The following is a 115,343-nucleotide window of genomic DNA, read 5'->3' on the forward strand; positions in this document are numbered from 1 at the left end:
AACTCCTTCGGGTATGCTTTTCTCTGTTGTGACATAATTTCTGTTAAGATAAGTAATCCTCTTAACTCTGTGTCTACTCAAATGTAGCAAGTCCATTTGTTTAAAATCGATTATGAGAAATTGAGGGAATAATGATAATTAATTTAAACTATTAGGTCCGTTCACAGACTTAATGAGTCTTATAATAATCGTTCGAAAATAATGAGTTTGTATTTATTGTTCGGTAATAAATTAGGCGTTTATTTTAATTGTATCTAACAGCTTGTCCAAGGTGATGGGATAATCCCGTACCCTTACCCCAGTAGCATTATAAACTGCATTTGCAATGGCAGCTGCAACGCCTACTAAACCAAGCTCACCAATCCCTTTTGCTTTCATGGGAGACATAGTAGGGTCAACATCATCTAACAGGATGACTTCCTGATAAGGAATATCTGCATGTACGGGAACCTTGTAGCCTGCAAGATCATGGTTTACAAAAAAACCACGACTTTTATCAACAACCAGATCTTCCATTAAAGCGGCTCCAACGCCCATGGTCATTGCACCGACAACCTGGCTACGCGCAGATTTGGGGTTTAAAATTCTTCCTGCCTGACAAACTGCAAGCATTCGCCTAACCCGTATTTCACAGGTATACATATTCACTGCAACCTCAACGAAGTGCGCACCAAATGTATCCTGCGCATATTGCTTAGAAAGTTCTCCATAAGTCATTTCGTCTTCAGCGAATAGATCTCCTGTCTTTGCAGCATCACCCAACGCAACACTACGGTTACCTGAATGGACCTTACCGTCAGAAAATTCTGTTTTCTCCGGATCAAAACCAAACGATCTGGCCACCGATTCGCGAAGCTTTACACATGCGGCGTAAACCCCGGACGTAGAAGAAGCTGCACCCCATTGACCTCCAGAGCCAGAAGATTCGGGAAAGGCAGAGTCTCCTAGCTTTACGATCACTTTTTCGATATTTACACCCATCATTTCAGCTGCAGTTTGTCCGATAATAGTATAACTGCCTGTTCCAATATCTGTCATGTCGGTTTCTACAGTTATCATCCCTTCTTTATCCAAACGCACCCTTGCGGCTGATTTTGTAATTGGTGCACCACGAATCGCAGAAGCAACGCCTATACCAATTAGCCATTTTCCCTCTCGGATACTGCCCGGAATCGCCTGACGCCGTTTCCAATTAAATTTCTCTGCACCGTCGCGCAAACATTTTACCAATTGCCGTGTCGAAAAATTTCGTGTTGGGTTGGATGGGTCAACCTGCGTATCATTATGGATCCTAAATTCCACTGGATCAATCTTCAATTTTTCTGCCATCTCGTCCATCGCAATTTCCAGTGCCATCATGCCGCTGGCCTCGCCTGGTGCACGCATAGCATTGCCCTCAGCAAGGTCTAGCACTGCAAGTCGCAAATGAGACATTCGGTTTGCACCAGCATAGAGTGAACGAGTGGGTGCAGTTGCAGACTCAGTTCTACCACCAGCGATGTTGCCTGACCAGCTTTCATGTCCTATGGCTGTAATGGTACCGTCTGTTGCTGCTCCAATTCTGATGCGCTGAATTGTTGCCGGACGGTGCGTAGTATTGTTAAAGATTAATGGCCTTTGCAACGTCAGTTTTACAGGACGTCCTGCTGCTCTGGCACCCAGTGATGCAGCAACTATATCAGAGAGCACCGTACCCTTACCTCCAAACCCCCCACCAATAAAAGAAGAGATCAGTCTAACATTCTCTTTAGGTATTCCAAGCACATTTGCCAAATCCCGTACACCCCAGTTCAACTGCTGAATCGAACACCAGCAGGTTAGTTTATCACCGTTCCATCTCGCGAACGCAGCATGAGGCTCCATCATGGCATGGGATTGATCAGGCGTAGTATAAGTTTCATCAAGCTTAACAGCTGCAGTAGCAAAGGCTCCCTCAAAATCGCCAAGTTCAGTTTGGGGAGGGGGGCCAAACTGCCCGGCCTGTGGAGTAATAGCAGAATCTTTGACTGCTTCAAGGTCAAAAGATCCTTTAACCCTGGTATAAGTGATTTTCAACAATGCTGCAGCCGATCTTGCCTGTTCAAAAGTTTCTGCAACAATGACTGCTACTGCCTGATGGTAGTGATCAATATCTGGGCCGGCCAAAAGTTTGTCGGCATAAAATTTACCTTTCTGAAGTGGCCCTGCATTCTCGTAGGTAACAATAGCAAGAACACCTGGGGCATTTTTAGCAGCATATTGGTTAATGGAATCAATACGCCCTTTTCCAATGGCTGCGCCAACAACATATCCATAAGCATGACCTTTGTTGAGCTCATTATACTCGTAGGCATATTTTGCAGTTCCCGTAGTTTTTAAGGGCCCTTCGATTCGGTCTAAGGGCTTACCAATTACCTTCATCTGGTCAATTGGATTGGTGCCCGCTGGTTTATCAAATTTCATTTAGCTTCTCCCTTCTTTTAAGATACCTTCCAAAGTACGTTCTACTAGTTTAATCTTAAAAGCATTTTCATGTGTAGGCCTTGCTTTTGCCAAAAGCTTTTCTGTAAAAGCTTTTGATCCAAGAGGCAATAATTTTTCAATGCTTTCACTCCGCCAGGGTTTTGCGGCAACCCCACCTAACGCAATGCGGCCTGAACCGTCGTTTTGAAGAATGGCACCTACCGATACCAAAGCAAACGCATAGGAGGACCTATCTCGAACCTTATGATAGAAATGCATTCCACCTGTTGGCGGAGGAAGAATCACCGAGGTTATAAGTTCGGCTTTTCCCAGAACAGTTTCTATATGTGGTGTTTTTCCTGGAAGACGATAAAAGTCTGCAATCGGAATACTTCGGACCTTACCTTTAGGGTTTACCGTTTCAATAGTAGCGTCAAGAGCCATCATGGCAACTGCCATATCACTTGGGTGAGTTGCAATACAGGCATCACCGGAACCGATCACAGCCAGTTGACGGCTATAGCCATTTATGGCTGCACAACCACTGCCAGGAACCCGCTTATTGCAGGGCTGGTTGGTGTCATAGAAATATGGGCAACGGGTTCTTTGCAGGAGATTTCCTGCGGTTGTCGCTTTATTCCGAAGCTGTCCGGATGCCCCTGCAAGCAATGCTCTCGATAGAATTTGATAATCCCGTCTTACTGATGCATCCGAAGCAAGATCGGTATTTGAAAGCAGGGCTCCTATTCGGAGACCGCCGCTTGATGTGTGTTCAATTTTATTAAGTTCTAATTTGCCAATGTCGATCAGGTGTACAGGAGTTTCGATCTGTAACTTCATCAAGTCAAGCAAATTAGTACCTCCTGCAAGAAACTTTGATCCAGGCATGCGAGCTGCAGCTGCTGCAGCTTCTGCGGGAGTATGCACACGCTCGTAAGTAAATGATTTCATATGCTATGATAGGTGTGAGTTTACTTCTGCCATTGCCTCAGCAATGTTTGAATAGGCACCGCAACGGCAAATATTTCCGCTCATTCTCTCTCGTACTTCCATATTACTAAATTTTGATGTACAGTTAAATCTGCGCTTACGTGACTAGGAATGCCTGCTTTGATCTCCTGCAATACCGCTACCGCAGAACAAATTTGTCCGGGCGTACAATAACCGCACTGATAACCGTCGTGCTTAACAAAAGCGGCCTGCATGGGATGAAGGCTATCAGGAGTACCCAAACCCTCAATAGTCACTATATGATCTCCCTCATGTTGTAGCGCCAAAGAAAGGCAGGAATTGATCCGTCGTCCATTGACCAATACCGTGCATGCACCGCATTGCCCATGATCACAACCTTTTTTTGTTCCAGTAAGCTGCAGGTGCTCACGAAGGGTATCCAGCAAGGTTGTCCGAGTATCCATATGTAGCTGCTGGATTTTACCGTTAACAGTGAAACTGACTTTGGCAGATGGCACGATCTCAGCTTTGGCTATGGCGAGCGCTTCGACATTATTAATCGTACCAGCGGCAAGGGTGATCGTGACTGCTGCAGCTGTACCCACAATCATTTCCCTGCGGGTGAGGTTGAGTTTATTTGAATCTTCCATACCTTACATATATTGACAAAAATTTCAGAAACTGGTTAAACTTGACTATAATGTTCTTCATCGACAGGTTCTAACCATTCCGGTATCCCAGCAGTGATCGCCTGGTGCTCAAACCAACTGTCTTTTGTGGCGCCATGCCAGTGTTTGACACCATCCTGGATTACGACCACATCTCCAACTCTCAGGGCTTGTGCAGATTTTCCATATTCCTCATACCATCCCTCGCCTCCTGTTACCATCAAAATCTGAAATCCACCATTATGGCGATGCCAGTTATTTCTGCACCCTGGCTCAAAGGAAACATTACCTACTATGACACTTATATTAGGATCTGAGACTAAAGCGTTATAATAACTTTTTCCAATAAAGTGTTGAGCATATGCATCATTTATTTCGCCTATTGGGAAAATAACTCCATTTTGTACTTCTTCATGTTTTGCCATGGTGGTAAATTTAATTGGTATATTAATTTTCTATAAAAATGTCATTTATAAAGGCCAGAGCATTAAGTGTTCTAGGAAATCCCATATATGGTAGACATTGGGTGATCACGCCAATCAATGTGGCTTTATCATTTCCAACATTTTTATTGGCTTGTACATGTGCTTTCACCTGACTATCGGCGCCACCAAGACTGCTTACCATACAGAGTGTTAACAATTCTCTTGTTTTTAAAGCAAGCCCGCTACGGGTATAGAAATCACCGAAGCAAAACGCAGATAAATAATCCTGTATATGTTTTTGATTTTCAGGTGCACCTGCCCTCATCTTTGGTATAAGATCGCCAAATATTTCTGTCTGCACAGCAATTCCCTCAAGTAAGCGAGTTTCTTCGCTTACTGTCTTTTGACTTGGAAGTGGTAGAACAATGTTATTGGCTTTAAATACCCCATTTATTTCATTGATAGCATTCAATGTTTTTGGGAAACCGATATATGGTGCACATTGGTAAACCGCTTCTTTTATTTCAATAGGTGTTACCCCAATTTTTAACGCTGCAGCAACCTGTGATTTAAGTTGAGGCAAATTTTGATTTACTGTAAGAACAACTATTGTTGTGAGCTCCCGCATCCTGTTATCTAGGTTGCCCTGGTTATAAACCTCTCCAAAAATGAAACTGTTCATTATTTCCTGAAAATCAGGATCAGTTGCTTCTATGCCTTTTATCTCTTCGCCAAACAATTGCTTAAAATTTTCTTCGCTCTTCTCCTTACGTGTCATAATTGTTATCTCTTTTATTTTTTTGTTATTAACCTTAATTTCCGATTTACCTTTAGATTCGCCTATAGGAAGGGCTTTCGCTATTTTCAATTTGTCTAGCTGTTTGGTTTGCTGTGAATAAACTGTTCCTATAAATGTAACTAAAGTTAACATTGCAATTATTAAGGTTTTCATCGTCATATTTGCTGCTTTCAAATTTTTCTTTATCTGCTTATTATTTTTTCAATTTCGATCCCATGTTTGGCTTGTATTTTAAATGCGATTATTGCGACCAATGAAGCAATCAAGGTAAATAGGCTACTGCAAATGAATACGCCACGTGCACCCGTGTAATCAAAGAATAAGCCGCCAATTACCGCTCCTAAACTGATAGCCAACTGAATGGTGGCAACTTGGATACCACCACCGCTTTCAGCCTCGTCAGGAATGGTACGGGTAAGCCAGGCAACCCAACCCACTTGTAACACACCAAATAAAAGACCCCATAATGCTATGAGCGAAGCTGCGACAACATTGTATCCGCCAAATAATACCAAGAGTGCGACAACAATGCCCATTAGTAGGGGTGCAAAGCCCAATGATTTGTATAAATCCCAAGCTAAAAGATACCGCGCCGATATAGAACCAATCAAATTTGCAATTCCAAAACCCAATAAAACAGCAGATAACAGATTTGTATCAACGCCGGTAACAGTTTCTAAAAAAGGACGTAAATAGGTGAAGAATGTTGAATAACCGATATATAACATCAAGGCTGCCAACATTCCTGCCATTACATTTGGCCGTTTTAGAACTTTTATCAAAGTGCTGAATTTGACTGGCTTATCTACCGGCATTGAAGGCAAAGTAAATGCCTGCCAGATTAACGCTATTCCACCTATTACTGCTGAAAGAAGAAACACATTTCGCCAACCAATGTGAGCACCTAAATAACTCCCCACGGGGGCTGCTACAACTGTTGCGATGGAGACTGCGCCAAAGATTACCGAAAGTGCCTTTGGCACCTTTTCCTTTTGCACCAAGCGCATGGCAGTAGCAGCAGCCATGGTCCAAAAACCACCAATTCCGATACCTAACAGTACGCGGCCAACTAACAGTATGCCAAAATCTGGAGCAAATGCAACCAGCAGATTGGATAAGATTTGCATCAGACAAAAAATCAGCAAGATCCAACGTCTGTTTAGCTGTCTGGTAATAATTGCAATCACTAGACTTGTTACCATTGCCACTATCGCCGTAACCGAAATGGCCTGTCCTGCAACACCTTCCGTAACAGACAGATCTTTTGCCATGGGCGTCAATAGACTTACGGGCAAAAATTCTGATATGATCAATCCTGATACACCAAGCGCTACAGCGTATACGGCATTCCAGGAACTCTGTATATTTTTTTCTGGATTATAATTCAGTATCGTCATTTTTGGTTAACTGCTTTCTTTAACATTTCTGATAATGCTTACTGTAATTCAAACTTGACATTCACATCTCCGGATCCTAATTCAGCAATAAGTCCGGTTACGTTGTCAATTTTACCAAGCCTTGTGTAACTATATGAAGTATTGAAGCCCTTATAAAAAAGCACCAAACAGTTATTGCCATACAACATTAGATCCCCAACCTGAATATTCCCTACGGCAGATGCACTAGTTGGCAGGGTGCGAGGGAAGGGAAAAAATTTCTCGTTCGAATTGAGATCCTCCATCTTGATACTAAGTGGCAACATTGCTTTGAGTGCAGTTGCAGAGGCGTTATTATTAAGTGTCGCTGTAAAAACAGTTGTTCCTACTGTGATTTTCATCTTACTTCCTATTGGATTGCCAGTGTTTCCATTCTCCGAGTCTACTACTACAACTGTCTCCTCGCCTTTATCACAGCTAGACATGCCCAAACACAAAGAGCCAAGCAACATGATACTTATCAATAAATATTTCATCTTTTCAATTTTAGAATGTTGAGGCGTCGATCACATATCGGTATCTGGCTTCCTTATTTACTACTTTAATCCAGGCTTCGTTTATCTCCGTAGCTTTAATCACCTCTATTTGAGGATAGATCTTTTTTTCTGCGCAATAATCCATCAGCTCCTGGGTTTCAGGAATGCCACCAATCATCGAACCGTTAAAATTTACACGATTAAAAATCATGTTAAAATTATTGATGGTTAATTCGCCATTTACGGGTTGCCCCACCTGGGTAAAGGAGCCATAAGGCTTTACACAATCTATATAAGCCGACATTTCATATGCATATGGAACTGTTGAGATCATATAATCGAGCTTACCTTTCCATGGGCTTAAATCTTCTGCAGAATTAACTACAATTACCTCTTTTGCACCAAATCCCCTAATATCATCTGCTTTAGAAGACGAAGTAGTGAATGCATATACATCAGCTTCTTTAGAAATAGCCAATTTAATCGCCATATGTCCTAAACCACCAATTCCTACAACGCCAATCTTGTCCCCTTTTTTAAACTTCACTTTCATCATGGGAGAATAGGTTGTGATACCGGCACACAGCAATGGCGCTGCGTATTTCAGATCGATACTTTCAGGAATTTTAATGGCAAAATGTTCGGTTACCACAATATTATTGGCATAGCCTCCTTGGGTAATTCCCGATGGAGATGATTTTTCCAGCGAACCGTAAGTACCTACCATTCCTGTCGTTTCACAATGGTGCTCTTCACCATTCTTACAGCTTTCACATTCCATACAGCTGTTTACCATGCAACCAACGCCTGCCTTATCGCCTAATTTGAACTTGGTCACGTTTTTACCAACCGCAGTTACAATCCCTGCAATCTCATGTCCGGGAACCTGGGGATATTGTTCTGGTCCCCAATGTCCTTTAATGGTATGAATATCTGAGTGGCAAATGCCTGAAAATTTGATGTCGATCAATATGTCGTTGTCCCCAACTGCTCTGCGCTCAAAGTTCCAGGGAACCAATGTTCCTTGTTCATCTTTTCCTGCGTAACCCTTTGATGCTATATTTTTGCTCATAATTTCTTTATTATATGTTTGTGCTAAATTTTTATTGGACCTGCAAGCATTAATCCTGCACCAACGACGGCGGATTGATGAATAAATTTCCTCCTTGAAGAGTGACCTTTACGTTCCATATATATATATATTATTTATTTACTGAGATATTGTTCGTCTGTTACCTTCTGCAACCAGGTTACAATGCCCTTTTCTGTTTTTGGCAAGATGTATATTTGTAGCATTCCGGCTTGGGGGCTTGCACCATGCCAATGTTCTACGTTTGGAGGGCATTTCACTATGTCGCCTTTTTTAAGGGTCTGTCTTGGCTGACCTTTTATCTGGTGGTAACCCTCACCATCGGTGATGATCAGTATCTGTCCCGAGGGATGTGTGTGCCAGTTGCTTCTAGCACCAGGCTCAAAATAGACGTTTCCAACAACGGTATTATAGACCGAGTCATTTTCTATCAGACCGATGTTCCAGGCCTTTCCTGTAAAATTATCGGCAGGTCCAAGTTCACCTTTCGGAAATACAAAATTCGGATTATTCTGATCTACCTTGTTGGTGATCTGTGCCCTACTATTTATACTCAAGAGTATTAAGAAAGCAATTGCGCTTATTGATAATGTTTTCATCTGTTTTTAAATTTTAGGTTATAACTATCTTTTTTATTTCAAATGTTTTACAAAGAAGGTTTCTAGCTTATCGAATGGGATCAGGTCGGTTTTATCATATAGGTCTACATGTCCGGCATTAGGAATGATGACCAGTTCTTTTGGCTGGCCCGCACGTTTATAGGCATCTTCACTAAATTCGCGTGAGTGTGCCCTGTCTCCTGTGATGAACAGCATCGGACGGGGGGAAATGGTTTCAATATCATTGAACGGGTAAAAGTTGTTGAACTTTGTGTTACTGCTCAAAGTTGGATGTGTGGTCGTTTTTGATGAGCCGCCTTTAGGGGTATATTCCCCCCTTGGGGTACGATAGAATTCATAGAATTCACGCTGTATCGGATCGGTGTTTTCATTTAGCGCGTGAGTGGTTCCACCTGTATATTTGGTCTCGCCACCAGAAAATTTAACATATCGTTGCTCGGCAGCTTCTGCCTGATTTTTCTTGCGTTGTTCAAGGGTCTGCGAATGGTTCAAGGCATTGCGACTGGCAGAACCCATATCGTACATACTTACTGTTGCGATTGCTTTCATCCGTGGATCGATCTTGGCCGCACTGATTACAAAGCTTCCACTTCCGCAAACGCCGATAATCCCAATATTATTCCTGTCTACAAATGGTCTTGTGCCCAAAAAGTCGACTGACGCACTAAAATCCTCAGCATACATATCCGGCATAACCGCGTTGCGAGGTTCGCCCTCACTTTCGACCCAGAAAGATAGGTCGATTGCCAAGGTGATAAAGCCTCTGTCTGCCATAGATGAGGCATATACATCGGCACTTTGTTCCTTAACCGCCCCCATCGGGTGACCGACAATAATTGCAGGGTTCTTAGTTTTTCTATCCATGTTGTTGGGGATAAAAAGATGCCCGGCAACTTCTAGATTTATATTGGTTCTTGAACGTAACCGCAAATAGGGTTACCTTGTCACTTACTTTAAATGTCTTATAGTTTTTTGCTGATATTTCATTCATCTGTACTGAACTTGATGTTGATTGTGCCCTTGCGGTCCCATAACAAAGGACCATGGTAAGCGCAATAAAAATTGATTTTTTCATGTTTAAATGTTTTTAATAAATTTTGCCGGAACCCCTCCGACAACACTATTTGGAGCAACGTCTTTTGAAACAACGGCTCCGGCGGCAACTACAGCATTTTCTCCGATGGTAACTCCAGGAAGTATAGTTGCTCCTGCGCCAATCCAAGCATTTCGTTTGATCACAATTGGCTTTGTAAGCAAAGCTCTTCTATCTACTGGATCCAATGGATGATTCTCGGTCACAAGGTTAACCCTTGGCCCGATCAGTACATCATCTTCGATGGTGATACCACCCATATCGAGAAATGAACATGCGTGATTGATGAACACGTTTTTTCCTATACTGGTAAACTTTCCGAAGTTTGTATGGAAAGGGGCAAAAATTGTCGTGCTTTCATCGATTCTGGCACCTATAATCTCGCTAAGCAGAGCGCGTATGGAATTGATGTCGGTGGCAGTATTGAGCAGCCGCGAAAGTTTGATCGTTCTGTCAACTACTTCACTTATCCTGTAATATTCGGGGTCGTTCAATCTAATCAAATCGCCCGACCTTAACCTGTCTAAAATGTTTACTTGTTCAACTTCTACAGTCATCATTGTCGATTAATTTCATATACCGCTCTGGGTGTGATTGCCTTTCCCAAAATCTATAATACAAATATCGGCAGCAGGGCTGGCTTACGTTTTATACAGAATACTGTTTTGTTTACCACTTTTACGGATTCTCTATTACACGTGAACAACGAAGGTTCATTTTCGCTAAATTTGAGATGTAAACCAATGATATGGAAGAGGTAAAAAGATTGGACACTGTCCGCCAGTATAATGATTATGTCGGGGTAGACACACTGCATCCCTTAGTTAGTGTGGTTAATTTCAATGAAACGCCTACGATTATCCATTATCGACATTACATGGGTGTGTATGCCATATTTTTCAAGAATATCAAATGTGGAAACATGACCTATGGTTGCCAGACCTATGATTATGAGGACGGAACCATGGTATTTGTTCAACCCGGACAGGTCTACGGAATAGACAGCAATGGCGAAGCAGTTATCCCTTCCGGTTACGGACTGGTATTCCACCCTGATCTGCTAAAGGGAACACATCTGGGGAAGACTATCGGGGAGTACAGCTTCTTTTCTTATGAAGTTAATGAGGCACTTCACCTATCTAAAAAAGAGAAAAATACGATATTGGAGTCCCTGGAAAAGATTTCTGCAGAAATAGAGCAAAATATTGATAAGCACAGCAAAACGCTGATTGTTTCCAACATCGAACTCTTCCTGAACTATTGTATGCGCTTCTATGATCGCCAGTTTATCACCCGTAGCCATGCAAACAAGGATATTCTTCTTCGCTTCGAAAACCTGTTAATCGATTATTTCCACGCTGGCAAGGCTTCAGAGCTAGGTCTGCCAAGTGTGGCCTATTGTGCAGATCAGTTGCACCTTTCCCCGAACTATTTTGGCGATCTGATTAAGAAGGAAACCGGCAGTACCGCACTGGATTACATTCAGACAAAGATGATAGATCAGGCAAAAACCTACATTTTTGATCGCTCAAAAAATTTCAGTGAAATTGCAAGCGATCTCGGCTTTAAATATCAACAGCATTTCACCAGGATCTTTAAGCAAAAAACAGGTATGACACCGAATGAGTATAGGAATCTAAACTCATCATTAAATTAAGCAGAATCAGCTTACAATTGAGGATCTTCTTATCAATAACCCGTCCCAATTTACTATCAAAAACGGTGGAATAATGATAATGCGTTACATGAATACCTTCTTTTTTTGAGAAAAATCCGTCTAGCTGCCAGTGCTGTTTTATACATATCTATAATGGCTCTATAATTCATTTTCTTGTTTTTCCTACCCGGATCATATCCCCACTGCGCAATTACTTTAAGCATTAGTCGGCTTGCTTCCTGAAGAACCGGGCGCCTTTTAAGATTCATTGAGGTCTTCAGCGGCTTTTTGCTATTCAAGGCTGAAGGAGTGAATATACTGTTCATTTCTAACTCTTTTTCGGCTACATGATTTACCATTTTTACTACATGGCGCTAATGTGGACAGAATAATTTTGCACTATAAAATTTATTAAAAATGAAAAAAACGATTTTTATAACCGGAACTTCCTCCGGAATCGGTAAAGCAACCGTAAAGTTATTTGCCAGGAAAGGCTGGGATGTCATTGCAACCATGCGTAAACCGGAAAATTAGAAAGAAATTAATGAATTAGAAAACGTAACCTTATTGCCGCTGGATGTCAACGATCCGGAACAAATCAACAAAACCATAAAATCCGTTACGGAGAAATATGACATTGACGTCGTTCTCAATAATGCCGGATATTTGCTGATGGGACCTTTGGAAGGCATGTTGGACGAACAGATTGTACAACAGATACAGACCAATTTCTTTGGGGTGGTACGGGTCACCAAGGCATTTATTCCTTACTTCAAAGCAAAAATCAGGGTTTAATCCTGACCACAGGCTCCATCGCCGGATTACTGGCTTACCCTTTGGGAACGATGTACGATGCGAGCAAATTTGCCATTGAACGCTTCTGTGAGAGTCTTGCTTATGAGTTGGCACCACTTAACATTGGGGTAAAGATTATCGAACCGGGAATAGTAGTGACGGAATTGGTGGACAAAGCGCCTGCTGTTGCCCATCCTAATTATCAAGATTTAGCGGACTCAATGGCGAAAACATTTAGTCTGGATGGTGCCTCAAAATCGGATGATATCGCCGAAGTGGTGTATCAGGCTGCTACCGACGGCAGTTCGAAACTACGTTATATCTGTGGTGAGGACGCAATACAATTTTATGCTAAACGTATGGAATTTGGTGATGAAGCTTTCATAAAAGATATGCATCAATTGATAGACGTGGCAAAGAGCAATTCATCATTCACGCCCAAACAGTAAAACTTAATTTCCAGAACCTTTTTGGCTACATCATTTACCATTTCCACTACTTAACCCTAATGGAAGCAGGCTAATTTTGTACCATTAAATTTATTAAAAAATGAAAACAGTATTTATAACCGGAACTTCCTCCGGAATCGGTAAAGCAACCACAAAATTATTTGCAAGCCAAGGTTGGCATGTCATTGCAACTATGCGCAAACCAGAAAACGAAACAGAACTTAATCAGTTAGAAAACGTAACCTTGTTGCCGCTCGATGTCAACGATTATGAACAAATCAACGAAACCGTGAAATCAGTTACAGAGAAATATGACATTGACGTTGTCTTCAATAATGCTGGATATTCTTTAATGGGTCCATTAGAAGGATTCACGGACGAGCAAATCGTACAACAGATACAAACCAATTTATTTGGTGTAGTACGGATCACCAAAGCATTCATTCCATATTTCAGAGCGAAAAAAAGAGGTTTGTTCCTTTCTACGGGCTCTCTCGCCGGATTGGTCGCTTTCCCTTTGGGGTCTATGTACGATGCCAGCAAATTTGCAATCAACGGCTTTAACGAAAGCCTTGCCTATGAATTGGCACAATTTAATATTGGTGTCAAACTTATTTTACCGGGACTGACTGCTACGGATTTATTGGACAAATCTCCTTACGTAACGTATCCAGGGTATGAAGGCCTATCTGACTGGTTTGAAAAAGCATTTGTCATAGAAAATGCTACAAAATCAACCGATATTGCGGAAGTAGTATATGAGGCTGCTACGGACGGCAGCTCCAAACTACGTTATCTATGTGGTGCAGATACGATGCACGTTACGGGACAAATTAAGGAAATCGGTGTGGAAGCTTTCATAGAAAATATGCATAAATCGTTGAAAGACACCCATAACAGTTAACCATATACCATTAAAAAACGGCGGTGTAAACAGTTTTTATACGCCGTTTTTTTTAAATTTGCAATAGCATGAAATCGAAATTGAACAACATCCCTCAGCATTTCCGTACCATTTCTGATATGTTGCATACTTTTAATCTGCCTAAGCCTTTGCATCCACTTATTTGCCTGTTGGATTACAGTGATATCGTGAAAGCAGGTAACATGCTATCCGCCAATTTCGTGACTGATTTTTACAGTATATATTACAACAAAAAAGCTGGTTGCAGGGCAAGTTATGGGCAGACGATTTACGATTTTGCTGAGGGCGGCATGTCCTTTATATCGCCTGGACAACCTTTGACGTGTCTAAATGCGACGGAACCAGTAGAAGGGTTTACATTATTGATACATCCCGATTTTTTACGTCAGTATCCTTTGGATGCCCGAATCAAAAATTATGGATTTTTCTCGTATTCGGTGAATGAAGCACTGCTTCTTTCTGACAAGGAAAGACAAGTGATCCAAACGATTGTAAACATCATCGAAGATGAACTGAAAACGTCTATTGACGATCTAAGTCAGGATGTTCTGGTATCTCAACTTGACTTGTTGCTCAATTACAGTCAGCGGTTTTATAAACGCCAGTTCATCACCCGAAAAATCATCAATAACGATTTGCTCGATCAGTTTGACAGCGTACTTTCTCGGTATTTCAAGGAAGAAACTTCGTTGAATAAAGGTCTTCCAACCGTAACTTACCTGGCCGAAGCGCTCAAAGTATCGCCCCGTTATCTCAGCGATATGCTCCGGCTCTATACCGGAAATAATACCCAACAGCATATCCATAAAAAACTGATCGAAAAAGCAAAAGAAAAACTATCCATTTCCAGTGCGAGCATCAGCGAAATCGCTTATGAGTTAGGATTTGAACATTCCCAGTCTTTCAGCAAACTTTTTAAAAAACAGACCAATCAGAGTCCGCTGGAATTCAGGGCGAGTTTAAATAACTAACTTTGGTATTGTTAATTTAAATAGATGCTGCCATCCCATCCCGGACGTTGTTAAGGGTAACCTGAAAATCTGACAAAGTTGGAGTTGGAAGGTTATCAAACCTACAGTTAATTAATGACTAGAAAGTACAATGGATCCTACTAATTAAGGAATCTAGTAGTTTGTTACGATAGCCGGCGATTAACAGTAACCCATAAACCTAAGATAAGTGGATATAAAAGGGTATCATGTTACATTATCAATATTCCATGGATTAATGACAGGAGCAAAACTATAAACAATATTCAATAGGGCCTACAAATAGCTGCAATAAAGGGACGGTATCCTTGCTTTATATGTTAACCGTTTATCAAGTCACATACACAAGGAGATAAACAAGTCTGTATACTCCTAAGCGTTTTTCGCCGGCTTAGTGATTTCTTTTATACAGTTGATCGTAAAGGGTATCACATATGAAACCGCTGGCGGCACATGAGTTAGCCCTCTACCGGAAGGCTGAACCAAAAAACCGTTCCAACACCTTCAGTACTATCCACACCGATCTCTCCCCCGTGCCGTTTGACAATGTCAGCGCAAATATATAGGCCCAGGCCCAATCCCGAAACCTGAGCGCCCGTCTGGTCTGCCCTAAAATAGCGATCAAACAGATGTGGCAACTTATCTGGGGGGATGCCCGGCCCGGTGTCCCTTACTGAAACCTTTACGGAACTACCAAGGTCTTCCGCTGTTAGAAAAATCTGCTTGCTATCTGGCGCATACTTCACTGCATTGGTAACGAAGTTAGAGATTACCTGCTCAATGCGGTTCTCATCTCCAAAAATTTGAAGCTCACCTATATCCTCTACAACGAGCTCATGAGATCCGAGCTGTCGCAGGTGTAAGCAACGTTCCTCGATCATATCGGCAAAACTGAATTTGCTTCTATTCAGCGTTACCTGCCCCTCTTTCATCACTGTAACCGTTAACAGGTCATCCACCAATACTGAAACCTTCTGCATACTTTTTACAGACTGCCCGATCAGCTTAGGGAACAAGGCTGTTGGATTTGACTTCATCCTTTCCAGTAGTTGCAAGGAGGCTTTTAGACTAGTTAGTGGGGTTTTCAACTCATGACTGGCAATAGAAATGAAATCGTCTTTTTGCTGCTGCAATCTTTTGAACTCAGTAATATCAATTACAGTACCCAGCAGCCTGGCCATGTTGCCATCGCTGTCATAGTACACTTTTCCATGCACCCGTACCCATCTGAGCGATCCATCTAAAGGTGCAAGACGCGCCTCATAGAAAAGCTTGCCAGTCTTTTTTGCAAGGGAGTGCGCCTGTTCACTAATGTCAGCATCCAAAGCATGGTAGGTGGCCAGCACCTGATCCCGGCTTACCGGTCTGTCAAGACCAAATATCTCGTTGAATCGCTCAGAACTTCTGAGCGACTGCTCAATATAATCAAACTCGTAAGTACCTATTTCAGCCGCTTGAATCGCTAGTCGACTGCGTTCCTCAGCATCTTCAATCCGTTTTCGGGCAATTACTTTATCAGTCACCTCATTGATTACCACCATTATTGTCGTGATTTCTCCATTTAAGCCAATCACCGGCTCATAAACAAAGTCGACAAATACAGTTTCTTCTACTCCCTTTCTGATCAACAGGAGTTCATGTTCCAGGGCATGGAAGGCGGTCCCTGTCGCGATCACATCCTGCATCACAGGTGCATATACCTCCGCGGCTTCGGCCATGGCATCCCAGATGGTATGGTTTTCTATCTGCTCCCGCTGCCTTCCCACTAATTCGAGATAGCTTTTATTTACATCCATAATCATCAGGTCTTCTGCACGGATCACACAGATGGCAACAGGTGCTTGTCTGATCAAATTACGAAACCGCGCTTCGCTCCGTACCAATTCATCATAAGACGCTGCCAGTTCTTCATTCGTTGTGGAAAGTTCTTCATTAACGGCCGCCAGTTCTTCATTAGAAGTGGCTAACTCTTCAATAAAGTCCTGCATCTTATGTTCATCCTCTTTCTTTTGAGTTATGTCAATACAAGAACTAATGTATCCCGCAAACTTACCATCCGAAAGAAACCTTGGTGTCCCTTTTTTCAGCAACCAGTGATAGGATCCTTCTGCACCCAATAACCTTAGCTCGGCTGTGTAAGACACCCTTTTTGTAAAGGCGGCACTGTGGATATCAAGAAAATTCTGTCGGTCCCGCTCGTGGATCAAATCCTGCCAGCCCACCTCAAGCAATCTCTCGGGGCTCCTTCCAGTAAGTATTGACCAGGCTTTATTAAAGTAAAATCGCTTTCCGGTTTCATCTGCTACTGTAATATGAATATCCGTGTTATCGGCCATCGACCTAAAGCGTATCTCACTTTCGGCAAACGCCTGTACCCGCTCGGCTACCATCGATTCCAGTTCTGAGTTGATTTTTGATAGTTCTTCCCTGCTTGAAAACAGCTCCTCATTGATTGCATTGAGCTGCTCATTCGAGGCCGCCAGTTCCTCATTTAATGACTGCTCCTGCATAAGCAAGGCCTTATTTTGAGCCGCTTCTTCCAGCTCGCGCCTATTCAGATATAATTCTGTCACATCAGTAGCCGTATGTAGGATGGCTATCACCTGACCTCTTTCATCTTTCACAGCGCGGTATTCAAAATTAAAATAGAAAGTGGACAACTCACCGTCCACCAAAATGTCTGCAGCCGTTTCAGTACCGGAAATGGTAATGCCGTCCCGCCATACCCTGGCAAACATTTCCACAAACGGCTGGCCTATGAGTTCGGGCATAGCCTGTATCAGCGTTTTGCCAATTACTTCAGTCCCCCTGCCCCAAATGGTCAGCATTGCATGATTGGCAAACTGAATCTGCGCATCTACCCCAACATGTATGGCCGTAGCTGTTTGCGTAAAGGACAATACATGATTTAATTGTTCAGCACTCAATATCTTTGTTTGATCACTTATGCCAGGCATTTTTTTCTGTTTAGGCGCCTAAAATAACTAAAATGAAGAGACCAAACGATTTAACATTAAACTAAATCGGACGGATTAACCGCAATCTTGGGATCAATGGCCGGATGAAAGCCGAATGAACCGGCCCGATGGCACAAGAAATCATAGGCGAATTTTCCGTCTTGGGCTGTTTACCATCACGGTCCTGCCATCGAGTGAAATTTTATCATGGCGAGACTGCAGAAGAAGCCAGCCAGTTTTGCTCAGCAAATATGATTTATCCTGAACACTAATGACACAATTTTCGTTATTTACTTTGGCAGAATCAAATTGCGAATCGAAAGACTTTCCATCTTTCCATGACTTTGAACCTTCAAGTAGAGATTGGTAAGTGGTACCGGCATTACTGCCTAACAATTTCGAGAACAGTTGGGTGATGCCAATCAGGGATACAGTTGGCCGCTTACACAACATTCCTCACAGGCCCGTTGTTGAAGTCGGGTATAATCTTTTTGTTTTTCAGTTCATCAAACAGATCAAAAAACATTTTTTCGGTTTCTATATATTCGTGAAAACCTAGTCTTCTTGCTTTACTACCATCAGAAAAAAAGTCATAGTCCCATGAAAATACAAAGTCACCAAATCCCCAGGATGATACATTTTCATAACGATGTTTTTCTAATTTATATTTCTGCTGAATACTTTCCCAAACCGAAACCTTATCGCTCATGATCGTTTGTAAAGGCATATGTAATGGCGGAGCCACTTCCATTTTAAAATAACCTGCAATTTTTGGCCATAATTCGTTCCAACGAATGAGATCACCATTGGTAATATTAAATGCTTGATTAGCACATTGAGTAGTTGTGGCAGCCCAAATAGTTGCCCTGGCCAGTAAGCTGGAATCAGTCATGTCCATTAATTTATCATAAGCCCCAGGTTTCCCTGGAAAGCGAAGAGGCAGACCCAATTCCTTAGAAATCGTTGCATAAACAGCTATTACCATGACCAGGTTCATAGGATTTCCTAAAGCAGTACCGCCAACTACGGATGGCCTTAATGCTGTCCAGGTCCATTGCTTTCCTACCTGCTGTTTTTCCAGGAATTGCTGTTGATCAACATTAAACTCCGGAGGCATGTGCCCCCCATCATTCTCCTTAGCAGGGGTTTTGAACGGCCCATAATGAGCGCCATAAACCTTATATCCCTGCATCAGGCTAACATGTTCTAAATTCGGTGCAATGCTTTCAATTATATTTACAACATTGATAAGCATGGTTAAATTAGGTTCGACCAGTTCAGCCCATGTCGGTTTATCCTGATAAGCTGCATAAAAAATATGTGTAACGGCTGTTAGGGGCAGTAGTTTATTTTTGCAATCATCTGCATCAAGCAAATCAACAGAGATATAATCTGTTTTGCCGGTGTTGTGCCCGCCCCGTCGAGATAGTCCGATTATATTCCAGTCCTCTAAAGTTTCGAGGTAAGTTATAAGATTACTACCAATTACACCATTGGAGCCAACTACGAGTGCTGTTTTTTTATTTTTCATTTTCTTTATTTGTGATTGGTTGACATTAATTTGGGCAAGTTCCCGTGTTACATTAGGGGTGATGTTTGGGCTTGGCAATGCATATTTAGAAATCTCTTACTTTGAGCCGCAATAGGACTAATGCCATTGCCGCGCCTCAAACGACCCTGTAGCTATGAATTTTCTTCTGTTCATATTTTAATTGATAGATCAAAGATGAGAACGAGAAATGTGGTCTTTTTTGTAATAAACTATGTTAATTTTGTAAGAATCTATGAAAAGATATAAGCAATTTGCACCAGTTCTAATTTCTGAATTTGAAGTATCAGACTGGATTCATCCTTTACACAACCATAATCATTATGAGCTAATTTATATTAGGAGTGGAAAAGGCAATCACATTATAAATTCCAATTCCATTAAATACAATGATGGTTATGTTTTTCTATTAGGTCCAGAAGATGAGCACTATTTTGAAATAGAAACTATAACACACTTTGTATATTTAAAATTCACGGATCTATATATTCATCAAGAGGAAGGAATGCTTAATGCAGGTCTTCGTCATTTAGAATACTTAATTAAAAGCAGGGAAACACATTTATCCGGTTTTGTTTTTAATGATTCAGATCGGGTTACTATAAGTCGGATTTTTGATGTAATTATATCAATGAAAAAAGAAGTACTGCGAAATGAAGATCTTATATGGATGCAAGTGCTAACGCTGGCTCATATCCTGCAGCGTAACATGCCGGAAATCAGATCAAATGAACATAGAACAAAGGACATGCAGGCAGTGTTCTGTTATATTCACAAAAACATATATTATCCTGAAAAGTTAAAAGCGCAGGTGATGGCTGAACACTTCAAATTTACGAAGGATTATATTGGCCAGTACTTCAAAAAAAATACCGGTATGACCATAAGGGACTATGTCAGTGTCTACAGAGTGAATTTGATAAGGCAAAGACTTGATAGCGGTAAATTCCGTTTAAAGCAAATTGCGTCAGAATTTGGTTTGACTGATGAAAGCCATGTTAGTAAGCTGCTCAAGCAAAATCGAGATAAGTTTTCCGGTTTTTGATGATGAGTTTTTGAAGATTTGGATTACAAAAAAGCGAAATTATTCGTGTAACCCATTATCATTATTCCACCGTTTTTTGATCAACATTTCAGGTTTAACTTTGAACATTTAATCGAGGTTTGAAGAACTTGCCTAAAATTCGGTAAATTGAAAAGATTCGTTGCGAATGATATAAACCTGTCTCCCTCAGCGTTCAGGCAGTCCTTTAAAAATTAGCATCAACCTTCATTTTATTTAATACAGCATGTTGTAGAGGAAGTAATTTCCTGTCTAAAACATTTGATAACCAGTCACATTTCCTGCTGACCGCCAAACGATCCGGGAGAATAATTGTTAATACAAAAAATCGATGATTTGGAAAACGCAAGACCACAGGAGTTAGCTATCCTGGTACAGGACAAACTCAAAAAAAGTAAGCGAATTACGCTAATACCCGAACTTGGGGTACTGAACAACTTATTTGAATGTTTATTTTTCACCAGTATGTGTAAGGAGGAAAGTGAATTGATTAAGGTTACCGTGACCTTCATTGATCCAGCAAACCCCGATCCGCACCCGCCACGGCGCAGTGTCGCCGAAAGGTGGAGCTGTATCAGCTTCGATCAGCGAATACCAATGACCACTAAATCTCTGGCAAAGCTTTCAAAAGCTGCCGACCCCTCCTGCACCTCACTTGCTGTCTATTATGATGACCATGGACTTTTTATTTGGGGCATGATAGATCAGGCCATGCAATACCAAAATTTTCTAAATTATGAATCTGAGAACGACTCTGAACAGCCAGGCTTTTTCCAGGTCTCTATTAAAGACATAGGCACACTAAACATACTATTTGATTACGAGCTCCTGGCAACGCTCAACCAAAACGTACTGGTGCAGCGGTACCTTGACGTGCTTACTATTGGCCCTGTCGCTAAAATCCTTAAACGAAATTCTGACTTTCTTAAAATAAAGATCAGAGAGTATCTATTGGAAACTTATCCAGAACAGGCTTTCCAGGAATGGGAAGATTTTTTAGATAACCTATGGATACAAACATTGTCCAGGCTTTTGCTGAAAATTCAGAATTATCAGCATGGCGGTGCCTTGCTCATTGCGGACGAAAGCGCCGACATCGATATCAAATATAAGATACACTATCAGCGCCTCATTTTCGCGATGATTGCCTATGCCAAAGCCTCAATTGAGAACCATGTGCTGGACAGATATATAACCGCTCAAATTCATGAAGGAAAACGTAGCATTAGCAAAAGCCTATATCAGAAAGAATCAGCTGCATTGCTGCAGAAAGCAGGAATAGCAGATGAAATTACGGGAGCTATCAACTTTATCGCCTCTCAGACTTGTGTGGATGGTGTAGTGCTGTTCAATAGGGACATGGTTAGCAATGGTTTTGGAGCGGTCTTACGTGCGAAAAGAATGCCCCGCAAAATCTATGTTTCCGCAACTGCCACTGCAACAGCAAAATCACTCAGCGCGGCGGACCCTAAAGACTACGGTACCCGGCACCGCTCCATGATCGCCTACTGCTGGAACCATCCAACCGCATTAGGCCTGGTCATCTCACAGGACGGCGAAATCAGGGCATTCTCGAAAATTGAAGACAAACTGATTATGTGGGAAAAAATCAAAACACAACAGTATATTAAAAACAAAAAACTGTAATTTTTCGTTTTCATATCTAATTAAATTCTTTTGGCTTTGACTCCCTAATTAAGTACCATTTGTCACAACAAGCGCCTCAAACCAGTAAATTATTGCAGCCTTGGAAACTTTACAGGCAGTATGTGATGCACAGAATTCTGGGCAAGGAACATGAAATAAAAGTTCAGCATCTTGATTTGTGGAAGGATAAACTATTTGCAAATTCCGTAGTGTACGCAATGCCTGTAAGCCTTTTTGCATTGATCCCTAGTTTCATCATTGCCTATTATAGTGAACATGATTTACTCTGCGTTTGCAACGCTGGTGCCTTTACTGCACTTGTGATTATAGCGTTGAGTAAAAGGATTAAACTGGCAATACGAAAACTGATTATTGTTGTGATATTGACATTGATCGCCATTATCCTGATCGCTTACCTGGGCAGTTTTGGCATCGGCAGCGTGTATCTCATGGTGATTGGGGTATTCATAGCCTTTATCTTTTCTCCTCGTGTAGCCTATATGGCATTTGCACTAAATGTCCTGATATATATTACTTTTGGCTTAATCATCTTTTTTAAATGGTTCAATTCACCTCTCATCGGGCAATATCCTATTAACTACTGGATTGCTTATTCTCTTAATTTCCTATTTCTAAACTACATTGTTATTACTCAGATCAGTCATATACTAGCCGGACTTGAGCAAACAATATACAAAGAATACAGGCTCATGGAAATTTTGCGTCGAGATTTGAAAGAGAAGGAGCAAAACAATAATCTGCTAAAACAATCGGAAGCTCATTACAAAACATTATTCTTTTCTAATCCGACTCCCATGTGGATTTTTGACCGCGATACAATGCGGTTTCTGCAGGTGAATGATGCTGCCCTTGAAAAATATGGCTATACCAAGGACGAGTTTTTAAGTATGACCATTCCCGACATACGTGAAAGCGGGAGCATTGAAGATCTCTCAAGAACCATAGCAGAAGTAGAACGTTCCCAAACATTTGTAGAGAATATTGCAAAACATCGGGGAAAGGATGGACACCCATTCTATGCAGAGGTTAGATGCGGAATTATACCTTTTAATGGCAAAACGGCATTTCTAGCCATTGCAAGAAATATTACCAGACAGATTGAATATACCGGGGCTATCGAACAGCAAAATGAAAAACTCCGTAAAATAGCTTTTATGCAATCTCACGTGATCAGGGCACCCTTGTCCAGAATTTTAGGTTTAACTGATCTTATGTTACAAGATAAACAAGGAGATCAGGAACTACTGAACTTTCTGGATATATCTGTTAAGGAACTGGATGTGGTCATTCAAAGTATCGTGAACGACACTGGTGAAATCTTGCCTCCGCGGGTTTAGAATGGGATAATCTCTACCTCAATGGCGCCTACTGCTTTGGGTCTTCATGATATCGGGAAATATTTATTTTGAAAACCTATTAATGTGTTCTGTTATATTGCTAACTGTTCTCAATCTACTGTAAATTACTGCGCGGCACAGGATCATTTACCGCGCAGTATGAGGGGTGGTTAGGCTCTTCAGCAACCCTGTTTATTTATTCAATAATATTTCAATCTCTACACCCAGCTTCTTTTGCAGGATTTCCCCTTCAAAACCTACCGTTCTGAACTGAAGTAAACCTGACTGGTCAATCACGGCAATAGTAGGAATAAGGGCAAAACCAACCTTTTCGCCAATATTTTTATCATTGTTAAAGTACAGGGGAAATGTATACTGGGGGTTTTGCGACTTCCATTTACGTGCATCCTCAATCGTATTATTAGAGCCGCTGTTTACGACCATGAACATCACTTCAGGATTATTCCGGTATTTTTCATACACTTTGTGGAAATATGGCATTTCCTGCATACAGGGCACGCACCAGGTAGCCCAGAAATCAAGTATCACAATTTTTCCCTTCATCATCTCTGCCGTTACCGGTTCGCCCTGCAAATTAACCAGACCTGAAAGCTCCGGCCCGGGTTTGTGCATCAGCTGAGTCTTAATTTTAGCAGTCAGCTGGTCAATTTCCAATCGCTCCAGCTCAGTCACCTTCTGATTAAACTGTACTTGTGAGGGGTTAAACTTCAAAAAGTTCAGCTTTGCGGTTTTCAGCACTGCAGAATCTGTAGGATTTTTTAAGAGTAAAAGCCACAAGGCATCAAAAGCCTGCTGAGGGGAGCCTGTTGCAGCATATATCTCTGCTGTGTTCAACAACCCTTCACGGCCTGAGGACAGGCTTTGCGCTTCCCTGGCAAGTTCCAGTGCTTTGCTCCGGTTTCCCTGCTCCAGATAATTTAGTCCCTGCAGGGAGAGCAATGCCGACTTGGCTTCGGCAACAGCCTGCTTCCTTACAGAGTCAGCCACATAGGAAGGAATATATCCAAACTCCGGAAAATAACGGATAATCCCCACCGGCCAGTCCTGCACCATTGACAAAGAGCGTCCGGCATAGCTGATCGCCGCAGCAGGCGCAATTTTGTTTTTTGTTAAGGTCATTGCAATATCTTTCAGTGAAGTCGGCGTGTAAGGATTGGTCTTGGTCACCAGCTTTGCCGCATGAACTAAAGCTTTTACAGAATCCTTCGCCGCAGCATAGTGTTCAAAAAGAAGATTGTGGACAGTTCCGGAGCCCTCTTCCCCAGGCTTGTCGTCCTTTAGCAAGGCTTCCAGTTTCGCCGTTCGGGCCGGACTATCTTGTTCCCTGCCTATGAGTGCAGCGCGCAGATCTTTAGAAATATCTGCTTCTGGAAAACGCATCATGATCACCTTACGGACAGAATCCAGCCGGGTTTTCTCGCCGATCATCAGGTAACCCATCGTTACCTTATTCACGTTGCCCGGCAGTGTCGGGTTTTCCTCTAGTTTGGCTGCAATAACTTTCCTCGCCTGCTTCCTGTACATCAGCTTCTCTGCGGGGGTTTTTGCTATTGCCATTTTGGTAGTAAGCAAAGCCACTTTAGCCTCGTAATTGTCAGGATTATTTTTGAGCTCTTCCTTCAGCAGCAGCTGCTTGCGCTGTTGCAGATCCGGAGCTTTCGGCGATTGTGCGGATAAACTATACGCTTCATGCAGTAAACTGCTTTTGACCCGCCTGGATCCTTCATATACAGGAATTACATAATGTTTGTCTGCTGCCGGCTGCTGGATCAACTCTCCGCTTTCGAGATAAAAGGTGGCAAAAGTTGCAAAGCGTCCGGCAGTAAACGACGTTGTCCACACTGCACCGCTTTTCTCCAATGGCATTTTATACGGGAGATCGTAGAAAGTTGAAAAGGTAAAAACAAGCGTTACCGCTGGAACACCGGCATTGATCTTTGCATCAGCTGCTGCCGGATCATAAGTAACAGTTACTTTATCGCCCCTTTGGGGCCTGGCAGGATTGATGGTTACTGCCTGCCCCCTTGCCTGCAGTAAAGCAAACAGAGGGAGCAACAGTGCAAAACACATTTTTTTTATCAGGAGCATGATTTTTTTCTTTTAGTTATAACCTGGGTTCTGGACCATATTTGGATTGGTGCGCATCGCTTCGGATGGGATCGGGAAGAGAATCGCCGTAGACTTCCATCCTGTTTTCGTTTGGCTCAGCACATCGTCAGCACGCGTTTTACCTGCGGCTCCGCTGGTACTCTTCCACCGTTTCAGGTCAAACCAGCGGTGCCCCCATTCTGCGAAAAGCTCCACCCGACGCTCCTGCTCCACCTGCGCCATTGCAACAGTAAGGCTTGATGCAGTAACCAATGGTGCTAATCCTGCCCTGCTGCGGATGATATCCAGATCTGCTTTAGCTCCCGCAAAATTGCCTTGTTGAGCACGCGCTTCGGCCCTGATGAGGTAGGCTTCGGCAAATCTCAGGACCATGGCATATTCCGTAGGAGCTGATCCTGCAATGCCCACACGCACTTTGTACTTAAATGGATAATAATACGTCACTGGCGGAAAGGCCGTGGTGGTATAACTCCCAACCCAGTTGCTAAAGCGTTTATCACCGGGCTCAAACCCAGATTCTAATCCCAGGGCGCCTCTGGTTAATCTGTAGAACGGGGCAGCGGTGGGAACGATTGTATTTCCTTCCCAGGTATTCCTTCCGTTGGCAGTATTGACTACCTGCAGCTGCCAAACGGCTTCGCTGCTGTTCTTGAGAAAGGCTTTGGTCATGTTTGCTGCATTCGTCACATCCGGGTTATTCAGTAAACTGTATCCCGATGAGCTGATGACTTCGTTAGCTTCCTGCTCTGCCAAAGCATTGTTTCCGGTATACAGGTAAGCTCTTGCCAACAGGAGCGATGCGGCAGTTTTATTGGGACGTGTGCGCTCTGCACCACCCGGATAGGCTGCAACAAGCAATTTTTTCGCTTCCACCAAATCTGCAATTACAGCTGCATAAACATCTTTGCTGGCTGTTCTGGGCAGATTGGTGTTTTTTAGCACGTCAGTATTCAGGATCAGCGGTACATCTCCAAAAAAGTTTATCAGATAAAAATGGCAGAAGGCCCTCACAAACCTGGCTTCGCCGAGTAACTGGTTCTTTACACCTGAGCTCAGGGTATTTGAAGCCGTAGCGCCTTCAATGACTGCATTGGCACGGTAAATAAATCCGTAGGGTTGCGACCACATAATGCCCACATAACTGTTGCCGGGAGTTACAGCATTATTTTTGAACTCGTCAAAGTTTGCTAATGTAGATGCGTAAGTAAACTCATCTGCGCTCATTGCACACATGAACGTGGTGATGACATTGGCAAACTGATAGTTAAATGCATTCATGTCGCTGTAGATCCCTACCATAGCGGCAGTTGCGGTTGCATCATTTACAAAAATGCTGGAACTTACCAGCTGGTCTTTTGGATCTTCAACCTGTACATATTTCTTGCAGGACATGATATTCGTTAACACTGCAATACAAAGTATATAATATAATATTTTCATCTGTTTTCTTATTTTTTAGATTATTGGATGGAATCTTTGCTGATTAAAACCAATACTGCCCAATGTGCTTTAATACTCATTTTGATTTTGCGGGGTTCTTCAATTTATCTTCTTATCCGCTGACCGGTTTGTTAAATCCTCAAAAGGAAACCTGCAAGCCGGCAGTGTAAATACCAAGGGGCGGCAAGGCGTAGGCCTTCGTTTCAGGATCAAAGCCTTTGTATGGCGTGATTGTCAACAAATTCTGGCCCTGCAGGTACAATGTCACATTATTGAGCTTCCAATTTTTAAGCATGCTGGCGAAATTGTATTTGATCGATACATTCTTTAAGCGGATAAAAGATGCATCAACCCAATTGGCACTGGAGAGCCTGTACTGGTTCTGATAAGCATTATATATGGCCTTGCCCGCGGTAGCGCTCGCACCCGGAATGTCTGCCTCATCGCCCGGCTGCTGCCAGCGGTCCAGGGCACTCACATCTTTGTTTTTGATTAGTCCAAGCGAGTAAGACTGGTACCCATAATTAAGACCAGGCCCCTCCTGCTTTACAAACTGGAAAAGAAAATCGAACGTAAAATTCTTATACGACAAGCTGTTAGACAATCCTCCGTAAAACTTGGGTGTCGTATTGCCAATTACTACCATGTCTGCCGGATCGGTAATCACACCATCGCCGTTTACATCCCTAAAGAGAGGCACCCCGGTTTGCTTATCAATTCCCAGGTAATCAAATCCTTTTACAATATTCAGCGGCTGTCCGATCACATAGGTTGTGGCGTTGGATGAATTTTCCAGATCCGGATATTTGAGCAGTTTGGTTTTGGCAATCGAAAGATTAGCAGAGGTACTCCAGGTAAAGTTGTTGCTGCGGATGTTTACCGAATTCAGTTCAAATTCAAATCCTTTATTCTGTACCACTGCAGGCAGGTTTGCAGTATACTCACTGAATCCCGACTGGGATGACAGTGTATAACCAATCAGCTGATTACCGGAACGGTTACGGTAAAAATTGGCGGTAACGAGCAATCTGTCTCCCAGAAATCCAAGATCCAGTCCGGCTTCAAGCTTTTTATTCACCTCCCAGCTGTAATCAGGGTTAGGGAAACGGCTTGGTGCCAGACCAGAAACGCCACCATAGGGATAACTTGTAGATGACCAGCTGTCAAGGTACTGGTAATTGCCGATCTGGTCATTTCCCACTGTTCCGTAGCTGGCCCTCAACTTACCAAAGCTCAAGAAGCTGAGTTTATCCTTTACAAAGGATTCGCTGCTGAACAGCCATGCCGCACCTACTGCACCAAAGTTCCCAAACTGCTTGTCGGGCCCAAAACGTGAGGAACCGTCTCTTCTGAATGTTCCATCGATGATATATTTTTCATCCCAGTTATAGGTTAACCTTCCAAAGACTGAGGTGTAACGGTATTTGGTATAAGTGTAACTGCGCGCAGTGATCAGGGTAGCAGCCTTAATATTCTCCAGCTGCTCATCGCTCGCGTATCCGCTGCCAATAATCGACTCCCCTTCGGTTACACTATGCTGCCAGGTACCTCCTGCCAGTGCAGAAAGATTTCCTTTGCCCAGCTTTAGTGTATAATCAAGTTGTGGCTCAACAATGTAAGAGTTCAGGCTACTGTTACCATAATTAGCCGTACTTCCTGTATAGGTTGCCGGATCAAAAGATAATTTGGGAAATGTTTGCGTCTGCTTCAGGTCCATTTTGTTGATGCCGCCGCTGACCTTGGCATTCAGGCCAGGAATAATCTGGTAACTTACTGCAGTATTGAAAAAGAGGTTATTTGTTTTACTGAGGCTGGTTCTCTCCAGGTACGCATAGGGATTCTGTTCGTTGCTAAACCAGTAATAATTCCCTGCCGGGTCGTAAATTGGATAGTTTGGCGCCAGGTTAAAAAAACTTGTCACGTCTGTCGGCAGTGTATTGTTCTCGTCGGCCGTATACTTTACGGAACTGGTTACTTTAAACTTCTCGTCGAGCGATTTATGGTTCAGTGAGAAATTGAGCGCGCCCCTTTTATAACCCAGATCGCCAGGCAAAACCGTTTTTTCATCACGTACCGTACCACTGAGGATAAAGTTCGTTTGCTCAGAACCTCCACGCAAACTAAGTTCTGCCTGCGTAAGCGGTGCTGATTTGCCAACGAGTTTTTCCTGCCAGTCCTGATTCAGGCTCTGGTCCCACAACAGCAGATCCGGTGCGTTCAGTTGTGTAGGTGTCACAGCGTCATTTTTAAGTGCTTCGCGACGCAGATCCAGATACTGCGGGGTATTCAGCATGTCCACCTTTTTGTTTACGGCTGAGATCCCCCGGTAAATATTGGCGGTAATCTGAGGTTTTCCTGCCCGTCCTTTCTTGGTGGTGATGAGAATGACTCCGTTTGCACCACGAGATCCGTAGATAGCAGTGGCATCCGCATCTTTAAGGATATCTATCTGCTCGATATCTGAGGGATTGATACTGCTGAGCGGGCTCTGGCTGCCGTTGGCCCCTGTAAACTGGCTCAGGCTTTCGGAGATAAAGGGAATTCCATCTACGATATACAGCGGATCATTTCCGGAAGAGATCGAGTTTTGTCCACGCAGGTGGACGCTGTATCCTGAGCCAGGATATCCTGTGACAGCAGAAATGTCCAGTCCGGCCACCCTTCCCTGTAAAGCGGCAAGAGGATCAGTTACAGGCTGATTCGCTATTTCCTTTGCAGATATCGTAGTGACAGAACCCGTGTTATTTCTTTTTGTGGTAGTACCATAACCGATGACCACAACGGCATCGAGTGTTCCTACCGCTGATTTCAGGGTCACATCAATAGGTTGTTCATCTACTACTTTACGTTCAGTACTGATATATCCGATATAGCTAAAAACCAGCGTCTCAGTCCTGCTGGCCTGGATCCTGAAAGTTCCGGAAGCATCGGTCATCGCAGCTACTGTTCCTCCTTTTATTTTCACAGATACGCCCGGCAGCGGCCCGCCCTTTTCATCGGTAACGGTACCGGTAATGGTGTGTTGTTGGAGCTGAGCGGATATTACCGGAGTAGTCTTGGTGATGATAATGCTGTTGTCCACCTGTTTATACTGTAAGTCTGTACCTGCCAGCAGGGCGTCCAGGGTTTCCTGCACGCTGCGCGTTTGTGCAGAAAGGGCCGGCGAACGAATACCTGTCAGGATACCTTTGCGGTAAGCAAACCTGAACTCTGTTTCACGCTCAATGCGTGCAAATGCCTGTTCCAGTGTGCCGGGAGAAAATCCTGCGGAGATCTTTACCTCCTTTACAGACTGGGCGGAAACAGAGGATGCGTTAATGCTGTTTACCGAGAAGAGCACGATGATACATATGATCGCATTTATCTTCATAAAAAAGCTCGAATTTTTGACAAAAAAGTAGTGGCATGCCGAAATGCTCCGGCTTGCAATAAGCGTAGAATTGTAATACATTGCAATAGTTTTAGGTTGTCTGATATATAATTTAAAACTGTTGTAAAGTCCGGTTGGCGCCGGAGTTTACTTTGTTCTTTAATATCTGTCAGCCAGGGGATTTGAGGTTCAGCATGGTTAGTTTGAAGTTTAGGTGTGTAGGTTTGTTAATTGTGGTATTTAGATTTGTTAATCAGATCATTTGGATTTTGCCGGGACGGTTATTCAATTTGATTCTTTAATGATCACATCCCGGGCCATCTATAAATAAAGTATTCCCTTTAAGATCATAGCTGGCATTGGTGATGTCGGTCAGTACTGTGATGACCTGGCTAAGCTGGTTCCGGTTGAGGAATGCCGCAGTAAAACGACAATCTTTTACCTTATCATTTTTAAATATCACCTTTATCTTATAACGGGCGGCAATCCTATCCGCAGCCTGTTCCAGTGAAACATCATCCAGGATCAGGTCCTGTGCTTTCCAGGCAACCACCTCTTCTGCATTCACCACGTGTTTCTGTGCAACTGCAGTAGTGATGTCCCATGTGAGCTGCTGGTTAGGCCTCAGTACTGCAAGAGTTGCAGAAGCATTCTGTACCATCACCTTTCCACGGGTCACTGTTACAGTTAGTGTCCTGGCGGATGGGTAGGCAGAAATGTTAAATGCTGTGCCTAAAACAGTGGTTTTGAGTTTTCCGGTATGAATAATAAAGGGATGGCTGGCATCATGTTTTACATCAAAAAAGGCCTCACCGGTTAGCGTCACTTCCCTGGTATTTTTTCCTGCAAAGCTCTCTGGATAATCCAGTTTACTGTCTGCATTGAGCTGTACAGATGTGCCATCCGGTAGTTTTATCCATTTGCGCAGTCCGGGATGCACGGGGGGTTTTATCCCTGCGGTGGTTTGTAAAAGTTTATCCTTCTGTTCTGCTGGTTTCAGAAAAAAGAGCCCTGCGGCCAAAAGAATCAATACTGCAGCAGCGTAAGCGATCCAGTGATCACCTGATCTTTTTAGCGCAAGGAAAAGTTTCCTGTTGATACGCTGGTATAAAAGTGCGGTATCCAGTTCCGGGAAGTTATGCGCTGATACATGAGGTGCCGAATAAACATGCGCTGACCGATCACGCTCTGACTGATCACGCCCTGAGTCTTCAAGCTCCGATTTTTCAGGCTCGGATCTTTCAGGCTCTGAATCCAGCATAGCGGACTCCCACTCTGCAGAGTATCCTCCGGCTTTGATCAAAGCGATCACCTCCTCTACCTCTTCACGGGTAGCGCGGTTTTGAATGTACCTGCAAAAAAGCTGCTTGACTGAATGTTCCAATATTTCCTCTTTATTGCATTACACACAAGGACGGCCCTACATATACCCGGAAATAAAAAAAAATTAATACTTGATGAAAAACAGAAAGAACAGCGCGCCGTTCCTTAACAGATATCCCTTGATAAACCGCAGTGCTTTTACCATTTGGCTGTTAATGGTCCCATCAGTAATTCCCAACTTTTCTGCTGCCTGTTTATAGGAATAGCCCTCCTGGTGACACAACTCATATATCTTTCTGCGCTGAGGGGGAAGTTGGGCGATCGCATCATTCATTAGCGCAGCGGTTTGCCTGCGTTCTGTATAGGCCATTCCATCTTCAGCGCTGTCCAGCGCATAGGCGGCAATTTCATCAGTGATCCAATGCTCCTTTGCTGCACTGCGCAACACATTCAGGGACAGGTTTCTGGTAATGGTAAAAAGATAAGCTTGCAGGGAAAGTTCTGGCTTTAGCTGAGCTGCAGTTTCCCATAGTTTGATAAAAACATCCTGGGTAATATCCTGGGCAAGGTTTGGCGATTTGATAATACTTAGCGAGTAGGCATATATCTTTTTTACATGCAGGTTGTAGAGCTGTAAGAAAGCAGACCTGCTGCCTCCCTTTAACGCTAACAATAAATCCTGTTCCTGACCCCTGAGCAACTGCATATACGACAAAAATAGTAGAATTATTTGAAAACAATCAGTTCCAGTGCTTAAGATAAGCTATCATCAGGCAATTATCAAACTTAAGGTAACAATCTGACTTTATCAAAAGATATGTTTTTAAGTGGTGATCTGGTTTCAGAAGATGGTCTAACAACAGACACTAAATACAGAACAAATCAGTTCAGCCGCTATTTTGCCCGCTTCGGTGATTTTTCTGAACAGTCATATTGCAAATTCGTTAACTTTAGCAATGCACGAAAAATTACCCTTACGACGTTTAATCTGGCTAACCTGGTTGCAAGCGTTGATTATAGGTTTTATTTTTTATCTGGTTGCCTCCTATGCGGACAAACCAACTCTTCATATTATCCCCTATACAGCGTTAACGATGTTTGGAATTCTGCTGGTTGGCTTTTCGGATATCGGCATCATGGTGATCCTGGCCGAACACCTTTCAATAAGGGGGAGAAAATTCTGGCTGTGCAGGCGGCTATCCATCTATGGGCTGAGTATTGCGATTTACCTTCTGCTACGTCCGGCGTTTGCGTATGCGAGTAATAAGCAGTGGTCTTTTTGGCACCTGGGCTCATTACTGGCTTTTATCGGCTCGGGCATTGTGATTAGTACCCTGATAACCCTTTTGCACGATTCAGTATTGTTATACGAACATAAAATGCATAGCCAACTGGAACTTTCGCGTTTAAAGGCCAGCAATGCAGAGGCGATGAACCTGGTTCTCAAACAACAAATCCACCCGCATTTTTTATTTAACGCTTTAAATACACTAAAGGCCCTTTATCACAAGGATACACAGACGGCCGACGACTACATTGTGCATATGGCCAATTTTTTAAGAGCATCTATTTACCACCACAATGCAAAAGTATCGCTATTAAGAAATGAGATAGATCTTCTCCATGATTATTTAGAGATGCAGCGAATCCGTTTTGGTAATGCTATGGAGTGCAACATTGACTTGCCGGAAGAAACACTAAACAAATATTATCTCCCTTCCTTTTCGTTACAACCTTTGATAGAAAATGCTTTTAAACATAATAACTTTACACAGGAAGAGCCCCTGAGGGTAATGATTAAGCAGCATGGCTGCTGGTTAGTGATTAGCAATAATCTGCAAAAGAAACTGTTGAAAGTGAATTCTACTAGTTACGGACTCGCAAATCTTGCAGAAAGATACAAGTTGTGGTCTGGTGACGAGGTGCGGATTACAGAAGAATTAAATATCTTTTCAGTTAGTATCAAATTATTAAATAATGAACATAGTAATCATTGAGGATGAAGCCGTTGTTGCGGAGGAACTGGAAAGCAATATCAGGAACCTCATTGACACCCCTATAGAGATTGTTCAGCTTAGATCAGTTAAAAGTGGTATCGCCTACTTTAGAGATCACGAAGCACCTGACCTGATATTCAGTGATATACAATTGGGTGATGGTTTAAGTTTTGAAATCTTTATCAGCCAGCCCATGGCAGTTCCCGTCATCTTCTGTACTGCATACGACGAATATGCACTGGATGCCTTTAAAGCCAATGGAATAGATTACATTTTAAAGCCCTTTACCACTAAGATATTAAATGATGCCCTGCAGAAATATATGCAATTGAAGAAAATATTTTCTTCTGAACAAACCCCACAATATGGGGCCTTACTCAAGCTAATTGCTGGCAAGGATGCGGACAAAGCTTCGTCTGTATTAGTGTATCACCTCGATAAAATTATTCCCATTAGCCTGGATGACATCGCTATGTTCTACCTGCAAAATGAGATCATCCACTTACTCACCTTTTCTGGAAAGATATATTATCCCAACAAAAACCTGGATGAACTGGAACGTTTATCAGGTAGCTCATTTTTCCGCGTTAACCGTCAAAACCTGGTTTGCAGAGCCGCTATCCTTGATGTTTCCAGCTTCTTCTCCCGAAAGTTATCACTTAATCTGAAATTCCCTTTCGCAGAAAAGGTGATTGTAAGCAAAGCTAAAGCACCTCAATTTCTCAGCTGGCTGACCACAGTATAGTACTACTTTTTCCGATCAATAATCCTCAATTATTTCAAATAATCTATACGTCCTTTTAAACCCATCTTTGCCCGCTTCAGCTTCTTTTTATCTTAATAACTTCCTCAGCAGGGCCATCTTTGAATTAATAATTATCCAGCGGATCAAGCTGGATACACTTAATTCAAACTAAAAAAGAGATTATGAGAAAGTTAGTATTTATGTTGGTTGTTTTCGTAACAATCACAATTGAAGGGTTTAGTCAAACAGCACCGGAAAATCAAAGTTTCGCAAAAAAGATCCTGAGCAAAATGGAATTTGGAATTACTGCAGGTGGTAACGCGAGTAATTTTACAGAAGCAAATTTTGGAACAGATCCACTACCGGGTTTCCAGGCCGGGCTTACCGTTGCTTATAAGTTTAGCCCTAATTTTTTGGTACAGGAAGAATTTTTATATGCTACGCAAGGGGCAAAAGTAACCAATGGCATACTTGCCGGACGAGAGGTAAAACTATCCTATGCCTCTGTACCAATCTTGTTTAAATACCGTACCAATGGGGGCTTTTTTGTAGAAGCCGGACCACAGGCAGGTTTTAAAGTGAAGGAGGATATTGGTGGAATAACAGATGCTGAATTTGCGAAAAAAATTGATTTTGGTATGGTTGGCGGCCTTGGTTATAAATCCAAGATCGGACTGGGCTTTGATGCCCGGTACGTTTATGGATTCCAGAAAGTTCAGGAAACACCTTCGCTGGGATTGGGCGACTTTAAAAACAACAGCATACAGGCCAGTATCTTTTATACCTTTTAAATCATTCCTCATATAAAATTATGAAAAAAGCACATGTGTCAGCCGTCAGGTTATTGACGGGCCTGTTCCTGATTTTCCTCGCTTCCCACGTAAAGGGCCAACAAAAATCAGAAGTTTTCATCACCGGCATCAGATCTGCCAAAGGGAAAATTCTTGTACAAATCTTTAAAGACGATGCCAGCTATCAGGATCAAAACCCTTACAAAAAAGTCATGTTTGACAAAAAAGGCATGACTAACGGAACACTGGCAGTACAACTACAGTTGGAGTCAGGAACCTATGGATTTACGATGGTTGATGATGAAAATGGCAACGGAAAAATCGATAAAAATATCGTTGGCATTCCTAAAGAAGGATTCGGGTTTTCAAATTTCTTTATGGAAAAGTTGAAGAAGCCAAGCTTCGACGAAATCAAAGTAGAACCCAAAGCCCAGGCAGAGATTAATATGAAAGTGAAGTATATGTAGTGTGTACTGCCAAAATTATAATTCAATAGTCTAATTATTAAATATTTAAATATATTACCATGAAAATATCAGGAACAAACAGAAATGTATTTATGGCTTTCGCCCTAATTTTAATCGCATTCATTTCATCTTGTGAGAAAAATGACGTCGACGACTCAGGCCAATTCAGGCTGAAGGTGGTAAACGCCTCGCCTACCGCTGGTCCACAAACCTTTACACTAGCAGGTACCTTGCTGGTCAGCAACGGTTTGAACTATCAGGAAACATCAGACTATTTGACTAGTCCATCCGGAACAAGGTTGGTAGCAGAATACAAAAATGTGGGAACAAACACTGTATACGCGTCTGGTGAAATCTGGACGGCAAACAACATCACCCAAACCGTATACCTGGCTGGGCAGGGTTCTAAGGCAAGGGTTAAAGTGTTTAAGGACGATCTTGCTGCACCAAACAATAACCAAGTGAAAGTGAAGTTTATATATTTTAGTGACAACGGCCCTTCCGTTGTAAAGTTAGAAAGTGGTTCCGGGGACGACCTGGTAAGCAGTTTGCCTAGAAATGAAGACAGCGGATATAAGTATGTTGCGGCCGGCAACTTTAGCGTACAGATCAAAAGTATAACCGGAAACAGCAATTCGAATAGTTTCATCATTCCGGGATTACAGGCCGGAAAAATATACACCATTTATTTTACTGATGCTGCTGATGGCAGTATGGTAGCGAATACCGTGTTACATAACTAACACTGATCAGCAAAAAGTTCGTTCAAGCAGCGTCTGCATAATCGTGCAAGCGCTGCTTTGTGTTCAATATCTTTGTTCAAGCAGACCGTTGGATTTTCTATTCTCATCATAAGCCTTCTGTTAGTCCAAATCTCCGTACTTTTGCTCACCGCGTCCGAACAACTCGAAGTTGTCAAAGAAGATGTAAGTAAGTGCGACCTTGACTATGTGTGTAAACGAGCAGTGGAAGAATGAATGCTGTGAAGCCTAAATACCCCCTTAAGGAGTATGACAAGAAAATGCCGAACAGTATCTACTGATAAGGACGTATTGTTTTATTTAAATGCTCACTAGCTGTGAGGTATATTTTCTCTGTAAATATTATTTTAACCTTTATTGATTTTGGTCATGTTGAATATTTATATATTTTAGTGATACCTAAATCATAATACAGTTCGAAATGCACCACTTATCTAACCCGTCATCATTATTGAGCGTACTTAATGAATCAGAAGTAGCAACTGCGATTTATGAGGACCAGGAAATTATAATTCGGTTTGCCAATCAAGCTATGATTAAGTTCTGGGGTAAAGATCAAAGTATTATAGGTAAAGCCCTTGAAGATGGTGTTCCTGAACTTCGCGGGCAACCCTTTAAACGGATGTTACAGCAAGTCTTGCTTACAGGAATTACAGATGAAGGTGTTATACCGGCTACAACAATGGTTAGTGGAAGGTTGCAAACAGCATATTACGAATACCAATATAAGCCCATATTCAATGCGGATGGTATACCATATTGCATTATACACACTGCAAAAGATGTTACAAAGTTATATGTGGCAGAAGAAGAAAACCAAAGTTTAACTAATCACCTATCTGTAATAAATGAAGAACTAACTGCTACAAATGAAGAATTACTCTCTGCAAATGACAGCTATGCAATTTCACAAAGGCAATTAAACTCAACTATTATACAACTTGAAGAAAGTGAAATTGCGCTTAGATTGGCTATTGAGGCTGCAAACTTTGGAACTTGGCACATACATTCGATCACTAGGGAGTTCATCACCTCAGCAAGATTGAGGGAACTTTTCGGATTTAACCATGATGATGAAATCACTATTGAAGATGCTATAGCACAAATCACTCCTGACTATCGTGAGTATGTTACGATAGAACTTGAGAATGCTATATATAATGGTGGGGATTATGATGTTACTTATCCAGTTATTGGCTACGGTGATCAAAGGCGCAGATGGTTAAGAGCTATAGGTAACTTGAAAAAACATGTATCCGGTGAATATTCTTCATTTACTGGAGTCGTTATGGACATCACGGAACAAAAGGAAGATGATCAGCGAAAGAATGATTTTATTGCGATGGTTAGTCACGAGTTAAAGACTCCTGTTACCTCGCTTAATGCTTATATACAATTGCTCCACAGGCAGGCATTGAAAAAAGGCGATGAATTTGCACTAGGAGCCTTAGAAAAGTCATTGAAACAAGTTAAGAAAATGACGGCAATGATTAATGGATTCTTAAATGTTTCGCGATTCGAATCCGGAAAGATACACCTAGATCAGCAAACATTTGATCTCGCTATATTAGTAAAAGTGGTTGAAGATGAGATAATGCTATTGGTAAATACTCACAACATTTACTTCGCTCCAATAATGGAAACTATCGTTTTCGGGGATCGAGAGAAGATAAGTCAAGTGATTATGAACCTTATAAGCAATGCAGTAAAATATTCGCCTCCTGGATCGACGATTCAAGTGTCCTGTGTATATGCTAACAACAATGCAGTACTTGGCGTTAAAGACAAAGGCATAGGTGTCAAACCTGAAGATAGAGATCGCTTATTTGACAGATATTATAGAGTTGAAAATGAAAAGACGAAGCATGTATCTGGTTTTGGTATAGGGCTTTACTTGTGCGCTGAGATCATTAAAGAACATGGTGGTAAGATTTGGGTAGAAAGCAGTTATGGCAAAGGGTCAGAGTTTCGATTTAGTTTGCCAATAGGTAACGTATAAGGAGACAATACAGTGAAATGATGAAAATGAATTAAAATTAATTTTGAAAATTGCGATACAAAGGCAAAAGATCATAATCACTATCGTTTCTTTACAAAGAAACATATAGCCAGATGGGTATTCTTATAATGGCAATAATTCTTTAACGCATGAAGTCAGATCATCAATGTCAAATGGCTTGCTAATGCATGCATCTGCATGACAACTTACAGCGGTCTCGTTTAAGTTGTTCCCAGCAGACATAAGAATTATTGGAATGCAAGCAGTTACTGTAACACTTTTGAGTTGCATACAAATATCGTGTCCAGTTTGGCCGCGCAAATAATTATCCAGAATAATTAGATCTGGTAATTCGTCTTTTGGATCAAGTTCAATCATACCGGGCTTAGTAAGTACGTTGTAACCTTCCTCAGTCAGAATCATGTTCATCACATTCCGGATTTCCTCATCATCCTCTATAATCAATATACTTTTCTTCATTATTACGAAACGACATTGTTTTAATGAATTTAAGATTAATTTATTAAACACATGTTCTTTGTAAGATAATTGTTATAAAAATGATTTTGACTGTAGCTGTATAGCAACCGAACTGTCGCGCACCACGAGCTATGAGGGCAAGATCCTCCGGTTTAACATTGAACCAGACACTGACCCTGGAGTGTATGATAAATGGCTGCTTAATGATAATCCTTTTAATACCACCAGACAAAGTGCGGTGTGGTCCCTTGGTCACAGGAACCGTCAGGGCCTCGCCTCTGCTGTAATCAATGGACAGGAAATGATTTATTCTACTGAACATGGTCCTTATTCCGACGACGAGATTAACCTGATCGAGAGAGGCTGCAACTACGGACATCCGCTCGTTATTGGATATGCGGACGGAAACTATGATGGCTTTGCAGCTTCCGTATCAACAAATAAAGCGCTTCCGCGTATTTGGCATACCACGTACCTATTAATTGACAGTGAAGTACGGAACGCAAGGGCGATAGGTCCAAACTACAGTAATCCGATTGTCAGCCTCGATCCCGCACCTAAGGAGACGATGAATAAACACTTCCAGTCAATCATTTCCAACAAAGAAGATCAGGAATGGAATTCTTATGCCCCTTCAAGTATAGCGGTATACACTTCCTCAGCTATTCCGGGCTGGAAAAATTCTGTACTCATTCCTACCTTAAAAGGTGGAGCGCTGTTGCGGATTAAACTTGATACCTCCGGAAAAAAGGCTGCAGGTAATATTTACAGTTATGTAAAAGGAAATGTTCGCTACAGGGATATTGCCATTTCTCCGGATGGACTGAAAATTTATCTGGCTGTAGATAGTTCTTCGGTGAGCTCGGGACCATCAAAAGAGAATCCACAGCAAATATCCTATCGGGGATGCATCATAGAACTGTCCTACAAAGGATTGTATAAAGAGCCAGCAAAATTATAAGTGTATGGTATAAATCAGAGCAAATCTTACTATCAAGTGTATTGGTTACAATCATTAAAAATCTTTGCAATCCATATGACTTATAGCGAATTCAGGACCACCCAAGCTACCTGCGATTTATCAATTTGGCTTGTTTCTATATTGCCTTAGATTTAATTTTTCGCCCATTGATCTCCCGCCATTCAGGTAAGACAGCAGCTCAATTTTAACAATAAGTTTAGGATTCCGTACGTCAGAATACTATTTAAAATTCCTGCCCCCGTGAAAGGCTTGCTTTGATGCATCCTGCCGTACCTGCGTGCGTTTATCTTGTGCCTGGAATGGCACGGCATCGTCATCCAGTTCTTTTTCAACGAGCTTGCCAAGCATTTTCGTCAGATCGATACATTTGCTGACGATGACGTGGACGACTTCCTTTTCACGCTGCAATCTCCCTTCTACCATTAATAACTTCGCGTGTAATATTTCCTTCCGGTACTTCTCAAAAAGTTTCTCGAAAACCACCAGGTTGCTGAAACCAGTTTCATCTTCGATAGTGATAAAACACACCCCTCCTGCTGTACCGGGGCGCTGCCGCACCAAAACTAATCCTGCAACTTTTACAAGCTGCCCATGCCCTGCATCCTCGTTGATCTGCTTACAGGAAAGAATACGTAACATCTCAAGCTGGCTCCGCACAAAACTTACCGGATGGGCTTTAAGGGACAAACCCATAGTTGCATAATCCTGAACCACATGTTCTCCTTTGCTCATCAGCGGAAGTTCTACCTGTGTTTCCAGCACACTTTCCGAAGGCTGCCCTTTAAACAGTTCTTCCGGCATATCCTGCAAGGCAGAAACTTCCCAAAGTGCCTTCCTCCGGTCCATACCGATGGAACGAAAAGCATCGGCATCTGCCAGACGCTCAAGTGTTGTAATAGAAATGCCTGCATTCCGCAGGGCGGCTATACTTTGGTAATTGTTCCCACGACCCTTGACCAGCAAGGCGATCTCTTCTTCCCTGATGCCACTAATTTGCCGGAAACCTAAACGTATCGCACGATACTTTCCCGATTGCTCTTCCAGTTGGTTATCCCATAGCGAATAATTGATATCCACCTCCCTGACCACTACAGTATGTTTCTTAGCGTCAATCACGATTTGTGCAGGCTGATAGAATCCCATCGGCATACTGTTGAGCAGTGCAGTGGCAAAAGCATCCGGAAAGTAATGTTTTAACCAGCAGGAGACATACACAAGCAGTGCGAAGCTTGCCGCATGGCTTTCGGGAAAACCATAGCTCCCGAAACCTTCCAGCTGCTTAAAGATCCGCTTCGCAAATTCCTCGGTATAGCCTTTGGCCAGCATGCCGTCGATCAGCTTTTTCTCAAAATGGTTCACCAGTCCCTTGAACTTGAAAGTGGCCATGCTGCGCCGCAGTCCATCCGCCTCGGCTGGTGTAAATCCTGCAGCAACAATCGCGATTTTCATCGCCTGTTCCTGGAAAAGCGGTACGCCCAGCGTCCTGCCCAGAATTTCTTCCAGTTCCTTTGATGGATAACTAACAGGCTCTTCGTTGTTTCGTCTTCTGAGATAAGGATGCACCATATCACCCAGTATCGGACCGGGCCTCACGATCGCCACTTCGATCACCAGATCATAGAAACTCTTTGGCCTCAGGCGCGGCAGCATAGACATCTGTGCGCGGCTTTCAATCTGGAATACCCCCAGAGTATCTGCTGCACTGATCATTTTATATACATCAGGATCATCCTGCGGAATATTTGCCAGTGTTAGATTAAGGCCGTAATGGTCGCGACACAGATCAAAAGCTTTACGGATGCAGGTGAGCATGCCCAATGCCAGCACATCGACCTTTAAAAATCCCAGATCATCAATATCATCCTTGTTCCATTCGATATTGGTTCTGTCCTCCATCCTTGCATTCAGGATCGGACACAAATCGGTAAGCTTCCCATTGGTTACGACGAATCCGCCTGTATGCTGGCCCAGCTGCCTCGGAAAACCCATCATCTGTGACGTCAGTTCCAGGGTTTTCTTTAAATGGGGATCGTCGGGATTGAGCCCCTGCTCGATTAAGCGCTCTTTCTCGAACCACTCATCGGTATGTTGCCATAATGAAGCAGACAGCCTGTTGATCGTATCTACGGAAAGTCCCATCGCTTTGCCTACATCCCGGATGGCTCCTTTCTGATGTTGCTGCGTAACGGTAGCGACGATAGCCGCGCGGTCACGCCCGTACTTGTTATAAATATACTGGATGATCTCCTCACGCCGCTCATGCTCAAAATCCACATCAATATCCGGTGGCTCATTACGGGCAGGAGAAATAAAACGTTCAAAGAGCAGGTCAAACTTCATCGGGTTCACGGAAGTCACCCCCAGACAAAAACAGATTGCTGAATTGGCCGCGGAGCCTCTCCCCTGGCAAAGAATCCCGCGGCTGCGTGCTTCCCTCACAATGTCTTCTACAAAAAGAAAATAGTTCGCGTAATCCATCTGTTTGACGAAAGCCATTTCATGATTGACCATTGTGACCACCTTTTCAGGTATCGTTTCTCCATAGAATTCATGGGCGCCTTTCCAGGTGAGGTATTCCAGTTCTTCCAGAGGCGACCTCCCGCTTTTGTTGATCTCTTCGGGATAGACGTATTTGAGCTCATCCAGTGAGAAGGTACATGCTTCAGAGATCCGCAGCGTATTTTCAATTACCCCGGGATATTTCCTGAAGAGCCTTTGTACTTCTTCCACAGGTTTGAAATAACGTTCTGCATTTTGGTGCAGGCGGAACCCGGCCTCCTGGATGGTGCATTTCTCCCGTACACAGCTCAGGATATCCTGCAGCTCCCTGCGTGAGGGATCGTGGTAATGGACATCGCCCGTGGCGACTACAGGAATATCCAGTTTTTCTGCCAGCTGGCTGACCCGGAAGATCAGCTTGTCGTCATTGCCCAGATAAGTCCGGCTTGCAGCGAGGTATAACTGTTGCCCCAGCGCCTCACGGTACTGCGCAATGGCGCTGACAAATTCCTGTTCAAACTGAAAACGCCTGTCGAGCACACCCGGCATCACCGCTACAAACAACATCCCTTTGGCATGTTCGTATACATCCTGGCGTGAGATATGGCAGGACCCTTTCTCCGCACGCAGATTCCCTAAGGTCAGCAAGGCCGACAAACGCGCGTAAGCCTCCTGATCAGTAGGGTAAGCCAGCAAACTTGGCCCGTCCAGTAAATCCAGCCTGCAGGCGGGGATCAGCTTGATGCTCTTTTCCCTGCAGGCGGAATGCGCTCTCACGATTCCGGCGAGGGTATTCCGGTCGGTGATCGCTATCTTTTGATAACCCAAAGCCTCCGCACGTTCCACCAGCTCATTTGCATGAGATGCCCCACGCAAAAAACTGAAATTTGAAGTTACCTGTAATTCACTGTATCCCATACCCCAGTCCTAAGCAAAAAAACCATGTATAAACCATTTGTATTTCTTTTCGACGCCATAATGGCCCGAACGGAACAGCCAGTAACGCTGCCCCTTGTCGTCCTCTACTTGGTAGTAATCGCGGTGTTCACCTTCATCCAGCCACCACTCCCGTTCGATCCGTTCCGGCCCGTCTGCTTTGGCCACCTGATGCTGCACACCTTTGTAGATAAAGAATTTTGGCGGATGATCCGGGATCAGCGCCATCACCTCTATTGGGTCAGGCTGTCTGAGCAATTCCGTTGGCCGGGGCCTGCTGGTACTCCAGTCGGCCACAGGCTTTTCGCTCAGTGATACCGCTCCCTTGATGGAACGCTCAGGCCAGTAGCGCGTCGCAGGCAGATAACGATGAATGGCCGAAGCGCCTACTTTTCCTGCTACCCTGTCCAGCAGCTGCGTAACACTTTGATCATCCAGTCCCGGGGTAGCCGTCCACATTGCTCCCTGCGGAACTTCTACATCTCCCGTTTTTGGTGCATCCAGAATGAAAAGCTCAATGCCCAGCCCTGGTTTGATCTGGTCGATTTTTAACTGAAAGAGCTTGAACAAATGACTGACGCTGTGCGTTGCCGCACTGGTACCTATTGCGATCTGGACCATCTTCCCATCGATCCTGTGCCCGGTCAGGATACCTGTGCGTAAACCTTTACCTTCTTCCTGCAGCCGTTTACACATACATTCCAGCAGTTTCGTGATCGCGATCTCAATGCCTGTCCGTGTTTTGATGGGTTCCAGGCAGGACAATCTTTCCTGAAAAGGCAGGACAGGCTGAAGCGGAGTTAACACCTCCTCTTCGGTACCAATCGCCTGGGCGAGCCGCAGCAGGAAAGCTTCCCCAAAGCGCCTGCGGAGTACGGAGCGCGGCATCCCTATAAAAGTTTTGATCTGGGAGAAGCCGAGCTTGCGCAATTTCATAATCAGCGCATCATCCAGCCTCAGCGCTTCCGGCGGAAGTGAAAGCAAGGCCTCCGTATGTCCGCCAGGCTGGATCAATGGCGTCCGTTTGCCCCAGCGCGACACCGCCCAGGCAGCACCAGTTGTATCAGCCATAGCCAGCCTTACCGTATAGCCTTTGCTTTTAAATTTGGTAATGATCTCTTTGATATATTCACGTTCTCCGCCCCAGAGATGTGTGCAGCCGCTGACATCCAGCAGTAAGCTGTCCATGCCAAACTCATCTATTGAAACGATGGGCGCATACCTGATGCACCAGTCTCCAAGTCCGCGAAGCAGCTGTGCAGGTCGTCCCGGTTTATCATCAAGGATTTCCAGCCCGGCACAGATCGCCTTTGCATCCGCTGCGCGCATTCCTTTTTCGATCCCCGCTTCATGGGCGAGCTGACTCACCGAGGTGATGATTTTGCGACCGTGATCAGCAGCGGCAAACACAAAAGGTACCGCAGCCAGTTCGGGACGGCGGATCAGCTGCCAGTCGGCCAGCAAGTGGCAAAACCATATGGAAACAAAACGTTTTTGCATGATCCTTATCCAAATTTAAGACCCTCCTGTTCAGGTAATGTTTCATATTTCCTGCTCTGTTCGATTTCCTCAAATCTGTCTCCCGCCCATTCCATCACGTAACTGCCGGGATTCCCGTTGCGCACTTTTAACAGGTCCACCTGCCACCGCGGAAAGCCAAGGCCGGGCATCCCTTCTTCGGTTACACTGGGCAAGGGGCTGATCTGCCAGCGGGCAGTAGCTACTGTACTGGCAGTTTTTCTTCCATCCTTGCGGAGGATAAAACCTGTTACTCCGCTACTTTCCACCGCAAGCTGCAGGCGACGGGATTCAATGAGGCTGATTTCATTCAGTTCTGCTACGACAGCAGCTAATCCTTCACATTTGAGGGCTTCTTCGGTAATCCAGAGGGCTTCTCTTTCTGTGTTGACATCTATAAAGATAATCCGTTCGGGCGCCACGTTAAAAGTGCTCAGGGATGCAGGGAAAAGCCGGCGGGAAGTGCTGACCCATACACATGCGGCACCATCCTCCATTAAGGAAGCAAGGACCCCCGCAATGAAACCATCACTCGCTGCTGCGTCCTCGGGAATAACTGTAATGAATTCATGGATGGCTCTTTTTGGAAACACGCCACCGGGAAAAGCAGATTCAATTGTGCCAAGCCCTATCTTGCCGCAGGCAGAGGCTGAAGTAGTCTTATAACCTTGCCACTGGAGGATATCTTGCTGTAACCTATGTATCAAATCTCTTTTAGCCTCCATAACTCCCGGCACCCGCCTAACTATTTAGTTTAGTAAAATGTTACTACAACAAACATAGTGCTAAAATATTTAGCATTAATGTAATGTTGATAACTCTAGGAAATTTGTGGATAAGGAGGACTTTTTTCATAGCACATCTATGATTCTACATTGATGAATAACTCATTGCTGTAGTATACTTGCGCTTCAATTTAGAAAATAAAACTACCTCACAGTGCTACCTCTATTTATTTAAGAAAATATTAGTAATTATATAACACGCCATCCAGGTTATTATACTTATATTCACAATGATTAAAGCTTTAGTAAAACTATATAAGGAGTGTAATTTGTAAATGACCAAATATTTAAAACTATGAATTATGAAAGATCGCAAATAGGCTGGTTATGATCGCCTTATTTACAATAATACCAATGCAGATTTCCTATTCCTATTTTAAACAGGGCTCTTCCCAGCTGCCAACATTGGTTTATATTTTATTAACAATAATCATGATAGCACATGCCAGGCTTGTTAATTTTCACCAGCTATTTATTTATAAAAAATGACCGGGAGTATTATTTTGCCGATTACTATCCTGAGCAGTTAACTGTAACGGGTAAACAATTGTCCCTTATAATTTGAGTATTGAAGATTCATACGCTCTTGCCTGGAGCGGAGTCCAGGATTCAGCGGCATGGACACAGGCTGATAAAGACACTCCTTTCCGGCTTAGTGACACAGGTGTTTCATTAACAAAAGAAGAAATAAAACAACATAATATTAAATATAAGGATTATGCAGCATATCAGGTTGGGCAATCATTATGTCAATAAGATGAAAAGACTGTTGTTCTTAACAATCATATATTCATCGTTTTTATTGAAACCTAACATTTCAGTCGCTCAAAGATTTGATTCAGCTCCCCTGTTCGACATTTTAAAGAAAACTGCAGATAGTACAATCATTTTTTCCTACATCGGGATAGTGTATGAATATCCTGATTACTATATGATAACCAAAACCGGTGACACTGTTAATATGTACACCTACAAATATAAAAATCTTATTGAACCATCTTCGAAAGTAATTGTCCCTAAAGCTATGAATAAGCTGATTACACATCGAAACTTGATGATGATGATGCAGGAACCACCTGATATCAATGCTTTGTTTGAAGTGAAAATAGCTGAGAAAGGTACATTCAATAACTTGTGGAATGAATTGGCAAAAGAGCAGATCTGGAAGATCAGGGATGATGTTCTTGACGGTGAGGGATGCCAAGCATTGGTGATGAAAAACAACCTCATTACATATATGATGGAGGCGGTCTGTTTTTTAAACTTATTACCAGGGATAAAGTAAAAGACTTAAGATTTTATGCACCTCATCATTTTGAAAAATATTGCCCGGGTCGCGCCGGGAGGATTTCAGCAATCAAAATCGAGAATATAATTAAAAATTATTTCGTTGCCGCTGGTGAAAAAGACTTCGGCGTACTAAAAAAGCATACTCCCCTATTTAGAAATTGATGTTGAACAACCATGATCTCTTGTTTCCGCCGACTGTCAAATAATGGAAGTTAAATTGCAATGTCAAGGGATTGATAAAATATATTTATCCGAAAGTTCGAAACTACTTACATATAATTCCTCAACATATCACGGTCAAACTACTCCGTGCCCATAATTAAGCTAGATATCATACAAAATAAAAAACCATGAAAAAATTATTATTTGCATTGTTGCTAACAACGTTTAATATTTCTTTATTTGCGCAAGTAAAACCATATCAACCTAATCCTGTACTTGATAAATTTCTAGGCACATGGGTTGCTCAAACGGGTAAAAAAAAGATAACAATTACCATAAGAAAGGTACAGCAACCAGTTTTAGATTCTAAATTTGACATATTAGAGGGTGATGTGTCGTATAATGATGAGGTATTAGATAAATCAATCACACCTGTTTTAACTTCAGGATTTAACTATGCAAGGAGTGGTAAAATCTTTCAAGACAAGGTGTTTTTCAATTTTTATGATAAAATAAAAAAGAAACGGGGTAGATTAACACTGATCCTTTCCGAAACAAATCCTAATAAATTTAATGTGAGCTTAGCAGAGGATAGACATTTCAGCGTTAATACTTCTTCCACTCCGGATAGAAAAGTAGAACCAGGATTTACATTGCTTACAGGTTCTACTTTTTACAAAAAGCTATAAATTTGATCAACAATTTAATCACGGATAGCTACGGTTTTCAAAAAATGGAATTAATAGGCAAATACCATACTTTTAAAATTTTATTGTAAAGAACCAGATTGAGGCACACCATACACCAAAAGTTTTGTATCCAACGTAGTTGTATTACGAATCATTTTGTATACAAATGCTATTTAACAGTAAGTATACCATTGCCAGAGATAAGATTATCAGTTGTCATTCCTTGAATCTTTATGTATTGTTTGATGTTTCGGGTACCAGTCAGTTTAAGCACGATCGAAATGAAACCACAGAGATGAGGGGTAAGGTCGTACAAAACGAATACACAATTTATGTTTTCACAATCACAAAACATATTTTTATTTACGTTTACCGGGCCTACAACGAACTTGGTATTAGTTCAAACCGAACTAAGCAAATGCATTTATAACAACAAACCCCAAACAATTGTGTCAATGATGCGAAAGATTTTATTAACCACTTCAATTTTGTTATCACTCATCGCGAGCGTGCAGAGCCAGCAACTTAAAAAACCGACTCTTTATTTATATTTCGACTCTTCCAATACCAGTTTATATTATAAAGATCACGAAAAAACCACAATAAAAGTGAAAGGTAAACGCGTTCCTTATATGTATGAAACCTATCATTTTAAAATTCTGTCCGAGAATGTCAAGTGGGTAGCATTCGTAAATGATCATCTAGAAAATTACAAAATTGTAGATAGCCTATTTCTAAAAAAATATGCCGTTGCGATCAATGATATCAAAAACGCATCAAAAATTAGATTTGACACCTACGATAAGAGAAGGTTTCCTTATAACAAACTATATATAATAGAGTTAGGCTCAATGAATAAGTATAAGCTGTTCGAAGTGCGGACTATGCTGGATTCCAATTATTAATGATTAGCAATTGACCTGCCTGATCACCTGACTTAATATCTGATAAAGGACTTTGCCATAGTCTAAATGAAATAATTGTCACAAGAATAAATTGAACTTGTCTAATTGGCTCGTTTACCAACTCTGAAAGCACCTGAGAAGTATTTCATCCTCTCTCTATAGTACTCTAAAGGCTCCGTCTCCAGATATTCCTTGGACAGGTCAATTCGATTTTCATCTGACGCGGCATTATATATGTCAAAGAAACTATTAATTTTAATATTCGCACGTTTTAAATCCTCTGATAACAGGATAATCCAATCCGCGAAAGAAACAAAATCATCTTTCTTAATTCCCATACTTGCCATGATGTTTATTATATTGAATTCAAAATCGCTTGAGCTGGCAAGTCCTTGTTTGATGTGCCATTCAATATACCAACTGAGTGCATAACTCCTATCGTTTTCACGGTAATCTGTTGTGTGTAAGAACGAAATGATGTATGGCATCACCTCATTTATTCGGTTAAGTTTTTCACCACAATTTATTGCACTAGCTACTAAGGCGTCATAACCCATCGTGGTAGGTGGATTCTCCCTCATCAACCTCAAGTCTAATTCCAGAGCGTTCTCAACCAAATGGTTTTGCAAGTAAATGGTACTCATAAAACTTTCACAACCAAATTTGATGGAACTATAATCCTCTCTTCCTTGGTATTTTTGAGAAAAAACATGAAGTCTATCAATATCGAGAAGCGCAAATTTATTGCCAATTATATCCATAACAAGCACTTCCAATTCCTGTTTCCAATCTGATTTCATTATATCATTTATGACGTTGTAAAAAATTATTTAGAGTGTTTAAAAATCATTACTAATTTACTGATTTACCTTGTTAATGTTCTTCAGGTGATGCCAGGTTTATGAGGTCGTTTCCGTCCATGCAAATAGGATCTTATTCAAATAGTTCTGTAGTCAAGAGATTCTTTCCTAATAGCCATAAATTTGGTGTATGCATACTGAACTTCCCGATCAGCCCTAACAATCAGTTGCTTTGTAATTGCTGAGCTAAAATATAGTGCACATTGACAGTAAAAATATCCTCCTACAATGTGGCTTCATATATATTTATTAATGAGCAGGAGCAAACTAACTAACTCAGTCTCCTGGCGTTTGCGGAGAAGCTTGAAATCAGCAAATTGAGGCGGCACAAGAGCTATCAGAAAACAAGACTTATTAAAAAAATCTCCGTAAAAGATTTCCAAATTATTACTAATTTTCAATAACTTAGGGTTATGAAAACAAATCGCTGGTACAATTTTTTCAAAAGTAAGACTTACGCAACAATTTGGTATATTTATTTTATACTCTCGATTCTATATATTATACTGTTCAGTTAGTTCACAGTAGCTACCTGTACATTTCATAGGCAGGTACTAACTTATCAAACTAAATCTTTAACTGAAAAATAGATGATTTGAGTTAAACAAACTTGAGGTCCATGATCCCAGACTGTATGACAGTTCGGACAGCTTAAGGAATTTATTGATCTTCGGCCACAAGTAATGTCAAGCTTGCAATTGTCAGTAACCGTGCTAACAGATTCTGACGTTTTATTTCCTTAAATCTCCCCACGCGTACATGCAAATAGGAGACATAACGCCAACCTATTAAGCTTACTTTTATTGACGATAAAACCATTCGAGGGTGTATTAAAAAAAGCATGCAACTTATTGACTGTAATCTATCCCAAAACTGCTGCTAACCCTGTTTTATATTAGCATGTTTACGGCATCACTTTTAGCACCATCATTCAATCTAAAATTATGAAAACTGATCAGTTGAACAATGAACCCGAGGAACTAACCACTTCTCTAAATTTTGACATTACTGACCGGCAGAAACTGAAGCTGATGAACGTTAGAATGATGACTTCCATTATGCGGAAATAATTCCTGATAAGAATGGCAATGACGATGATGGAGACTCTGCATTCGGCGACGACGGGTCTTCCAGTACGCCTCGGCTGGTGTGAAACCTGCAGCAACAATAACAAATTTCATCGCCTGCTCAGGCCCTGATTTCGATTGGCTATACAGATTATCCTTTCATTACTAAAGCTTCGCAATGCTTTTCAGGACACCTGCATGGAATCTCAAAACGGACAAACTCAGCATTGGCAGATTAATGTCTTGATTTCACATCATATTCCGCTTTTTATTTTGGTTTGAAAAGTATAAATTTGATAGTGAAGGCAATGGAATTCAAAAAAGATGAAGGTCAGTTCAAGGTAGCAGCAATCGGAGAAAACCAATGTACGCTTGAATCTTACAGCAGGAGGGAATTTTTCAAAATCGGAGTGATCACCGAGGGATTCCCTTTTGAATTACAGTACGGTTCATTATCCAGGATCAAGGTCGACAAACCCTGCCTGGTATTGATCAATCCAAAGATTCCTCATGCCTGGAACGTTGCTGACAAGACCTTACAGGTAACTGGATATTTCTGTGTTTTTAATGATGCGTTTATCAGGACAAATCCCCAGTTATCGGCCATGTCTGACAGGCTGCTTAATAGCCAGGGGTTCCCGGTTTATTTCCCCGTTGAAGGTAGCATGCACTTTCTGATCACTCTTTTTGCCCGGCTTCGGTTGGCAGCTGATCAGGAATACTCGCAAAAAACTGATCTGTTCAGAAGTAATTTGAATTTGATCTTTCATGAAGCCAATCAAATGCGTAATGTAAGGGAACAACCAGAAAGCGGACCCTCACGGATTGCAAATGCGTTTATGAATTTACTCAGCACGCAATTCCCTGTCGATCTTCCCTTGCAGCCAATCAAACTTAGAAGCCCTGCTGACTATGCAGACATGTTAGCCGTACATGTGAACCATCTAAATAAAGCGGTTCAAAAGGCAACCGGTAAATCAACTACCGTATGTATCAATGAAAAGATATTTGCAGAAGCCCAATCTTTACTAGCCTATACACTTTATAGTGTTGCCGATATCTCAGCCGGCCTGGGATTTGAATATCAAAGCTACTTTAATCGCTTTTTCAAAAAACATGCTGGTGTAGCACCTACGTATTACCGTAAGACGATTGAAATGTATAAATAATGCATTGAATAGTTTACAATGGATAAGCCGTTGAACCTATATTTTTGACTGATTTAAAATACAGTATGAAAAACAACGCAGATCTAAAAACAACTTTTGAACTGGGCGGTGATCTTGAGATCAATCGCTTAGGTTATGGAGCTATGCGGATTACCGGACCTATGTTATCTGGGATGCCGGAAAACCCGCAAAACTCAATCGATGTAGTCAGAAAAGCTGTCGAACTGGGCGTTAACTTTATTGACACAGCCGACGCCTATGGCCCCTTCACTTCTGAAGAGCTCATCCGCGATGCCTTATTCCCATACAGCAAAGACGTCACAATCGGTACCAAAGGCGGCCTGGTTCGTTTCGGAGCGCATGTGGATTTTAACCATGATGCGAGTCCCCAGCATCTGCATGATGCATTGGATGGGAGTTTAAGACGACTGAAACTTGACCATATCGAACTTTATCAGTTACACCGGATTGACCCTAAAGTTCCCGCAGAAATTACGTTTGAATTTCTGGCAAAAGCGCAACAAGCCGGTAAAATCAGGCACCTGGGCTTGTCTGAAGTCTCTGTCGAGGACATTCAACTTGCCCGGAAATACTTTAAAGTAGCATCTGTACAAAACCGTTACAGCGTACTTGATCGTAAATGGGAACCGGTATTAGAGTATACTGAATCTCAGGGAATCGCATTCATCCCCTGGTTTCCAATCGGCGGCGGAACTACAGCCGAGAGCAGCAAACTTCAGCAGGCCGCAGATAGAAAAAGGGTTAGCACGCATCAACTTGCACTTAGCTGGCTGCTACATCGCGCCGACAATATCCTACTGATTCCGGGAACATCAAGTATCGCCCATCTGGAAGAGAATATGCGCAGTTTAGATATTCGAATAACCACTGAGGAAATGAATGATTTAAACGCGCTGTCGGAAGTTTAGTTTGTCTGAAGAATTCTGAGGATTTTAAGTAATTCGTCAAAGAAAAGCTTTTCGGGCTGCAATCTCCATCCACCTGCCAACATTGCGATTCCTGAATTTAGTCTAGGCAAAGGCTGTTATGAAAGATTTATAACAGCCTTTGCTCAAAAAAAACTGACTCTACTTTCATTTAGGTTATGGATGTCCTTGGTTCGGTTAGTTTTGTCATCCGGCAACTCCCTACTTTCGTTTTATCTATTAATTAGTTATTATAGTATGGAAAATCACGAAAAAAAAACTAACAGTAACCAGCCAGTCGCTTTAGTAACCGGGGCCAATCAGGGTATAGGGTATCAAATTGCAAAAGCACTTGCAGAAGAGGGCTATGTGGTATATATTGGGTCCCGCAACTTAAATAATGGTAATAAAGCTGCCTCAGAGATAGGCTTCAACACATACGCTTTAGAACTTGATGTTACAGATAAAATAATCATCGAGGGAGCAGTAAAGCAAATCGAAGACAAACATGGTTACCTTAATCTTCTTGTTAATAATGCAGCGATCTCTAATGCTGGAAAGCAGGGCCGGTCGACGGAGGAAATTAAAGCAGCAAGAAATGCAAGCACGGCATCAATTGATGATGTGAGGACCGTTTGGGAGACCAATGTATTTGGTGTGATCAGCGTTACGCAGGCAATGTTGCCTTTATTATGGAAAGCAAATGATGCCCGCATTGTCAATGTGTCGAGCGCAGCAGGGTCATTAACCTGGATATCCGATCCGAACTGCTGGGCACGGGAAACGTTTGGCATCGTCTATTCGGCTTCTAAGACAGCTTTGAATGCTGTAACGATGGCATTCGCAATAGAACTGGAGAAACATAACATCAAAGTAAATGCAGTCAGTCCAGGTTATACTGCAACAGCATTGAACAATTTTGAAGGGACAGATACTGTTGAAGTCGGTTCACGGGAACCTATCCGCGTGGCTTTGGAAACGAATGGTCCAACCGGTACTTTCACCGGCCCTGATGGCATACTCCCCTGGTAATCATCTTTTTTTATAAATCAATTTCAATTTTGACCGGTCAATGAAAATAGGATTGGTCATTATTGTTAATTTTGAATATTGGCAAAACGAAATGAATAAAGAAGTCAAACTGGATACAATTGCAGGGATTCATAGGGCATATAACCTGCCCGGCCCCGCCCATCCACTAATTACGATGCTGGATTTCTCAGACAACTCTCTTAAAATGTGTGGAAAGCTGGAAAGTCATGTCCTGAACTTTTATAAAATTTTATTGGTAACCAGGTACAGCGGAAAGTTCATTTATGGCCAGGGTTATTACGATTTTGACGAGGGGAGTATGCTATTCGCTGCGCCAAAACAGCTTGTAGGAAGCACAGGAAATTTTGCTGACCATCAAGGTTATTCTTTATTAATTCACCCGGATTTCCTCCTCGGTTATCCCCTGGTAAGAAAGATTAAACAGCTGGGCTTCTTTTCATATGCCGCAAACGAAGCCCTTCATCTCTCTGAACAGGAAAAGGCAACTATTGCATCGATCTATAATATCATCCGCAATGAACTCAATAGCAGAATTGATGATTTTAGCCATGAGGTAATCATCGCGCAAATCGAGCTACTGTTAAGTTATGCCAAACGCTTTTACAAACGCCAGTTTCTTACCCGGAAAGTTATCAGTAATGACTTACTGGAAAAATTGGAGGATTTATTGGAGCAATATTTTAACGAAAAAAACACCTCTTCGCAGGGCATCCCTACTGTTCAGTTTATTGCTGATAAGTTGAACTATACCTCTAATTACCTGAGCGATATGCTACGCGCACTCACAGGTCTTAACGCTCAGCAACATATACATCTCAAGCTGATTGAAAGGTCCAAGGAATTGTTAACAACAACCGACAAAGCGATTAATGAAGTGGCTTTTCAGTTAGGCTTTGAATACCCACAATCTTTCACCAGACTGTTCAAGATTAAAACTAAAATGTCTCCCCTTCAATTTAGATCACAGTTTAAACAACATTGATATCATCGAAATTGGGGCTTGTTTCCTGCTGCCAGATATATTTTTACATAAGCAGGCCTGTCGGTGATTGATTTTCGTGGTCACTCTGAAACCATGTTCTATTTTCACTCAGAGGTTAATACAGGTTTATACTACCCCCCTGCCTTTATAACGCTGTTTCCCTTTGTAAATGCAGCAGTACTCACTACTAATTCTCCACATAGCTCATTTGCGTTTCTGCCATTTTGATGTTCTTTTATTGCTTTTACAAGAAGAGCAAAGCCCGCAATTTGCTTCCATTTAGAGCCCTGAGGAAAGCTTACAAGACCTATCTTACCATTAACCAGCCTGTATGTGCGGCAGATTTACACCCCCAATTGAACCTGATCATGAGAATTAAGATGAATTGTTCTACATCGCATACCTTTTCAGCAATCTCTTACTAAAAGTTTGTTCATGTTTCCTGATGAATTTATTTTGAAGCCGGCAATCAGCTTAAGATAATCGGCATTCACGTTAAATTTGGCACCATAAGCTTGCAGACCTTTGGAAAAAAAGAAATTATGAAAGCAATAAGAATCTTTGAGTACGGCGAACCTGAGGTCATGAAAATTGTAGAAGTTGAACGCCCTACCCGCAAACCTGACGAAATCCTGGTGAAAGTTTATTCGGCAAGTATAAACCCTGCTGATTACATCATACGCCGCGGAGGAAACGAGGGGCTGAAGCCTCTTTTGAAATTACCGATGGCCGTGGGCATTGATTGTGCGGGAATTGTCAAAGAAGTTGGTAGTGAGCTAACCTTGTTCAAAAACGGCGACCGGGTGTATGGTGTACCAAACTATCTGGACGGCAGCTATACGGAGTACCTTGCAGCGAAAGCCGACCAGTTTGCCCTGATGCCGGACACCCTTAACTACAACGAAGCGGCATCTCTGCCAGCCTGCGCACGCATGGCATGGAGCGGTATGGTTGAAAAAGCAAAGGTAAAAGTAATTTATCGATTGACCGACCTGGGTCAGACGACTATTCCCATGCTGCTTGCCGTGAACGATTGGGGGAAGCAACTCGCCAAAGAAAGCGGTGAGATTTTAGGTAACCTGCAAGTTTAAAACTCTGAACAATATTGTTTTAACAAACTCGTCAAGGACTGCTTTTGTTGCAGCCATAACGGAATACCTTTTATTAAGGCAGCAACTCGCTCAAGGCACTTTGATCTCCCTCTCTTTTAAGTTGCTGCCGGTAAAATGATATTAAGCTCGGGTGTACCTGTTTTTGAATTCCTCCGCAAACTGTTCCAGCTTGACCTTTCCTATCACATTGCGGTCTGTGTTGAAGAAATCGTTCATGATAAGGCCATTTTGCACGCCCTGACCCATTTCTACGATCAGGCCAACTAACTCCGCCGACATACCGGTAGACAGCATGCCTTGTTTCAGCTGCTCATCTGGTATCGCCGTCCATGTAAGTTCAGGTTTGCCTATAGCTTTGCCAAACAATGCAGCAAGCTGATCACCGGTTGCTACGTCGCTTACCACATATTTCACTTCAAAACCATCTCCTATAGCCTGCAGCGCCTCAGCTATTGCCGAAGCCAGATCATCGGGGTGCGTTAACGCCAGCCTGATATCTCCGCTGTAGTTATTACCAAATACGTTCCGGCTTTTGATCTGGGGAATGTCCCTCAGAAAATTAACATAAAAAAATCCGGAGCGAATGACGGTTACATTAACACCATTAAGCTGGCGGAAGATATTTTCGACCCGGTGAACGCCTTGCACCGGGCCATTGCCTGACTCTGCATCTGCTCCCACGCTGCTTAACAACACTACCCGGTTGATGCCTGCTGCTTTGATAGCATCAGCATAAGCCTGACCAGCATCTGCGATGTTTTGTATAAAGTTGCTGGTGCCGATGGATGGCGGCATCATGGTGTACACGGCATCAGCACCGCTGAATGCCCGGGTAAGAAACGATGCATCGCTGATGGAACCTACGGCAGCTTTAGCGCCTAAAGCTTCAATATCGCTTACTTTGTCATCCTTGGTAGTGATGACGGTAACTTCATGACCGGCTGCGATCAGTTGTTTTACTAATGGTTGGGCTATATTTCCTAATGAGCCTGTTGTGGTAATCTTCATGGTTATGTATGTTTTAAAAGTTAAATGATCAGTTCAATTCCGGGTAATCGGTGTAGCCCTGTTCGCCGGGCGTATATAGAGTGTTATAGTCCGGCTCGTTTAGGGGTTCGTTTTTTTCTATCCTCCTCATGAAATCGGGATTGGCCAAAAAACTTCTCCCAAAGGCCACCAGGTCGGCCGGTCCATCCTGTAACATTGTCTCAGCTGTTTCGGCAGTAAGGCCGTTACAATAAATAATGGTGTTTGTAAAAGCTTCGCGAATCGCGTTATGTGTCTTTTGCGGGATACCAGGGTTGTTAGAGATGTGGAGGTATGCAATACCCAGTCGGTTTAATTCCTGGGCCAGGTAAACATAAGTATCGTGCACTTCGCTTTCTTCGTATGGAAGCATACCGTTAGTTGTCAGAAATGGCGACAAGCGAATACCAACTTTATTGGCACCGATCTTTTTCGAGGTTTTATGCGCGATCTCTAATATTACCCGGCTACGGTTCTTTATAGAACCCCCATAGTTGTCTGTGCGGTTATTTGCGTGCGGGTTAAGCGATTGGTCCAGCAGGTACCATGTGCACCATGCAGTTCCACGCCGTCAAAACCGGCGGCCATGGCATTTTCTGCAGCGCGAACATGATCGTCAATAATGCGTTGTATACCAGCAGTATCCAACGCTTTAGGCGCCGAATATTCATACATACCCGTTTCGGTGTAGATCTCACCGGCAGCCTGGCTGTCCGACATACCGACCACCTGGTAACCTTCAGGCAAGTTGCTGCTATGCGCTACACGGCCGGTATGCATGAGTTGAAGAAAAATTTTAGAACCACCCTCGTGCACGGCATTGGTCACCAGTTTCCAGCCTTCTGCCTGTGCCTCAGAGAAAATACCTGGAATACGCGGATAACCTAAACCTTCCGGACTTGGCGAGGTACCTTCGGTAACAATAAGCCCGGCACCCGACCGCTGCTTATAGTAAGTGGCCATTAGTTTATTGGGAATGTTATCGATGGCGCGACTACGGGTCATGGGCGCCATCACCACATGATTCTTTAATTGTAAGGTGCCTTTGATATACGGCTGAAATAACTTTTTCATTTTGTAGTATTTTTGTTTACACTACAAAGTTGCCGCTAACTGCCGCCTGAAAATAGCAGCAAAAGACAGAAAAACAGTCTTATCTGGCAGAACCGTATTTTTTGGGCTTTAGTCCGTAATGCCTTTCGAACAATCGGCTGAAGTGACTAAGATTGGTAAAGCCTAATTCATAACCAACTTCGGCAACGGATCGCTTGCCCTGTTTAAGCAAAAAAGCAGCTTCCTCCATGCGCGCCTGTTGAAAATAATTATAGATGGTATCGCCAAAGGCTTGTTTAAAAAGTTGTTTCAGTTTGGTCTCGCTCATGGCGGCGATCCCAGCTAACTCATACAACACAGGCGGCGTGCTCAGATCGCTCAACACCTCGTTACGGATATGCAGCAACCTGGCAGCATCGGCACTGTTGATGTTCTGATACGGTATGCTTTCTCGTTTCGATAACCTTTCAAATAGCAGGTAAAGCAGTTCCTGCACCTTGATGTGCATATAAAAATAGCTCAGGCCATTTTTTATTTCCACTGCGCCTAAATTCTTCTGCAGCAGGCGAATTTCTGCTGTCATCTTTTCCAGGAAAAGAAACGAATTGCCACTGCCTGTAATGTTTTCAATAGTTGTGTTATGTTCTTGTAGGGCAATCAAGTTTTTTAAGTATGCTGGAGAGATAGCAATAACCATGTAATGGATCATGTAACCTGCGGGAAAGCGGATGGTAGAATCGAGATCATTGGAGGTAACCTGAATAGCCGATTCATCCCGTTCGGAAAACTGGATATGGGATCCGGTACCGTAAGTGATACCCAGCGGCTGTTCGTTGCTGTAAAAGAAGATGGTGATCAATTCATTTCCCTGGCCGGAAGCATTACGCTTGATGATCAGGTCTTCCTTCAGTAAATAGTGGTGCAGGGTTACCTTAAACTCCGGCCCAAAAGAAAGTTTGCGAATAAATCCATCCCCCAATTGTAGGGGAATAACCATCATATCATTCTCTACCGTTGCGCCGATATGCCGCGCGAAGTAGGTCATGAAGTCGAAATCCTGTGTGGCGTTGAAGCTGAAGATCAATGCAGGTATATTTTGCCTTAAAAATACAAATTAAAATAGATATTGCTCATTACTGTCAGTTTGCTGGATAGGATCATCATATTGGAGCTGCAAGATAAACATACAGGGCATGTCAGAGCTGATAACACCAGATCGCTCAATATTTATAAAAAATGGGTTTCGAAATCCGCACCGGAATGATCATATACATTCCTGGTAATCAGTATTTTTAAGATTTTGTATTGATCTCTTTACCATCGAAAAAATGAAAGCTGGCCCAGGCTGATTCCGGGAACCCATCGTAAGCCGTCAGTTCCGGTGTTTCCTTAAAGGAACCATAGGGTAAATATTAATGTTCTTCAGCAAATAACAAAATTCAATCCATAGTACGAAGTGATTCGTACATTTTTGTAACCATCGCCCTGTTCTACATGTCCTTCTGATTTGCCAGTGAATAGGCCCAGAGATATTAAGCGGGTAATTGCATCAAAGTATTGTGTGGATCTATAGATCTGAAGAGTGAACCTCGTTACAGTCTTGTTATGCTATGTATTTGCCAGATAGAGGAATTACTTCGGCTTGATATTTGATTGGGGACATCACTTTATTATCAGATTTACCCCTATACAATTAATTAATGGAATTTTACAGAAACAAAAAGAAATCGGTTAACCTTATTCTTGTATGCACAGGCATACTCGCTCTCCTGATAGTGATGTTCATCTACAGCATTGGCACATTCGACGGAAGACTAAGTATTAAACTTGCAGCGCTATCAGGAATATCCGGAATTATCCTGGTCATAATAATTGCAAAAAAATTATATAACCTCACAGATAATTCTCCCTTACTTGTGCTCAGTCCTGAAGGTATCACCGCTAAAGTTACGGCTGTAGCCAAAGCTGCAGGATTGATCTACTGGAAGGATATCATTAACATTACTATGGGCAATGTGGGAGGAGACACGTTGATCACACTTACTGTTGATAAACCAAAGAAATATATTCCAACTATAAAAAAGAAGTTATCTGCAATGGTCGTTAATGGTATTGAGGATCCAGATGGAAATTTACCAATTCACCTGACAGCAGCTGAACTAGACATAACTGCTCAGGAACTAATGAATGTGATTAATACCTACAGGAGCCAACTTCAGAACACGCAATAATTTGCAGGCTATTTGCCTATCATGACTTAATACACCCAACTGCTGTACCGGGATGCTGCCGCGTTAAAACCAATCCTGCAACTTTTGCCGCCTCTCTATTTACTGCATGCATAGCGGGATACATAAATACGTGGATCTACCAAAATAAAGAAACCGCATGAGAAGACATTTTGTATCCTTTCGCATACAATTTAATGCGCACAGCGCTGTTATAAGGCATTGAGTTAATACGTTTTTTTATAAGTATTGCTACGTGAACCATTCTGGATATATACTTCAATTACCCCTGACCGCCTGCAGTGATAATTTCATTTCCATTCCCTGCTGTATTTAGATGCCGATATCAACATAATCTGTCCTAATGTTGCTGCTACCCTATTTTTTGTTGGCGTTTTTACGGCATCGCTTTTGGCATCATCATTCAAACTAAAATTATGAAAACTGATCAATTAAACAACGAACCCGGGGAACTAACCAGATCTCTTAATTTTAATGTTACTAACCCGGCAGAAACTGAGGCTGACGGAAGAGAAGATGATGACTTCCATTATGCAGAAATAATTCCTGATGAGAAGGGCAGCGACGATGATGAGGACGGGGCCTCTGCATTCGGCGGCGACGGGTCTTCCAGCAGTGACGAGGAATCTTCCAAAAGCGATGACCTGGATGATGCGGAAGATCTGGATGATACTGATACTGAAAGTCCGGATGAAGTATCAAATGAAGATGATGCATTGGAAAATGAATCACTGGACGAGGAGCTTTAGCATTTATTTGAAATCAATATGCGTAACAGCAACGCATATTGATTTCAAATCCGTCGTACCGACTAGCCTTTATTTTGGTTTAAGTAATTACCGCACAGCACATTTATAAACAGCATTTGCCCATGAAGCTCTCCATAATTTCATTACTATTACTTGTCTCCATCATCAGCCGCGCACAAATACCTGTTAATGAAAGAGATGTCAATTTTGACCTGCGCATTGTTGCAGATAAACTCAGCGACCCCTGGTCGATTGTTATTGCACCCGATCAATATATCTGGGCTACTGAAGCAAAAGGGTACAGGGTGCTGCGGATCAATCCTTCAAATGGGGAAAAGCAACAATTGCTGGATTTGAATAGTGAAAAGAACTTTGGGCGTTATGATAAAATTCCTGACCATATTGACCACGGTAAACCCTGGCCGTAGGGAGGTTTGATGGGCATGGCACTACACCCCGGGTTAACCGCCGGTAGTCCATATGTATTTCTCGCTTATGCATATCACTTTAATGGGGCGCAACAGGACAATGACGGTGGAGAACCAAATTCAGGAGGATATTTTTACAAGATCAGAATTGTCAGGTATTCTTATGATCAGGCATCTGCACAGCTGGTCCGCCCCATCATTATCTGTGATAGCATCCCTGGCAGCAGTGATCATAATGGAGGAAGACTGATGATTGCCACCCAGGGTAAAAAAGAATACCTGTTCTACAGTGCTGGTGATATGGGTGCAGGACAATTTGCAAATGGCGGCCGCACTAATCATGCTCAAAGCGCCATTAGCTATGAGGGCAAGATCCTTCGGTTTAACATTGAACCAGACACTGACCCTGGAGTGTATGATAGATGGCTGCCTAATGATAATCCTTTTAATACCACCAGACAAAGTGCGGTGTGGTCCCTTGGTCACAGGAACCCTCAGGGCCTCGCCTCTGCTGTAATCAATGGACAGGAAATGATTTATTCTACTGAACATGGTCCTTATTCCGACGACGAGATTAACCTGATTGAGAGAGGCTGCAACTACGGACATCCGCTCATTATTGGATATGCGGACGGAAACTATGTTGGCCTTGCAGCTTCCGTATCAACAAATAAAGCGCTTCCGGGTATTTGGCATACCACATATCCATTAATAGATAGCGAAATACGGAACGCAAGGGCAATCGGTCCCAACTACCGTAATCCGATCGTCAGCCTTGATCCCGCACCTAAGGAGACGATGAATAAACTCTTCCGGTCAATCAATTCCAACAAAAAAGATCAGGAATGGAATTCTTATGCACCTTCAAGTATAGCGGTATACACTTCCTCTGCTATTCCGGGCTGGAAAAATTCTGTACTCATTCCTACCTTAAAAGGTGGAGCGCTGTTGCGGATTAAACTTGATACTTCCGGAAAAAAGGCTGCAGGTAATATTTACAGTTATGTAAAAGGAAGTGTTCGCTACAGGGATATTGCCATTTCTCCGGATGGACTGAAAATTTATCTGGCTGTAGATAGTTCTTCAGTGAGCTCGGGACCATCAAAAGAAAATCCACAGCAAATATCCTATCGGGGATGCATCATAGAACTGTCCTACAAAGGATTGTATAAAGAGCCAGCAAAATTATAAATTTATCAAAGTACCGATAGGTCTGTGCAGTCCATATGAAACATAACCCATTCAGGATAGCACAGACTACCGGATCAGCTAAGACTGGTACTACAAAATTCATATTTTGGCACTTATATATGTAAGATCTAAATTATTGTCTTAGATTAAGTATAAAAGGAAACAATCCTGCACAACTTATGTTAAGTTGAGGATGTTTTAAGACGTTTCAATATGTACCGCCCTATGTTGCTGCATAAAAGGTATAGAATGCTTACATAGTTATCAGCCGTTTCCCTGCTCTGTGAGTCCCGACTGACTTCCGCAGCTATCCTAGCAAGTGCTTTTTAAAATTATACACTGTAGTAATTGAACTTTTGAGCGCGTTAAATCCGGTTGGAACTTATTAACGTATCTCATCCCTCTATTTCCTGACCTCACTCAAGCAACAATTGTAAATGAACAACGACTCGTTAAATACTTCTTCGGAAAGCTCCACTCCTGGTGATATTCAATCTGAGGATAACTACTATAGGTCCATTATTGAAAACAATTCATTTTATGTGATCAGAACCGATCTGGAAGGCAACTATTCTTACATGAATCCTTTCTTTTGTCAGCAATTCAGATTAAAACCTGCCGACTGGATAGGAAGACCTTCCATAGATCTGATTATTCCTGCCGACCATCAGGCCTGTATAGAAACGGTACAACAGTGTTTTATGACACCCGGACAATCCCATTGGGTAATTTTACGCAAACCTCATCACAGCGGTATCGTATCAACACAGTGGGAATTTAAAGTCGTTTCTGACGATGCCGGAATCCCCTTGCACTTACTATGCATCGGTCATGACATTACCTCTCTTGTGATGCGTCAACAGGAATTGCAAACGCTGGTTGAAGTCACCGCAGATCAAAATAAAAAACTGTTGAATTTTACTTACATTATTTCTCATAATATCCGTTCGCATGTTGCAAACATCATTGGCATTATTGAACTGAATGACGGTGGATCCCCGGAGGAAAAAGAAATGGGCTGGACAATGATGAAGAAAAGCATTGCTGGCCTGGATACTACTATTCATAACCTCAACGATGTAATCAATATCCAAACCAATTTGAACCTGCCTATCAAGAAAGTCTACATTCGGGAGGAGATAGAGAAAATCATCGAAAGCATCAGGGTGCTGTTTGAAAAAGACAATACTACCATCAGCTACGATTTCGATGAGCCAGAGTTCCTTTTTACTAATCCTGCTTATCTTGAGAGCATCATTCTAAACCTTTTAACCAATGCCTTAAAGTACAAGTCAACAAACCGGGCGCTCGAAATAAAGTTGGCCATGTATACCGAGAAGCAATATCAGGTACTTGTGTTTACTGATAATGGGATAGGAATTGACCTTGACCAAAACAGGGATAAGGTTTTTGGGATGTATAAAACATTCCATGGGAATGCTGACGCAAAAGGTATGGGTCTTTTTATTATAAAGAACCAGATTGAAGCACTGGCCGGTAAAATAGAGATAGAAAGTGAAGTCGATAAATTTACTACTTTCAAAGTATTTTTTCCTCTGCAGACAGAATAACAGGATTGCCTACCACGCTGAAAATTTATTTGCTTCCACACAAAACAATTGAAAACTAAATTTGTAAATTAGGATATCTTGAATGGTATTTTATGGAAGAACAATCTAAATTCCCTGAACTCTCAGAAGCGGAACAAAAAGCATTGGAAGAGCTTCTCCCTGAAGAAATGACTGAGATCATTGCTTCAGGAATCAAACGCCGGCATTTTCTTAAACTATTTGCGGTTACAGGGACCAGTTTACTGGCTGCACATCTGTTAGGCATAGAACAACTGATGGCCCGGGCGCTCCCGATTGAACAGCAAGCGCCGCTGCTCATCGAGAATGGAGTCAACCTGGCATTTAAAGTTAACGGAACTGCGCAGCAACTGTTGGTTGATTCCCGAATGACGCTGCTCGATACATTGAGGGAGCGTTTAAATTTAACCGGCTCTAAAAAGGGTTGCGACCACGGCCAATGTGGCGCCTGCACGGTCATCCTCGATGACAAACGTGTGCTTTCCTGTCTGACACTTGCTGTAACCTGTGAAGATAAAAAAGTTACAACGATAGAGGGCCTGGCCATAGGCAACGAACTGCATCCAATGCAAACCTCTTTTATTAAACATGACGGGTTTCAGTGCGGATATTGCACTCCAGGCCAGATCTGTTCGGCTGTTGCCTTAATGGACGAAGCAAAAAATGGTGAAGCCAGTTATGTAACGGCTGATGTGCGCAGGAAAAAAAGGTCTGTTACGCTTTCTGATGAAGAGATCAGGGAACGCATGTCGGGCAATATCTGCCGCTGCGGCGCTTATCCAAACATTGTAGATGCCATACGCGAAGTGCACGGTGATAAAGCGGTGGCACAGGTGTGGCAGTTTGCCGAAGGGACGATTTAATCCGGATATCCATATTACTTAAAAACAGCTTCTGTTATGAGAGCATTTAAATATTCAAATGTATCTGATGCCGCTGCGGCCATAAAGCTCGTATCTGCTAATCAAACCGCCAAATACCTTGCGGGCGGTACCAACCTCGTTGATCTGATGAAAGAAGATGTGATGCGTCCCACTGAATTGGTGGATGTATCGCGGTTAAAACATGCCAGGATCGAAAAGAAGGGAGACGGCATATCTATTGGGGCAACCGCCACAAATGCCAGCACGGCTAACGACGAAAATATCCGGGAAAACTATCCTTTGCTTTCCATGGCAATCCTTGCGGGTGCCAGCGCGCAGATACGCAATATGGCCACCAATGGCGGTAACCTGAATCAGCGAACGCGATGTACTTATTTTTATGATGTAAACATGCCCTGTAACAAAAGGGCGCCGGGCACAGGCTGCGGGGCCTTACATGGCGTAAATAAAAATCATGCGATCTTTGGATGGTCAGAAAAATGCGTGGCCACTTATCCTTCTGACATGGCAGTGGCCCTGGCTGCATTGGATGCGGTTGTGCAGGTAGAAGGCATTAACAACACAAAGCGCAGCATCCCATTTGCAGATTTCCACAGGCTACCGGGCGATCACCCCGAAAAGGATAATAATTTGCAGCAGGGTGAATTCATTACAGCTATCGACCTGCCTGCAAACCGGCTTGCTGAAAAATCTTACTACCTGAAAATCCGTGAACGCTCTTCCTATGCCTTTGCACTGGTTTCTGTTGCTGCAGCGCTGGCGACTGATGACAATACAATAAAAGAGGTCAGGATTGCCCTTGGCGGCGTTGCACATAAACCATGGCGGGCTTCTGTGGCCGAACGTTGGCTGATCGGTAAGCAGGCAACTGAGAAAAACTTCAGGGCAGCTGCAGCAGCCGAGCTTAAAAGTGCGAGACCACTGGCGCATAACAAATACAAGGTGTCCCTGGCAGCTAAAGCTATAGTGCGCGCCCTGGAGGGTGCGATGCAGGGCGGCCTCTATGGTGCCATGGAAGCAGATTCAACAACCACTAATAAAAATTAAGATCATGAGTGAAACCGGTAAACCAATCAACCGCATTGATGGCCGCATGAAAGTTAGTGGCAAGGCAACCTATTCTGCTGAGAATAACTTTCCAAATATGGCATATGCCTTTCCTGTGCGCGCAACTGTTGCTTAGGGAAAGATCATAGCTATTGACGAAGCTGCCGCAAATAAAGAACCTGGTGTAATTACCATCATAAGTTATAAGAATGCATTCAGATTGAAGCCCCTTGATATGCAGGCGCAAGCTAAAGCCGGTGCAGCTTTCCTGGGCGAGAATCTTCCGCCGCTGCAGGACAACATTGTGCATTACCCCGGCCAGTTCATCGCATTGGTAGTAGCCGAAACTTACGAGCAGGCGCGGGCAGCTGCCTATAAAATAAAAGTGCGGTACACGCTTGAAAAGGCTGCGGTTGATTTGCAGGCTGAATTGCCAAATAGTAAAAAACCAAAGATGTTTATGGGCGAAGAAGCCCAGGTGAATGATGGCAAAGCCGCTGCCCCCCTGGCTGCTTCAGCACAAAAAGTGGATCATAAGTATTCGACTCCGGCCGAACATCATCACCCAATGGAACCGCATGCTACGGTAGCCGTATGGGAAGGAACAGATAAGCTCAAATTATATGATGCTACGCAGGGAGTTGGCCTCACAAGCTCTATTGCCGCGTATTTCTTCGGATTAAAACCAGAGAACGTAAATGTCGTTGCACCTTTCGTTGGTGGTGGCTTTGGCTCTAAGGGGCTGTGGCTACATACGTTAATTGTTGCGATGGCTGCAAAAGCGGCAGGCCGTCCGGTTAAACTTGCCCTGACGCGGCAGATGATGCAGACCAATGTTGGTCATCGTGCGGCAACTATTCAGCGCGTGGCACTGGGCACGGATGCCGGAGGCAAACTAAGCGTGATGCGTCACCATACAGATACCTACAATAACCTGACACAGTTTTTTGAACCCAGTGGTAAACAGTCTCTTGTTTTATATCAGGCCCCGCTTCGCGAGGTGACCTACAATGTAGCGCACCTGGACCGCAGCACCCCAACTTTTATGCGCGCGCCAGGCGAAACTCCGGGCACGTTTGCACTTGAGTCTGCTATGGATGAGATGGCGTACCAGTTAAAAATTGATCCTGTGGAATTTCGGATCATGAACCACACAGCGAAAGACCCGATGAAAGGGCATGACTTCTCCAGCGAGTTCCTTCTGGACTGCTACCGCACCGGCGCAGAACGTTTCGGTTGGTCTTCCCGCAGTATGGAACCCCGGCAGAAAAGAAACGGCAAATACCTGGTGGGTTATGGAATGGCTACTGCGACCTATCCAGGCGGAAGAAGTGCCGCATCAGTAAAGGTACTGATGAATTCAAAAGGCGATGTTACAGTGATGACTGCATCAATTGATATCGGTACCGGAACATACACAGTACTGGCGCAAACAGCAGCTGATGCACTGGGTATACCTGTTGACAGAATAGATGTAAAGATCGGCGATTCCAGTCTTCCCCCGGCGCCTCTTGCTGGTGGCTCGCAAACAACGGCAAGCATCCACCCTGCTGCTTTGGATGCCTGCGTCCTGCTGAGAAAAGAATTAACCACCATGGCAGTTGCTGACCCGGATTCAAAATTAAACGGCCGTAATCCTGAGGAGATCGGTTTTGCAGAGGGCAAACTTTTCCTGAAAGGCGACGAGCAGAAAAACGATACATATTTGAATATTTTACGCCGCGCCAAGCGAAACGAAATAGAAGCTTGTGCAACTACACTGCCGGTTTCGGGAGCCGGTCTTACAGTTCCCAGTGCCCTGTGTACGCCAAGCCAAACGCCGCCGGAACAAAACAGCGATATCAAGCAATACGCTTTCCATTCTTTTGGTGCCCAGTTTGCCGAAGTGTGGGTTGATGAAGACTTTGGCACAATTCGAGTGAAACGTTTCACCAGTGTGCAGGATGTGGGCCGGATCATGAATGAGAAAACAGCACGATCGCAAGTCATTGGTGGTGTGATTTTTGGCATTGGCGCCGCACTCATGGAAGCCACGGATTATGACAAACGCTGGGGCAACCCGGTGACACGCACGCTGGCAGATTACCATGTGCCGGTACACCTGGACGTGCCGCCCATCGATGTTCATTTCATCGGCAAGCCCGATCCGCATATTTCACCTATCGGTGCGCGTGGTATTGGCGAGATTGGAATTACAGGCGTATCTGCAGCAATTGCAAATGCTGTATTTAATGCAACAGGTAAAAGGTTAAGGGACCTCCCTTTAACCCCGGAGAAGTTTTTTGACTGACAACTGATTAGCAATAATTAGTTGTCAGGAAGGGTAAGTACTTTTTGAAGTAACCAAGCATCGTGATCCCACAATTTTAGACTTGACCGGTTCTATATTTCAAAGTCACGAACTTGGTTGTCGGTCTTCGTGCAGGAATGGTTAATCTACTTGCGAAGAGAATAGCGTTCTTGTAATAACGCAGGCTTCATTTTTATTGGCAGGATTACTATTGTTTTTTCAATCTCAAACCAGTTGTATATGGTAAAAGTCATGCTAATCCACCATACACTTGGTCACTTTCACAGTAGCTGGAAAAGGATATCCTATTTTATCCAGCAAATCACCAGAGGCCTTTGCATTATTGCCGCTATTGATGAGCATACTGCCTTCATTGATCTCTGAAGTGACTACCGCTGCGTTGATGAATTCATCACCAGTAACAATGGCGACCATTTCCAATAAATGCTCCCTGGTGTAATTACTAAACTTAATTCTTCCGGGTTCATTGAGCAGGATCATCACCTCTGGGGCATTGGCATAGCTGTTGGCAGTATCAATTGGTTGCTCCTGCTGTTGAAAATAAGCTGCCGCATGTATTACCTGATCACCGGTAATAATGGGTTGCCCGGTGTTCAGCAGGTACAATTCTGTGATATTTTCCGGACGGGAAACGAAATACCATTTCAAACCTGCCGCTGAAAAGGCTGAGCGGGCAAGTTTTCGTACAGCTACAGTATCCTCCGACTGAAAAGTAGCCAGATACGTCAGACTTGTTGTGATTTCTGCTGGTGGAAAAAACAACAGTTTCCCGCTATCCCTTGTCTTTAGCTCGGCAATGACCTTTAGTGCATCTTTATAACAAGTGTAAAAATTGAGGTTAACACTGCGGTTCAACATCTTTTTTACCATCGCTGTATCTACTTTCCCTGTAAGCTGCAGCTCAAGGAGGTTACCTTTTAGCACCAGGTCCCTGGCCCGTATCTCTTCCGGATAAAGCTTTGCCAGCCGGTGAGTGACAGCGCTGAGCATTTCTTTCATGAATACTGAATCCTGCTGAACGGTCCTGTTGCTGATGTTAATTGTAAAAACTGCCCTGGTTTTTGAAAACTGGGCCATCACAGGAATACTACTCATTAAGAATAACAATGCAGTCAGCAGGTGTTTCTTTAGATAAAATCTGATCATAATGGAGCGTGTGATAAGATACGAAGCTGAAGATAAATATCGATCAAACTCACATTTAATAGCTTAAATTATTTTATAAATTTTCTAAAAAGGAGGATATATGAATATGGAACGCATCAGTTATAAATTCACAGCAACTTTATCACTGTTCCCCTCAGAATTAGGCGGACGTAGGAAACCGGTATTCGATGATTATAGACCTTCTTTTTCGTTCAACTCGTCAAACCACGTTTCAGGTGAGATCTCATTTGACAGGCCTAAAGGGGTACAACCTGGGGAGACGCTTAATGCATCTGTCAAGCTCTTACCTTCCAGGACAATTAGGAAAATCTGAAATGCGGAGATACTTTTTCGATCCACGAGGGGACTAAAGTAATAGGTACGGGTGTCATCAACAAAATTCTTGAGGGAAGAATGCTACCTCCTGTTTCTTAAAAAAACCTTGTATCTTCGGCAATTAAGTTTGAGCTTATATTTCATTTTATTGAACGATAATGATCATCACCGTTTGTTTCCAGTTAATACTGCGATTAAGTATTGATAACCAGATCCGTATTCCGGCTTTGGATTAATGATACAATCATTATGGCCAGAAATTATTTTGCTTTGTGAACTTATTCAGTGGAACATTCATTCATTTAAGACAGTAAAATTTACTATTTCTATGATCCGGTCGTCAATCATATTGATACCATCTTTAATCACGCTTAGCAATGGATAGGCTACATGATGTTCATCTAACTCCAGCAAACTAATCAGGCCTTTGACTGATGCCACAGGCTTGCGAAACTCGTGTGACTGCATATACGCAATATGCGCTAATTTACGTTGCTGAGTTAAGGCCATTTCCTGAGATGCCATTCTTTTGGAAATATCACTGGAATTATAAGAGATCCCAATAATTTCACCTTCATTATTTCTGGCAGGATCATAACTGATCAGGCACCACATGGAGTATTCGCCAAAGTTTAATAATCGTTCACGTTTAAAACTTTCTCCCGCTAAAGCCCTCCGACAGTTCTCTAAAAACTCTGGCATATAAGCAGCATCAACAAATTGCTGAACATCGATCCCTTGATACATATCAACATTATAAGCCTTTTTGATAAAGATTTCCACTGCCTTGTTATAACATATAACTTTTAAATCCCTGTCTATTAATAAGTGGCTGGTGGTAGTGCTCTCAAAAAAAGAATTCATTTTTAACTCTAGTTTTTTCGCGACCAGATACTGTTCTTTTAAGTAGTGCAGGTTACTTTCAAATTCAAGAAGCTGAATGACCTGACTGGCCAGATTTTCCAGCATGTCCTTTTGGATCTGCGTAATTTCACCTGGCTGCTGGTCAATGACACATAAACTTCCCAGTGTATGTCCATCATGTGTGGTCAATGGAGCGCCGGCGTAAAAGCGGATACCTGCTTCCCTTGTTACAGCAGCATAATCTTTGATCCTCAAATCAGTATGTGTATCCGGAACGATCATTACTGCCTTACTTTCCACTACGAAATGACAAAAGGATTGATCTCTCCCTGAGCTGAAAACAAATTGATCATCAGCCAGCATAAATTCGGTATCCTCACCTATAAGGGTGATAAAGGCACTCGGCACTCCGCAGATATCGGCAGCAAGCTGTGCAATCTCTTTAAATTCTTCCTGTTTATTAAGCTGAACCTGTAGAAACCGGTTTACAGCTTCCAGTCTTTTTAACTCCTGATACGGCATAGATAGTTAATTTTTTACAATTGCATCCGTAACCTTAATAACTTCCTTGTCTGCCAGACTACTTACAGACCGCTTTTCCCAAAGCTCTTCACATACACTTTCCAATAGTTCAAATTCAATCACGCCAACTGGATATCCCTGATCTTTGATTCCGGCCATAGCGCTTTTTACCATTTGCATAGGCTGGTTTAATTCCGACAGGATCAGATCGATCTGGCGGAATGATTCACCTTGTTCCATTATCGTTTTTTCATGCTTTGCCGTCTGTGAGATGTCAGTAGCACTGTATGTAACACCTATGATTATTCCTGCCGAATCAAATGCAGGCTCATAAGTCAGTTGCCATGGAACGTTGCCCTGGAGCGAGTTGATTACCGTTTCTTTACTGACAGCTTCTCCCGATAACGCAGTTTTACAGTTGTGAATAAACTCATCCATAAACGAAGATTCTACATAGTCTGTCACCTCCATACCTTCAACGATGGGCAATTGGTAACGGTCCATCAATGCATTGGACATTGCACTGTTGAAGGATATTACACGTAACTGGGTATCTAACAATAAATGACAGGAGCTTGTGCTTTCGAAAAAAGAACGAAGCTTGGTTTGCTGGATGAGCGAATATTCATATTGTTCTTTCAAAAGCTGGAGACTGGCATCAAATTCCAGCAAGCGTGTGACTTGCCGCGCAAGACGCTGCAGCATTTTTTCCTGCATTGCTGTCAATATTCTTGGCTGGGTATCATATACGCATAATGTTCCAATATTATCATCGTCATGAGTAGTTAGCGGAGATCCGGCATAAAAGCGAACATGAGGATTCTGAACAACATAAGGGTTGTTCATGACCCTCTCATCAACTGAGGCATCAGGAATGATCAGGAATTCCTTTTGTGCGACGGTATACTGGCAAAAAGTATCCTGAGAGGGCACTTCACCGACATTGGTACCCACCTTAAACTTGATATGCTGGGTTTTGTCATCCATAAATGTAATCAGGGCGATAGGCGCATTGCAAATATTTGCTGCCAACTCAACAATTTGCTGCAGTTCAGCTTCCTTGCTGATATCCATCTTCAAAAACCGGTTTACTGTGTCGTATCCTTTTAATGCACTATCTGGCATATTTCTTTTCTTTATTTGTGAGAGCGTAGCGTATATCTGAACCTGATTTAGGATTTAAAGCTTCTGCAGAATGTCTGTTAACTTAGGTTGTGATTACTATCCTGAGCGCAGGGTTTTAGCGACTGTTATGTAACTCCACCCTTCGGGCGCATGCTGTGTTGGCGGATGGGGATCCGTGCGCAGCGCCAAATTGCTATTTACATAGCTGAGTATAGTGAATACGGGTAATGGTGTATCCTGCGTGGTTGAGTTTTCCAAATCTTTCAGATATCCTTGTAAATACGCAAAATCAGGCAGAAAGGATTTAGAAAAAAATCCAGCTTTTTGATTAGATTGTCTGATTACATTGATCCTTGATACCCCAGGACTCTGCCAAAAATACTCCTGTACTTTTTTCATGTTTTGATTCAAGAGTAGTATTAAATTAATTTATTGTAAAATATATTACCAGCATATCTTGTTTTGGTAGTATGTTGCATACATGAAACAAAACGATACGTTATGGAAAGGAATCCTGGAGCCTTTTTTCTATGACTTCTTATCTTTGGTGGATCCTAAACTGGCTGCTACAATTGATAATATAAGGGAAATCACTTTCATGGATAAAGAGCTGGTCCAGCAAAGACCAGCTGCAGGGAATAAATATGAACAGAAGATAGTCGACAAACTTGTGAAGCTTTATACTATAACAGGCAATGAAGAATATATCATCTTACATCTGGAGGTGCAGGATCAATACCGCAAAAATTTTAATGAGCGGATGTACGGGTATTTTAATAGACTGTATGACAAATACAAAACACCGATTACTGCTCTAGCAATATTTACTGAGCCTAATAATATTGAACGCGATAATGTATTTAAAATAAATTGTAATGGAACATCTCTGCAATACACGTTCAATACCTATAAGATTGCACTTCAGGATAATAATGCATTAATGCAGCACAGCAATCCGTTTGCACTGGTAGTATTGATTGCAAAACAGACAGCCTTAAAGAAGAAGTATAAAGACAAACAGCTGCGTGATGAGGTGTTGCTGGCGGAGAAGCTTAAAATTGCGCGGCTTATTATGGATAAGCAACTTCCAGAGGCACAAAAAGAGTCCCTCATGAATTTTCTTTTTTATTACGTAAATTTTGAATTTAAAAATAATCAGTTTATTTTTGAGCAAAGGATTAATCAATTAACCAGTAACATTACAACAAATATGACGATCCAAGAGATTTTAATAGGGCAAGCCAAGTTACAAGGTAAAAGGCTTGGAAAAAAAGAGGAAAGGGAAGGAATGATTGCGAAGATGATTAGTAATAACGCCACCGATGAACAAATTTTGAATCTTACAGAAGTAACCCCCGCTCTGGTCAGCAGGGTTAGAAAAAGAATTGAAAAATCGGTAAGACATAACTAGTAAGCAATATTATATAATGATGTTCTATGATCTGCCACAAATCCCTTGTCAGATCCATATCATATGCTAATTGGCCAATCTATGCTCTAGTGAATAAAACTTAAGTTTCGAAGTACTTTATTACCAGGTTTTGGGATCAGAAATTATGAAAAAAAATCAACCAAGATTGACTTAATAACGGCCAGTTCATTGCGCTTAAACTTTAGTTTGATTATTGCCGGGGGTTCGTAGGCTTTGCTCAATAACTTTAGTAAAAGTTATTTCAGTCCGCTCATTTAAGTTCATTATTATTGCAATCGAATAAATTGTATATAGTCTGTGTTAATGGGCTTAAGGTTGTTAATCTTCATTTCCTTTGCAATTTGTGCCCGATGATACGTACCATGATTAAAAATGTGTAGCAAAATATCAGCAACAGATGTTTCATAGAAATCGCCAGTTGAATTAGCATACTTAATGATGGGAGATTCTGCTGTCTCCGGATAGTCCAATTCGGATAATTCATTTGAACTGACATTAAGCAACAAACTACAAGCTTCAATTTCGTGCAATTCCCAAACCGTAACCTGAGGTTGCACGCCATTGATTCTGCAAAGCCATATGATTTGTGCATTTACGATATGGCTAAATAATTTAATACATGATTCTGGAAGAACATCTGAATGTGTCACTAAGGTGTTTAGGAGAAGGGAATTTGCCCAGTTGTTATACTTACAGAATTGTCTTAACATATCGTTTTTTGATTGTAATTTACAATAAATCAATATAAATAGTTTTTATTAATAAAATCAAGGGCGAATGGATTGCCAACCGGTCTTACTGTTCTTAGTGAACGCTTCATTGCCTAAATAAAATGATTTATGTAAAGTTTCATGCCTGTCACGGTCAACTATCAATGTAGTAAAAGCTTCAAAAGCAATAGTGGGCACTATTTTTTATTTGCTAACGGAACAACCAGGTAACAACCATCCAGTTTATGAAAATGATTATTATTAAACCCAACAGTAAGGATATTAAAAGCCGACATAGGATAAGTAAATAAGTCCAGCGTCCCCCATTCGTCGTTATGATAGTAACCTTCAGACGATGAATCCCCGCTAAGAAAGTAACTAATGGGATGCTTAAACTTTAATATATCTGTTCCAATTTTCAGCTGAAAATAGCCAATACCGTACCATCTTGGAAGTCTGGTAGTTGGGGCGGCTGCCATGGAGAAATAGGTTCCGGACTGATAGCGCTGTTTCAGGAAATAAGAAACAGTGATTGCAGATTGCGGGTTTTCCCAGGCGTAATGCTTCAACCCGGTACGATGGCTATAATCTGTAAGTGGCAATATCTCCTTGAAATTGTGCTCAAATTCAGTGGGAACTGCAATATTGCTTGTTTTCGGAATGTACATTCTTAATACCTCCCCATTAATTGACATGATGTAAGTCATTGGATCATCCTCTTCATAAACCGTAACAGCATCCGCTTGCGATAGTAATTGCCTGCTGAGGCTTGATAGTTCTTCCGTAGACATTGCCAGATCTTTGTTAATGTTTTTATAGGGCATCTTTTCGGACTTGCCTTTTATAAAATAATCATTATAACCATCTTCATAGAGCATATGCCCGTTGAATGGTCTGCCAAAGGCAGTGTTGCCGGTTTCATTAAGGTTGTCTAAGGCTTCTCCATTTTTGTTAATTCTGTAATAGGTTATCGAATAAGTAGGTGCCTCGTATTGTTTTGGCTCGAACTCCTCTACACTCTCTATAATGATGTTGTTGCTAATTGTGTCCCTGTAAATTGCCCTGGGCCTGGCGCCCGTAAACAAGGGTATAATTTTATAATCCCTGCCTTTTGTATTTTCATTTATCGCAGGATAACTTTTGTATTTTTCCGGAAGGTGCGAGAGGAAATAGCGCTCACTTCTCAAATACCCCCTTATCAATAAGCCCAGAACAACTGTCAACATGGCCAGGATTATGATATACATTTTCTTTTTGTTCATTTAGATTTTTATCAGGAATCGAATTCCGGTTCTAAAGTACATCAAGTATTTTTTGTTTCATACACAAATCTCTGTCATGCCCCTTGATCTTCATTCTGATAGGCTAACTTTTTGATTCGTAGCGGGCAGAAGTAAATCGCTTGATACTAATCACATCTTTCACACACCTTTATTTTGTGTGCGGGGTTAATTGAACGCGGTATTAAATAAGCCACAACATTGTGCTGCGTCTGGTAATTGTGTTATGCTGCAACAAGGCAAGCACCTGCTCCTGTACGTCAGGGGCAAGTGCTATGTGCAATGCGAAAATTCGACAGAATGAGTTCTCACATCACAGTCAGTATCACCTTTAAAAGTCAATTTTGCGGGTCATGATCAGTTTAAGTTTGGCAGTTCCGGCAAGGCGAAGCGGATCGGCTATTTGCTGGTAAACGTCGCTTTGTGCGATAGTTTTGAACGCTTCAGCACTGGGATATTCCACCAGTACCATTTGGTCCCAGTGATCATTCTCATCTGCAATGATGTTAGCTACAACCTCGCTCACCACTTTTACGCTGACACCTTCAATGCCCAATTGCTGCACTACCTGGTTAAATGCAGGGATATACTGCTCAAAGTATACCTTCTTATCTTTAAATTTAAGTAAGTTCAGCATCAACACAGGCCCCTGGCCCGATTCAATATTTGGTAATGTGATCATAATTTCCTGTTTAAAAAAAGCCTTTAATAATGCTTTCCATGAAACAAAGGTCGCGAGCCTGTCCCGGAAAAAAGTTCAGGTAGTTGAAGAGTTTAATTCTTCTTCCGCAGTTGCGGAAACCGGATCAAGGCGGCAATGTTCGGTGGTTTCTAATTCTCAACCACATTGGTTCGATTACTTTATAAACACGTAATCTGTATTGCTAATACCCATACCGACATAGACGAAAGCATCTTATTGGCTGGAATATCTTTTCAAATAGTGAACTTCACATGGCTAATAATGATCTTCACGTAAAAAAGCATTTCACATTGAGATTATCCTGTACATTGGGTTATACAGATATATGAAATTTCAAACTCTTAATCATCCTGACAAACATATGCGATCATCCAATCTGTTTGTTACTTACCACTATAGAAGGGCATACGACCACATCCTTTAAACCTGCTAATACATTAATAATTAAAAACATATGAGTGATAAGATCTACAAATTACTTTTACTATTATTGATGACGGCTTTCAGTGGATTCACTCAAGCAAAGAAAACCACCTTTACCTTTAAATATCATAAAGGATTGGCACCATTAGAGTCCTACTGGTTTAATGTATACAAGCCATTAGTGAATAACTCCTTGGGAGAGGGCAATCAATTTGATAAGAAATTTATCTCGACTGTCAAGTCGGGAGATAGCTGCGAAACAAAATATGAGTACAAAGTTGAGGAAATTACATGCGCTACGATTGCTGATCTACTGGGACATGAAATCATAATCATACCTGGAGATCACATTACTATTCATATTGGAAAGGAAAATAAAACACGAATAGCAGGACAATCAGGTGCATTTGTACGACAATGGGTGCATGAGCTTTCCTATACCGGACGTAATAAATTTGTCTATAGTATGTTGGATACCTTGTCAACTTTTGATGGTGATTTAAGAAACGGAAGTTTATCACGGTTCAAAAAAGAAGATCCAGATTTAATAGGCTTTTGTAAGGAAGTAGAACTTCGCTATCAGAATCGTATACGTTTCATTGAAAATTATTTCAGGATTTATAAGATACCATCAACAGTGCAAAGTTTCGCGAAATCAGAGATCCGTTCCGCATACTTACGAAACTTACTAGTACCACTGATGTGGCATAAGAACATATCAGATTACCCGCCTGAGTATACCACATTGATAAAAAACACGCGGTTCACTGATCAGAACTTATACTTTAAAACTAATTTGTACTCTATTGCGGCGCTGGAATTTGCATTTTGGATCAACCAAGCTCCTGCAGAAAAAGACAAAAGCTTATCACTAATAAGGCAATATGATTGGATCAAGACTAATTACCAAAATAAAATAAGAGATCATCAAATAACAGGACATTTAGATAATATTGTTCAATTGGATTATGGTAAAAGTACTTTTGATTCATTGTTTATAGACTTCAGTTCAATCGCTACAAATAAAATTTATATGAATTATTTAACTCGTAACAATATTTCACTTCGAAATAAACAAAGTGTTGTATTCACTTACGATCAAGCGAAAACATCGATCATTACAAATTATAATGGAGATAAGAAGCAGTTTTCTGAATTGATTGGTACTAAGCCCGTAGTAATTATTTTCTGGGCGAGCTGGTGCAAACCCTGTATTGAAGAACTACCCTACGAAAAAATGCTTGAAAGCAACTATGGAGCAAAAATTGATTTTGTTTATATATCAGTTGATTACTCGAAACCAGCATGGATAACAAAAGGGAAAGAGCTGAAAATTTTGAATAATTCATACTATCTCGAAAATAGCATGAAGTCAGAAATTGTTAAGCATTTTAAAATAACCACAATACCAAGGTATTTGATTTATGACAAACAAGGAAAGAAAGTTGATGATGAGGACTTGGTACCCTCAGATAAAAGATTCGGTTCAATTCTAGAAACCTTGATTACAGCTAATTTCAGAGGAAAGATCATCAGTCCGTATTAATCTTTTCACCAGGCAATAACTGGACATCCTATGACTACCTGTCCCGACACAGTCCAATAACCAAACTGGGGAGGATGTCATAAATAAAAAAGGTGTTAAAGAGCTATCTCTTCCAGTCCCTTATACAGCTGTATAAGTACCTTCATTGTTTAATATACCCACATTGACAAAAGAGTTCAATACTTTTTTTTCAGAAACACCTTTATTTAGTTTAGCATTGTTCATCGCCCGAAACAAGTATAAAATGCTTGAAGTGCAGACATTTCTAAATTCCAATTATTAGTCTTGTTGTTTAACATTCAGTAATATTGTGACCAGATTTGAAAGCGATAATTGTCAATGATGCGAAAAATCTAATTAGCCATTTCAACTTTGTTACCAATCATGACAACCGTGAACAGTCAGCAAACAAATAGCCGAATCGTTTTTATATTATAAAATAAAGGTCAATAGAGTTTTTTTTTGCAAAGTCAAAGGAAAACTTAATCTGATTTCCTAAATCAATATCACGATAAAATTTACCTGCAAAATGATCACTCATCCTCCAACTAGCAGATTTGATCAACTCTTAATGTCTTATTTAAAAAAAGCTTCACTTTTTGAAAAGGTTTGATAATTTTAAAATTCATTTTAATCTCGTAAAAATAAAATATTGTCTTTACTATGTTCATTATTTACTTTTCTGTAACTTAATTTTAAACGCTCAGACTCAAATCCTATATGAAAAATTCTTTAAAGACTGGAATTTTGGTTTTATTTGTCCTCCTGCTTCCTATGATTTGTTCTGCACAGGAAAAAATTTCCATCGATAATTGTGGCAAAAAAAAAACAATCATGTTTACGGCGAACACTATCGTTCCAGCTGATAACAATATTTTAGTACAAAGAGGATTTTTGAGTCCAATAAACAAGTCGGGTGCTGATGTAGAAGTAAGACTGTATGGTCAGGAGAGCTTTTCATACAGCCGGTTAAGACAGATTAAGTTCTACAATGATTCACTAGTTATTGCCAGTTATCGGATATACATAGCACCTGATTCAAAAAACAGGGCCGAAGCTTTATATGAGAAGCAGTTTCAGGGTTTAACGTTCATTGGCGTTAAAGATGGATTTAGAATGTATGTGCAGTCCTATATCACAGTGAATAAAAATAAGAATGAAGTTTCCAACTTACTTTGCGAATTATTGGACAGTCATATCACCGATATTCCTACTGGGGACGTTTTAGACGAGCTGGCGAAGAAGAAATATACTCCTCGAGTTTGTAATGAATGTGGACCTGGCCAAATAATAGAACTTAAAGTGGGAGTTAGAACCAGAAATTATATAGATATGTATTTAAGATTCGATAATACTTTTGTTATCGAAAAATCCATTAAAGAACTCGGCTATAGAAGACAAATATTTAACATATTATCAAAACTTGATAATATTAAATAAAATATGAAAGTTAAATCATCAGAATTCTTTTATATGTAACGCTGCTAACTATTGATATCGAAACGTTGGATTTTACCGTTATGTTGGTAACCATGCCCATCCTGTTATGATAGATATCAACTAAATATTCTCCAGCACTATCAGTACCATTCTTTACGCGTTCAATATAAACCTGCGCTGAACTATTATAAAGTAAATCAATTATCCTCTACTTTCATCCCATTCAAAATGAGGCCATTTTGGTAATTGATGTATGTTCAAATCTATTTCCGCATGTCGTACAGCGCATAAAGTAATCAACCTCCGCAAACACCTCTACTATCAACAAAATTTGTGGTTAATAGAGGTAAGCGTGTATAACGTGCTAATCTTTTAGTAAAGGACGAACATTTTGCGTTGTAAATTTGTTCAACCCTCATCAGATGTCAGTAAAGCAAAGCATAAAGTCCAAACAGCAGTTCGATTCGGCGCTTGCCCTGGAAAAATCCGGGGATCCGCAAGGCGCACTGAAGCTTTATAGGAAATCCGTAACAACCGACCCTTCCAACTCCCATGCCTGGAACAGGCAAATGATAATTTACCGGAAGAACAGATCAAAGGAGGAGGAAGTAAAGCTGATCAAAACCGCCATCAGCGAATACCAAAGTACCGTACAATCCCGGCAAGAGGAATGGCTGAAAGAGCACCGTCAAAAAGCAGACAGTACACGGGAACTAGCCAGCCTGCTTGGAATGCTTGAGCCGAGCGGACTTCCAAAAAAATATGATAAGATACTTGAGCAATGGCAGACCAGGCTCTACCTGCTGGAATACCGGATAAAGAATTCAAGGAAAAAGAAGAAAGCTTCCAAATAATCTGCATTTAAAGATCCGTTAAGACCTCCTTATTATTACCTGATAGTGCAACGTGCCTAACCTCGCCAATGCCGTGAAACCGAAATCCCAAACCTAATATAGAAATATGCTGATCAGCAACCTGATACTTATAAGCCAGCTTGTTGTTCACTAAAATCGAGATTTGGCCGTTGCGACTGATGCAGGACAGACGTACCCACTTTGAGAGGTCAGCACCGAATGCAGAAAGATCCGTCGAGCTTCCATCTATTTCCTTTACTCCATCAAGCATGCTGAGTGAAGCAATGCAGCCCGGTGCAGATAAGGGAATCGAAATAGGAATACCGCTGGTGAATAAAATCACATTTAAGTACTGACATCTTGATGCCCCCGTCTTATAAGTATTTTTCACTTCCGCCGAATACGAAAAGTTTAAAACAGATATCGGTTTAAAATTGCCTGTATTATAAAATGCTACAATCGGGGGTTGCGGCTCCAGCAGAACCTTATGTTTAAGTATGGTAGAAGCCGATACAGACATACCGTTTTTACTGATAAATTCATCAGGATCAAGATAAACCGGCACCGGTTGCATGTCGATCATTCCCAGCCAGCCCCTGGTTGGAATCAGCAATGGGCTTTCTTTGACTACCTGATTTCCAATGACCAACTTGGCATGGTAAAATCCCGGTTTGTAATAAATGGAACTGAAAAGATGTGATTTTTTTGAAACCCGGGTTCGCCTCGTGTTATCCCATGACTGCTGAATAAACACCGAATCATCCGGCGCGCTGCGGGCATCATAAGTAAAAATCACGGAGTTGGGCAGGTCCCGTGTAACCGGATGGAAGCCGAAAACATAATTTTCTACACCAACCGAACTGCCAGACGGGATGAACAGAAAAGACAAGGTAATAATGGCCACCACAGACACAGCTACAACAACAGTATAAAACTGACGGAATGATCGTGTCTTAATTATATGTTCCTCAGTGGGTTTCTTCAGATCCGTTTTCTTGCTTAAGATGCAAAATGACCGCCAGTCTTCAAATCCCGCAAACATTGCCAGGGTATCCAATGTGGTGACGCTGGGCTGATTGTTGTAATCAACCTTACCCCACAACCTCCTGAGCGTACTTGCACTAATGGAAACCTTTGTTCTTTCCTGGATGAGGATATTTAGTCTCTCAAAGTCCTTACTTGGCCAGTTTGCCGAATCACCCCAGCCTAGCTGATCTTCGATAAGTGATAATAAATGGATGAGGACATCATTTTTCATGTAATCAATAATACCAAAGATAGCTAAATCACATCAAAGTTTATTTGATCTGTATTTACTAAAATCACTAATAATCAATGTGATATAAAATGAAACAAATTGAAATGGAAATGAATTGCCGGCTAACAGGACTTCCTGTATCCTTGCAGCCTGAAAAAACTTAAACCAGGATACAAAGACATTACCAAATCATGAAAAACAAACTCTTTAAATTTCCCTTGCTGGCATGTAGCATACTTAGCCTGGTTCTTTTTTGTCTTACGGCATTTGCACAGCAAAACACCCTAAAAGGAAAAGTTATCAATATTCCATTTGTACCCGGGCATTGGGACAATACTTCGGCAAAAGCGGAATTTATCACTTATAAAGGCGTAAAAGCAATAAAGATGATGCCCAACGGCGGACAGATCAATTTGAAAGACCTGATATTTACTAATGGAACAATTGAATTTGACACGGAGCCAATCGATGCGGAAACAAGAGGCTTTGGCCCGATAGGAATATACTTTCGCCAGCAGAGTGCAAAGGAAAGTGAGTACCTGTACCTGCGCACAAAAAAGGACGACAGCAAGCGGGACAATGACGATATTCAATACGCACCAGTGGTAAACGGTGTATTGCTCTTTAACATGATGTCTGCATACGATGGTCCTGCGCCTATACATAACCAGGAATGGAACCATGTAAAGCTGGTAGTTTCGGGTATGCAAATGCGCGTCTACGTAAACAATATGAATGAGCCTGTTTTGGAAATCCCACGACTGGAATGCAACAGTCAGAGCGGAACGATTGGCTTTGAGGGACTTGCCTATTTTTCAAATCTCACAATCAGGCCGGATGCGGTAGAACATTTATCTCCTGCTGAAGGGATAGATCCTACAAAACATGATATGTATTATATCCGGCAATGGGATATTACTGCGGCTAAGATCATGGGCCCGGGAAGACAATTAACAACTGCTGATCTGCCCAAAGATTCTACACAGTGGACCAGGATCAATGCTGAAAGACTCGGTGTGGTCAACCTGTCCCGAAAATTTGGTGCAAGTGATACGGGTCGTTATGTTTGGCTAAAAACCACCATCAGTTCAACGAAAGATCAGATGGTACAAATGCAGCTTGGCTTTTGTGATGAAGTGTATGTATTTGTAAATAACAAGTTAGTTGATGCGGATAAAAATCAATTTGGCCAGCCCCTCGCCAAATTTCCTGATGGTTGTTTGAATATTGACAACTCCCTGGTAAATATCCCGCTTAAAATGGGATCCAATACCGTATTGATTGGAGTTGTCAATAATTTTTACAGCTGGGGCATCGTTGCCCGGCTGCGAAATCTAAATGGGATTACCCTTCCAGCCAGTCCATCACAAGTGTTGTAATAAATCAGATGCACCAACATGACAGTGTTCCTGTGCAGAGTATTCCTTTGTCAACTTTATATTCCTGTTCGGCATAAACATCCTTGATTCCATATGTTTTTACAACCTCCGGCAATGTAGAGACAGCTGGCTAATGGTGCTATACCCAACGGGATTTGTTTGTAAAAAACACAACAAGTTAATTCCTCGAGTCCGGTAGGATAACATTCTCCGGACTTGAGGAAGTAGGCTATTTTGTGCTGACGTCGTTCAAAGGCACATAAAACATTGTGGTAGTAGGAGTATAAATCCCAAGCGTAATTACCCCAAGAAGACCGTCAACAAAAGTCATCTGGCTTTTGGTAACATAATCTTTTCTATCACCAATATATTTTTTCGCTTCCCAGCCCGAGTTTAAAGGAATAAGTCCATCTATCAACGCATGGTTTTTTTTACTGTTCACCTTAACAACTGGAGAATCTACAGTTAATGAACCGTGTGCAATCTTTGCAGTGTAGCACGATGATATTGAGATGGTTGCACATAGGCAACCGAAAAGTACAAGTTTTTTCATAATTAGTTTTTTTTAAAATATTAGCGATCACTATATTAATTGAGTACGGGAAGCCCTAACTCTTCCAGCCAGTCCATCACAACTGTTGTAATAAAATCAGTTGCGCCAACATGACAGTGTTCCTGCGCGGAGTCTTTTTTTGTTAACTTTATGTAAGTTGCTTTATTACCTAAAGCATCTGCTAACAACTGGGGCTGGCCAAAGAAGAAATGATCCTGCTCCGCTTCGCACACGAGTACAGGGCACTGGATATTTTTTGCAATTCCCTTAATGCTCATTGGGCGGGTCATTGTCATTAATTCGTACGGCGAATCAGTATGAAAAGACCAGCAGCCCTGTTCTACGCCCCATCTTAAACTGGTGCTTTCCTGCATTGCTTTTTTGATGATCTCATCAAAGGCTTTCTTGTTGCCATCGTTCAGCAATTGCATTAATGCGGGAGGTAATGTCCTGGTGAAAGTGCTGAAGATATCAAATACACCATCCACACATACCACAGCAGACAGGCGATGTTCGAAAGCCGCAGCCCTGGGAACTAAAAAGCCACCGAAAGAATATCCTATTAAGGTAATCTTGCCACTGTCAATAGCACTATGGCTTTCACAATAATCGATCAAAGGACTTACAACTTTTTCCCACTCATTGATAAAGCCGAGCTGCTGGTTGCGCACCACAGCAGGTTGTCCGGGACCTTCAAAGGTGATTACATTGAACCCTCTTTCCAATGCACCGAAGCCAAATACATGCAGCATTTCTTCCTGGCTGCCGTCATAGCCGTTGCACATTAAAATTGCAGGACGCGGTTCGCCGGTCTTGCTGGCCCGGTACAGGATAGCAGGAATTGTGAATTCACCATTATTAAGCTCTATCCTTTCAGCGGGGATATCAAGCAAAGAAATAGCGAGGTCAAAGCAGGCAGTCTGCTGTGCCCACATTTCATTAATACGCGGGTCAGCCGGGTTGCCATGCAGGAAGAAATCAGCAGCCCGGTAATAATTTGAGGCACGAAATAACGCATTTCTTGCTGATACGGGATGGCGCGTATTGCTCACACCTGCATGGACATGCCTGGCAAGCTTATTAAATTCTTGATACCAGCTTTCAAAATCGCCCGGAATTATTTTATCTGCAACTTCAAGAACTTCGCCAACATCTGCGCCAAAGCTGCGGCTTGTACCCAGTACTCTTAGTATTTCATAGTGAAATGTTTCATTTGTGCTTAGTGGTTTCATAATTAAATTTAGTAGCTATAATTTGCAGCGTCTATAATGAGTTGTGCGGTTTCTTTTGGGTGCGAAACATAACTTGAATGACTGCCACCATTAATTTCAATAACTTTTATGCTTTTAGCACGCTTTGCGTAAAATCTTTCGAGGTCAGGGTTGATGATCCTGTCTGCGCTACCTACCAGATACCAGCTTGGTTTAAATTTCCATGCAGGCCTCTGTATCACAGCCGCAAAAACCTTATCGGCGGTCGGAACCTGAGAATTAGCCATAAAACTGGCTTTTTCCAAAGGTACGCCTCCGGCGAATTCTTCGGCAAATTTAGCAGGCTCAATATGATCAAACCCGTCAGCTCCTTTAATGGTAAACTTATTTGCAGGTGGATAGGTTTTCAGCAGGTCTGCCCTGCGCTCACTTGAATCAGGGGCATGTGCCGTGATATAAACCAATCCGGCAACTTTTGGATGATTACCTGCAGCAGAAATAATCACACCGCCATAGCTGTGGCCTACAAGAATGCAGGGGCCATCCTGTTGACTGATTGCTTTTTCTACGCTGAGCAGATCTTCATCAAAATCACGTAAAGAATGCTGCGTAACTGTAACTCTGTATCCTTTTTCAGTTAGTATACGGTATACACCTTCCCATCCGGACCCATCTACAAAAGCACCGTGGACTAAAACAATATTTTTTATCGGCATATCGTTTTTCTGAGCCTGAGCGCTGGCGACATCATAAGTACTGATAATGGCTAAAATTATTATGAATACCTTCTTTAAATAAGATTGATTGATCATTTTCTGTTGTTTAATTGATGTTTTTATTTGATATTTTAAATAGTTCGCTGCAAAGTTCAGTTTAAAACCCAGGCTATTTATTGACGTATGTTAAGAGTTTAATACGGCTCAATGACTCTGGTTTAACACCTATAAAGGAGGCGATATGGTATTGGGATACCCGCTGCTCTATTCCCGGATATAGTAATGACATACGTTCTAAACGAACTGTAGCAGGGTAATTCAAAAAAAACATCTCCCGTTTGCATTTCCTTATAAAGTAAAAATCAGAAATGTATTTGCTTAGTTTAAGAAAGGCGTTGTCATTTTTAATTAAGCAATGTAGTTTTTCATAGCTGATACAGTTTATTGAACATTCAGTTAAGGCCTCTATATTGCAGTCGCTGGGCATTTGCGTTAAAAAGCTGTCATAAGCACTCGCGATGTCGTTTTCAAAATAAAAATCGTTATTATACTGACCATTATCATGATTAACATAAGATCTTAATACACCTGAGGAAACAAAGCCGATGAAATTACAAACGGACCCTTCGCGTAGCAGGTGATCCTTCTTTTTTATCTTTTTTAATTTTAACTGCGAGGTAAACTTCTCAAAATGATTTACATCCATTTTAAGATCTTCGGTGAACAACTTTAATAGGGATTTCATAAATATGTATTCGCTTCAGGTAAATTAATGGCCAAATTGCCAAATGCGTAATGGAGATATATAGTTGTTCCTTGATTATAGATCAGACAAAGGCCGGGCATACGCTACACCCTTTTGTTGTTGTATAGCGTTTGCCGCAGTCCGTCAGATACTATTGCGGAAAGCATATAATTTACTTGATACTATAACTGATCAATTCTGATTTACTGAGCACCGTACCATCCTGAGCAGTATATATTGCTATTATGCCTATGTTTTTTGCCACGTAAAAATCAAAAGTTAATATGGTAGTATATACCTTGTTATTTAATGCCTGGAGTTCTAGTTTTGAGTGAATCACATCCTGATAGGTTTTGCCACGTATGGTCTTTGCGATGTTCTTCTCGGTGATGGTACCTTTTATTTGAGTTGCACCAGAGCCCATAAAGGTTATGGGTGCAATCCAGTTACTATTGAGAGAGGTTTCCTCGCTGAGGTAAGGGAGTTCAAGCGTGTTATTGTCCGTATCTACAGTGTAGTTATAATACAGATGATCTTTGATGCAAAGGTAGTCTTCCTCAGTTTCCCTGCCAGTCACCGATGTAAGTTGATGGAATGTTTTATTATTTAATAATTTGGTACCAGCAGTCATTGTATTCACTGTGGTATCTGCAACAGGATCGCCAGGCTTGTCTGCAACGAGATAATCATTATGATAATTCCAGGTAGAGCCGGGGGTAAATGACTGATAGGCACCCGAATCCGAAATATCATCCGGTTTGTCGTTATTGCTTTTTTTGCATGCGCTGAACAGTATGATCACTGCTGATAGAAGAGATAGAATGTAATTTTTCATAGGGTTAGACCTGTGGCCGGGTTAAATAATTGGTTGCTAATTAAGGTGAATGAGACCGCAATGTTGCCTTTATAAGAACTTACGCAGACGTCAATGCTGATCGGAAACTTAAGCACGAATGTCTGGTTAAGCCTGCCGTTTTTAATTGATGTATGTTAAGAGTTTAGGTGGTTCAGCGTCTAAAAGCAGCTGACAAGAGGAAACAGCAATTGTTATTCATGTTTTTTTGCTGCTAAAATGCTTGCTTCTTCCATCCGTACTTTCCATTTTACTTCTTCATTTACTGCCCTTAACCATTGAAGGAAAACAGGTTGTCCCTTTTTAATAGCCATTCCTATAGGCAGGGGAAATTCCATACTGGACATAAAATCCCCAGGTATGCTCACCAGGCCCGGATTCTTTTCAGCAAGACCGGCAAAAAAGAACTTGTCAATATTGGCAACATCGGCATTTCCAATTAATACCGGATTTAAGGGGACGTCAGCAAGGTTTCCTTTTACCGCGATTTTTTTTGCCTTTGGCAGCCGCTGAATAAGCCATTTTCCCTGCGGCGAACCTTCAATATAGGCAATGGTGATCCCGGGTTTGTTCAGCTGATCAATGCTTTTAATATTTTTCAGTTTTGGATTATCGCGCTTGCCAAACAGTGTCTGGGCAGCCAGCGAATAACTGATCATATCGACTGTCTTGATTCTCTCGGGAGTTACCAGAAGAGGTGCAATAGTGATGTCCACGTTGCCGCTGTTGAGTGCTGCTATTTTGCCGTCGAAATCAACATCCACGGTTTCCAGTCTTACGCCAAGCCTTTTTGCAAATTCCTCTGCCAGCACCCATGCCGGGCCTTCAAATGCCGGGCCAACATCCCCATTGCGGGTTGCTTTCAGCCATGGATATTCATCTACAACAGCTACTCTTAAAGTTCCCCGCTTTCTGATTTCATCAATTCTGCTGCTTTTACCCTCAGCAGGAAGTGCTGTAATTTGTGAGTTCCTCCTGTTATATGCATAACGGTGGGCCAGCCATCTTGTTGCAGTACCGTCAGCCAGCATGAAATATTGATCTTTGACATCACTGTCCTGTCCGGTATAAGAGATGGTCTGATCCATCCGTAACATTTGTCCAGATATTGCGTTTCCGGTACCAGGCAGCGAAAGCGGTGAAAAAGAAAGCTCAATGGATTTGCCATCGCCTTTAACCGTACTCCATGCGGGCATCAATCCCAGGGGTACCCTCGCATCGTAAGAAACATAATCCCAGCGTCCTTCGATGTGGTTATAGGTCAGCAAATCGGTTCTCTTGATTTCCAGCTGTGCAGAATCACGGAGAAACTCCTGCAACATTGAACCCGTCATCCTGCGCTCAGCTACCAGCCCGGTTGTAGTAACCGGTTTAGCGCCTGGCGATGCCCACACGGTTTCGGTAACGTTCCAAAGACCTGCACGATTGGCAATTAAGGCATCTTCAGGTATCAAGCTCAGCAGGTGCTGTGGTGATATTTTTGTTTGGCCGTTAAGGGTTACAGATGGAACTGACAGCGAAAAGCTGAACAATGCAATTATTTGAATGAGATTTAACTTTTTCATATTTACACTATTGGACCATCCGGCTAAAGATTGACAACGATTTTACCAACTGTTCTTCCACTTTCAATCAGCTCATGGGCTTTAGCCATTTCTTCGAAAGCAAATTCTCTGGAGATATGGGACCTTATCGCCCCTGACCGGAGCAGTGCCGCCACATTTTCCATATCAGTCCCATTCGAGCTCACTGCTGTAAATTCTGCGCCCACATTATTTTTGACGGCCTTTTCTTTTGCCACATCAGTGATCTGGACCAGTATGCTGATCAGCCTGCCACCAGGTTTAATCATATCAAGTGAGTCAAGTATGCTTTGGTTTCCAATGCTCTCCAAAACCACATCTACCGGCTCAATACTTGTTGCCAAAGTTTGGGTTGTATAATCGATATGTTCATCAGCTCCGAGCGACAATACAAAGTCTTTGTTGGCGGCTGAAGAAGTCCCTATCACATAAGCGCCGAAGTGTTTAGCAATTTGTACCGCATAATGCCCCACTCCTCCTGCGGCAGCATGTATTAAAACCCTGTCCCCCTTTTTGATTTTTGCGCGGTTAACCAGATTCTGCCAGGCGGTAAGTGCCGCAAGTGTGGCGCCCGCCGCTTCGGCATGTGAGATATTCTGCGGTTTTTTTGTTAAATGTGCTGCCGGCCCGGCCACTAATTCTGCGTAAGCAGCACCGATGCCCGGAAAATTTACCATTCCAAAAACTTCGTCACCAGGAACAAATAGTTTTGATTTGGACTCAGCTACTACGCCCGATATATCCCAGCCCAGAATTAATTCCTGATCCGGATCAAGATTTGCGTAGATATACACTCCCTGTCCAACTCTTGTCTTAATATCGACAGGGTTTACACTAATGCTTTTGACCTGTATAAGTAACTCACCATTATTAATTGCCGGCGCCGGTATATCCCGGTATATCAGATTACCGGTACTGCCTGGTTCTTTTAAAATAATTGCTTTCATTTTTATTGATTTATTATACCACAAAATTATACCCAAATTTTGATATAAGTAAAGTATATATTTTCCATAATTGGGTATATTTGCATCATGAACAAAGAAATGCTCCATTCAGCCTACGAAATCAATTTTGTGGAAGCCGACGTATGTTCCAAGTTTGAGCACGGACATAATTTTTTCGAATTAGCGTATATCCGCTCAGGGACGGGGAAGCATTTTCTAAATCAGTCTGAATGTATTTATCATGCCGGCCAGCTTTTTTTGATTACCCCGGAAGACACCCATCACTTTGCAATCGAAAGCAGGACTGCGTTTTTCTTCCTGAGATTCAATAATATCTATCTTAAAAAAAACAACCTCGGCAGCGATAGCCTGCAACTGCTGGAATACATCCTGCAGAATACAAATCACCTGAATGATTGCATACTTCAAAATATAGCTGACAGGACTTTCGTTGGCCCCGTGATAGATACAATTTATCAGGAGCAAAATGTGAAGGACCTGTATAATGAAGATCTGATCCAGCAATTGGTAAATACGCTGATTATTATTGTTGCACGGAACATAGCCAAATTCCTGCCCAGCTACATATCTGAAACCACAGAAGAAAAGGCTGTTAGTATCTTACAGTATATTCAGCAAAATATCTATGAGCCTGAAAAATTAAGGGCGGAAAATATCAGCGATTTATTTACAGTATCAACTGCATATATTGGGCGCTACTTTAAAAAACATACCAACGACACCCTTCAGGGATATATTTCAAAATACAAAGTGAACCTGATTGAGCACAGAATAAAATTCAGTGATAAGCGAATGAACGAAATAGCGGACGAATTTGGCTTCACAGACGTCAGCCATTTAAACAAATTCTTCAGAAAGCAAAAGGGTTACAGTCCAAAAGATATTAAAAACGGGCTTGCTGGTACATAATATCCCAACACCAATGCTAAAAAGCTTTACCGAAGCTGGTTACGCGCTTATGTTTTTTTATTTTCAATTCGTCTTCTGATGCGGCTCAGGGAAGGGTTTTTTATACCCAGATAAGAAGAAATATGATAAGCGGGTATCCTTTCCAGTATTCCAGGTTGTTCATTCAGCAATTTGAGATAGCGCTGCTCATGTGTATAAAAAATAAATTCTTCTGTTCTGGACTGGGCTATGGAAAAAAACTGTTCTGCAAGCAGCCTGCCGAATTTTGCCCAGTTTAAATGGGTAGCGTAAAGGCTGTTTAAATTACTGTAAGAAATAAAAACAACTTCCGAATCTTCCATTGCTTCAATATAATACCAGCAGGGGTTGCGTGTTACAAAGCTTTTAAATGAAACTACAAATTGATTTTCCGAGAAAAAGAACAGATTTTTATCCACTTCGGTTTCCGGATCGTGGTAATAAATCCTAAATATCCCTTTAACAATCAATGCAAGGTCGTTGCAAACCATGCTTTGCATGTTAAGGAAATCACCTTTTCTAATTCTGCGTGATTTCCAGAATGTTTTGGAATCAGAAATATCCTTGTCATTTAATTGCGCAAAGTTTTTAAGATGTTTTGATACTATATTTTCTGTATCTGTCATTAATGTAGTAACTAAATTTGTCATTCGCCAGACTTTAATTATTACATGAAAGGTCGGGTTTAAAAAAACTAAAAATCTTAACATCAGTTAAGACTTGTTTTTCGATACCCTGCGCATTAATTTGTTTGTGAACTACCTTACCAAAGAATTGACTGACTGTCATCTGTGATCCCAGGCCCTACTGATCAGTAATTACAAGGGCATTGAATCCTATTTACTGTTATTTGATGCCAGCTTAATCCGGCTTAAGGATTCTGGTCGGATACCGAGGTATGAAGCGATATGATATTGGGAAACCTTTTGTTCGATACCGGGGAATGAAAGTGAAAGCGTATCCAACCGCTGCGCAGCTGACTGTTTAAGAAATGATATTTCACGGCGGCACTTGCGAATAAAAAATGTCTCGGTAATGTAAGTCCTCAGTAATAACCATCTTGGATCATCCTTGATCATCCGCTGAAATTGCTGCTCTGATATTAAAAAAACAGCGGTATCTGTTAGCGCCTGAATATTAAAGCTTGTTGGACGACTGACGAGATAACTGGTAAGTGCTGTAATAAAGTCACCCTCAAAGAAAAAGTCATTATTGAATTCCTCCAGATCATTAGTGACAAAACATCGAAAGGAGCCCTTGAGAACAATACCAAAAAAATTACAGACTGCTCCTTCCGTAATCAGGAATTCATGTTTAGGAATAACTTTTGGTTTTATGCTTTCGCTCAAAGAATTCACATGGTCAATAGTAAGTCCGGCTTTTATCACAGCAGACTCGAGATTTTTATACAAATCAATTGAAATTTTCGGCATGGTAAGCTAAGTTAAACAATCTATACATTTATAATGCCAATCAGTTACTAGTATTACAAGACTGAAAGTCTTAACCTACGTCAATAAATTAGCAATTCACGATCTGGATATTTGTACAAACCTTTATTATGAAATACATACAAATCCACTTATCAATGTTTTTTGCTGTTATTTTTTTCAGCTTTATTTTGTCAGAAAATGCTGCAGCACAGGGAAATGATACCCGGGATTCCATTATCCGGAAAAAATTATTACTTGTTGATATTCCGGAAACAAAGGTTGCACATATAGACATCAGGGAGATTATTCTTAAACCGCTTCAGCAAACAGGTTACCACAAGCATCCTATTCCTGTAACGGGTTACATTGTATCAGGAACCTGCTTGTTTCAGGTTGAAGGCGAGCAATCAAAAACACTTCATGCCGGTGATGTATACTATGAGCCAGTAAATCACCCGATAAAGCATTTCGATAATTTGTCCGCCGAACAGCCTTTAAAATTCATCTCTTATTATTTAACGGATAAGAATGAGCGGTTGATTATCAAGTTAACTCCGAAACACAAGCAGTAAAAAAATCATTCCGGCCGCTTATTGAACAAGGTAACGGCGATTGCAATATAGAAAACTAATTCTTAATTATATTATTCAATTCTGCGTCAAACAGTCTCGCAAATTCGTCACCCGGTAAAATATAATCCCGTTTTTGTGAATTGATGGTGAGGTTATATCCCCATTCAGCAGCTGCCTTTCTTTGAGTTGGAGAACCATGGTGTCCATCGATGGTAAAATCGCAATCACCTGTATTAAAAAACACCTCAGCTACTTTTTGCAACTTATCTAACTTCAGAGCTGCTCCCTGGGAATGCGACAAAAAGTATGCTGCGTAGGCATCGGCCATCAGTTCGAAGCGGCGGGAAGTTTTTGGGGTTAACTTTATACCTTTTCCCAGAATACCCAGCACATATTGGATGTGATGCCCAAACTCATGCGCCAAAATGGCTTGCGGAGCGATGTCACCGTAACCCAGTTTGTCGAAGGCCTGTAGCAGGCCATCCCCGATAATGACTTTGGCCGGAACCAGCCCAACATTAGCGATAGTTGTATCGGGAATAGTAAATTGATTAAACGTAAACGCGGGATGCTCGCCGTTGAGGAACTGAGGGTAGATCTTAAATAAAGTGGCTATCGAGTCGGCATAATGGTTTGCCTTGTCATTACTATAACCGTATATATTTTTATACATTTTAAGGATTTTATTCCGGTCCTGCAGCATGGAACCATGCGCCGCAACCACAATGATGTTTTTCGACGGTATATTCCAAAAACGTTTCAGATTTTTGAAGTAATTAATAACCTGTTCAGTATTTTCGCCCTGAACACCGAAGTATTGGTTTTCAGCACTGTTTTCATAATACAGTGTGTAATAATTAGCCATTTCTGACATTCGCAGCTCCTCACCCGCTGCAATAATAGTTGGCTTTTCCCCCCACCTGAGAAATTGATCATTAAGCCAGGCACGTAAGGGAGGAGCGGTACAGGGACCTGGCACAACTTCGGCCAAATCCGGGACTACGGGATGTTCAATTGTTTTTCTACAGGCACAAAGCACGATAAAACAGATGGCAATAGTTGCGCAAAGGATATTAATTTTTGTCATAAATCATTGTTTTTTCCTACCAGGCGAGGAGTAGCGCAGTTTTCTGCATTGAAAAGATTACGCCATCAGCCCCTTACATATTTAATTTGTAGTTCAAAGGTAGGCCGCTGGCTCATCCGGAGGAATCATTTTCCCCTGAAGTGATCAAATTTGAGCATGAAGTAGCCGATTTGTAGAACCGAATCGTTCCATTTTCATGGCTGCCCTTTGGAACTAATTGCTACCTACCCCGAGCAATATAATGTGCCTTCCTGATTTTTGATTTCTACTGCCTGTAAAGAATTGCACCTCTTACCCATACCCAGGGATCAAATATTTATTTCCATATTTTAAAAATTAGATTTTTATTTCCAGGCACCGGGTTATTTACCTATTGAAGACCCCACTAAAATCCATAAAGAATCATTCATATAAAGACATCGTCAAGGATTTACCCTGCACGCATGTTTAACAGTGGATACCAGATTATTACCTAATTTTAGCGCATGGTACCCAGATCCCGCTCACGTGGATCTCCGCTTAGCATATGCGTTAATTCGCTGCAATATTGAACTTTATCATCCCATAGATGAAATTCAGCAATGACCTGGAGGGTTGCCCTGCGATCTTCATTGGTCACCACATGCACCAGATGATTTGTAAACAGAATGTGATTTTCCTGTACAATAGTTGTAAACTCTACCTCCACCGACTTTAAGGAAGCTTTTTGTGCTTTCATATGCTCGCAAAACCCATCATAATCCAGTTCCTGACCGTCCACTACTTGTTTATAATTTTTGCTAAAGTATTTTGTAATAAGATCTTCGTTGAACGTCTGACTTGTAACAACTGACTGAAATCCCTCTTTTAATAACTCCTTGTAATTTTCCATTGTTTGAATTTTATTCTACAAAGAAACTCCCAGATCAGGAATATTAAAAGAAGGAATAAGCGGTAAAAGTTGGATTAAAAGCGGGATTTTCGGAATGAGACTGGTGTCATCGCAGTAACTTTTGAAAAGATCCTCGAAAAATAGGCTTCATCAGCATAACCAATTTTTATCGAAATTTCCTTTATACTTAGTGGGCTGTACCATAGCAAGCGTTTGGCCTCTAAAATGCTTTCCTGTTTGATCCAATACGTAACCGTCATCCCGGTAACAGACTTCACACACTCGTTCAGATATGGAGTTGAAATGGCTAATTTATCTGCATACTGCGAAGGCCGCTTAATCTTACAATAATCTTGTCTAACCATCTTTCGAAAGCGTCTGGTGATGTCAAATGGACGGCCATCTTTACCGGAAGGTTCCGGAGCAGCAACCTTGTATAGGTTCGCAATAAGCCCTGCAAAGGCAGAAACCAGGTGAGAGGTTATGGCTTTCGGGTAGCCATCATCCTCCGACAGGCAGCTTGTCTGCAGGGCATTCACTATCAAAATTAATTGCCGGGAAGAAGCGCAATCCAGACTTAAAGGACCAAGCTGGTTTTGTTCCTCAAAGAATGCGATAAAAGACTTATCAATAAGTACACTATTAACCGCCACAAGCCAACCGGTTACATTTGATGTTGACAGGTAGTAATGCACTTGACCAGGGCGGATAAAAAACACACTCTCCCCTGTCATCAGGGCTTCCCTGAAATCAACCATCAACCGACTTTCTCCGGATTGTTGCAACAGGAAAACATAATACCCATCCCTGTGGGCATCCTGAAAGCCCGTGCTTGCAGCGTTACCTGGCTCCATGTAACGCACAATAACTTCCCCTAAATTGCGGGGCAGATCCTGTTTTGGAATGTTGTTAAGCTTTCTCTTAGGCACAGTCTACAATATGGAAATCTAATTCAATTTTTTCCAATTATATTTTGGAAAATTTCATAAGATGAAATGCTTTAACAGTTAACAAGGTTGCAAATATCACCTGCAGGCTTAAAAGTTAACTGTATGCCTAAGAAAAAGCGCCGCTAATCTGAGCGGCAGCAAACTTTATCCGGTATTCGGTGGGGGTCATTCCGGCATATTGTTTAAAAAACTTAGTAAAATTTGATTTATCATATGTAAGCTTGCTTGCCACAGCGCTTATTGTTAAACCAGGATCCGCGAGCAACCTTTTTGCTTCCTCCATAATCCTCAATTCATAAAAATAACAGGGATGATATCCTGTATATAGCTTAATCACATTACTAACGTGAACAGGATGCAGGAACATCATTCCGGCAATATCCTTCAGGTGGAACATGTTTTCTACCCGGCCTGCCATAAAATCGTCGAGATGTTTGTTCATTTCCTTCAAAAACAACGCAGTGATTTCATCTTGTCTGTTTAAATATTTGAGAGGAACTGTACTCATTATTGTGCTGATTTTTGAACTATGTAAAGCTCCCGATTATTATCTGAAAAAACGTGGTGAAGATTATAGTTTTTAAGTAAAAGCTAAAGGAGCATGCCGCTATATTTCCAAGTTTGCCTAAAGGCTTAGATAAGCAGGAAAAATGCTGATTGCATTCCTCCTGCGTTTATTAATATTCTTCTGATACGCCTAAAGCACTATCGTAAAACCGCCCGCTTTCCATCCCGTAGTTAATAGCCTCATAAATATTATCTGCTGCAATTTCTGCAGTTAATGGTGCCTGATCGCCTCCAAGTTTTGTTTGCACCCAGCCAGGATGTACTGGCGTTACTGAGATGTTTTTTCCCTGCAGGCGTTTTGCCAGCATAGCTGCATACATATTTATTGCTGCTTTGGACATTCTGTACGATGGCCCGTTCACATCAGCATTGCGGGGCAGGCCCATGTTACTGGATATAAATACAATCTTAGCCCCTTCATTAAGCTTGGTGAGAAGAGGTTCCGTGAAAAATACTGATCCGGTAACATTGGTATCAATAGTAAGTTTAAAAGCATCTGCTTCCGGCTCGATCGCAAATACATCTGGTGCTGCACCAGCATTATTAATAAACAGGTCTATCTTTTTAGTCTGATTGTTTATGTATTGAACCGCATTTTTCAGGCTTTGGCTGTCGGTTACATCCAGTTGTACAACCTCAAGGTTTTCATGAGAGATTTCAGGTAATGTACCGGACCTGGTTGTCCCTATTATATTATAATTTTCCTTAAGTAATTTTTTTACCAGGGCCATACCTATACCGCTGCTAATTCCGGTGATAACAGCAGTTTTAATTGGATTATTCATTATCTATGTCTGTTTAAAGGTTTATTACTTTTTGCTTAGTCGATCGCAAACCCATTCGTCGTCCATGCTCCGCTTTGCAGGAGTAGGCCAAACCAGTCTTCCAAATGCCAGGTATGGGTCAGTTTTCCATCTTTAAGATGGTGGAATTCATGAAGGGCAACCGCTACCTTTTTCTGAGTTGAGGGAATACCGAGCAGATCTGCGTTGTGGGTAAATGATATTTCCGCACGCACGCCTGCACGTTCATGCGTACCATATATTTCGTGAATAACTATTTCAACGTCAGGAAACGTTAATGAAAAACGGTTGATGATTTCCTGTAGTCCTGGCGGACCTGCTTTTTGACCAGGTGCAAGTGGTATGTCCTGCCAGTCCGGACTGCAAACTTCATAAAGGACCTGGGTTTGTTTTGTTTTCCAGACTCCGTAAAACCTCTCTATCGAAAGGCGTTCTTCTGCGGTAAGTGCCTCTACTGCATTATTTATTTCATTTTGATTAAACATATTCATATGATTTGAATACAAATATCGTATGGTCTGTCATGACTATCGTGGTGACTATTACAGTATCTGATACCCTTGATTTTTTTTGAGAAAAGTTTCTCTTTTTTTGGCAACGTATAAAGCCTCTCTGACAGAATAATGAAGTGGATCGTCTGACATGCGTTTCCCAGCACCTTGCCGGAACATGCAGGGTGACTGGCGAAATTCGGCGATTTTCCGAATGTGTTAACAATTTTGGCTGTTTGCTTGTTATAAGGGCTATGGAAAAAAAAATCTACCTTACTATTACAACCTTACTATTATTTGTATCTACCTCTTTCATAGCATGCCATAAAAAAGGCGATCCTTCACCTGATCCACAGCCTGAGAGTAGTGTTGACGTTTATGTTGCCGGAAATAATGGGTCGGGGGCATCGTTATGGAAAAATGGAACTGCAGCCACTCTTCCATCGGGGACTGATGCAAATGATATTGAAACATCAGGTAATGATGTTTTCGTTTCAGGTTTTGGTATGAATAAAAATGATCGCTACGTTGCCAAATACTGGAAAAATGGTGTGTCCGTAGATCTGACGGACGGCACCCGAAATTCATATTGTTATGACATCTACCTCAATGGGAACGACGTTTACGGCGCAGGGCGGCAGCAGGTGAGTAATGGTTCTACCTATGTTGCAACCTATTGGAAAAACGGAACTCAAGTAACATTAGGCGATCCTTCCGAAAACAGTTTGGCAGCAGCGTTACTGATAACAGGCAGTGATATTTATGTAATAGGTAAACATAATAAAGCCGGCAATTCACCTGTAGCCTGTTACTGGAAAAATGGTACGCTGGTTGATTTAAGTAATGAAAGTACTTATGCCGGCAATCAGGCAATAACGGTGTCAGGCAGTGATATTTATATGCTTTGGTCGGCTACTTATAACAATGAGGGGCTTTCCAGAACGAGCTATTCGAAGAATTTTGGGGCACCGGTAGTGATCAAAGATGCTGCACAAAACTTTGACGGTAATTCTATTGTCGTATCCGGCAGTGATGTTTATGTGTCTGGACTGGGCATCAGCACAACGGGGAATGTCTTTTCGCCAACTTATTATAAAAACGAAAGCCCTGTATTGATCAATGATGGTCCAAAAAGCGCGTTTGCTACAAATATAACGATAAATAATAGTGATGTATACGTTGCAGGCTGGACAGAAAATGTGGCTGCCGGTAACTCTCCTGCAGCATGTTTTTGGAAAAATGGCAAGATTACTTTATTGGGAAGCGGCACATCCCAGTCATTAGCGAGAAAGATTGTTGTGGTAAAGAAGTCATAAAAATCAGCCTTATATCAACTGAAGAAAACTTAATTGCCCATGCTGCAAATGGGTGGCTACAATGCCACCAAGGTAGGACGGCAACAGCAGCAGGACTATCCCGCTGCTGTTGTCGTCCAGCAATGTTTCTGGTTTTACTATTTCACTTTAATTCAGTTGGGAGTTAAACAGATCTGGTATGCCCACCATCTACACGCAATAATGCACCGGTTACATAATCGGCCATGGGGCTGGACAAGTACGCCACGGCAGCCGCAATTTCCTCCGGTTTGCCAAAACGTCCTACATCATTCTGCACAAACTGTTCAACGGCATTGCGCTCAATATCGGCCCAATTATCGCCCCAGCCGTATTGCCCAGCCATATTGAGTAGCATATCACGCGTATTTTCTACCAGCATTGGTCCGGGAGCGACTGTGTTTGAGGTGATGCCAGTACCCTTGAGTTCGCGGGCCAGCGATACGGTCAGGTTATGACGCGCAGCAGTTGCCGCTAAATAATCAGGCTGCAAAGCAAATGGTTCAATACCGCCGGAAGATCCTATCTGAACCATCCTGCCCCAGCCCAGAGTTTTCATAGCGGGCAATAAACGGTGTATCATGCGCACATAGGCCAGCACATTCACATTATAGCTGTCGCGCCAGTCGTCTACGCCCACCTGCAGCCACGGCCTCGGCGTATAAGCGCCGGCGTTATTCACCAGTATGTCTACCGGTCCCCCAGCTAAAGCCCCGTTGGCTACAGCATCTGCACCTTCGTCTGTCGACAGATCTCCCAGCACATAAATTGCTCGCCCGCCGGTATCGTTTATGCTCCTGGCTACCGTTGCCGCACGTTCCTCGTTACGGCCATGAACAACCACCTCGGCGCCTTCGGCAGCCATTAAGCGTGCGATCGCTTCACCCAACCCTGCGCTGGAACCAGTAACCAGCACTCTTTTTGTTTTAAATTTCAGATCCATGGAATTCTTTTTATTACTTTTGTTAATTAACTTACTTTAAGTAAGTAAAGCTAAGGGGTGTATTTTATTAATACAAGAAGGCACCTGAAAGTCAGAAACTTACCTGTAAGTAACTGTTATTGAAAATGAGGTGGATATGAAAAAAGAAATTTCGAGAAAATGTGAGAGCGACCGTGACAACTGCCCGGTAAAGGATGTTTTGCACCGTGTGGGTGATAAGTGGTCGATGCTGACAGTGATCATATTATCAGACCATGGCACGCTGCGCTTTAACGAACTTCACCAGCTGATCGATGGCATATCTCAAAAAATGCTGACCGTTACCCTGAAAATGCTGGAAGCCGATGGGCTTGTAACACGGAAGATGTACGCACAGGTTCCCCCTAAGGTCGAGTACGCCTTAACCCCGCTTGGTGAAAGCCTGGTGACGCCGCTAATGCACCTGTACGACTGGGCGAATACCAATATGCCCGAGATCAAAGCTTCCCGTGAACGTTATGAAAAGGCGGTGGTATTATAAATAAGGACTTCCTTACAAACACGATCGTCTTGAGGAGGCATGATATCCTGCCACGACCAGGGGATATATTCAGCCCCTGTCAAATACTATACATCTATGGAAAGTGTGGTTTGCAGGGACAAGCCAGAATTTGCAAGATTGCATTGTTCAATACTGGGCATGTTATCTGTTCGAAAATGAACACAAATCAATAGTAAAGTTAACAAAAAGCTTGTTTTTAGGTGTTTACAGATGTTATTAGCTTTGGCACATACCTTGAACATCAGATCGTAATTAAACTAAAAGCAATCAGATGTTAAAGCTAAATCTAAATATCGCACTCCGTAACCTTTGGAAAAACAAGGGCTTCACCCTAATAAATATAGGTGGTTTGGCTATTGGATTAGCTAGCTGTATGGTCTTGCTCCTGTATGTAAACAACGAGTGGAACTATGATAAGCAATTTACAAACTACCAAAACACTTACGTCGTATACAATAACATAAAGGCAAGCGATAAGACTTTCAGCGTCCGGATCACGCCCAATGCAATGGCAGCTGAAATCAGGGCAAAAATACCGGGGATAGCTTATGCATCACATTCTGCAGACTACGGTTCGCAGTTGATCAGCTACCAGGATAGAAAATTCAAAAAACAAGCAATAGCTGCCGATCCGGCTTTTCTAAAGATCCTGGATTATAAATTTGTAAAAGGCAACCCAAATACCGTGCTCCGCGAAGTGAACTCTGTTATCCTGACAAAAACTTTGGCTAAAAGCCTCTTCGGCAATGAAGATCCGATCAATAAAACTGTGAAATTTGATAACAAAGAAAGTTTAAAAGTTGAAGCTGTTATCGAGGACGTCCCTGCCAACAGCAGTTTCAGCTTTGATTATCTGGTACCCTGGGCATTTGCAGAAAAGATGTTGCCCGACATGAAGAATCCAAACTGGGGGGACAGTTCGTACTTAACACTGATACAATTACAAGACCAGAGCTTCTTCAACCAGATAAATGCAGCAATCAGGGGAATCTTTGTTCGCCATGATAAAAACTCCAATTCAGAAGCTTTCCTGCACCCATTGGCTAAACTGCATCTGTATGGTGACTTTGAAAATGGAAAGTCTGTTGGAGGGCGAATAGACCAATTGAGGATACTTCTGGTTCTTGCATTTTGTATCCTTTTGATTGCCTGTATCAACTTCATGAATCTTACCACAGCAAAGTCAGGGAAAAGGGCAAAGGAAGTTGGTGTACGCAAGGCAATAGGTTCCAGCAGAAATGCACTGGTTTTCCAGTTTATCACCGAAAGTATGCTTATTTCTTTATTGAGTACTGCACTGGCCTTTGCGCTGGTAGAAATCAGCCTTCCCTATTTTAACAACCTGTTGGGTATCAGTCTTAAGATAGAATATGAGAACTGGAAATTCTGGATCACCTTGTTAGGCCTGGTGTTTTTTACCGGTGTGCTGGCTGGCAGCTATCCTGCATTCTACCTTTCCTCATTTGAATCTGTGAAAGCCTTGAAAGGTCTTTCCGTAAAAGCAGGTTCTTCATTTTCTGTTCGCAGTATCCTGGTGGTGTTCCAGTTTGTATTTGCGGTTTGCCTGATCATCTGCACCACGGTAATTTATCAGCAGCTGAACTATATCAAAAATAAACCTGTTGGCTATAATAAGCATAACCTGATCCAGATCGAGGTGTCGGGAAAGTTGGATAACCAGAAAAAACTGGATTTGCTAAAAGACCGGCTGCTGAAATCTGGCGCTGCTACCCATGTAAGTTTCTTTAATGCAGATCTTAATTTTAACAGCAGGAATACAAATGCAGTAAGCTGGGGTGGCAAAAGCCCTAACGAAAGCACTCTGTTTAACTACCGCTCTGCAGGAAACGACTTTGTAGAGACCATGGGAACCAGAATGGTCGCAGGCCGTGAGTTTTCTGCTCAGTATTCAGATTCTAACCGGGTAATTATTAATGAAGCTGCAGTAAAAGTAATGGGGCTTAAACATCCTGTCGGCACGACCATTACTTTCTGGGAGAGCCCTGTTGTTATCATTGGTGTGATGAAAGATTTTGTTTCGGCGTCGGCCTATCAGAAAGTTGCGCCGATGATTTTCCATCCAGTTACCAGATTTAAAGCGGAAGTAGTCCTTCTGAGGTTGAATGAAGCCGAAAATATCGGATCGTCACTGGCTCAGGTAGACGACATTGTAAAAAGTATGAATCCCGATTATCCGGTTAACCGCACCTTTATGGATGAATCTTTTGAGAAGAAGTTTGCTGAAGAGCAGCTTCTGGGCACCTTGTCTAACTGGTTTGGCGGGTTTGCGATATTTATTTCCTGCCTCGGTTTATTGGGCCTGGCATTATACATGGCGGAACAGCGTAAAAAGGAGATCAGTATACGCAAGGTACTTGGTGCAAGCACCTACAGCGTGTTGGCTTTGCTTAATGGAGATTTTATCAGGCTGGTGGCAATCGCTAATGTGATTGCGTTTCCACTTGGATATATCTTCGCCAGTAAGTGGCTTTCTGGCTTTGACTTCAGGGTAGATATTTCGTTATTGCCTTTTGCTTTGGCTGCAGTTCTCTCTGTGATCATTGCACTGCTAACAGTAAGTATTCAATCGGTAAAAGTAGCGAAGGCTAATCCGGTAGATGCCCTGAGAAGTGAATAGTTGAAACGATGTTGATACACCACGCGGTGAACTCACTGGCAATATTTCCTGGCAATTGTGTTCAAATTCAGTTGCAAATTTAAACACCGTGTAAAATTTCATTGGCTGAGAATAACCAATTTGTCCCTCCTTTGTCATTCTTCCGCCATTAAATTCCTAATTGTATCAATCGATCTAATTAAAATACATCTTTGTGTACCAAACGGTCTAAAATAAACAAACAAAGATGAAGAGATTAGAGAACAAAGTGGCAGTAGTAACTGGTGCTTCAAAAGGAATTGGTGCAGCCATTGCAAAAAGCCTGGCTGCCGAAGGTGCAAAAGTGATCGTCAACTATGCATCTGCTGCGGGAGATGCAGACAAAGTAGTTGCAGAAATTATTAAAAATGGAGGGATTGCAGTTGCTGTACAGGGCAATGTAGCAAATGAAGCAGATATAGAAAACCTGTTTGAAGCAACTCTTAAAAAGTACAACGGGGTTGATATTCTGGTTAATAATGCAGGTGTTTATAACTGGGGTACGCTGGAAGAGATTACTGAAGAGGGCTTTCATCACCAGTTTAACATCAACGTACTCGGTGTGCTATTGGCGTCAAAGGCTGCTGTCAAACACTTCTCTGTCACAGGCGGAAGCATTATCAACATCGGATCGGGAGCATCCACAGTTACCCCGGCCGGAAGTGCGGTCTATACTGCAACCAAAAGTGCTGTTGATGGCATTACTGGTGTACTTTCTAAAGAATTGGGCCCACGCAAAATACGTGTCAACTCTGTTAATCCGGGAATGGTAGAAACCGAAGGTTCCACCGCTGGTGGTTTTATCGGGAGTGAACTTGCCGATGCGATGGTAAAACAAACCCCGCTGCAACGTATGGGCCAGCCAGATGATATTGCCCAGGTAGTAACCTTTCTTGCCTCGGAAGAATCCAAATGGTTAACCGGTGAAATTATACTTGCCAGTGGCGGAGGCCGCTAAAAAAATTTATAGCTTTGCTGTTTATTCGGCAAAGCTATTTTCATTATGAGAACAAAAGATTTTGATGAGCAGGAGATTTTACAAAAAGCGGTAAGACTATTCTGGCAGAAAGGTTATAATGGAACCTCTATGCAAGACCTGATTGACGGCCTGGGAATTGGACGTTCAAGTATCTATCATGCTTTTGGTGATAAACATACCCTATACGTTAAAGCCCTGGAGCTTTATCAGCAGGAAGGAACTAAACGGCTTGTTGAGGCCATAAACACAGGCCCCAGCATCCAGGATGCCATCAGGAATCTCATGACAATGACTACATCAGATCGCGTTCCATGCGGTATACCCGAGAGTTGTTTTAAAGTAAATGCGGGCGTGGAAGTGGCTGTTGATGACGAAGAAGTCTTAAAGCTCCTGCAGGAAGATGATGTGATCATCGAGAAAGCACTGTATACTGCAATTAAACAGCAACAGGATAGCGGCAAGCTTTCTGCAGCCAAAGATCCGCGTGCCCTGGCGCGTTTCATCTGCAACACCATTGCTGGCATGCGTGTGTACGCAAAAACTAACAATGATAAAGCCTTTTTTAATGATATCCTCAATACCGCACTTGCCGTGTTTGATTAAAAGCTATTTAAATTCTGCCTCTATGATAGGTTTGATTACGGGGGATGGGGAATTAGATATAACAGAAAAGGAACAGCTTACACCATTGATGGAAAACTAAGTTTGGAGTTGAAATTAATAAGCGGAGAAAATATCCTTGTAGGAATACCTAAATCCAGCAATTTTAACGACCTAAAAAAAATTTAGAAAGATATCCGGAGCCGGCAGCATACCAGTTGAGTACACGCAGATTAAAGTATCATCTGGTTACTGATCGTGTAGTTAATATTTCAGCACTGTAGTTACTGAATATATTTAGAAAAACCTTTGCCGCCGACATAAACGCAAGCACCCATGCCCCAGCCCTTACTGTCGTCAAAACTTTTGTCGCTGCTCCACTGCTGTTTACCAGTGAGTAAATTGACAGCAAAAAATTGGTTAGGCGAGGCCGGAGCGAATGGAACATAGCCCGAGGCAGGCCAGAAAACCTTAAAAAAGTACATCGTGTTACCAACAATGGTGTACTCAGAATTCACCCCTATCCGCTGCGGTTCAAAAATGGTCACTTCAGAAGAAAAGTCGGCCGGCAGAATGCCGTACTGATAGGTTGATAAAGTTCCATAAAACTTGGCTGGTTCCATATGGGATTGACCGATGATGAGCTTACCGTTGAAAGTCTGCAAAATCACGTTCGAGTTGGGCACCAAAACATAACCTTCTCCGAATTTAATACGCCTTTGTTCTCTGCCTGATGCCATGTCTACCGCACTCAAAAAATCCTGGTTAAAATCTACTCCCGAATTGGTGTTTGGTTGGTAATGGCCGGTTTTGATATAGTAAACCGTAGGTGTAGCATAAAGCAATTCTGAACGGACGATAGTGCCTGCGCCATAAAAAAGGGGAATGTTTATCGTCCCGGCTGTGGTCTTCGCTATTCCTGTAGCCGCGTCATAAATGGTATTCCCCGCTATAAATATTCCCTCGTGTATGGCATTAAGTGATATTGCCGAGGTTGCAGCAATGCTCCATTTGGCTAAGCCAGTCCTGGCATCCAGCGCGGTGAGATGGGTAGCATCGGTTAAGACATAAACCGACTCATTAAAATAGGTAATTTGTGCAGGTGCAGCAGAAAGTTTGTATTTCCATAAGAAATCGTTTGGTTGCCTGGTAGCATCTAAAGCATAGGCCTCATACGAAGTTGTATTGTCCTGCTTAACGCCAAAAAAGGTTTGCTGGTGCAAAACCGGGGTAAGCGCATTTTTGACGGCATCGCTCCATACCAGTTTGCCGGTATTCAGGTCAATGGCATTAATTTTATTAGTTTGCAGAGTATAGAGTAGATCATTACCGGTGACAGGGTAAGTCCAGGTGGTGCCTGCATCTGCCGGGTAGGTATATTTGGTAACGGATTTGCCAGAGGCCGCGTTGAGCACGTAAAGTGCCGTAGCGCCCGAACTTTGATCGACAGTATTAACAAACAGCACGGAATCGGGCAGCGGAACAACATTTACCGGATTTTCAGGATCAGGTTTGACGTTCCCTTTTTTACAGCTGAACAGCAATAATGATACACTAATCAATAAAAGATAAAGTATTTTCATGAAGCTGGGTTTTCCAGCAAAGATATGTAGTTTTCAAAACCTTTCCAATTTCCCTAAATTGTTTCATTCAGATTAGAAAATATAGATGTGGTTTTGATAGGTGAAGGTATTAATAGGTGGTTGGCATGATAGTAAACTTCTGAAATAGTTCCGGCTTAAATATCTCTTTGATGAGATAATACGCTGCTGAGGCGTTATCATTGAGGGTTCCTTCCGCGAACCCTCAATTGCCTTTTATTTAATGAACTCCGCAAATTCAGCAACGGGAATTCTTACCTTCTTAATGGCCGCATAAGGATCTTGCGCGGCATCACGGTATCCGAGTGCAAGGGCAACAACAGATTTAAGCCCCTTATCCCGCAGTCCCAGCAAGGCGTCGAATTTGTCGCCATCAAAGCCCTCCATCGGCGTAGTATCTATTTTTAATTCTGCAGCAGCAATTAAAGCTGTGCCTAATGCGATGTAAGCCTGCCTTGCTGACCAATTAAAATTTTCCTGGTCTGACCGTGAAAGAAGGCCGCCAATCAATGCTGCTTTGTAATCGGCTAACGCCTCTTCCGGGAGATTTCGTTCTGTGGCAAGATGTGCAATGAAAGCGTCTATGTGTCCACTTGTCACCCTGTCAAATGCAGCAAAAACCAATAAGTGAGAAGACTGCGAGATCTGTGCATTGAATGACCCCTCTCCAAGCTTTTCCCGGAGCGTTGTATTTTCTACAATAAAAATACGATAGGGCTGTATGCCTGTGGATGAAGCTGTGAGATTGGTGGCTTCAAGTATCTCGTTTAAGTCTGATACGGAAACCTTTTCCGTGTTAAACTTTTTAACGGCATAACGCCATTTTAGATTTTCTATAGTATTCATTTTTTTGTCTTTGATGTGCAAAATTCATGATAATTAGTTTACTTTTGTCACTAAGCAACAAAAAGTAATAGTGACATTCAGGTAACCATGTTTAAAGTAACACCAACGCCTACACACCAATGCAAAAGAGCCATTATGGGCGTACATGATGCCATGTATGTGCTCGGCGGCAAATGGAAGATCTATATCATTACAGGGTTGTTATTTGGCCCGATGCGCTATTCAGAACTGCTAAAAAACATTACTGGTATATCAGGAAAATCTCTGAGCAGAGAACTCAGGGAAATGGAACTGAATCTTTTAATCAGGAGGACGGTAACCGGCACATCTCCCGTCACCGTCATTTATGAGCTCACAGAATACGGCGAATCAGCAAAATCGATCATAGGCGTCCTTTCAGAGTGGGGAGAAGAACATCGCGAATTAATTGTAAGGACAAAATAATCGTCCCGGTATATTCAGTCAACCATTCTGCTTTAGTATGAGGATGATCCGATCTTCAGGTACACGTTGTTGCCATCCCCGGAAAATTCACTCTGGAAGGCAAGGACACAAACAACTACTTTTACGACGTAGCTCTTTGAGACGCTAACCTGTCTTCACCCACTCCTGTACTAAGCCGTTTACCAGTATCGCAGGTATGATGTTTTGAACATCATCTTACAACAAAGGTCGTAAAACCGGCCAGACCCCTGCGGCAATAATATGGTACCCTTCTGCCAGTGGATGTACGCCATCATGCATGTTCAGGTGCTTGATTCCTGCAACCCCATCCAACAAGAACGGCAGTAGCGGGATCTTGTTTTTATTCGCTAGATCCTGGTACAACTGTCTGAACTCCGCAGCCCGCTGACCCGGCACCCACAACGGCAACTGCATACCCAACAGCAACAGCTTAACCGAAGGAAACCTGCCCTTTACCATATCGATGATGGCCTGCAGATTACGCTTTGTTCCGGCAGGTGCAAGCCCTCGCAGAAGGTCGTTGGCACCCAGCTCAAGCACAAAAACATCTACCGGCTGGCTCAGCCAGTAAGTCAGGCGTGATAATCCCGAAGCAGAAGTATCCCCGCTTACCCCGGCATTCACCGACAGGTAATCCAGTCCCGCAGCATCCAGCTCCCGCTGGATCAGGGCAGGAAAAGACTGTTCATCTGGTCGATGAAGACCATAGCCTGCTGTGAGGCTGTCACCAAAAAACACAATCCGCTTCATGCAATAGAAACCCTGTCTAGTTAAAATTGTTTATGATGATATCAACAGCCTGGGAATAATGTGACTTAATCCACCTTTTTGATCAGGTTGACAGCCCTGCCCCACTTTGAATAGATCTCAATGGGCTTAACGTATTCAGGCACATCAAACTCCCAGGGTATTAACGCCTCGATATCATTTGTTCCGGAGAGTTCCGGCACCCATTTACGGATAAAATCCTGTGCCTTATATTTGTTGGACTGATGCACAGGGTTGGTATACCAGATTTCAAAAGCTTGCATATGCCAGTTCATCCAGTTGGAGCTCAGGTCATAATCGATCAGCTTAGATTCGAAATATGCCGCACCCCATGTCCAGTCGATCTTCAGGTCATATACAAGATAACTTGCGCAGTTTACCCTGCCCCGGTTGCTCATAAATCCAATTTGATTTTTCGAATGGCATTTATGCGAACCGCTAAATTTGAATCATTCATCCGAATTGCGATATTGGTAGCAATCTAAAACTTAACTCTTATGGAAAAAAAAGAATACACGCTGAATGAACTTATTCTCGAAGCCGCAGAAAACCCTGCTGAAAACGACTTCTTTGAATTGGAAAAACCTGCAATGCTGGAGATTAACCTAAAGAATCAAAAAATCCTGTCAAAGGCCGGCTCAATGGTAGCATACATCGGCAATATCGATTTCAAAAGAGAGAGCATGCTGAGCAAAGGGCTTGGGGGACTGTTAAAAAAGGCGATTTCCGGAGAAGGCGCTTCGTTAATGTATGCTTCGGGAACTGGTAAACTTTATCTGGCTGATGGGGGAAAGAAAGTTAAAATTATAAAATTGCAGGACGAAGCCATCTTTGTGAACGGGAATGACGTTCTGGCCCTGGAGGAAAGTATTTCCAACGAAATTAAAATGCTTAAAAGCGTTGCCGGAATGGTTTCCGGAGGATTATTCCAGGTTAGGCTTGCGGGCTCAGGGTATATTGCAATTACCACTCACGGGGAGCCAATATTGCTGAAAGTGACTCCCGGTCAACCAGTATTTACCGATCCTAACGCTACTGTTGCCTGGTCAGAAAACTTAACCCCTTCTATCAAGACAAACATTACTTTCGGGTCTTTTATCGGACGTGGCAGCGGCGAATCTTTTCAAATGGAATTTATGGGACAGGGCTGGGTACTGGTTCAACCTTATGAAGAGGTGAAATACACTCAGAAATAACCTATACATTTTAAACCCTGACAACGTGCTGGAATTCGAATTGATGTAATCTAATGGAACAAATGGGCATATTTCATGTTTCAACTTTACTTAAATCAAGTTAAAACATATATAAAATGAGTAAAGAAACGAATATAGCCGCACAAAAAACATTCGGAGAAGCCGTCAATTCTGCCAATTATGAACTTTTCAAAGAACTTGTTGCAGCAAACGCTGTAGACCATGATCCTGCTCCGGGACAAGTTCCAGGCCCGGATGGATATGCTGAGTTTTTTGGCATGATGCGTACCGCATTTCCCGATATGAAACTTGCAGTTGAGCAATTATCCGCGGATGAAGACACCGTCTCTTTTGCTTACCGCGTTACCGGAACACATGAGGGAGATTTTATGGGACATCCGGCAAGTGGAAAAGCCATCAATATTCGCGGAATGCAGATCAGTAAATTCGAAGATGGCAAAATGGTTGAACGCTGGGGAAGCTCTGATGAGCTGGGCATCCTGAAGCAAATTGGCGTAATAGCCGGTTAATTTAAAAAAAGAGATTCCAGTATATAATTGGAATCTCTTTTTTGATCAGCTCATTGTAATTCACTCTGGGTAAAGATTCAGCCTGTAATAGGAACTGCCGTTTCTCCCCTTTGCAGCATTAACTATAATCATATCCTCAGTCCACTAAATTTTGAATATCGCGGCTGACTGTATCCGCTGACCATTTAGGTATTTCAGAACAACATCAAGAGTTTCGTAAAATATTTATCAATGAAATAGTTGCAGTTTCTGAGACAATATTTAACTTTGTACTTCAAAGTACTTTACAAATGAGACTCTCCCAAAGACTGGATGAATTGCACGCAAAAGTAAGGAGCAACAAATGGATGGGTTATTTTACAACGTTTACCCGTCTGGCACTTGTTGCAGGATTTCTAATGGCAGGATATGTGAAGATAAGTGGTGAGCGTTTTACCGATTTGCATAACAATCAGCCAATGGGCCATTTCCTTGAGGCTTTGTATCATACCGGCTACTATTATACATTTATTGGTTATGCGCAAATCCTCGCGGCGCTTTTACTGCTCGTACCGCGCACAGTTGTACTGGGTACATTGCTTTATCTTCCTATTATTTTAAATATCTGCATATTATCATTGGCTGTGCGTTTTGAAGGATCGCTGCTCACAGCGCCGTTAATGGTGATCGCATGTATATATTTGCTCTGCTGGCATTACGACAGGATCAAATATATATTGCCCTTCAATCATCCACCAACGCTACAATTGGTAAAGGATGATAAATTTCCAAAATGGTTTTTTGCCGGTGTACTTGCAACATTTCTTGCCGTAGGATTTACAGTTACCCATATATACAATTTACTGCCACGTAATACGCTTAAATACTGTGAAAAGCAATGTGCTGACAGTGCAAATCCAGAAGGCTGTAAAATATTTTGCGAAGGTATACATCAAAAAGGCCAGGATTTAAATAAAAGTTTGGATATTTATGAGCGGGCAGTACAAAATGATAAAAGAAAATAAACAACTGTTCAAAATTCCTTTCGTCTTATAAAACTAATCACCTGCAGGCGGGTTATATTGCAAATCGATCGCCGTGAGCATTATCCTGATTCCTATTTTCATTTTCCTGTTTTTGAGACTGTTCGTAGCTGGTTACAATTTTTTTTCAAGACCAAACCTTCAAATAAGTGAGCATGAGTGCAGGGATCGTATTTCCATTCTTATCCCTGTTCGGAATGAGGAACAAAATATCTCTGCACTACTGTTCTCGATACTTAAACAGAGCTATCAAAACTATGAAGTGATTATTCTGGATGATAGTTCAACTGATCAAACTTTACAGCTGGCCAATGACTTTGCCAAATCAAATCCGAACTTTAGAGTGGTAAGTGGTAAACAGTTAGAGGAAGGCTGGACTGGTAAAAATTTTGCATGCTGGCAATTGGCCAGAGAGGCATCAGGGAAATATCTGCTTTTTCTGGATGCAGATGTTACACTTGCTCCGGAATTACTTAATAGTGCGCTTTGTCACCTCAAAAGAAATGATTTATCATTGCTCAGTCTTTTCTCCAATCAAACGATGAACACACTTGGAGAGAACAGTGTAATTCCCTTAATGAATTACCTGTTGCTCACATTGCTGCCGATCAGGCTTATACTATCCCACTCAAACCCCATTTTCGCTGCTGCTTGTGGCCAGTTTATGTTATTTGCTGCAGATAATTATCAGCAGCACCAATGGCATAGTAAAGTAAAGCAGGAAGTTACTGAAGATCTTAAAATAATGAAGCTGATTAAAGTAGCGAATTACAAGGGCGAGGGTTTATTGGCGAACGGCCTGATCAGCTGCAGAATGTACAATAATTATACTGATGCTGTAAACGGGTTTAGTAAGAATTTTATCGCTCCATTCAATGATAGTATCCCACTGTTTATTTTATTTTTAGTTTCTCTTCTGCTTGGGCCGGTTTTTATAATTGCAACTTCAGATGCTTATCTGATTTCACTTTTGTTTTTTATCATCGTTCTTACCCGGTCAATGACTTCAAGTCTATCGGGGCAAAATGTCTGGCTTAATGCTTTTTTACATCCGCTTCAAATGCTGAGCTTGTTGCATATAGGTTGTCTTGCTATCCAGAGAACCTCAACAAAAACCAGAAAATGGAAAGGCAGGATGTTGAGTTAAAGGATCCCGGGAGTACGATCTCGTAATTTAATTGTTCATTGCTTAGCTAAAATATGTCTTCACCGTATTTTAGTCGATTCTACCCTATTACGCCCAGGATCATTAATTATGCAACAGCTTTGATGACAATTTCATAGTTAACACAATAGAACTATTCTACCGGTAGCTGTTACAAATGCAATATGGATGCATCTTGACATCCAGGTAACATTACTATTTCTGAATATCAGTATATTTGTACCGCAAAGATCTTCAATTACCTTTCTCCCGCAAGCATCAGTAAAAACTGTGATCTCCTTGATGATTCAATCAGCTTTCAGCGCATTCTAAGGCATCAGATCTTCAGCATTTCACCTAAAATATTTTATAATGAGGCAACTTAAAATTAGTGAGTCAATCACCAATCGTGAGACAGCATCGTTGAATCAGTATTTGTCAGATATCGCAAAGATTCCGATGGTTACTCCGCAAGAGGAAGTGACATTGACGCAAAAAATCAGAGAAGGAGACCAGGCGGCCCTGGAAAGGTTAACAACTGCAAATTTGAGGTTTGTGGTTTCTGTAGCGAAACAATATCAAAGTTCCGGGCTGACACTTGGCGACCTGATCAACGAGGGAAACGTAGGCCTGGTAAAGGCCGCTAAGCGTTTCGATGAAACCAAAGGTTTTAAATTTATATCCTATGCCGTATGGTGGATCAGGCAGGCTATATTATCTGCAATCAACGAGCAGTCCAGGATGGTCAGGCTTCCGTTAAACAAAGTTGGTGAAATCTCTAAAATAGCAAAAGCTGCATCTCAGCTTGAACAGCAGTTTGAACGCCAGCCAACACCAGAGGAACTGGCAGAAAACCTGGAATTGACAGCGGAAAAGATCAGTGATGTTCTGGGACATTCTGCCAGACACATTTCCTATGATTCGCCCTTTTCCAGTGATGAAGAAAATACACTGCTGGACGTCCTTCAAAGCAGCGGACCAGCAACTGATACAGGATTGATTGCCGAATCATTGTCCTATGAAGTTTCACACTGCATGAGAAATCTTGGCGATAAGGAAAAAGATATCTTAACCTTGTTCTTTGGCCTAGGCAACCAGCAGGCCCAAAGCCTTGAAGAGATTGGAGATAGATATCATCTTACCCGTGAAAGGGTACGTCAAATTAAAGACAAAGCCCTGAACCGTTTGCGTGCAAATTCGAAAACATGGGTACTAAAAGGATATCTGGATTAAAGTAAAACTCCTTGCCATCAGCAAGGAGTTTTACTTTGCAATAAGACCTGCCATGACGAAGGCAGTTCAGGTTGTTTCCGTTTATCTTAGTATGCCGGTTGCTGCCGCGATTCTGCAGGCTTCAATGACATTATCCACTCCGAGCTTCCGGAAAATGTTCTGCCGGTGCCGGTTTACCGTATGTATACTTAACGATAAGTGATTTGCAATCTCTTTACTTCGCATTCCCTTGCTGATGAGCTGTATGATTTCACCTTCCCTGCTGGATAGGAGATCTTCGAAAATCATCTGTTCAGAATCCAGTACTTCGCCGGTACTTGTATTGATGATAAGCCCGTCAGGGGCGTCAAAACCCGGATAATCAAAGATTCTGTTGTACAAACAAAGCACCAGCAAGACATGTCCTTCATCTGTACTGCTTAGATAAAGCAGACGATGTTTAATCAAAACATATTTACCTTCCTCATTCCTGATGCGGAGCCTGGTAATCAAATTATAATTTGTTCGCTCTGATAGTTCAATTGCTTTGATCATCTGAAAAAACCGAAATTCAAGCCGATATTTTTTTTGCAGATCATCCGGATGAATCTTTGCAAGCAGCTCATCTTCCCAGATCGAGTTAACTTCATTTTTTTCAGGTTTAAATCCCAGGCTTTCTGAAACAGCACCGCAATAAATGTAGCTTTTTCTTGCATTCATATCGCTTAGCACACTAATGGCGTTTTCTAACTTTGAGTATATTTGCGCAATCAACTTACAGTCATCAATTTGCAGATTAGTGTTACCGAAACTGGAGAACGGCTGTGAAAACAATTTGATGTTTAACAGATCGCGGGCATTGCTGGGATGTTGATGGTCATTAATAGCCATTTTTGTTAGATTTTCTATATATAAATTTGATAGATCCAAAACAATATTTGAAATTACAGAACAAGATGATGAAAAAAATTTTATTAGCCGTCACGATAATAATTAGTCTCAACAAAACTATGGCTCAAAGTTTGGAAAAAATGAATTGGTACAACGAGCCGGAAAAATGGCTGGTGAAGGACAACATGCTCACAATGCAGGTTACTCCGAAGAGTGATTACTGGAGAATATCACACTATGGTTTTACTGTTGACGATGCCCCATTTTATTATGGCAACTACGGAGGAGAGTTTGAAGCAAAGGTAAAATTAACAGGAGACTACAAAGCACGTTTTGATCAGATGGGACTGATGGTGCGGATTGACCAAAAAAAGTACATCAAAACAGGTGTTGAATTTGTAGATGGCAAGTTCAATATCAGCACAGTAGTAACCCACGAGAAAAGTGACTGGAGCGTAACCCCGCTCGACAAAACACCCGGGTTTATCTGGGTGAAGCTTGTGCGCAGGCGGGATGCAGTTGAGATCTTTTATTCTTTGGATGATAAAAATTATATCATGACCCGTAACGCTCCGCTGCAGGACAACACCCCGGTTATGGTTGGAATGATGGCTGCCTCTCCGGATGGGGCCGGTTTTGAAGCACGCTTTGAACATTTCTCAGTAAAACACCTTCCCGACGAAAGAAGACTGGAATGGCTGAAGTTGCACCAATAAAGGCTGATACCCTTTCATAATTAATCAGCCAGCTTTAAAATATCAACGACTGCCCGGGAAATACAGAATTTTTCCTGGCCAACCTTGCGCCCGGGATTGGGTGCCGACCCGTGCTCAGGCAGCCCAGTAAATTATCTGTAAAATCCTGCTTCTTCGCCTTTTGCTACAGATTTCAAAAACCTTCCCTAATAATTTTT

The 115,343-nt window shown here is 42.0% G+C and carries 104 protein-coding genes and 2 pseudogenes; 50 read left to right on the top strand and 56 right to left on the bottom strand.

Going from position 1 to position 115,343, the window contains the following annotated elements; translation table 11 throughout:
• Positions 1 to 231: 231 nt before the first annotated feature.
• The 12 genes from paoC to FN831_RS00055 all read right to left on the bottom strand — a co-directional run bounded on the left by paoC (position 232) and on the right by FN831_RS00055 (position 10,560).
• The gene (gene paoC / locus FN831_RS00005) at positions 232 to 2,442 is read right to left on the bottom strand and encodes an aldehyde oxidoreductase molybdenum-binding subunit PaoC (protein ID WP_142526159.1); all 2,211 of its coding nucleotides are present in this window, start codon (positions 2,440 to 2,442) and stop codon (positions 232 to 234) included.
• Positions 2,443 to 3,393 (bottom strand): FAD binding domain-containing protein, encoded by a 951-nt coding sequence (locus tag FN831_RS00010; protein ID WP_142526160.1) that lies wholly within the window; start codon positions 3,391 to 3,393, stop codon positions 2,443 to 2,445.
• 3 nt (positions 3,394 to 3,396) lie between these two features.
• Entirely contained in the window at positions 3,397 to 3,495 is a 99-nt protein-coding gene (locus tag FN831_RS28225; protein ID WP_317132068.1) for a 2Fe-2S iron-sulfur cluster-binding protein, read from the bottom strand.
• The gene (locus FN831_RS00015; RefSeq protein WP_262711861.1) at positions 3,474 to 4,043 is read right to left on the bottom strand and encodes a 2Fe-2S iron-sulfur cluster-binding protein; all 570 of its coding nucleotides are present in this window, start codon (positions 4,041 to 4,043) and stop codon (positions 3,474 to 3,476) included. The genes FN831_RS28225 and FN831_RS00015 overlap by 22 nt, the downstream gene beginning before the upstream one ends.
• Positions 4,044 to 4,078: 35 nt before the next feature.
• On the bottom strand, positions 4,079 to 4,486 hold the full coding sequence (locus FN831_RS00020) for a cupin domain-containing protein (RefSeq protein ID WP_142526161.1): 408 nt from the start codon (positions 4,484 to 4,486) through the stop codon (positions 4,079 to 4,081).
• A gap of 22 nt (positions 4,487 to 4,508) precedes the next feature.
• Positions 4,509 to 5,459 carry a carboxymuconolactone decarboxylase family protein gene (locus tag FN831_RS00025; protein ID WP_221931221.1) on the bottom strand — a complete coding sequence of 317 codons (951 nt, stop codon included), beginning with the start codon at positions 5,457 to 5,459 and terminating at the stop codon, positions 4,509 to 4,511.
• Between the two features lie 8 nt (positions 5,460 to 5,467).
• Positions 5,468 to 6,682 carry an MFS transporter gene (locus tag FN831_RS00030; RefSeq protein ID WP_142526162.1) on the bottom strand — a complete coding sequence of 405 codons (1,215 nt, stop codon included), beginning with the start codon at positions 6,680 to 6,682 and terminating at the stop codon, positions 5,468 to 5,470.
• Between the two features lie 38 nt (positions 6,683 to 6,720).
• On the bottom strand, positions 6,721 to 7,197 hold the full coding sequence (locus FN831_RS00035; RefSeq protein WP_142526163.1) for a cyclophilin-like fold protein: 477 nt from the start codon (positions 7,195 to 7,197) through the stop codon (positions 6,721 to 6,723).
• Positions 7,198 to 7,207: 10 nt separating this feature from the next.
• Complete coding sequence (locus tag FN831_RS00040) at positions 7,208 to 8,269, bottom strand: NAD(P)-dependent alcohol dehydrogenase (protein ID WP_185960333.1); 1,062 nt, start codon at positions 8,267 to 8,269, stop codon at positions 7,208 to 7,210.
• A gap of 134 nt (positions 8,270 to 8,403) precedes the next feature.
• The gene (locus FN831_RS00045; RefSeq protein ID WP_142526164.1) at positions 8,404 to 8,886 is read right to left on the bottom strand and encodes a cupin domain-containing protein; all 483 of its coding nucleotides are present in this window, start codon (positions 8,884 to 8,886) and stop codon (positions 8,404 to 8,406) included.
• Positions 8,887 to 8,919: 33 nt separating this feature from the next.
• Positions 8,920 to 9,837, bottom strand: a complete 918-nt coding sequence (locus tag FN831_RS00050) for an alpha/beta hydrolase (RefSeq protein ID WP_262711862.1) — start codon at positions 9,835 to 9,837, stop codon at positions 8,920 to 8,922.
• A gap of 147 nt (positions 9,838 to 9,984) precedes the next feature.
• Entirely contained in the window at positions 9,985 to 10,560 is a 576-nt protein-coding gene (locus FN831_RS00055) for a DapH/DapD/GlmU-related protein (RefSeq protein WP_246101237.1), read from the bottom strand.
• 188 nt (positions 10,561 to 10,748) lie between these two features.
• Between FN831_RS00055 and FN831_RS00060 the strand changes: the two genes are divergently transcribed.
• The 4 genes and pseudogenes from FN831_RS00060 to FN831_RS00075 all read left to right on the top strand — a co-directional run bounded on the left by FN831_RS00060 (position 10,749) and on the right by FN831_RS00075 (position 14,797).
• A complete protein-coding gene (locus FN831_RS00060; RefSeq protein WP_142526165.1) occupies positions 10,749 to 11,657 on the top strand; it encodes a helix-turn-helix domain-containing protein in 909 nt (302 codons plus the stop codon).
• 417 nt (positions 11,658 to 12,074) lie between these two features.
• Positions 12,075 to 12,901, top strand: a pseudogene (locus tag FN831_RS00065) (SDR family oxidoreductase).
• A 100-nt stretch (positions 12,902 to 13,001) separates the two neighbouring features.
• A complete protein-coding gene (locus tag FN831_RS00070; protein ID WP_142526166.1) occupies positions 13,002 to 13,805 on the top strand; it encodes an SDR family oxidoreductase in 804 nt (267 codons plus the stop codon).
• Between the two features lie 68 nt (positions 13,806 to 13,873).
• On the top strand, positions 13,874 to 14,797 hold the full coding sequence (locus tag FN831_RS00075) for a helix-turn-helix domain-containing protein (RefSeq protein WP_142526167.1): 924 nt from the start codon (positions 13,874 to 13,876) through the stop codon (positions 14,795 to 14,797).
• A 476-nt stretch (positions 14,798 to 15,273) separates the two neighbouring features.
• Here FN831_RS00075 and FN831_RS00080 read toward each other — a convergent pair whose 3' ends face one another.
• Together FN831_RS00080 and FN831_RS00085 are read right to left on the bottom strand one after the other, a co-directional pair.
• Positions 15,274 to 17,772: a PAS domain S-box protein gene (locus tag FN831_RS00080; RefSeq protein ID WP_142526168.1), complete on the bottom strand. Its 2,499-nt coding sequence runs from the start codon at positions 17,770 to 17,772 to the stop codon at positions 15,274 to 15,276.
• Positions 17,773 to 18,214: 442 nt separating this feature from the next.
• Positions 18,215 to 19,303, bottom strand: a complete 1,089-nt coding sequence (locus FN831_RS00085) for an SDR family oxidoreductase (RefSeq protein WP_142526169.1) — start codon at positions 19,301 to 19,303, stop codon at positions 18,215 to 18,217.
• Positions 19,304 to 19,556: 253 nt separating this feature from the next.
• On the opposite strand from FN831_RS00085, the gene FN831_RS00090 reads away from it, so the two are divergent.
• The 3 genes from FN831_RS00090 (at position 19,557) to FN831_RS00100 (ending at position 23,389) form a co-directional block, all read left to right on the top strand.
• Complete coding sequence (locus tag FN831_RS00090; RefSeq protein ID WP_142526170.1) at positions 19,557 to 20,366, top strand: AraC family transcriptional regulator; 810 nt, start codon at positions 19,557 to 19,559, stop codon at positions 20,364 to 20,366.
• Between the two features lie 354 nt (positions 20,367 to 20,720).
• On the top strand, positions 20,721 to 22,031 hold the full coding sequence (locus FN831_RS00095) for a putative sensor domain DACNV-containing protein (protein WP_142526171.1): 1,311 nt from the start codon (positions 20,721 to 20,723) through the stop codon (positions 22,029 to 22,031).
• Positions 22,032 to 22,156: 125 nt separating this feature from the next.
• A complete protein-coding gene (locus FN831_RS00100; protein ID WP_394348267.1) occupies positions 22,157 to 23,389 on the top strand; it encodes a PAS domain S-box protein in 1,233 nt (410 codons plus the stop codon).
• A 192-nt stretch (positions 23,390 to 23,581) separates the two neighbouring features.
• Here FN831_RS00100 and FN831_RS00105 read toward each other — a convergent pair whose 3' ends face one another.
• The 5 genes from FN831_RS00105 to FN831_RS00125 form a co-directional block, all read right to left on the bottom strand.
• A complete protein-coding gene (locus FN831_RS00105) occupies positions 23,582 to 25,498 on the bottom strand; it encodes a redoxin family protein (protein WP_246101241.1) in 1,917 nt (638 codons plus the stop codon).
• Between the two features lie 12 nt (positions 25,499 to 25,510).
• On the bottom strand, positions 25,511 to 26,959 hold the full coding sequence (locus FN831_RS00110; protein WP_142526173.1) for a RagB/SusD family nutrient uptake outer membrane protein: 1,449 nt from the start codon (positions 26,957 to 26,959) through the stop codon (positions 25,511 to 25,513).
• Positions 26,960 to 27,098: 139 nt separating this feature from the next.
• Positions 27,099 to 30,329, bottom strand: coding sequence for a TonB-dependent receptor (locus FN831_RS00115; protein WP_246101242.1), 3,231 nt, complete (start codon positions 30,327 to 30,329; stop codon positions 27,099 to 27,101).
• Positions 30,330 to 30,627: 298 nt separating this feature from the next.
• Positions 30,628 to 31,713: a FecR family protein gene (locus FN831_RS00120; protein WP_142526175.1), complete on the bottom strand. Its 1,086-nt coding sequence runs from the start codon at positions 31,711 to 31,713 to the stop codon at positions 30,628 to 30,630.
• Positions 31,714 to 31,776: 63 nt separating this feature from the next.
• The gene (locus tag FN831_RS00125) at positions 31,777 to 32,358 is read right to left on the bottom strand and encodes an RNA polymerase sigma factor (RefSeq protein WP_142526176.1); all 582 of its coding nucleotides are present in this window, start codon (positions 32,356 to 32,358) and stop codon (positions 31,777 to 31,779) included.
• A 250-nt stretch (positions 32,359 to 32,608) separates the two neighbouring features.
• Between FN831_RS00125 and FN831_RS00130 the strand changes: the two genes are divergently transcribed.
• From FN831_RS00130 to FN831_RS00155, 6 genes are all read left to right on the top strand, one after another.
• Positions 32,609 to 33,649 carry a sensor histidine kinase gene (locus FN831_RS00130; protein WP_142526177.1) on the top strand — a complete coding sequence of 347 codons (1,041 nt, stop codon included), beginning with the start codon at positions 32,609 to 32,611 and terminating at the stop codon, positions 33,647 to 33,649.
• Entirely contained in the window at positions 33,630 to 34,394 is a 765-nt protein-coding gene (locus tag FN831_RS00135; RefSeq protein ID WP_142526178.1) for a LytR/AlgR family response regulator transcription factor, read from the top strand. The genes FN831_RS00130 and FN831_RS00135 overlap by 20 nt, the downstream gene beginning before the upstream one ends.
• A gap of 182 nt (positions 34,395 to 34,576) precedes the next feature.
• Entirely contained in the window at positions 34,577 to 35,185 is a 609-nt protein-coding gene (locus FN831_RS00140; RefSeq protein ID WP_142526179.1) for a porin family protein, read from the top strand.
• 20 nt (positions 35,186 to 35,205) lie between these two features.
• Positions 35,206 to 35,652 carry a DUF2141 domain-containing protein gene (locus tag FN831_RS00145; protein WP_142526180.1) on the top strand — a complete coding sequence of 149 codons (447 nt, stop codon included), beginning with the start codon at positions 35,206 to 35,208 and terminating at the stop codon, positions 35,650 to 35,652.
• 59 nt (positions 35,653 to 35,711) lie between these two features.
• Complete coding sequence (locus FN831_RS00150) at positions 35,712 to 36,395, top strand: DUF4397 domain-containing protein (protein ID WP_142526181.1); 684 nt, start codon at positions 35,712 to 35,714, stop codon at positions 36,393 to 36,395.
• A 439-nt stretch (positions 36,396 to 36,834) separates the two neighbouring features.
• Positions 36,835 to 38,412, top strand: coding sequence for an ATP-binding protein (locus FN831_RS00155; RefSeq protein WP_142526182.1), 1,578 nt, complete (start codon positions 36,835 to 36,837; stop codon positions 38,410 to 38,412).
• A gap of 123 nt (positions 38,413 to 38,535) precedes the next feature.
• Here FN831_RS00155 and FN831_RS00160 read toward each other — a convergent pair whose 3' ends face one another.
• Positions 38,536 to 38,892, bottom strand: a complete 357-nt coding sequence (locus tag FN831_RS00160; RefSeq protein WP_142526183.1) for a response regulator — start codon at positions 38,890 to 38,892, stop codon at positions 38,536 to 38,538.
• Between the two features lie 112 nt (positions 38,893 to 39,004).
• Between FN831_RS00160 and FN831_RS00165 the strand changes: the two genes are divergently transcribed.
• Positions 39,005 to 39,853 (top strand): PQQ-dependent sugar dehydrogenase, encoded by an 849-nt coding sequence (locus FN831_RS00165; RefSeq protein WP_262711868.1) that lies wholly within the window; start codon positions 39,005 to 39,007, stop codon positions 39,851 to 39,853.
• Positions 39,854 to 40,093: 240 nt separating this feature from the next.
• On the opposite strand, the gene FN831_RS00170 is transcribed toward FN831_RS00165, so the two are convergent.
• The 3 genes from FN831_RS00170 to FN831_RS00180 are packed head-to-tail and all read right to left on the bottom strand — an operon-like array spanning position 40,094 to position 45,534.
• A complete protein-coding gene (locus FN831_RS00170; RefSeq protein ID WP_142526185.1) occupies positions 40,094 to 43,291 on the bottom strand; it encodes an error-prone DNA polymerase in 3,198 nt (1,065 codons plus the stop codon).
• Positions 43,292 to 43,300: 9 nt separating this feature from the next.
• On the bottom strand, positions 43,301 to 44,809 hold the full coding sequence (locus FN831_RS00175; RefSeq protein WP_142526186.1) for a Y-family DNA polymerase: 1,509 nt from the start codon (positions 44,807 to 44,809) through the stop codon (positions 43,301 to 43,303).
• A 5-nt stretch (positions 44,810 to 44,814) separates the two neighbouring features.
• Positions 44,815 to 45,534, bottom strand: a complete 720-nt coding sequence (locus tag FN831_RS00180) for an ImuA family protein (RefSeq protein WP_221931223.1) — start codon at positions 45,532 to 45,534, stop codon at positions 44,815 to 44,817.
• Positions 45,535 to 46,369: 835 nt separating this feature from the next.
• On the opposite strand from FN831_RS00180, the gene FN831_RS00185 reads away from it, so the two are divergent.
• Positions 46,370 to 46,897: a hypothetical protein gene (locus FN831_RS00185; RefSeq protein ID WP_142526188.1), complete on the top strand. Its 528-nt coding sequence runs from the start codon at positions 46,370 to 46,372 to the stop codon at positions 46,895 to 46,897.
• Positions 46,898 to 47,252: 355 nt separating this feature from the next.
• Positions 47,253 to 47,753 (top strand): DUF6705 family protein, encoded by a 501-nt coding sequence (locus tag FN831_RS00190; protein WP_142526189.1) that lies wholly within the window; start codon positions 47,253 to 47,255, stop codon positions 47,751 to 47,753.
• A 1,006-nt stretch (positions 47,754 to 48,759) separates the two neighbouring features.
• On the opposite strand, the gene FN831_RS00195 is transcribed toward FN831_RS00190, so the two are convergent.
• Positions 48,760 to 49,458, bottom strand: coding sequence for a hypothetical protein (locus FN831_RS00195; protein ID WP_142526190.1), 699 nt, complete (start codon positions 49,456 to 49,458; stop codon positions 48,760 to 48,762).
• 1,004 nt (positions 49,459 to 50,462) lie between these two features.
• On the opposite strand from FN831_RS00195, the gene FN831_RS28230 reads away from it, so the two are divergent.
• The 6 genes from FN831_RS28230 to FN831_RS00220 all read left to right on the top strand — a co-directional run bounded on the left by FN831_RS28230 (position 50,463) and on the right by FN831_RS00220 (position 55,806).
• A complete protein-coding gene (locus tag FN831_RS28230; RefSeq protein WP_262711863.1) occupies positions 50,463 to 50,588 on the top strand; it encodes a hypothetical protein in 126 nt (41 codons plus the stop codon).
• 305 nt (positions 50,589 to 50,893) lie between these two features.
• Positions 50,894 to 51,754, top strand: a complete 861-nt coding sequence (locus FN831_RS00200) for a helix-turn-helix domain-containing protein (protein ID WP_142526191.1) — start codon at positions 50,894 to 50,896, stop codon at positions 51,752 to 51,754.
• 65 nt (positions 51,755 to 51,819) lie between these two features.
• A complete protein-coding gene (locus FN831_RS00205; protein ID WP_142526192.1) occupies positions 51,820 to 52,683 on the top strand; it encodes an aldo/keto reductase in 864 nt (287 codons plus the stop codon).
• 255 nt (positions 52,684 to 52,938) lie between these two features.
• Positions 52,939 to 53,712, top strand: coding sequence for an SDR family NAD(P)-dependent oxidoreductase (locus FN831_RS00210; protein ID WP_142526193.1), 774 nt, complete (start codon positions 52,939 to 52,941; stop codon positions 53,710 to 53,712).
• Between the two features lie 91 nt (positions 53,713 to 53,803).
• On the top strand, positions 53,804 to 54,715 hold the full coding sequence (locus tag FN831_RS00215; protein ID WP_142526194.1) for a helix-turn-helix domain-containing protein: 912 nt from the start codon (positions 53,804 to 53,806) through the stop codon (positions 54,713 to 54,715).
• Positions 54,716 to 55,257: 542 nt separating this feature from the next.
• Entirely contained in the window at positions 55,258 to 55,806 is a 549-nt protein-coding gene (locus FN831_RS00220; protein WP_142526195.1) for an alcohol dehydrogenase catalytic domain-containing protein, read from the top strand.
• A gap of 141 nt (positions 55,807 to 55,947) precedes the next feature.
• On the opposite strand, the gene FN831_RS00225 is transcribed toward FN831_RS00220, so the two are convergent.
• The 3 genes and pseudogenes from FN831_RS00225 to FN831_RS00235 all read right to left on the bottom strand — a co-directional run bounded on the left by FN831_RS00225 (position 55,948) and on the right by FN831_RS00235 (position 58,990).
• Positions 55,948 to 56,835 carry an NmrA family NAD(P)-binding protein gene (locus FN831_RS00225; RefSeq protein WP_142526196.1) on the bottom strand — a complete coding sequence of 296 codons (888 nt, stop codon included), beginning with the start codon at positions 56,833 to 56,835 and terminating at the stop codon, positions 55,948 to 55,950.
• A gap of 28 nt (positions 56,836 to 56,863) precedes the next feature.
• Positions 56,864 to 57,927: pseudogene (locus FN831_RS00230) on the bottom strand (alkene reductase).
• 79 nt (positions 57,928 to 58,006) lie between these two features.
• Entirely contained in the window at positions 58,007 to 58,990 is a 984-nt protein-coding gene (locus FN831_RS00235) for a helix-turn-helix transcriptional regulator (RefSeq protein WP_142526197.1), read from the bottom strand.
• A gap of 616 nt (positions 58,991 to 59,606) precedes the next feature.
• Here FN831_RS00235 and FN831_RS00240 point away from each other — a divergent pair.
• The 9 genes from FN831_RS00240 (at position 59,607) to FN831_RS00275 (ending at position 68,333) form a co-directional block, all read left to right on the top strand.
• A complete protein-coding gene (locus tag FN831_RS00240) occupies positions 59,607 to 60,137 on the top strand; it encodes an STM3941 family protein (protein WP_142526198.1) in 531 nt (176 codons plus the stop codon).
• 434 nt (positions 60,138 to 60,571) lie between these two features.
• Positions 60,572 to 60,904 carry a hypothetical protein gene (locus FN831_RS00245; RefSeq protein WP_142526199.1) on the top strand — a complete coding sequence of 111 codons (333 nt, stop codon included), beginning with the start codon at positions 60,572 to 60,574 and terminating at the stop codon, positions 60,902 to 60,904.
• 122 nt (positions 60,905 to 61,026) lie between these two features.
• Positions 61,027 to 61,332: a hypothetical protein gene (locus FN831_RS00250; RefSeq protein ID WP_142526200.1), complete on the top strand. Its 306-nt coding sequence runs from the start codon at positions 61,027 to 61,029 to the stop codon at positions 61,330 to 61,332.
• A gap of 9 nt (positions 61,333 to 61,341) precedes the next feature.
• Positions 61,342 to 62,523 (top strand): PQQ-dependent sugar dehydrogenase, encoded by a 1,182-nt coding sequence (locus tag FN831_RS00255; RefSeq protein ID WP_142526201.1) that lies wholly within the window; start codon positions 61,342 to 61,344, stop codon positions 62,521 to 62,523.
• Positions 62,524 to 62,960: 437 nt separating this feature from the next.
• The gene (locus FN831_RS00260) at positions 62,961 to 64,094 is read left to right on the top strand and encodes a PAS domain-containing sensor histidine kinase (RefSeq protein WP_142526202.1); all 1,134 of its coding nucleotides are present in this window, start codon (positions 62,961 to 62,963) and stop codon (positions 64,092 to 64,094) included.
• A 92-nt stretch (positions 64,095 to 64,186) separates the two neighbouring features.
• Positions 64,187 to 64,975 (top strand): 2Fe-2S iron-sulfur cluster-binding protein, encoded by a 789-nt coding sequence (locus FN831_RS00265; RefSeq protein WP_142526203.1) that lies wholly within the window; start codon positions 64,187 to 64,189, stop codon positions 64,973 to 64,975.
• Positions 64,976 to 65,011: 36 nt separating this feature from the next.
• Positions 65,012 to 66,043: an FAD binding domain-containing protein gene (locus tag FN831_RS00270; protein WP_142526204.1), complete on the top strand. Its 1,032-nt coding sequence runs from the start codon at positions 65,012 to 65,014 to the stop codon at positions 66,041 to 66,043.
• 4 nt (positions 66,044 to 66,047) lie between these two features.
• A complete protein-coding gene (locus FN831_RS28235; protein WP_262711864.1) occupies positions 66,048 to 66,179 on the top strand; it encodes a hypothetical protein in 132 nt (43 codons plus the stop codon).
• A gap of 9 nt (positions 66,180 to 66,188) precedes the next feature.
• Positions 66,189 to 68,333: a xanthine dehydrogenase family protein molybdopterin-binding subunit gene (locus FN831_RS00275; RefSeq protein ID WP_317132072.1), complete on the top strand. Its 2,145-nt coding sequence runs from the start codon at positions 66,189 to 66,191 to the stop codon at positions 68,331 to 68,333.
• A 255-nt stretch (positions 68,334 to 68,588) separates the two neighbouring features.
• Here the strand turns inward: FN831_RS00275 and FN831_RS00280 are convergent, their stop codons facing one another.
• The 4 genes from FN831_RS00280 to FN831_RS00295 form a co-directional block, all read right to left on the bottom strand.
• The gene (locus tag FN831_RS00280; RefSeq protein ID WP_142526206.1) at positions 68,589 to 69,500 is read right to left on the bottom strand and encodes a SecDF P1 head subdomain-containing protein; all 912 of its coding nucleotides are present in this window, start codon (positions 69,498 to 69,500) and stop codon (positions 68,589 to 68,591) included.
• A 630-nt stretch (positions 69,501 to 70,130) separates the two neighbouring features.
• Positions 70,131 to 71,222, bottom strand: a complete 1,092-nt coding sequence (locus FN831_RS00285) for a GAF domain-containing protein (protein ID WP_142526207.1) — start codon at positions 71,220 to 71,222, stop codon at positions 70,131 to 70,133.
• Between the two features lie 6 nt (positions 71,223 to 71,228).
• Entirely contained in the window at positions 71,229 to 72,347 is a 1,119-nt protein-coding gene (locus FN831_RS00290) for a GAF domain-containing protein (protein ID WP_142526208.1), read from the bottom strand.
• Between the two features lie 96 nt (positions 72,348 to 72,443).
• A complete protein-coding gene (locus FN831_RS00295) occupies positions 72,444 to 72,746 on the bottom strand; it encodes a hypothetical protein (protein ID WP_142526209.1) in 303 nt (100 codons plus the stop codon).
• 82 nt (positions 72,747 to 72,828) lie between these two features.
• Here FN831_RS00295 and FN831_RS00300 point away from each other — a divergent pair, with 82 nt between their 5' ends.
• The gene (locus tag FN831_RS00300; protein WP_142526210.1) at positions 72,829 to 73,758 is read left to right on the top strand and encodes an RpnC/YadD family protein; all 930 of its coding nucleotides are present in this window, start codon (positions 72,829 to 72,831) and stop codon (positions 73,756 to 73,758) included.
• Positions 73,759 to 74,045: 287 nt separating this feature from the next.
• Here FN831_RS00300 and FN831_RS00305 read toward each other — a convergent pair whose 3' ends face one another.
• From FN831_RS00305 to FN831_RS00315, 3 genes are all read right to left on the bottom strand, one after another.
• Positions 74,046 to 74,489: a DinB family protein gene (locus FN831_RS00305; RefSeq protein ID WP_142526211.1), complete on the bottom strand. Its 444-nt coding sequence runs from the start codon at positions 74,487 to 74,489 to the stop codon at positions 74,046 to 74,048.
• A 197-nt stretch (positions 74,490 to 74,686) separates the two neighbouring features.
• Positions 74,687 to 75,751: a hypothetical protein gene (locus FN831_RS00310; RefSeq protein ID WP_142526212.1), complete on the bottom strand. Its 1,065-nt coding sequence runs from the start codon at positions 75,749 to 75,751 to the stop codon at positions 74,687 to 74,689.
• 349 nt (positions 75,752 to 76,100) lie between these two features.
• Positions 76,101 to 76,451: a DUF1330 domain-containing protein gene (locus FN831_RS00315; protein ID WP_142526213.1), complete on the bottom strand. Its 351-nt coding sequence runs from the start codon at positions 76,449 to 76,451 to the stop codon at positions 76,101 to 76,103.
• A gap of 475 nt (positions 76,452 to 76,926) precedes the next feature.
• Here FN831_RS00315 and FN831_RS00320 point away from each other — a divergent pair, with 475 nt between their 5' ends.
• From FN831_RS00320 to FN831_RS00330, 3 genes are all read left to right on the top strand, one after another.
• Positions 76,927 to 78,441 (top strand): TlpA family protein disulfide reductase, encoded by a 1,515-nt coding sequence (locus FN831_RS00320; protein ID WP_142526214.1) that lies wholly within the window; start codon positions 76,927 to 76,929, stop codon positions 78,439 to 78,441.
• Between the two features lie 720 nt (positions 78,442 to 79,161).
• On the top strand, positions 79,162 to 79,881 hold the full coding sequence (locus FN831_RS00325; RefSeq protein WP_142526215.1) for a hypothetical protein: 720 nt from the start codon (positions 79,162 to 79,164) through the stop codon (positions 79,879 to 79,881).
• A gap of 422 nt (positions 79,882 to 80,303) precedes the next feature.
• Positions 80,304 to 80,735 (top strand): tetratricopeptide repeat protein, encoded by a 432-nt coding sequence (locus tag FN831_RS00330; protein WP_142526216.1) that lies wholly within the window; start codon positions 80,304 to 80,306, stop codon positions 80,733 to 80,735.
• Between the two features lie 7 nt (positions 80,736 to 80,742).
• Here the strand turns inward: FN831_RS00330 and FN831_RS00335 are convergent, their stop codons facing one another.
• Entirely contained in the window at positions 80,743 to 81,993 is a 1,251-nt protein-coding gene (locus FN831_RS00335; RefSeq protein WP_142526217.1) for a hypothetical protein, read from the bottom strand.
• 191 nt (positions 81,994 to 82,184) lie between these two features.
• Between FN831_RS00335 and FN831_RS00340 the strand changes: the two genes are divergently transcribed.
• The gene (locus FN831_RS00340) at positions 82,185 to 83,372 is read left to right on the top strand and encodes a LamG domain-containing protein (RefSeq protein ID WP_142526218.1); all 1,188 of its coding nucleotides are present in this window, start codon (positions 82,185 to 82,187) and stop codon (positions 83,370 to 83,372) included.
• Positions 83,373 to 83,601: 229 nt separating this feature from the next.
• Here FN831_RS00340 and FN831_RS00345 read toward each other — a convergent pair whose 3' ends face one another.
• The 7 genes from FN831_RS00345 to FN831_RS00375 all read right to left on the bottom strand — a co-directional run bounded on the left by FN831_RS00345 (position 83,602) and on the right by FN831_RS00375 (position 89,980).
• On the bottom strand, positions 83,602 to 83,925 hold the full coding sequence (locus FN831_RS00345; protein WP_142526219.1) for a Bor family protein: 324 nt from the start codon (positions 83,923 to 83,925) through the stop codon (positions 83,602 to 83,604).
• Positions 83,926 to 83,960: 35 nt separating this feature from the next.
• Positions 83,961 to 85,157, bottom strand: a complete 1,197-nt coding sequence (locus FN831_RS00350; RefSeq protein ID WP_142526220.1) for an alpha/beta hydrolase family protein — start codon at positions 85,155 to 85,157, stop codon at positions 83,961 to 83,963.
• 8 nt (positions 85,158 to 85,165) lie between these two features.
• On the bottom strand, positions 85,166 to 85,948 hold the full coding sequence (locus FN831_RS00355) for an alpha/beta fold hydrolase (protein ID WP_142526221.1): 783 nt from the start codon (positions 85,946 to 85,948) through the stop codon (positions 85,166 to 85,168).
• Positions 85,949 to 86,021: 73 nt separating this feature from the next.
• Positions 86,022 to 86,597: a Crp/Fnr family transcriptional regulator gene (locus FN831_RS00360; RefSeq protein ID WP_142526222.1), complete on the bottom strand. Its 576-nt coding sequence runs from the start codon at positions 86,595 to 86,597 to the stop codon at positions 86,022 to 86,024.
• Between the two features lie 172 nt (positions 86,598 to 86,769).
• The gene (locus FN831_RS00365; protein WP_142526223.1) at positions 86,770 to 87,432 is read right to left on the bottom strand and encodes a hypothetical protein; all 663 of its coding nucleotides are present in this window, start codon (positions 87,430 to 87,432) and stop codon (positions 86,770 to 86,772) included.
• A 212-nt stretch (positions 87,433 to 87,644) separates the two neighbouring features.
• Positions 87,645 to 89,015: a transporter substrate-binding domain-containing protein gene (locus FN831_RS00370; RefSeq protein ID WP_142526224.1), complete on the bottom strand. Its 1,371-nt coding sequence runs from the start codon at positions 89,013 to 89,015 to the stop codon at positions 87,645 to 87,647.
• Between the two features lie 23 nt (positions 89,016 to 89,038).
• Positions 89,039 to 89,980 carry an NADP-dependent oxidoreductase gene (locus FN831_RS00375; RefSeq protein WP_142526225.1) on the bottom strand — a complete coding sequence of 314 codons (942 nt, stop codon included), beginning with the start codon at positions 89,978 to 89,980 and terminating at the stop codon, positions 89,039 to 89,041.
• 87 nt (positions 89,981 to 90,067) lie between these two features.
• Between FN831_RS00375 and FN831_RS00380 the strand changes: the two genes are divergently transcribed.
• Positions 90,068 to 90,910: a helix-turn-helix domain-containing protein gene (locus tag FN831_RS00380; protein WP_142526226.1), complete on the top strand. Its 843-nt coding sequence runs from the start codon at positions 90,068 to 90,070 to the stop codon at positions 90,908 to 90,910.
• 47 nt (positions 90,911 to 90,957) lie between these two features.
• Here the strand turns inward: FN831_RS00380 and FN831_RS00385 are convergent, their stop codons facing one another.
• Positions 90,958 to 91,578: a Crp/Fnr family transcriptional regulator gene (locus FN831_RS00385; RefSeq protein ID WP_246101244.1), complete on the bottom strand. Its 621-nt coding sequence runs from the start codon at positions 91,576 to 91,578 to the stop codon at positions 90,958 to 90,960.
• A 186-nt stretch (positions 91,579 to 91,764) separates the two neighbouring features.
• Complete coding sequence (locus FN831_RS00390; RefSeq protein ID WP_142526227.1) at positions 91,765 to 92,361, bottom strand: Crp/Fnr family transcriptional regulator; 597 nt, start codon at positions 92,359 to 92,361, stop codon at positions 91,765 to 91,767.
• A gap of 128 nt (positions 92,362 to 92,489) precedes the next feature.
• On the opposite strand from FN831_RS00390, the gene FN831_RS00395 reads away from it, so the two are divergent.
• Positions 92,490 to 92,933: a cupin domain-containing protein gene (locus tag FN831_RS00395; RefSeq protein WP_221931225.1), complete on the top strand. Its 444-nt coding sequence runs from the start codon at positions 92,490 to 92,492 to the stop codon at positions 92,931 to 92,933.
• Positions 92,934 to 92,988: 55 nt separating this feature from the next.
• Here FN831_RS00395 and FN831_RS00400 read toward each other — a convergent pair whose 3' ends face one another.
• The 6 genes from FN831_RS00400 to FN831_RS00425 form a co-directional block, all read right to left on the bottom strand.
• On the bottom strand, positions 92,989 to 94,020 hold the full coding sequence (locus FN831_RS00400; RefSeq protein WP_142526228.1) for a neutral zinc metallopeptidase: 1,032 nt from the start codon (positions 94,018 to 94,020) through the stop codon (positions 92,989 to 92,991).
• 478 nt (positions 94,021 to 94,498) lie between these two features.
• Positions 94,499 to 94,891 (bottom strand): nuclear transport factor 2 family protein, encoded by a 393-nt coding sequence (locus tag FN831_RS00405; RefSeq protein ID WP_142526229.1) that lies wholly within the window; start codon positions 94,889 to 94,891, stop codon positions 94,499 to 94,501.
• Between the two features lie 74 nt (positions 94,892 to 94,965).
• Complete coding sequence (locus FN831_RS00410; protein ID WP_142526230.1) at positions 94,966 to 95,820, bottom strand: helix-turn-helix domain-containing protein; 855 nt, start codon at positions 95,818 to 95,820, stop codon at positions 94,966 to 94,968.
• Positions 95,821 to 95,947: 127 nt separating this feature from the next.
• A complete protein-coding gene (locus FN831_RS00415; protein WP_142526231.1) occupies positions 95,948 to 96,349 on the bottom strand; it encodes a helix-turn-helix domain-containing protein in 402 nt (133 codons plus the stop codon).
• A 169-nt stretch (positions 96,350 to 96,518) separates the two neighbouring features.
• Positions 96,519 to 97,193 carry an SDR family NAD(P)-dependent oxidoreductase gene (locus FN831_RS00420; RefSeq protein ID WP_142526232.1) on the bottom strand — a complete coding sequence of 225 codons (675 nt, stop codon included), beginning with the start codon at positions 97,191 to 97,193 and terminating at the stop codon, positions 96,519 to 96,521.
• A 35-nt stretch (positions 97,194 to 97,228) separates the two neighbouring features.
• On the bottom strand, positions 97,229 to 97,696 hold the full coding sequence (locus FN831_RS00425) for an ester cyclase (protein WP_142526233.1): 468 nt from the start codon (positions 97,694 to 97,696) through the stop codon (positions 97,229 to 97,231).
• A gap of 260 nt (positions 97,697 to 97,956) precedes the next feature.
• Here FN831_RS00425 and FN831_RS00430 point away from each other — a divergent pair, with 260 nt between their 5' ends.
• A complete protein-coding gene (locus FN831_RS00430) occupies positions 97,957 to 99,018 on the top strand; it encodes a hypothetical protein (protein WP_142526234.1) in 1,062 nt (353 codons plus the stop codon).
• Between the two features lie 163 nt (positions 99,019 to 99,181).
• Here FN831_RS00430 and FN831_RS00435 read toward each other — a convergent pair whose 3' ends face one another.
• Complete coding sequence (locus tag FN831_RS00435; RefSeq protein ID WP_142526235.1) at positions 99,182 to 99,979, bottom strand: SDR family NAD(P)-dependent oxidoreductase; 798 nt, start codon at positions 99,977 to 99,979, stop codon at positions 99,182 to 99,184.
• Between the two features lie 136 nt (positions 99,980 to 100,115).
• On the opposite strand from FN831_RS00435, the gene FN831_RS00440 reads away from it, so the two are divergent.
• The 4 genes from FN831_RS00440 (at position 100,116) to FN831_RS00455 (ending at position 104,758) form a co-directional block, all read left to right on the top strand.
• Positions 100,116 to 100,499 carry a winged helix-turn-helix transcriptional regulator gene (locus FN831_RS00440; RefSeq protein ID WP_142526236.1) on the top strand — a complete coding sequence of 128 codons (384 nt, stop codon included), beginning with the start codon at positions 100,116 to 100,118 and terminating at the stop codon, positions 100,497 to 100,499.
• Positions 100,500 to 100,791: 292 nt separating this feature from the next.
• Positions 100,792 to 103,158 (top strand): ABC transporter permease, encoded by a 2,367-nt coding sequence (locus FN831_RS00445; protein ID WP_142526237.1) that lies wholly within the window; start codon positions 100,792 to 100,794, stop codon positions 103,156 to 103,158.
• A gap of 226 nt (positions 103,159 to 103,384) precedes the next feature.
• Positions 103,385 to 104,134, top strand: a complete 750-nt coding sequence (locus FN831_RS00450; RefSeq protein ID WP_142526238.1) for an SDR family NAD(P)-dependent oxidoreductase — start codon at positions 103,385 to 103,387, stop codon at positions 104,132 to 104,134.
• A 45-nt stretch (positions 104,135 to 104,179) separates the two neighbouring features.
• Positions 104,180 to 104,758: a TetR/AcrR family transcriptional regulator gene (locus FN831_RS00455; RefSeq protein ID WP_142526239.1), complete on the top strand. Its 579-nt coding sequence runs from the start codon at positions 104,180 to 104,182 to the stop codon at positions 104,756 to 104,758.
• 281 nt (positions 104,759 to 105,039) lie between these two features.
• Here FN831_RS00455 and FN831_RS00460 read toward each other — a convergent pair whose 3' ends face one another.
• Together FN831_RS00460 and FN831_RS00465 are read right to left on the bottom strand one after the other, a co-directional pair.
• Positions 105,040 to 106,338: an outer membrane protein assembly factor BamB family protein gene (locus tag FN831_RS00460; protein ID WP_142526240.1), complete on the bottom strand. Its 1,299-nt coding sequence runs from the start codon at positions 106,336 to 106,338 to the stop codon at positions 105,040 to 105,042.
• 234 nt (positions 106,339 to 106,572) lie between these two features.
• Entirely contained in the window at positions 106,573 to 107,202 is a 630-nt protein-coding gene (locus tag FN831_RS00465; protein WP_142526241.1) for an NAD(P)H-dependent oxidoreductase, read from the bottom strand.
• A gap of 87 nt (positions 107,203 to 107,289) precedes the next feature.
• On the opposite strand from FN831_RS00465, the gene FN831_RS00470 reads away from it, so the two are divergent.
• Positions 107,290 to 107,646 (top strand): winged helix-turn-helix transcriptional regulator, encoded by a 357-nt coding sequence (locus FN831_RS00470; protein ID WP_246101246.1) that lies wholly within the window; start codon positions 107,290 to 107,292, stop codon positions 107,644 to 107,646.
• 216 nt (positions 107,647 to 107,862) lie between these two features.
• On the opposite strand, the gene FN831_RS00475 is transcribed toward FN831_RS00470, so the two are convergent.
• Positions 107,863 to 108,417: an arylesterase gene (locus tag FN831_RS00475; RefSeq protein WP_142526242.1), complete on the bottom strand. Its 555-nt coding sequence runs from the start codon at positions 108,415 to 108,417 to the stop codon at positions 107,863 to 107,865.
• Between the two features lie 65 nt (positions 108,418 to 108,482).
• Entirely contained in the window at positions 108,483 to 108,842 is a 360-nt protein-coding gene (locus FN831_RS00480) for an FAD-binding domain-containing protein (protein WP_262711870.1), read from the bottom strand.
• Between the two features lie 90 nt (positions 108,843 to 108,932).
• Here FN831_RS00480 and FN831_RS00485 point away from each other — a divergent pair, with 90 nt between their 5' ends.
• From FN831_RS00485 to FN831_RS00505, 5 genes are all read left to right on the top strand, one after another.
• Complete coding sequence (locus tag FN831_RS00485; protein ID WP_142526243.1) at positions 108,933 to 109,631, top strand: AIM24 family protein; 699 nt, start codon at positions 108,933 to 108,935, stop codon at positions 109,629 to 109,631.
• Between the two features lie 116 nt (positions 109,632 to 109,747).
• Entirely contained in the window at positions 109,748 to 110,161 is a 414-nt protein-coding gene (locus FN831_RS00490; protein WP_142526244.1) for an ester cyclase, read from the top strand.
• Between the two features lie 290 nt (positions 110,162 to 110,451).
• Entirely contained in the window at positions 110,452 to 111,165 is a 714-nt protein-coding gene (locus FN831_RS00495; protein WP_142526245.1) for a permease family protein, read from the top strand.
• Between the two features lie 73 nt (positions 111,166 to 111,238).
• Complete coding sequence (locus FN831_RS00500; RefSeq protein WP_246101248.1) at positions 111,239 to 112,330, top strand: glycosyltransferase; 1,092 nt, start codon at positions 111,239 to 111,241, stop codon at positions 112,328 to 112,330.
• Positions 112,331 to 112,699: 369 nt separating this feature from the next.
• Positions 112,700 to 113,560, top strand: a complete 861-nt coding sequence (locus FN831_RS00505; RefSeq protein WP_142526246.1) for a sigma-70 family RNA polymerase sigma factor — start codon at positions 112,700 to 112,702, stop codon at positions 113,558 to 113,560.
• An 81-nt stretch (positions 113,561 to 113,641) separates the two neighbouring features.
• On the opposite strand, the gene FN831_RS00510 is transcribed toward FN831_RS00505, so the two are convergent.
• Positions 113,642 to 114,430 (bottom strand): response regulator transcription factor, encoded by a 789-nt coding sequence (locus FN831_RS00510; RefSeq protein WP_142526247.1) that lies wholly within the window; start codon positions 114,428 to 114,430, stop codon positions 113,642 to 113,644.
• Positions 114,431 to 114,570: 140 nt separating this feature from the next.
• Between FN831_RS00510 and FN831_RS00515 the strand changes: the two genes are divergently transcribed.
• Complete coding sequence (locus tag FN831_RS00515; RefSeq protein WP_246101250.1) at positions 114,571 to 115,146, top strand: DUF1349 domain-containing protein; 576 nt, start codon at positions 114,571 to 114,573, stop codon at positions 115,144 to 115,146.
• Positions 115,147 to 115,343 lie beyond the last annotated feature (197 nt).

It is taken from the genome of Pedobacter westerhofensis (assembly GCF_900182595.1).
Lineage (GTDB): Bacteria > Bacteroidota > Bacteroidia > Sphingobacteriales > Sphingobacteriaceae > Pedobacter > Pedobacter westerhofensis.

Coding starts and splice junctions, on each gene's coding strand:
- FN831_RS00075 (WP_142526167.1), top strand. CDS start 13,874: ATGAAATCGAAATTGAACAACATCCCTCAGCATTTCCGTACCATTTCT.
- FN831_RS00325 (WP_142526215.1), top strand. CDS start 79,162: ATGAAAAATTCTTTAAAGACTGGAATTTTGGTTTTATTTGTCCTCCTG.
- FN831_RS00155 (WP_142526182.1), top strand. CDS start 36,835: ATGCACCACTTATCTAACCCGTCATCATTATTGAGCGTACTTAATGAA.
- FN831_RS00080 (WP_142526168.1), bottom strand. CDS start 17,772: ATGCCTGGCATAAGTGATCAAACAAAGATATTGAGTGCTGAACAATTA.
- FN831_RS00285 (WP_142526207.1), bottom strand. CDS start 71,222: ATGCCGTATCAGGAGTTAAAAAGACTGGAAGCTGTAAACCGGTTTCTA.
- FN831_RS00110 (WP_142526173.1), bottom strand. CDS start 26,959: ATGAAAATATTATATTATATACTTTGTATTGCAGTGTTAACGAATATC.
- FN831_RS00405 (WP_142526229.1), bottom strand. CDS start 94,891: ATGGAAAATTACAAGGAGTTATTAAAAGAGGGATTTCAGTCAGTTGTT.
- FN831_RS00270 (WP_142526204.1), top strand. CDS start 65,012: ATGAGAGCATTTAAATATTCAAATGTATCTGATGCCGCTGCGGCCATA.
- FN831_RS00060 (WP_142526165.1), top strand. CDS start 10,749: ATGGAAGAGGTAAAAAGATTGGACACTGTCCGCCAGTATAATGATTAT.
- FN831_RS00420 (WP_142526232.1), bottom strand. CDS start 97,193: ATGAATAATCCAATTAAAACTGCTGTTATCACCGGAATTAGCAGCGGT.
- FN831_RS00260 (WP_142526202.1), top strand. CDS start 62,961: ATGAACAACGACTCGTTAAATACTTCTTCGGAAAGCTCCACTCCTGGT.
- FN831_RS00465 (WP_142526241.1), bottom strand. CDS start 107,202: ATGAATACTATAGAAAATCTAAAATGGCGTTATGCCGTTAAAAAGTTT.
- FN831_RS00030 (WP_142526162.1), bottom strand. CDS start 6,682: ATGACGATACTGAATTATAATCCAGAAAAAAATATACAGAGTTCCTGG.
- FN831_RS00355 (WP_142526221.1), bottom strand. CDS start 85,948: ATGATCAATCAATCTTATTTAAAGAAGGTATTCATAATAATTTTAGCC.
- FN831_RS00350 (WP_142526220.1), bottom strand. CDS start 85,157: ATGAAACCACTAAGCACAAATGAAACATTTCACTATGAAATACTAAGA.
- FN831_RS00215 (WP_142526194.1), top strand. CDS start 53,804: ATGAATAAAGAAGTCAAACTGGATACAATTGCAGGGATTCATAGGGCA.
- FN831_RS00330 (WP_142526216.1), top strand. CDS start 80,304: ATGTCAGTAAAGCAAAGCATAAAGTCCAAACAGCAGTTCGATTCGGCG.
- FN831_RS00150 (WP_142526181.1), top strand. CDS start 35,712: ATGAAAATATCAGGAACAAACAGAAATGTATTTATGGCTTTCGCCCTA.
- FN831_RS00250 (WP_142526200.1), top strand. CDS start 61,027: ATGAAGCTCTCCATAATTTCATTACTATTACTTGTCTCCATCATCAGC.
- FN831_RS00310 (WP_142526212.1), bottom strand. CDS start 75,751: ATGAACAAAAAGAAAATGTATATCATAATCCTGGCCATGTTGACAGTT.
- FN831_RS00315 (WP_142526213.1), bottom strand. CDS start 76,451: ATGATCACATTACCAAATATTGAATCGGGCCAGGGGCCTGTGTTGATG.
- FN831_RS00160 (WP_142526183.1), bottom strand. CDS start 38,892: ATGAAGAAAAGTATATTGATTATAGAGGATGATGAGGAAATCCGGAAT.
- FN831_RS00175 (WP_142526186.1), bottom strand. CDS start 44,809: ATGCAAAAACGTTTTGTTTCCATATGGTTTTGCCACTTGCTGGCCGAC.
- FN831_RS00010 (WP_142526160.1), bottom strand. CDS start 3,393: ATGAAATCATTTACTTACGAGCGTGTGCATACTCCCGCAGAAGCTGCA.
- FN831_RS00470 (WP_246101246.1), top strand. CDS start 107,290: ATGTTTAAAGTAACACCAACGCCTACACACCAATGCAAAAGAGCCATT.
- FN831_RS00440 (WP_142526236.1), top strand. CDS start 100,116: ATGAAAAAAGAAATTTCGAGAAAATGTGAGAGCGACCGTGACAACTGC.
- FN831_RS28230 (WP_262711863.1), top strand. CDS start 50,463: ATGAAAACTGATCAGTTGAACAATGAACCCGAGGAACTAACCACTTCT.
- FN831_RS00300 (WP_142526210.1), top strand. CDS start 72,829: ATGAAACAAAACGATACGTTATGGAAAGGAATCCTGGAGCCTTTTTTC.
- FN831_RS00450 (WP_142526238.1), top strand. CDS start 103,385: ATGAAGAGATTAGAGAACAAAGTGGCAGTAGTAACTGGTGCTTCAAAA.
- FN831_RS00290 (WP_142526208.1), bottom strand. CDS start 72,347: ATGCCAGATAGTGCATTAAAAGGATACGACACAGTAAACCGGTTTTTG.
- FN831_RS00370 (WP_142526224.1), bottom strand. CDS start 89,015: ATGAAAAAGTTAAATCTCATTCAAATAATTGCATTGTTCAGCTTTTCG.
- FN831_RS00185 (WP_142526188.1), top strand. CDS start 46,370: ATGAAAAGACTGTTGTTCTTAACAATCATATATTCATCGTTTTTATTG.
- FN831_RS00280 (WP_142526206.1), bottom strand. CDS start 69,500: ATGATCAGATTTTATCTAAAGAAACACCTGCTGACTGCATTGTTATTC.
- FN831_RS00090 (WP_142526170.1), top strand. CDS start 19,557: ATGAAAAGATATAAGCAATTTGCACCAGTTCTAATTTCTGAATTTGAA.
- FN831_RS00015 (WP_262711861.1), bottom strand. CDS start 4,043: ATGGAAGATTCAAATAAACTCAACCTCACCCGCAGGGAAATGATTGTG.
- FN831_RS00195 (WP_142526190.1), bottom strand. CDS start 49,458: ATGAAATCAGATTGGAAACAGGAATTGGAAGTGCTTGTTATGGATATA.
- FN831_RS00085 (WP_142526169.1), bottom strand. CDS start 19,303: ATGAAAAATAAAAAAACAGCACTCGTAGTTGGCTCCAATGGTGTAATT.
- FN831_RS00475 (WP_142526242.1), bottom strand. CDS start 108,417: ATGAAGCGGATTGTGTTTTTTGGTGACAGCCTCACAGCAGGCTATGGT.
- FN831_RS00425 (WP_142526233.1), bottom strand. CDS start 97,696: ATGTTTAATCAAAATGAAATAAATAATGCAGTAGAGGCACTTACCGCA.
- FN831_RS00395 (WP_221931225.1), top strand. CDS start 92,490: ATGAAATACATACAAATCCACTTATCAATGTTTTTTGCTGTTATTTTT.
- FN831_RS00035 (WP_142526163.1), bottom strand. CDS start 7,197: ATGAAATATTTATTGATAAGTATCATGTTGCTTGGCTCTTTGTGTTTG.
- FN831_RS00375 (WP_142526225.1), bottom strand. CDS start 89,980: ATGAAAGCAATTATTTTAAAAGAACCAGGCAGTACCGGTAATCTGATA.
- FN831_RS00020 (WP_142526161.1), bottom strand. CDS start 4,486: ATGGCAAAACATGAAGAAGTACAAAATGGAGTTATTTTCCCAATAGGC.
- FN831_RS00340 (WP_142526218.1), top strand. CDS start 82,185: ATGAAAAACAAACTCTTTAAATTTCCCTTGCTGGCATGTAGCATACTT.
- FN831_RS00070 (WP_142526166.1), top strand. CDS start 13,002: ATGAAAACAGTATTTATAACCGGAACTTCCTCCGGAATCGGTAAAGCA.
- FN831_RS00190 (WP_142526189.1), top strand. CDS start 47,253: ATGAAAAAATTATTATTTGCATTGTTGCTAACAACGTTTAATATTTCT.
- FN831_RS00115 (WP_246101242.1), bottom strand. CDS start 30,329: ATGAAGATAAATGCGATCATATGTATCATCGTGCTCTTCTCGGTAAAC.
- FN831_RS00505 (WP_142526246.1), top strand. CDS start 112,700: ATGAGGCAACTTAAAATTAGTGAGTCAATCACCAATCGTGAGACAGCA.
- FN831_RS00435 (WP_142526235.1), bottom strand. CDS start 99,979: ATGGATCTGAAATTTAAAACAAAAAGAGTGCTGGTTACTGGTTCCAGC.
- FN831_RS00360 (WP_142526222.1), bottom strand. CDS start 86,597: ATGAAATCCCTATTAAAGTTGTTCACCGAAGATCTTAAAATGGATGTA.
- FN831_RS00255 (WP_142526201.1), top strand. CDS start 61,342: ATGGGCATGGCACTACACCCCGGGTTAACCGCCGGTAGTCCATATGTA.
- FN831_RS00485 (WP_142526243.1), top strand. CDS start 108,933: ATGGAAAAAAAAGAATACACGCTGAATGAACTTATTCTCGAAGCCGCA.
- FN831_RS00240 (WP_142526198.1), top strand. CDS start 59,607: ATGGAATTTTACAGAAACAAAAAGAAATCGGTTAACCTTATTCTTGTA.
- FN831_RS00495 (WP_142526245.1), top strand. CDS start 110,452: ATGAGACTCTCCCAAAGACTGGATGAATTGCACGCAAAAGTAAGGAGC.
- FN831_RS00130 (WP_142526177.1), top strand. CDS start 32,609: ATGCACGAAAAATTACCCTTACGACGTTTAATCTGGCTAACCTGGTTG.
- FN831_RS00205 (WP_142526192.1), top strand. CDS start 51,820: ATGAAAAACAACGCAGATCTAAAAACAACTTTTGAACTGGGCGGTGAT.
- FN831_RS00210 (WP_142526193.1), top strand. CDS start 52,939: ATGGAAAATCACGAAAAAAAAACTAACAGTAACCAGCCAGTCGCTTTA.
- FN831_RS00430 (WP_142526234.1), top strand. CDS start 97,957: ATGGAAAAAAAAATCTACCTTACTATTACAACCTTACTATTATTTGTA.
- FN831_RS00220 (WP_142526195.1), top strand. CDS start 55,258: ATGAAAGCAATAAGAATCTTTGAGTACGGCGAACCTGAGGTCATGAAA.
- FN831_RS00125 (WP_142526176.1), bottom strand. CDS start 32,358: ATGCAGTTGCTCAGGGGTCAGGAACAGGATTTATTGTTAGCGTTAAAG.
- FN831_RS00305 (WP_142526211.1), bottom strand. CDS start 74,489: ATGTTAAGACAATTCTGTAAGTATAACAACTGGGCAAATTCCCTTCTC.
- FN831_RS00510 (WP_142526247.1), bottom strand. CDS start 114,430: ATGGCTATTAATGACCATCAACATCCCAGCAATGCCCGCGATCTGTTA.
- FN831_RS00105 (WP_246101241.1), bottom strand. CDS start 25,498: ATGCTCCTGATAAAAAAAATGTGTTTTGCACTGTTGCTCCCTCTGTTT.
- FN831_RS00135 (WP_142526178.1), top strand. CDS start 33,630: ATGAACATAGTAATCATTGAGGATGAAGCCGTTGTTGCGGAGGAACTG.
- FN831_RS00490 (WP_142526244.1), top strand. CDS start 109,748: ATGAGTAAAGAAACGAATATAGCCGCACAAAAAACATTCGGAGAAGCC.
- FN831_RS00145 (WP_142526180.1), top strand. CDS start 35,206: ATGAAAAAAGCACATGTGTCAGCCGTCAGGTTATTGACGGGCCTGTTC.
- FN831_RS00460 (WP_142526240.1), bottom strand. CDS start 106,338: ATGAAAATACTTTATCTTTTATTGATTAGTGTATCATTATTGCTGTTC.
- FN831_RS00170 (WP_142526185.1), bottom strand. CDS start 43,291: ATGGGATACAGTGAATTACAGGTAACTTCAAATTTCAGTTTTTTGCGT.
- FN831_RS00265 (WP_142526203.1), top strand. CDS start 64,187: ATGGAAGAACAATCTAAATTCCCTGAACTCTCAGAAGCGGAACAAAAA.
- FN831_RS00245 (WP_142526199.1), top strand. CDS start 60,572: ATGAAAACTGATCAATTAAACAACGAACCCGGGGAACTAACCAGATCT.
- FN831_RS00140 (WP_142526179.1), top strand. CDS start 34,577: ATGAGAAAGTTAGTATTTATGTTGGTTGTTTTCGTAACAATCACAATT.
- FN831_RS00295 (WP_142526209.1), bottom strand. CDS start 72,746: ATGAAAAAAGTACAGGAGTATTTTTGGCAGAGTCCTGGGGTATCAAGG.
- FN831_RS00380 (WP_142526226.1), top strand. CDS start 90,068: ATGAACAAAGAAATGCTCCATTCAGCCTACGAAATCAATTTTGTGGAA.
- FN831_RS00040 (WP_185960333.1), bottom strand. CDS start 8,269: ATGAGCAAAAATATAGCATCAAAGGGTTACGCAGGAAAAGATGAACAA.
- FN831_RS00335 (WP_142526217.1), bottom strand. CDS start 81,993: ATGAAAAATGATGTCCTCATCCATTTATTATCACTTATCGAAGATCAG.
- FN831_RS00400 (WP_142526228.1), bottom strand. CDS start 94,020: ATGACAAAAATTAATATCCTTTGCGCAACTATTGCCATCTGTTTTATC.
- FN831_RS28235 (WP_262711864.1), top strand. CDS start 66,048: ATGAGTGAAACCGGTAAACCAATCAACCGCATTGATGGCCGCATGAAA.
- FN831_RS00365 (WP_142526223.1), bottom strand. CDS start 87,432: ATGAAAAATTACATTCTATCTCTTCTATCAGCAGTGATCATACTGTTC.
- FN831_RS00455 (WP_142526239.1), top strand. CDS start 104,180: ATGAGAACAAAAGATTTTGATGAGCAGGAGATTTTACAAAAAGCGGTA.
- FN831_RS00515 (WP_246101250.1), top strand. CDS start 114,571: ATGAATTGGTACAACGAGCCGGAAAAATGGCTGGTGAAGGACAACATG.
- FN831_RS00055 (WP_246101237.1), bottom strand. CDS start 10,560: ATGATGACTGTAGAAGTTGAACAAGTAAACATTTTAGACAGGTTAAGG.
- FN831_RS00385 (WP_246101244.1), bottom strand. CDS start 91,578: ATGACAAATTTAGTTACTACATTAATGACAGATACAGAAAATATAGTA.
- paoC (WP_142526159.1), bottom strand. CDS start 2,442: ATGAAATTTGATAAACCAGCGGGCACCAATCCAATTGACCAGATGAAG.
- FN831_RS00100 (WP_394348267.1), top strand. CDS start 22,157: ATGCACAGAATTCTGGGCAAGGAACATGAAATAAAAGTTCAGCATCTT.
- FN831_RS00045 (WP_142526164.1), bottom strand. CDS start 8,886: ATGAAAACATTATCAATAAGCGCAATTGCTTTCTTAATACTCTTGAGT.
- FN831_RS00445 (WP_142526237.1), top strand. CDS start 100,792: ATGTTAAAGCTAAATCTAAATATCGCACTCCGTAACCTTTGGAAAAAC.
- FN831_RS00345 (WP_142526219.1), bottom strand. CDS start 83,925: ATGAAAAAACTTGTACTTTTCGGTTGCCTATGTGCAACCATCTCAATA.
- FN831_RS00320 (WP_142526214.1), top strand. CDS start 76,927: ATGAGTGATAAGATCTACAAATTACTTTTACTATTATTGATGACGGCT.
- FN831_RS28225 (WP_317132068.1), bottom strand. CDS start 3,495: ATGGAAGTACGAGAGAGAATGAGCGGAAATATTTGCCGTTGCGGTGCC.
- FN831_RS00225 (WP_142526196.1), bottom strand. CDS start 56,835: ATGAAGATTACCACAACAGGCTCATTAGGAAATATAGCCCAACCATTA.
- FN831_RS00390 (WP_142526227.1), bottom strand. CDS start 92,361: ATGCCGAAAATTTCAATTGATTTGTATAAAAATCTCGAGTCTGCTGTG.
- FN831_RS00415 (WP_142526231.1), bottom strand. CDS start 96,349: ATGAGTACAGTTCCTCTCAAATATTTAAACAGACAAGATGAAATCACT.
- FN831_RS00200 (WP_142526191.1), top strand. CDS start 50,894: ATGGAATTCAAAAAAGATGAAGGTCAGTTCAAGGTAGCAGCAATCGGA.